The following is a 113,327-nucleotide window of genomic DNA, read 5'->3' as shown; positions in this document are numbered from 1 at the left end:
ATGTTTATGTAAAGCAATAAGCTCTTTTTCAAAATCTTCTAAATCCATACCTTCAATGCGTGAAATTGTAGAAGTAAAGTATTTATCAATCACCTTAGAGCTTAAGCCCAAACACTCAAAAAGAGCAGAACCATTATAACTTTGTAAAGTAGAAACTCCCATTTTAGAAGCAATTTTGACTATACCACTTGAACTTGCTTTGATAAAATTTTCTACCGCCTTTTCATAACTTAAATTTAAATCTTTATTGGCAATGAGTTTTTGTATACTCTCATAAACCAAATAAGGATTAATAACAGTCGCACCATAACCTAAAAGACATGCAAAATGATGAATTTCTCTAGGTTCACCACTTTCGATGATAAGACTTGTATGTGTTCTTAAATTTTTTCTTACTAGATGATTATGCACTCCAGAAACAGCAAGCAAAGCAGGGATATAAGCGTTTTTTTCATCCACTCCTTTATCGCTTAAAATGATAATAGAAACACCTTTTTTAACCTCATCTTCTATCTTAACGCAAAGTTCATCTAAAGCCTTTTCTAAAGTTTTTTTAGAATAATCATAAAGTATAGAAAATTCTTTAACTTGGAAATTGTTTAAGGCTTTAACCTCGAAAAGCTCTTCATTGCTAATAATAGGCAAAGAAATTTTAACACGCTTTGCATTATTTTCATCTGGTTTTAGCAAATTCCCTTCGCTTCCTAAATATATCCTTGTAGAAGTAACAATCTCTTCTCTTATAGCATCTAAAGGTGGATTAGTCACTTGAGCAAAAAGTTGTTTAAAATAATTATACAAAGGCTGATAAGTCTTAGAAAGAATAGCCAAAGGAGTATCCACACCCATAGCCGCTAAAGCTTCTTTGCCATTTTGTGCCATACTTGCTACACTCATTTTAAGCTCATCATAGCTCCATCCAAAAGCTTTTTGAAGTTTTAAAACCTCATCTTCTTTTAAAAATTTATGTTTATAAACCCCGCTGTGTTGTTTTTCAAGCTCTACTAAATTTTTAAGCCATTGTTTATAAGGCTTCGCATTAGCATAATGCTCTTTGATTTCATTATCAGCTATTACTCTACCTCTTGCAGTATCTACAAGTAAAAGTTTTCCAGGTTCTAGGCGTTTTTTAGCTTTGATATTGTTTTCATCAAGTTTTAAAGCTCCTGTTTCGCTTGAAAGTATGAGCATATCATCTTTTGTAAGATAATATCTTGAAGGACGAAAACCATTTCTATCTAAACTCGCCCCCATGATAACCCCATCAGTAAAAACTATAGCAGCAGGTCCATCCCAAGGCTCCATCAATAAAGAATGATACTCATAAAAAGCACGCTTTTTACTTCCCATGTTCTCATTTTTATGCCATGGTTCTGGCACCATCATCATAAAAGCTTCTTCTAAAGTGCGTCCATTTAAAGCTAAAAATTCTAAAGTATTATCAAACATAGCAGAATCACTACTTGGTTTTGCTATGATAGGAAAAATTTCATCTAAATTTTCAAAATATTCGCTCTCCATCAAACCTTCTCTAGCTCTTATGCTATCGACATTTCCTCGTATAGTGTTAATCTCTCCATTATGCACCATATAGCGGTTTGGATGAGCTCTTTCCCAGCTTGGGAAGGTATTAGTCGAAAAACGAGAATGCACCAAAGCAATGGCGGATTTCATATTGACATCTTTAAAATCAAGATAAAAATCACTCAATTGAGTAGAAAGAAGCATTCCTTTATAAACTATAGTGCGTGAAGAAAAGCTTGAAAAATAAAATTTAGGCACATTAATAGCTCTTTTTTCTATAAGACGACGACAAGCATAAAGTACTCTTTCAAATTCAAGTCCTGCATTAACCGTGCTTGGTTTTTTTACAAAAGCTTGTAAAAAATAAGGCATAGCTTTTAAAGCGCTTGCTCCTATATCGCTAGGATTAAAAGGCACTTCTCTAAAACCTAAAAATTCTAAATTTTTATCTTTTAAACCTTGTAAAAATATCGCTTTTGCTTCTTCTTTAGCATCTGCATTAGGCGATAAAAACATTTGAGCTACAGCATAATCACCTTTTTGAGGAAGCTCAAAACCAAGCTCTTGAGTCATGAAAAAATCATGAGGAATTTGAATCAAAATTCCCGCTCCATCACCTGAATTTTCTTCAGCTCCCGCACCGCCTCGGTGTTCAAGATTCATCAAAATTTCTAAAGCGTCACAAATAACCTTATAAGAAGCAATACCGCGTATATTGGCAACTGCGGCAATACCACAGGCATCGTGTTCATTTTTAGGGTGATATAAACCTACGCTTTGATTGTTTTCTAAGATATTTTCCAAATCCATTTTATTCTCCTTATAAGATTGATTTTAAATTTGATAGCTTGTTAAGGATTATAACATATATTTTTTTAATATCGAGATATTTTTTATCTTAAAAATAAATAAATTAAAAAATATTTCAATGGATTTATAAAAATTATAAAAACATCGCTATGATACTTCCTAAAATCAGCAAAGGCCCATTATAAAAAATAAAAGTAGGAATACAAGTATCTTTTATATGATCGTGTTGCTTATCTACACTTAATCCCACACTCGTTCCCATCGTCGTTTCACTTGCTGGACTTCCTGCATCTCCTAAGGCCCCTGCTACTCCTAAGATAAATATAATAAGTGCTGCACTAAAACCAAGTTCTAAACAAATAGGACAAAAAAGTGTAGCTATGATAGGAATAGTCCCAAAAGAAGTACCTATACCCATGGTAATAATAAGACCTATTAAAAGCATTAAAAATACCGCTAAAAATTTATTTTCTTGCATCCAAGGCACTACGGAATTTACAAGCTCATTTACAGCACCGCTTTGTTTTAAAACTTCTCCATAACCCGCTGCTACAAGCATAACAAAAGCGATAAAGCCCATTAATTTAAGTCCATCATCAAAAATATCATTGACACTTTTATATTCAACTCCGCCCAAAATCACCATAGAAATAAAGCCCAAAAGCCCTGATAAAGGTAAATTCATCGTAAAAATTTGTAAAACCAAAGTCAAAATAAGCCCTACTAAAACGCCCCATTCTTTGCGTCCCATTTTGATATTATCAAAATCCATTTTTTGAATTTCTATTTCTTGATATTCTCTTGGTTTTCTATAAAATACAAAAAGCGCTAAAAAAAGTCCTAACACCATACAAATAGCAGCATAATACATCGCATTTGTTACATCTGCTAAGTTGACATTAACCCCATTTTTTTCCAAATTTTCTCTTAAAAGATCTTGGAAGTTAAGTCCAAAACCTATAGGCAAAACCATATAAGGTGTCGTAAGTCCAAAGGTTAAAGCACAAGCAACAGCCCTACGATCGATTTTTAATTTATTAAAAAGACTTAGAAGTGGTGGGATTAGCAAAGGAATAAACGCCACATGAATAGGAATTAAATTCTGCGAAAAACAAGAAATCAAAGCTATGGACAAAAGTAAAAGATATTTTTTATGAGAGATAAAACGACTGACTACCTTAATCAAATAAGCTGTTAAATTTGTCCTTGAAATCGCAGCAGCAATAGCACCTAAAAGTATATAACTTAAAGCGGTTTTTAAATTTCCCTTCATTCCGTCGATTAAAATACTCATAGTTTCCATAATCTCAATATGAGAAAAAATTCCAGCAACTAAAGCAGAAATCAAAAGACTCAAAAGTACATTAAAACGAAATAAACAAAGTAAAGTCATCAAAACTACACTGATGATGATAGGATTTGTAAGCAGGGTCAAAATTTTTCCTTGTGAATTTATAAAAGCTTAATTCTAAAGAAAAATTTTTTAAAATGAGATAAAAATTATCAATGAATTAATATGTAAATTTTAGTAACATTGATAAATATATGTTACTTTTTTTCATATTTAAGATAAAAATTCTATTATTACACAAATTTTTAAAATAAAAAGCCTTAATTCATTGAATTTTTTGTTATATTGAATTATAAACATTGAAAGGAGTACCCATGAATTTAAATGCGGAGCAAAAAAATGCTGTTTTGAGATTTAAAAAGTTTGTTTCTTTTAGAAACAAAATATCTCTTAACCTATCTTTGATAGTGCTTATTTGTTACTATATCTTTGTTTTAGGTATAGGACTTATGCCTGAAATTTTAGGGTATAAACTGGGTCCTAGTTCCATCACGCTTGGTATTATGGTAGGCATTGGCCTGATTTTATTGTGTATTATTTCCACAGGAATTTACACTTTTATCGCAAATTATTTTCTTGATAAAGAGCAAGAAAAAGTGATTAAAAGCTTGGAAAATGAAGGGTTGCTTGATGCGTTAAAAGATGGAAAAATCAATTATAAGGAGCTAGTATGAAAGTCTTTATATTTTTAAGTTTAATCTTTAATTTAGCCTTAAGCGCCGGTTTTGATCTAGGAGAAGTTCATCAAAAACCTATAAATATAACTGCTGTTAGTATGTTTTTAGTCTTTGTTTTAGCTACTTTGTTTATCACCTATTATTCTAACAAAAAATCCAAATCCAAAAGTGGATTTTATACCGCCGGAGGAAATATCACAGGAATGCAAAATGGTGTAGCTATAGCGGGGGATTATATGAGTGCGGCAAGCTTTCTTGGAATTACCGCTTTAGTTTTTACTAATGGCTTTGATGGGCTTATTTATTCTATAGGATTTTTAGTGGGTTGGCCTATTATTTTATTTTTAATTGCAGAAAAATTTAGAAATCTTGGCAAATTTACCTTTGCAGATATTACCGCTTATCGTTTAGAAGCTAAGCCTATACGCGTTATATCAGCTATTTCTGCTTTAAGCGTTATTATCTTTTATCTTATTGCTCAAATGGTAGGAGCAGGACAACTCATACAATTGCTTTTTGGTTTACCTTACACTTTTGCGGTTGTTTTGGTCGGAATTTTAATGATTTGTTATGTAACCTTTGGAGGAATGCACGCAACCACTTGGGTGCAAATCATCAAAGCCATTTTACTTCTAGCAGGGGCTACTTTTATGGCTGTTATGATTTTATACCTTACGAAATTTGATTTAAAATATTATTTTGATTTAGCCATTTCTCATCATCCAAAAGGTGAAAACATAATGAAACCAGGGACTTTTTTGCCTGATACCGTATCAGCTCTTTCTTTAGGCTTGGCTCTTATGTTTGGAACTGCGGGTTTACCTCATATACTTATCCGATTTTTTACCGTAAAAGATGCTAAAGAAGCTAGAAAGTCAGTATTTTATGCAACAGGATTTATAGGGTATTTTTACATACTTACTTTCATCATAGGCTTTGGTGCTATAGCGCTCTTACTTGGTAATCCTCAATTTACTAACGCTGATGGAAGTTTTAATGGGGCTAGTAATATGATAGCAGTTACCTTAGCTGATGTTTTGGGTGGAGATGTCTTTTTAGGATTTATTTCAGCAGTAGCTTTTGCTACTATTTTAGCAGTCGTTGCAGGACTTGCGATTTCAGGTGCAGGAGCTATAAGTCATGATTTATATGTCAATGTTATCAAAAAGGGTGATGTCAAACATGAAGATGAAATGAGAGTTACAAAAATCGCAACTATAGCTATAGGAATTTTTGCTATTTTGCTAGGCATTGTCTTTGAAAAACAAAATGTTGCTTTTACCGTAGGACTTGCTTTTGCTATTGCTGCGAGTGTAAATTTTCCTATACTTTTACTCTGTATTTATTGGAAAAATCTTACCACTAAAGGCGCTTTTTGGGGTGGATTTATAGGACTTATAGTCGTTCTTGCTCTTGTGATTTTAAGCCCTAGTATATGGGTAAAAAGTTTTGGTTTTAGTGAAGCTATTTTTCCTTATGATCATCCTGCTTTATTTTCAATGCCTTTAAGTTTTATACTCATTTATATCATTTCAAAATTGGATAATTCTAAAAGAGCTAAAAAAGATAAAGAAGGTTTTGAAGCACAAGATTTTAGAGCTCAAAGCGGTGTGGGAGTAAGTGAAGCTGTGGCGCATTAAACAAAAAAAGCTTCTTTGCATTTAGCACAGAAGCTTTTTTAAATTTAAACCAGTAAATATTCTCATTAGAAAAGTATTTTAGGACTTTACTTAACATAAAGTCCTTTAGAGTTTATCTTTATTTGTAGTTTCTACCCAAATACTCACCTAAATACTGCAATTCTTTATCGCTGATTTCAGTTTTACGGAAAAACGGCATTGAATGTTTACCATAACGCACAAAAATCGTTACCAAATCAGGGCTTAAATCCGTTCTATCTTCTAAAAGCGCAGGAATTCCTTGGATCTTTATAAAGAGCTGAAAGTGCGTTTGTCCCAGGCATTCCCTCGCCATGACATGCTATACACCACTTACTATAAACTTGCTGTCCCTTTCTTTGATTTGCATTTAATTTTTTACTATCAACGCTTGAAAATGCTGCAGGGGATCTTGGATTGTTTGGAATATACTCATAAACACTTATAGATTCACCCTTTGGCAACCATTCTTTATCCTTAGCATTTAAATAGCGATTTTTTTCATTTTTCTTTACCTTCTTTCATTCTTAATGCGTCGCGTTTGTTATTAACAAAACGCTCATCTCTTAAATTTTTAGGCCAAATGCCTCCACGACCAGGTGCTAAAATTCCATTTGGATCAATACAATCTTTAAGCTGCTCGTTAAAGCGGCGTAAAATATGATTGTTATAAGAATACGCACCCATTACATCATCTTGGAAAGTTGGAGCTGCGCGATAATCTCCCCATCCATGTTCTGCAGCAGTTTGAACCATTTGACGATACATTTTACGCACTTTTAATTGTGTGCTTTATCGGTTCTTGAGTTATTAAAGGCTAACATAAAGCAAAATGCACGATACATCCAACTTCTAGGATGCGAAAAAGGTGTTATAGGAGATTCTTCCCCAAATTCTCTAAATAAATTCATATACACTTCTTGGCATTTTAAAAGTTCTTTACCATCGCGTGGAATAATAGGTGAAAACCATACATGCCCATCACTTGGTTCTAAAACCTCACCTCTTGTGCTAAGCCAAAAAATTTCCATATTTGGAATTCCAAGAGTAACCTTATGTTTAAGCTGCTTTTTTTGCTCCAAATTCAAAGGTAAACTAAATTCTTGAACGATAGAAATATCTACACCTTCAATGATTTTAAATCTTTGCTTGATATATTCTAAATTTGCATAGCACACTTCTTTACAGCCATAAACTGAAACATCGATATTCCAATAAGGGATTTTATTTTTCAAAGCATAATTTTGAATTTTATCCATATCAGGTAAGCCATTTTTACTTGTAAGATAGCCTTTTAACTCCGCATTCATCGGTTTTCCATAAGGTGGATTTAATGGACTAAAATACTGCGGCCAACCCACAATAAAACTATCCTCAAGATAATTTAAAATTTCAACCGCTGGGATCAAATCCTCGCGTTTTTTCATTTTTATAGATAAAAGCATATAATGCTCTGGTTTTGGCATCATCCAAAAGCCCATTTTTGTAACGATACCGAAATTAGATTGTGAAAAAAGTCCATCTACATAAGGACCATAGCCGTATTTATTTTCTGCGAAAGTCTTAGCTTTTGGTAAAGCACCCATACCCGTGCGTAAAATTTCTCCATTAGCCAAAACAACTTCCATCCCACAATGCGAGCCAAAGTGATCACGATACATCCCATAGCTATATCCCCAACCATGATCTAAAGCATTTCCAAGTGGAGAACCCCAACCTGGATCAGGAATATCTAAAAAAACATTGAGATTGTTTTTCTACATACTTATAAAGATCAAAATAACTCACCCCAGGTTCAACGATACAGAAATTTCTTTTATCATCTACTTCGATGATTTTATTCATTCTTTTTAAATCTACAACAACCTGCCCTCTTTGCTGTGGTGCAGAAGAACCATAGCCTAAATTCTTACCTGTGGAAATAGGAAAAAGAGGAATTTTAAATTCATTTGCTATTTTAACTATAGCTTGAACTTCTTCCACATTTTTAGGTGCAAGCGCTAAAGAAGGGATAGGTTCGTCATCATCATCCCATTGCGGGCTATACGCATCTCTATAAAGATCTAAATCCTCTTAGGTTTTAAATACCCACTCTTTACCCAAAGCTTTTTCAAATTTTGCTACTGCAGCTGTAAAATCACTTTGCGAAACATTTTTTGGTAAAATTATAATTTAACTCCTTTTGGTGCCAAAATCCAAGTATAAAAATCACCTTGTTTTTTTCATACGCAACACGCATACCATAATCCGCCGCCATAGTGCGGATCACAAAAAAAGTTGTCCCACTACTCACACTTCCAATGAGTGCTTTATTTTCAAAAGCTTCTTTAAGTTGTGAGTAAATATTGCTGATATCTTTTTCAATAAGTAAAATTTCATCCACGTTAATAAAATTTCCTTGATGAGGAATTTCACTATCTTTGATAAAATATTTCACTTGTTTAGCTTGAGAAAATTCCAAAAAAGAAGCATTCAAACCAGAAAGACAAACAGCACTTAAAGCCGTAGCTTTTAAAAAATTTCTACGCGAAACTTCTAACATGAATTAATCGTTTTAAGTATTTAGTATTACAAATTATAAATCTATAAATTTAAAAAATAATTTGAGTAAAGATAAAATATGAATTATTGTAACAAAGTGTGAAATTTTTAAACAAAAAGATAGAATTTAGTGTCAAATTTACAATCTGACACTAAAAAATTTTTACACATCCAAATGTTTTACATCTTTAGCATGTGTTTGGATATAATCGCGTCTTGGTTCAACCTCATCGCCCATGAAGAGATTAAAAGTATCATTAGCACTTTGTGCATCTTCGATAGTGATTTTTAAAAGTCTTCTTACGCTTGGATCCATAGTTGTTTCCCAAAGTTGTTCAGGGTTCATTTCACCCAAACCTTTATAGCGTTGGATATAAGCACCTTTTTTGGCATTTTTTTCTACTTCATCTAAGATATCTAAAATATCTTTTTCAAAGCTCAAATCACGATCTTTTATTTTATTAAAGATATAATTTGCCTCTTCATAAAGAGGGTGTGAAAATAAATCATCATTGATGATAAGTTCTTCCAAACCATTTTCAGTTTGCACATAAATGCGAATTTCATTTTCATTGATATAATGATTTAAAATATTATGCCCTTCTTTTTCCAAAAAAGCTTTAACGATTTTAAAAAGTTCTTCATTATTTTCTTTGATAAAGTCAGGGTTTTCGATCAAATATCTAATCACAGAAATCACATTGAAACGCTTTTTAAGCTCATTTAATACCGAGCGATAAGCGGCAACGATTTTTAGAAAATCTTTTAAATCATTTAAGCCAATTCCTTCATAATTAGAACTTTCAATACCTGTTTCGATGAGATAATCATTCAAAGCTTTTTCATCTTTGAGATAAATTTCTTTCTTTTGACCTTTTTTATAGCGGTAAAGCGGTGGTTGGGCAAGATAAATGTGTCCATTAGCCACAAGTTCATTCATAAAACGGAAGAAGAAAGTTAAAAGCAAGGTTTGTATATGTGATCCATCAACATCCGCATCTGTCATGATGATGATTTTATGATATCTTAGTTTTGAAAGATCAAAATCCTCACCTATACCACAGCCAAAAGCGGTAATCATATTTTGAATTTGCTCAGATTTTAAAATTTTATCTAATCTTGCTTTTTCAACATTTAAAATTTTACCACGCAAAGGCAGTATAGCTTGGAAAGATCTTTCTCTACCTTGTTTTGCAGAACCTCCTGCAGAATCCCCTTCCACAAGATAAATTTCACTTTCACTCGGATCTTTACTTTGACAATCAGCTAATTTCCCTGGTAAAGTTCCTACACTCAAGCTTTCTTTTTTACGCGTTAATTCTCTTGCTTTTTTTGCTGCTTCTCTTCCTCTAGCTGCCATTAAAGCTTTATTCATAATAGCTTTTGCTTCGATAGGATTTTCTTCAAAATATTTACTAAGATATTCAAAACTTGCTTTTGAAACTATAGGACGCACATAAGAAGAGCCAAGTTTTCCTTTAGTTTGTCCTTCAAATTGAGGTTCAGGCACTTTTACACTTACTACAGCGATAAGTCCTTCACGCACATCATCGCCTGTGATTTTAGAGTCTTTTTCCCTAGCACTAGCATTTGCTTCTATGTAGTTGCTAATCACTCTTGTTAAACCCATTCTAAATCCAGCTTCATGCGTTCCACCATCAGGGGTTTTGATATTGTTTACAAAAGAAAGCAAGTTTTCGCTATAAGTATCATTATAAAGCAAAGCTACTTCTACATTTACATCTTCTTCATCTACGCTAAAAAATATAGGTTTGGTTAAAGCTTCTTTTTTATTTAAATCGCTAACAAATTGTGAAATTCCGCCCTCAAAATGAAAACTTTCACTTTTGCCTACACGATTATCTTTAAAATTTATAGTGATTTTTGGATTTAAATATGCAAGTTCACGAAATCTTTTAGCCAAAATATCATAATCAAATTCTGTTACTTCAAAAATTGTATCATCAGGCCAAAATTCTATGGTGGTTCCTGTTTTTTTGCTCTTTCCTATAACACCAAATTCACTGATGACTTTACCTTCTGAAAATTCTTGGCGATAAATTTCTCCATTTCTTTCAACCGTAGCTATAAGTTTTTTAGAAAGTGCATTTACGACTGAAACGCCCACACCATGCAAACCCCCTGAAACTTTATAAGTATCTTTATCGAATTTTCCCCCTGCATGAAGAACAGTTAAAACAACAGTTAGGGTTGGCATATTTTCAGTTGGGTGCATATCTACAGGAATTCCACGACCATTATCGCTAACGATGCAGCTTCCTTCGGTAGTGATTTCTATATCTATAGTATCACAATGTCCTGCCATTGCTTCATCGATAGAATTATCCACTACTTCATAAATCATATGATGAAGTCCGCCTATATTGGTATCTCCTATATACATACCTGGGCGTTTTCTAACAGCTTCTAAGCCTTTTAAAACTTTAATATTACTCGCACCATAATTTTCTTGCATATTTTTCCTTTTAACTCAAGATTTTAAGTTTTTATAAAATCATAGGCATGATAACCATAGATAAGCCTTGAGAATTTACTACAAAGGCTAAGTTAGGTTCATTTACACTTAAAGTGAATTGTTCTTCTTCGATTGAAGTTAAGAAATCAAGTAGGTATTTTATCTTGATATTAAGATTAAATTCTTCACTTACTCCTGTTTCGATTTCAAGTTCGGTTTTTGCTTCCATATTGTCTAAGCTTATACCTTCAAAGATGATTTTATCTTTGTTGAAATGAAGTTTCATTTTTTCAGTTACAACACTGATTTTTTTAAGACTATCTATAAAATCTTCAGTTGAAAATTTAAGTTCTTGTTTGAAAGTTTTTGGGATAACTTTTTCATAATCAGGGAATTTATCATTGATAAGTTTTGTAAAGAATTCAAAATTGTCATTTTTAGCGATCAGCATATTTTCATCATAATAAATTTCGATTTTCTCATAAAAAAGTTTTTGCATTTCCATGATAGCTTTTTTAGGAATGCTGATGTGAAATTCTTGATTGTTTGTTTTTTCAAGAGTATAAACTGCAAGGCGTCTTGTATCGGTTCCAACGAAATTTATTCTATCTGTTTTTATATCTAAAAATGCACCATTTAGAGAATATTTAGGGTTGTTAGTATCAATGCTTGGTAGAATTTTTTTAAGAGATCTACTTAAATCACTTGAATCAATGTCAAATTGGTTTTTACCTTCTGTTTTAGGGAAATTTGGAAAATCTTCATGATTAAACATAGGAAGTTTGTATTTTGTACTTTTTTGTCTTATAAATAAAAAATTATCTATGGTTTCTAATACCACTTCTTCATTGTTTAAACTTTTTATCACATCGGCTATGCTTTTTGCATTTGCAGTAGCAAATCCACCGCTTTCTACGCGAATTTTTCTTATTTTATAGTTTATCCCTATTTCAAAATCACTCGCTCTAATGATAAGTTTATCCTCATCAGCTTCAAAAAGTAAATGTGAAGTGATGGTGCTAGAATCTTTTTTTTCTACATAGGCATTACATAAAAGTACCGCTGATTCAAGGGTATTTTTATTGATACTTAGTTTCATTTTTTCTCCTTGGCTTTATTATATATAATTTAAATTCATTGTAATAATAAGACTATTGAAATTGTGAAATTCTTTAGCAAAAAATTATTAAATTTGTATTTTACCATATTTTGCTTAATTATATTTTTTCACATTTTGCTTTTTTTCTTTTCACATTTCTTCACTTAACTTTGACTTTTTGTAAGAATTTTGTTTTTTAATTCTTCGATTTTTGTTTTTATTTGCTCATCATCTTCCATGAGTTCTTTTATTTTTTTCACACTATGTGAAATAGCTGTGTGATCTTTCATCACAAAAAAGTTAGCAAGTTGTGAAAAAGTAAGGCTTGTAAGTTCCCTTGCTAGGTAGATTGCTATGCGTCTTGCAGTAACGACATTTTGAGTTTTTTTGCTAGATTTCACATCGCTTGGTTTGATGTTAAATTCTTTACAGATCAAAGATAAAATGTCTTCTATGCTTATATTTTCTTTCTTTTCTTTGATATGATCTTTCATCACGCTTTTTGCTAGCTCAAGGGTGATTTCTTGTCCAAGTATGTTAGCATAAGCATTTAAGCTTATGATGATACCTTCTATTTCTCTTATATTATCCCCTAAAGAAGTGGCGATATAATTAATGATATCATTAGAAAGATTGATATCATTAAATTCGCATTTTTTGCGTATGATGGCTATTTTTGTATCCAGTTGAGGTGGAGTGATATCTGCTATGATACCATGAGCAAAACGACTTTTTAAGCGTTCGGTGATACCTTTTAGCATATTGGGTGGGTTATCACTTGTCATGATAATTTGCCCATCATTATTTTTAATCTCATTAAATATAAAGAAAAACTCTTCTTGAATTTTGTCTGTTTTTCCTAAAAATTGCACATCATCTATGAGTAAAACATCACAATTTCTATATTTTTCGTGAAATTTATCTAAAGAGCCATTTTTTAAATTTGAAGTAAAATCATTGATAAAATTTTCACTCGTAGCATAAATCACTTTTTTTCCCATTTCCAAACTTGCATTTCCCACAGCTTGAAGCAAGTGCGTTTTTCCAAGCCCTGTAGGCCCATAGATAAAGATAGGATTATAAAGTTTTCCCAGTTTGTCTTTTTGTGAGATAGCTTTACAAGCTCCATAAGCGTATTTGTTAGAATCCCCCACTACAAAGCTTTCAAAAGTAAAAGAAGGATTTAAAATCGTACTTTGCGCCTTGATATGAGCGATATCGATTTTAGTGCTTTTGCTACTATGTTTTTGGCTTTGTGCTTGTATCAAAACGCTCGCTTTATTTCCGCTTTGTACTTCATAAAAATGTGAAATTTTTTTACCGTATTTTGTTTGTATGAATTTGGCTAAAAGCTCATTAGGAGCGTTAAAGACTAGAAAATCTGCTTTGCTTTGTTTTTCGTTAAATTTTAAGATAGCGATATAATTTTCGTATTCGTTTTCACTTAATTCTTTTTTTAAATTTTCAAGTATTTGATTTGGATTCATAATCTCTCTTTAGTCTTTGTAAGCTTATAAATTTTATCTTAAATTTTATAAAAAAAGGTTAAAATCAAGCTTTTGCATTTCATTATTGATTAAGGTGGAAGATTGAAAATTTTAGGTATAGATCCAGGTTCAAGAAATTGCGGTTATGCTATCATAGAAGCCAACAAAGGAAAAAACATTCTCATAGAAGCAGGACTTATAAAGATAAAGCCAAGTACCTTACAGTATCAAATCACAGAGCTTTGCGAGGGTTTGGACTTGATTTTTAAAAATCATTCTTTTGATGAGGTGGCTATAGAAGATATCTTTTTTGCTTACAATCCAAAAACCGTTTTAAAACTCGCACAATTTCGCGGAGCCCTATCTTTAAAAATTCTTCAAATTCATGGAGATTTTGCAGAATACACTCCCTTACAAGTAAAAAAAGCCGTTACAGGAAAAGCCAAAGCAACTAAAGAACAAGTTGCTTTTATGGTAAAAAGGCTTTTAGGACTTAGTAAAGATATCAAGCCTTTGGATATCACAGATGCTATTGCAGTAGCTTTAACCCATGCAGCAAATTTAAGAGTTAGGGTGTGATTTTGGTAATTTTTATTACACAAAAGCCCAAAGCTTCATAAACTCCCAAAATACCTTTAAATTTTTTCTATAAATTTTTAAAAAATTCATAAAAAATTTTAAAAGTTGGAACAGAACTTGCTTGTAAACTTCACATAAACGCAAAAGTTTTTTAAAGCCAAAGCGTTAAATTTTTTAAAGCAATATTTTATAAAGGATTTAAGATGATGAGATCACTTTGGTCTGGCGTAAGCGGACTACAAGCACATCAAGTTGCGATGGATGTTGAAGGTAATAACATTTCAAATGTTAATACCACTGGTTTTAAATACTCTCGTGCAGATTTTGGGACTATGTTTAGTCAAACTGTGAAAATCGCTACAGCTCCAACTGATGGAAGAGGCGGATCTAATCCACTTCAAATCGGTCTTGGCGTTTCAGTAAGTTCTACAACTAGAATTCATTCTCAAGGTTCAGTTCAAACCACAGATAAAAACACTGACGTTGCTATAAATGGTGATGGTTTTTTTATGGTTAGTGATGATGGGGGGCTTACTCGCTATCTTACAAGGAGCGGGGATTTTAAACTTGATGCTTATGGAAATTTTGTTAATAATGCAGGTTTTGTTGTCCAAGGGTGGAATATCAATTGGGATGATCAAACTATAGACAGTTCAAGAAGTCCGCAAAATATTTTTATCGATCCAGGTATGCATATCCCTGCAGCAAAATCTACTGAAGTTGCTATTAAAGCAAATTTAAATAGTGGTTTAAATATAGGAACTTCAAGTAGAAATCTTTATGCACTTGATTCTGTTCATGGATGGAATAATAAAACTCAAAGACCTGAAGATGAAAATGATACAGGAACTACTCAGTTTTATACGACTTCTAAGAATTCTGTAGAAGTGACGGAAAAGGGTGTGGATGCGGGATCACTTTTTAACGCTAATGGACAGGGTTTAAATTTAAGAGAAGGTCAAGGAATTTGGGTGTCTTATGCAGATGCTAAATTTACCACAGCTACAGATGGTGCAAATGGAGTTTTTAATGAAAATTCTCAAACAAATCAGCAAAATGTTATTTTTTGGGGAAATAAAGATAGTGCGGTAAATTTAGATATTACTTTAAATGGTGTTAATATACAAAATGCAAATATTAGAAGCTTAGATGAAGCTATAGATTATATCAATACCTTTACCGCACCAACGGATACAAGGGATGGAACAGGAGTTAAAGCTGTAAAAAAAGCAGATGGTTCAGGTATAGAATTTGTCAATGATAATGCCGATGGTACTACAGATAATATGAAAAATATTGATTTAGTTGTAAAACAAACAAATACTGCTGGAGAAAGATTTAGAGTAACATGGAATCAGCAAAATCAAAATTTTACAGCTGTAACTGTTAAAGCAAATGGTAATTCTGCATGGATAACTGGAGGTGCTCCTGGTTTAACTGAAGAAAGGGTTCAAATCATTACAGCGCATAAATATGTGTATAGTTCCACACCAGTTAATATTCCTCCTATGTATAATCCTGATGGTGGTCCAGCATTTCAACCTAATGCTAATCCAAATACAAGACCAACTGATCCTGCTTCTGCTAATTATTGGGATGCTATACAAGGGAGTTTAAAAAATACTACTGAAAGAACTTTTAGAACCACAGAAGATTTAAGAGAGCTTTTGCAAAGAGATGCTAGATATGGAGTAGACTATGATGGAAATGGAAGTTCAGGATATGATGCTAATGATATCAATCAAGCTGTAAAAGTAGTGGTAACTGAAAATGGTAATTTTGCTATTTCTAACGCAAATGAAACTTCTACTATACCAGCTAATGCTGGTGCTGGTGCTGGTGCTGGTGTTGCTACAACAAATCCAAAAAATATGAGTTTTAATATAACTGCTTATAGTAACAAACAAGGAACTGTAAGTACCAATGATGCCTTTACTAAAATTTTTAAAGCTTTTGATGGAGTTTTAACAGTCGGAGGTCAGATCAAAGAAAGCGAACAACTTAAGCTTTCTGCTTTTTCGGCGGGGCTTGAAATTTATGATTCTTTAGGTTCAAAACACACTTTAGAAGTGCAGTTTGTTAAGCAAAGTACCACTCAAGATGGGGGTAATGAATGGCAAATGATCATCCGTGTACCTGAACCTGCAGAGATTAACACTACAGGCGAAGGACCAAACAATATCATCGTAGGAACAGCTAGATTTAACAATGACGGCTCTTTAGCTAGTTATACACCAAGAACGATAAATTTCTCACCAAACAATGGTGCCGCACCAAATCAACAAATCAAACTTTCCTTTGGAACAAGTGGAAGCAATGACGGCCTTGTAAGCTCAAATTCTGCTTCAACTCTAACAGGACAGGCAACTGATGGTTATACTTCAGGTAACTTAAAACCTGATGCTATCCGTGTGGATGATAAAGGTAATATCTTAGGTGAATTTACTAATGGCAAAACCTTTGCTGTAGCAAAAATCGCAATGGCTTCAGTGGCAAATAACTCAGGTCTTGAGGAAATTGGTGGAAATCTTTTTAAAGTCACTGCAAATAGTGGTAATATCGTAGTAGGTGAAGCAGGAACAGGAGGTCGTGGTGAGATGAAAACCTCAGCTCTTGAAATGTCAAATGTGGATTTAAGTCGTTCTTTAACAGAGCTTATTATCATTCAAAGAGGTTATCAAGCAAACTCAAAAACCATTTCAACGAGTGATCAAATGCTCCAAACTCTAATCCAGCTTAAACAATAATTTAAGCTTAGTATTCTATAAAATATTGTTTTTTGCTCCCTTTAAGGGAGCAAGCCTTGCTTTACAAGCCTATCTTGGTAGTCTTGTAATACTAGGCTTAGGCTTGAACTGCCTTCAATTTATTGCTAACTCACTCTTGCTAGGGGGTGAGTTGCAATAAAATTTTCAGCAATGTGATATAAATTTTTTAAAATTTAATTTTATTTTTATTTTTTAAAGATAAAATAGCCAATAATTTTTTAGAAAGGAGAAAAAATGTCTTATATTAGTTTTAACTTAATGCTTTCTTCTTTCTGTATGCGTGCTTGGCACGCTTAATCTACTCGTATATACTCATATTCTATAAATTTACATTTCCAAACAATCTAGTTTAAAGCTGATAAAAGGCTTTTTAGTATTTTTTTAATTAACAAAAAAGGATAAAAAATGAATTTTAATAAAGAAACTTTAGCATTACATGGAGCTTATAATTTTGACACTCAAAGAAGTATTAGTGTGCCTATATATCAAAATACTGCGTATAATTTTGAAAATTTAGATCAGGCTGCAGCGAGATTTAATCTTCAAGAACTTGGCAATATTTACTCAAGGATAGGCAATCCTACAAGCGATGTTTTAGGACAAAGACTTGCTAATGTTGAGGGTGGGGCTTTTGGAATTCCTGTTTCTAGCGGTATGGCAGCTTGTTTTTATGCCCTTGTGAATTTAGCAAGTTCAGGAGATAATGTCGCGTATTCAAATAAAATTTATGGTGGAACTCAAACTTTAATTTCTCACACACTTAAAAATTTTGGCATAGAAGCTAGGGAATTTGATATCGATGATTTAGATAGCTTAGAAAAAGTTATAGATCAAAACACAAAAGCGATTTTTTTCGAAAGTCTTTCAAATCCTCAAATTGCCATAGCTGATATAGAAAAAATAACCCAAATAGCAAAAAAACATAAAATCGCTACCATTTGTGATAATACCGTTGCCACTCCTTTCTTACTCCAACCTTTTAAACATGGAGTGGATATAATCGTGCATAGTTTAAGTAAATATGTAAGCGGTCAAGGCAGTGCTTTAGGCGGAGTGCTTATAGAAAGAAAAGATTTAAACGACTTGCTTAAAAATAACGATAGATATAAAACTTTTAATACTCCTGATCCAAGTTATCATGGACTGAATTTAAATACACTTGATTTGCCAATTTTTAGCATTAGAATCATCATCACTTGGCTTAGAGATTTAGGAGCTAGTTTAGCGCCTCAAAATGCTTGGTTGCTTTTACAAGGACTTGAAACTTTAGCAGTGCGTATAGAAAAACACAGCCAAAATGCTGAAAAAGTTGCGAATTTTTTAAATTCTCATCCTGATATCAAGGGTGTAAATTATCCTACTTTAGCAAGTAATGCTTATCATAATTTATTTAAAAAATATTTTGATAAAAATTTCGCTAGTGGACTTTTAAGCTTTGAAGCTAGGGATTATGAGCATGCTAGAAGAATTTGTGATAAAACTCAACTTTTCTTACTTGCTGCAAATTTAGGTGATAGTAAATCTTTAATTATCCATCCTGCTTCTACTACTCATTCTCAACTAAGTGAAGAAGAACTTCAAAAAGCAGGCATTAAGAAAACCACTGTGCGTTTAAGCATAGGGCTTGAAAATAGCGATGATTTGATAGCGGATTTAAAACAAGCTATAGAAAGTTAAAGAGCGTGTTTATGTTAAGTGGAATTATAGTTGGTTTGTTATTAGGTTTTGTTTTGCAAAGGGGACGATTTTGCGTTGTGGGAGCTTATAGAGATGTATTTTTAAGTAAAAAATTTACAATTTTTATAGCGCTTTTTATCGTCGTTGCATTGCAAAGTATTGGTGTTTGGGCTCTTCATTCTTTAGGATATATTTCGATAAAGCCTCAAGAGTTTTATTGGCTTTCAACGATTATTGGTGGGATTATTTTTGGCTTTGGTATGGTCATAGCAGGAGGATGTGCTACAGGAACTTGGTATAGAGCAGGGGAGGGCTTGATCGGTTCTATCGCAGCTTTATTGTTTTATGCTTTTAGTGCAAGTGCTGTAAAATACGGAGTTCTTTTGCCTTTGCAGGATAATTTAAATACTTTTAAAATTTCTGATGGAACTTTTTATCAAAGCTTGGGAATTTCTCCTTGGATTTTGGTGCTTGCCTTGAGTTTGGTTGTTGGCTTTTTTGTGATTAGAGAATTACGCAAGCCACGCCTTAAAGTCGCAAGATTAAAGCCTAGAAAGCAAGGAATTTCACACATATTGTTTGAAAAATCATGGCATCCTTTTGTTACGGCTGTTTTGGTTGCATTGATCGCAATTTTAGCTTGGCCTCTTTCAAGCTTAAGTGGAAGAAATTATGGTTTAGGGATTACAACTCCTTCGGCAAATCTTGTACAATACCTTAGTACAGGTGATGTTCAGTTTGTTGATTGGGGAGTTTTTTTGGTTCTTGGAATCGCACTTGGATCTTTTTTAGGTGCTAAATTATCAGGGGAATTTAGATTTCGTCTTCCTGATAAAAAAACTCTAGCTTATGCAAGCATAGGAGGAATTTTAATGGGGGTTGGAGCTTCTCTTGCTGGAGGCTGTACCATAGGTAATGGATTGGTAGAAACATCGCTTTTTTCGTATAAAGGTTGGGTTGCTACGGTATTTTTCTTAATAGGTGCTTACATAGCTACTTTTTATACAATTATATTGCCTACGCGTAAGGCAACACAAAAGATATAAGGATAAGATATGGTAACTTTAGATACTAGAGGAAAGGTTTGTCCCTTTCCACTCGTTGAAGCAAAGAATTTGGTTCAAACTTTAAAAAGCGGTGAAGAATTAGAAATTCTTTTTGATTGTACACAGGCTACAGAAACAATCCCACAATGGGCTGCTGAAGAAGGACATGAGATCGTTGATTTTGAACTTTTAGGCGATGCAGAATGGAGAATAAAGCTTATTAAAAAATAAAGGAGAAAAAATGCCACTTATTATTCCAGAAAATATACCCGCTTATGAGCTTTTAAAAGAACATGCTTTTATCATGGGATCAAGGAGGGCAAAACATCAAGATATCCGTCCGCAAGAGATTTTAATCATCAATCTTATGCCAAAAAAAATTGAAACAGAAAATCAAATTTTAAGCTTACTTGCAAATTCTCCTTTGCAAGTAAATATCACACTTTTAGCTACTACTAGCTATGTAGGTAAAAACACTCCTTTTACTCATTTAGAAAAATTTTATAAAGGTCTTGATGAGGTTAAAAAACGCAAATTTGATGGTGCTATTGTTACGGGAGCTCCTGTGGAACAAATGGATTTTGAAAAAGTTGCTTACTGGAAAGAATTGTTAGAAATTTTTGATTTTTTACAGCAAAATGTAACAAGTTCTATGTATATTTGTTGGGGTGCTATGGCTGCTTTAAAACATTTTCATGGCGTAGATAAAATCGCTTTAGATAAGAAAATTTTTGGAATTTATAAGCATGATAAAATTTCACCTGATTTACTTTTAACGAATTTAGATGAAAAGGTTTTAATGCCTCATTCAAGACATTCTAGTATGGATGAAGAGCAAATTTTAGCACTACAAAAACAAGAGAAATTGAAAGTTTTGCTTAGAAATAAAAAAATTGGCTCGGCTTTATTAAGAGATGAAAAGAATATTTTTATTTTAGGCCATTTAGAGTATTTTAAAGATACTTTACACCAAGAATATGTAAGAGATAATTTCATACAAAAAGCTAAAAATTATTATGATAAAAAGGGCAATATAAAATACAATTGGCGTTCAAATGCGAACACCATCTTTGCAAATTGGCTCAATTATGATGTGTATCAAAGCACACCTTTTGTGCTTTGATGATTTAAACTCTTGTAGTAGGTGTATCGTGATATACGCTTACTGCACCTTTGATATCGCTTAAAATTGCGCAAGCTGCTTCATTGGCACTTCCCATCGCGCAAGCTACCATAGTCGTAACACCTGAAGCAAGTCCTGCTGCGTAAATTCCTTCTTTGATAATCTGTCTCCCGTGATGTTTGAAACAAAATTTGTTTGGTTTTGGCATAAGCTCATGCGGTATTACAAAATCTTCAAGTTCTTTGATATCGCTTTTGTTTGCCCCTGTTGCTACGATGATATAATCTGCTTTTATACCCAAGCCTTGCTCATCATTAACAGTAAAATCTCCTTTTTCTCCGCTTATGCTTACTACTTTTGAATCGATGTATTTTACTTCGAGCATAGAAGCAATTTGTGCTTTTATATGAGTGTAAATTTCATCTGCTTTTGCACCTTTTGGGAAAAAAGGAACATTGTAAATTGCTGCTGCTTTTAAATCTGCTTTACCCTCATCAAAAACAGTGATATCAAAGTCAAGTTCTTCATTTTTAGCTGAAGCGAAAAATAAAGCCGCGCTAAGTCCTGCGATGCTACCGCCTATAATTGCAATTGATTTTCTCATTTTTTTCCTTTTTAAAAATTTGTCTTATTCTAGTATAAAAAGCTTTATTTAATCTAATATCGATCTTTTTTATACAATTTGTTAAAAATGTTTATTTTTCAATTGCTCTAAAAGTAATTTTTTATATAATTTTCTAAAAATTTTTCAATAAGGAAAGCTCATGCGTTATGGTGAAAAAGAAATTAAAGAATTTGATGTAGAAAATATGGAAATTTGGCCTAATGATGCGAAGAATGATTATATTATAAAAATCACCTTACCTGAATTTATGTGTTGTTGTCCGCGTTCGGGTTATCCTGATTTTGCGACGATTTATCTTGAGTATATACCTGATCAATTTGTGGTTGAACTTAAAGCGATAAAACTTTATATCAATACTTTTATGCATAGAAATGTTTCACATGAAGCAAGCATCAATGAAATTTATAATACCTTAAAAGATAAGCTCAAGCCAAAATGGATTAAGGTGGTAGGGGATTTTAATCCACGCGGAAATGTGCACACAGTGATAGAATGTCGCAGTGATATGGTAGTGCCAAAATGAAATAAAGCTTTTGCATTCATGTAAAGCTTTATAAAAAATAGCTTTAAAGTGCAAAAGCTTCAAAATTTTTTCAATATTCTAAATTTATAGAGCTATTTTCTAAATATTTTTTATCTTACCTTTCACGCTCGCTTCACACAAAAAACATAAACTTACACTTGTTAAAACATTTTAAGGAGTTAGATAATGAAAACAAAAATTATCCCTGCTATTCTAGCATGCTCTGCAATTCTTGCAAGTGCGAACATGGTCCCTGCTTCGACTCAAACTCCTGCAGTCGCACCTGCCCCACTTCATCCATATCCTGCATACCCACAACAAGCTATGCCACCACAAGATTATTTTAATGGCTTACCAAAAAATATCAACAGCCAAATTCAAAATCTACATCCAGGTGCTTTTATTGTTGATGTGGATTGGGAAGAGTATGGTTATGAGGTTAAGCTCAATAATTTTATGGAGCTTTATTTTGATCGCAATGGCAATTTTTTGGGACAAAAATTTGATGATTAATCACTTTTGATTGAAACTTTTTTACAAAGAGTAAATTTACTCTTTGTGTTTTTTATTCTTTTTTAGATAAATTTATATTATAATTGCACATTTTTTTAAATATAAGTTATATATTTTGATATTAGTTGTCTATCGTTGAGGCAAAAAGTCTAATATTTTTAGATGTTAAGTGATTTATGTTGAGCTTGCTTTCCTTGAAAAACAAATCTTTAAAAATATGGAAAATATGATTTAAAAAGTCAAATTTATAAGCGTTTTAAGGCCGATTCTTCTCGAATTTGCAAACAATCTCAAACCATAGAATACTTACATATCTTAGAAAAAAATTAAAAAAGTAACAAAAATAATACTATATTAATTATCAATATAATATAATATAATGCGTTTTACAAAACCAATTTAAAGGAAAAATTATGAATAAAAAGTTTTTAAGTGTAATTGTGGGTATTGCGCTATTTTCAAGTTCAGCTTTAGCTGCGGAAGAATCAGGTTTTTTTATAGGTGCGGATGCAGCTTATGTTCAAACTAAAGTTAAAGGGGATTTAAAACATAATAAAACCGGTGCTGTTTTTAATGGTGATTTATCTAGTAGCATTCCTATTTTAGGTTTAAGAATGGGTTATCGTTTTAATGATTTACATAGATTGTATGCTGCTTATAATTATTCTGATGAATTTAGTGATATTATAAGAACTCCTAATCTTAGAATAGAGGGTGATTTTAACACACATAAATTCTTGCTAGGCTATGATTTTACTCCAGAAATTTTTAAAAGAGTAAGAGCTGTTGCGGGTGGATATTTAGGCTATGCAAAAACAAGTATTGATTTAAAAACATCTTTATTATCTTTATCTCAAGATTTTGATGGTTTTGTTTACGGAGCAAAAATAGGTGCTATATTTGAATTAGGCGCTTCTAATGAAATCGAAGTAGGTTTTAAAGCAGAACAAATCGAATACAATACTAGAAATTATTACCAAGAAACTATAGGGTCGAATTTTTATGATCCAAGACAAACAAATTATGGTTTATATTTAGGTTATACTTACAAATTCTAATGAAGTATTTTATCGGTAGGATTTCAACCCCCACCGATAAAATATTTTTCCACATCGTCTAATAATTTTTCACAAATTTGAGAATCAGTATTTTTATCTACTACAAGATTGATATAAGTTCTAGTATCTCTAAAACTTCCTGCCGATTTTGTATTTTCGCGTGTTAATTTTTGGTTTTCTTTGGTGTATTCTATGGTGATGTTAAATTTAAGAGCCGCGCTTGCTTCTCCTAGATTGGTTTTTATTAAAACATTCATTTTTGAAGCTTTAGCAAGTGTAGCTTGGGTTTTGTTTATGATCTCTTTAAAGCGTTGGCAAGATCGTATAAGTGTAGCGATAAATTTGTTATCAAGTCCTTCATAAGCTACTTTGAGTTTATTTTTGATATCTTTTGTACTTTCTTTTTCAGGAGCAACAAAAACCATGTAAAAACCTGTTTTGATTGGGACATTATCAGTTTTGACATCGCGCCCACTTGCCATAACTTTAACATAAATTGCATTATCAAGATAGACACGATCTACCATAGGTCCGTAAATTTCATACTCTTTTCTACGAACTATTACTTCACGAGCCAATACATTTAATTTTACATTAGCTTCATGGATAACAGGCTCCATTTCTTTTTTGATTTCTAAAAGCTCTTTTAACATCAACATCCTTTTTGTTACTTAAAATTACAATTATAACAATAAATTTCTTAATTTGTAAATTTTTATTTTGTGTATTAACTAAAAATATGCTAAATTCGAAACTATATAATTTTATGAAGGAGGCGACAATGACACAGGTTTTTAAAAATTCAAATTCAATTCAAGTCAAAGAGCAAAAAAATAAAGAAAATCACTTTAACCTGATGCTGCAACTCTCACTCATCCTAAACTAAAATTTTTATTTTTTTTAATCATTTCTGAAATTTATTTATTTTACTATTGTTTTTAAGTTTTTGAATTTTTAATAAAATTCATTCGGTTTATCTCGTTTTTTAAGGATTAAAATATGAAGAATAATAAAATTATCATTTTTGATACAACTTTACGCGATGGTGAACAAGCCTTAGGCAGTTCTTTAAATATAAATCAAAAATTACAGATTGCCTTAGCGCTTGAAAATTTAGGTGTTGATGTGATAGAAGCAGGTTTTCCTGTATCTTCACAAGGAGATTTTGAAGCGGTAAAAAATATAGCCTCAAAAGTAAAAAATTCAACCATTTGTGCGCTTTCTAGAGCTTTGGATAAAGATATAGATGCCGCTTATGAGGCTTTAAAAGTGGCGGATTCTTTTAGAATTCATACTTTTATAGCCACTTCAACTTTGCACATACAAGATAAATTAAAAAAAGATTTTGATGAAATTTTAGCTATGGCACAAAGAGCGATTGCAAGAGCTAGAAACTATACTGATGATGTGGAATTTTCATGCGAAGATGCAGGAAGAACTCCTATTGATAATCTTTGTTTTATGGTAGAAAATGCTATCAAAGCAGGGGCTAGAACTATCAATATACCTGATACTGTGGGTTATACTTTGCCAAGTGAATTTGCTAATATCATCAAAATTTTATTTAACAAAGTGCCAAATATAGACAAAGCTGTTATTTCTGTGCATTGTCATAATGACTTAGGTATGGCAACAGGCAATAGCTTAAGTGCTATTTTACAAGGCGCAAGACAGATAGAATGTACTATGAATGGGCTTGGTGAAAGGGCTGGAAATTGCGCTTTGGAAGAAGTTGTAATGGCGATAAAAACAAGAAGCGATTATTTAAAAGGTTTTTATACAGATATCAAGTGTGAAAATATTTCTAAAACTTCAAAATTAGTTTCAGCTATCACTAATGAAAGCATACCTTCACATAAAGCCATAGTAGGAAGTAACGCCTTTTCTCATAGTTCTGGAATTCATCAAGATGGAGTACTTAAAAATAGACAAACTTATGAAATTATAAGCCCTAGCAGCATAGGACTTCATGAAAATCGTATGCTTATGACTGCAAGAAGCGGTAGAGCTATGATTAAAACTTGTCTTGATAATTTAGGATATGATGAAAAAACTTATAATTTAGATGAAGTTTATGAGAGTTTTTTACGCCTTGCGGATAAAAAAGGACAGGTTTATGATTATGACTTAGAGGCTTTAATGTTTTTAAGTTATGAAAATGATGAAGAAAATGAATTAGTACTTGAAAAATTAAGCGTAATCAGCGGCACTATCCCAACAGCTTGTGTTTGTGTGCGTATAAAAGAAGAATTAAAAACTGAAGCTTGTACCGGAAATGGGCCCATAGAAGCGGTGTTTAATTGCATCTCTAGAATCACAGGCTTAAACCCTGTTTTAAAAGCATATAGCATTAATGCAAAAAGTTCAGGTGTGGATGCACAAGGGCAAGTGGATGTGGATTTAGAATTTAAAGGGAGAAAATTTCATGGCAAAGGGCTTTCAACAGATGTTATAGAAGCATCAGCTCAAGCCTTTATCAGTGCTTACAATGCAATTTATCGATCTTTAAAAGTTGAAGAAAGGAAAGCAGTATGAATACTTATAAAATAGCAGTTTTGCCAGGAGATGGCATAGGGCCTTCAGTGATGAAAGAGGCTTTAAAAATTTTAAATTTTGTCGCCCAAAAACACGGCTTTAAATTAGAAACAAAAGAAGCGAAGATAGGTGGGGCAAGTATAGATGCCTATGGGGTAGCATTAAGCGATGAGACTTTAAAGCTTTGTGAGCAAAGCGATGCTATTTTGTTTGGTTCAGTAGGAGGACCTAAGTGGGATAATCTACCTATAGATCAAAGACCTGAAAGAGCTTCGCTTTTACCTTTAAGAAAGCATTTTAATTTATTTGCAAATTTGCGTCCTTGTAAAATTTATGAAAGCTTAAGACATGCTTCGCCCTTAAAAGATGAAATTATCCAAAAAGGTGTGGATATCTTGTGCGTTAGAGAGCTTACAGGCGGGATTTATTTTGGTAAGCAAGAATTGGGCAAAGAAAGTGCTTATGATACTGAAATTTACACTAAAGCAGAGATAGAAAGGATTACACGCCTTGCTTTTGAAAGTGCAAGAATAAGAAATAAAAAAGTGCATCTAATTGATAAGGCAAATGTTTTAGCAAGTTCTATTTTATGGCGTGATGTAGTAGATCAAATTGCAAAAGAATACGAAGATATCAAGCTAGAATACATGTATGTAGATAATGCAGCTATGCAAATTATTAAAAATCCTAGCACTTTTGATGTAATGCTTTGTTCTAATCTTTTTGGCGATATTTTAAGCGATGAATTAGCAGCTATAAGTGGATCTTTGGGCTTGCTTTGTTCTGCGAGTTTAAATGATAAAGGTTTTGGGCTTTATGAGCCAGCAGGTGGTTCAGCTCCTGATATAGCTCATTTAAATATAGCCAATCCTATAGCCCAAATTTTAAGTGCTGCTTTGATGTTAAAATATAGCTTTAAAGAAGAAAAGGCTGCAAGGGATATAGAAAATGCCATAGCCATAGCTTTAGAGCGTGGAAAAATGACTAAGGATTTAAATGCGAATTCTTATTTAAGCACCGATGAAATGGGGGATTGTATAGTAGAAATTTTAAAGGAGAATAACAATGGCTAAAACTTTATATGAAAAAGTGTTTGATTCTCATGTGGTTTATCAAAAGGAAAATGAACTTCCTATACTTTATATCGATAGACATTTAATCCACGAAGTAACAAGCCCTCAAGCTTTTTCAGGTCTTAAAATGGCAAATCGTAAAATGGCAAGATCGGATTTGACTTTAGCAACTATAGATCATGATGTATCGACTAAAAGCACAGATTTGGATGCTTGTTCAGGTATGGCAAAAGAGCAAATTACGACTTTGATGCAAAATACTAAAGAATTTGGAGTCAGACTTTTAGGCCTAGGCGATAAAAATCAAGGTATAGTGCATATAGTAAGTCCCGAGCTTGGTTTTACTTTACCGGGTGTAACTTTGGTTTGTGGGGATTCTCACACTGCAACACACGGGGCCTTTGGAGCTTTGGCTTTTGGTATAGGCACAAGCGAGGTCGAGCATGTAATGGCTACGCAAACTTTAAAACAAGCAAAACTTAAAACTATGAAAATAGAATGTAAGGGTCAGTTTCAAAAGGGTGTTTATGCTAAGGATTTGATTTTATATCTTATATCAAAATACGGTACCGCAAAAGGTACAGGCTATGCTATAGAATTTTGTGGAGAGTTGATAGAAAGTTTGAGCATGGAAGCTAGAATGACTCTTTGTAATATGGCTATAGAATTTGGAGCAAAAGTCGGTATGATAGCTCCTGATGAGATTACTTTTGAGTATATAAAAGGGAAAGAATTTGCTCCAAAGGGAGAAGAATTTGAAAAGCATTGTGAGTATTGGAAGAGTTTAAAAAGCGATGAGGGTGCACAATATGATGAAAGTATAGTCCTTGATGCAAGCCAAATTCAACCGCAAATCAGCTATGGAACTAATCCTTCTCAAGTTATTGCTATAAATGAAAGAATTCCAAAAGTCAGTGATTTTAGCAATCCAAGCGATCAAAAATCTTTACTTGATGCTTTAGATTATGTGAATTTGGAGCAAGATCAAAGCTTAGAAGGGGTAAAAATCGACATTGTATTTATAGGATCTTGCACAAATGGGCGTTTAGAAGATCTTAAAATAGCCGCTGATATCTTAAAAGGGCGCAAAATTCATAAAAATGTTAAAGCTTTAATTGTGCCTGGTTCAATGCAAGTAAGAAAAGAAGCTGAAAATTTAGGACTTGATAAGATTTTTATCGAGGCAGGGTGTGAGTGGAGATATGCAGGGTGTTCTATGTGTCTTGGTATGAATGATGACAAAGCAAATTCAGGTCAAAGAGTTGCTTCAACTTCAAATCGTAACTTTGTAGGCAGACAAGGCAAAGGTTCTATCACTCATTTGATGAGTCCTGCAAGTGCAGCAGCTTGTGCCATAGAAGGTGTTATTTGTGATAATAGAAAGTATTTAGGAGTTTAATATGCAAAAATTTATTATACACAAAGGTATAGCTTGTCCTTTAGAATATGCCAATATAGACACAGATCAAATTATACCTAAGCAATTTTTACTTGCAGTGTCTAAGCAAGGTTTTGGCAAGCATTTGTTCCATGATTTGCGTTATTTAGATGATAAAGAAAGTGTTTTAAATATGGATTTTAATCTCAATAAAAAAGAATATCAAAATAGCTCTATTTTGGTGAGTTTTGAAAATTTTGGTAGTGGCTCTTCAAGAGAGCATGCGCCTTGGGCTTTGGTTGATTATGGTATTAGAGCTATTATCGCACCTTCTTTTGCGGATATTTTTAAAAACAATGCCTTAGGAAACGGTTTGCTCACTATAGAACTTGCTAAAGATGAGGTTGTAAGCATTATAAAGCAACTGAAAGAATCTGAAGATAAAAATATAGAAATTTCTTTATTTGAGAAAAAGGTATTTTTTAAAGATCAAGTTTTTTCTTTTGATTTGGATGAATTTCGTAGAACCTGTTTACTAGAAGGGCTTGATAATATAGCTTTAACTTTAAAATATGAAGAACAAATCAAGGCTTATGAAAAAAACTCAAAAAGCTTTTTGGTTTAGAATTTTTTCATAAGCTAAAAAAGGATCTTGGTAATTAGGTATGTCAAAGTTTCCACAAAAATTAAAATCAAGCTTTTTAAAAAGCGAATTCATAGGAAAATTTTTACTATGAGTATCTGCTCTTAAACTTGCCTTGTGATTTTCCAAGGCAAAATTTTCGCAAAAATTTAAAAGTTTTTGTGCCACGCCTTTGCCTTTTGCATTTTGTTTGACAGCTAAACGGTGTAGATAAAAGGCTTTATCATCGTAATTTTTGTTAAAAATAACTTGTTTGTAAAATTCAGGTTCAAATTTTTCATTGATACAGATAAAGCCTAAAATTTCATCATTTTCTTTAAACACATAAAGTTCTTGTGCTTGTATATCTTCTTGAAAAACTATTTCATTGGGATAATTCTCATCCCATTGGTGAAAATTCATAGTTTTCATAGCATTTAAAGCATCTTTTGTGATTTCAAGTATAGAATTTAAATCTTTATTGACGGCTTTTTGTATGATAGTGTTTTGCATGATAATCCTTTGTATAAGGAAGGGTGATGGTGGCTCCGATTGGACTTGAACCAACGGCCACTACCATGTCAAGGTAGTGCTCTACCAACTGAGCTACGGAACCATGGTGGAGCATAGCGGGTTCGAACCGCTGACCCCAACGCTGCCAGCGTTGTGCTCTCCCAGCTGAGCTAATGCCCCTTAGAATTTTCTAAAAAATTTTAGCGCAATATTACTTTTTTTTGGCTGAAAACTAAATTTAAAATTCTTATTAAAAGTTATAAAAATAAAATATAAAAGAATTTTAAATTATTTGATTAATTCTAAAATTTCTCTTTTGCATTCATCTTTGTTAAGATCGAGTTGCCCAGAATAGTAAAAATATTTAGTCAAAACTAAAATCCCTATATAAAATTCTTTTTTCTTATCTAAGAATTTCTTAACATACTGATGAGCATTATTAATGATTTCTAGCGCATCTTTTGGATGACTGATAAAATGTTCGATTACTGTAGCTAAGTTATCATTATCAATTAAAGCAAAATGGTAATTTGGTTTTAAAGTTCCTTCCATGAACCAAGTTTCGCAAGTTATTTTTGGGGCTAAGACTAAAGAATTGGAATTCATTTCCCATTTTAAATTGCTTGCTACATCGTTGCCTTCTAAAGAGATTATAAATTTATATTTCATTTGTTCTTTTTTACTTAAAAAGTTTTTTTCCATTGGCTAGGTTGCTTTGAAGTATCTCCTATATCACAAAATGATTTACCAAAATAAGAATGAAAAAATTCTTTTCTATGTTTTTGATATACAGCACCTCTAAAAATTGCTATATCTTTTTTATTTTCATATTTTATATTGTCTTTTAAAAAACAAAAATGCCTATTTTTATCAAGTTTTAATAAAATGTTGTTTGTATTATTTTCTAAAGGTCTTGATTTACAAATGGTCGGCTCTTTAAAAGTATATTTTACATCACCAAATTCTTTTTTCCATAAAAAATCATCATTAAAGTATTTACTAATTTCATAAGCATCAAAAGCATAAGAAGTATTTTTAAAAGGAAATTTTCCTATTTTTTCTCTTTCTGTTAATGTAAAAAAATCATTTATTTGATTGTAATACTTAACCCGAGTTCGTATTTCTTCTAGCTCTTTAGCATTATATTTTAAAATTTCATTGAAAATTTTATGCAATTTTGTTTGAAAAAAATATCTTGGTGTAAAAGATATTCCGATGCCTTTTAAATTCATAAATAATCTCGATTGTAGCATTGTGAAGTCCATATAAAAAATTATAATATTTTACAAAAATATTATTAAGTAGTAAAGTAATTTTTAATAAAACAATAATATTTTAATGTTAAAAAGTTAATAGTGGCAGACAGGAAGGGATTCGAACCCTCGAAAGCTTGCACTTTACACGCGTTCCAGGCGTGCTCCTTCAACCGCTCGGACACCTGTCTAATTAAAAATTAAATTATATCTAAAAAAGCTTTAAATAAAATTTTAGTAAAAAAGAGTATAATTACATTTTCATTTTGTAAAATAATCTTTAAAGATTTATTATGTCAGGGTAGCTCAGCTGGTTAGAGCGCTGGTCTCATAAGCCGGAGGTCGGGAGTTCAAGTCTCCCCCTTGACACCATTTTTAAAACTTCTTTTAAAAAATCACCCTTAAATTATTTTAATTACAAATTTTATCTTAATAGTTTTAAATTATAAATTTGTTTTTATCTTAGAATTTAAGTTCTATTTTAAATTTTTGGCATTTAAATTTGTACCATCTTTTATATGGCTTGAAATAAAATTTGTTTGAAGAGATGGTTTTGAGATAAGGTATATTTTATAAAAGATAGAAATTTGATTATTGTATTTTAAAGATTAATGTTTAAAAATTTATCTCGAAATAATCAAAAAAATAATCAAATTTAAAGACACAAGGGGAATTTGTTATTATAAAATTAACTTAAAATAGACTTTTGATAAGAGTATAGTATCATAAAATTATAATTTGATTGATATTTAAATTTATCAAAGTGCACATCGTTTTATTTATAAATTTAAATATCTTAAAATTTCAATAAAAGATTTATTCAATTAGCGATTGCTTTTATCTTTAGAAATCACCCAAATCATACCCACAAAACCTATCAACACAACGACAAATATAAAAATGATTTGAAAAATATCCAAAGCTGTCATAATTCTTTTGCCCTTTCTTTGAGTTGTCCACAAGCTGCTGAAATATCAAGTCCCTTGCTCTCTCTTATGGTGCAAGTTACTCCTTTAGCGCTTAATAAATCTTGAAATTTGATCGCATTTTCAAGCTTAGGACGATGATAAATACTACCCTCGTGAGGATTGAAAAGTATCAAATTCACTTTGGCTTTTATACCATTTAAAAGCTTGACCAGTTCTTTTGCGTGTTCAAGTTTATCATTAATGCCATCAATGAGTAAATACTCAAACATTACTCTTTTTCTTTGATCTATAGGAAAAGCACGCACAGCATCCATGATCGCAGCTATATTATAAGCTTTATTTATAGGCATGAGTTCGGTTCGGAGTTCATCATTAACCGCGTGAAGGGAGATGGCAAGCAAGACGCCTAAATTCATTTCACCCAGCTCTTTGATTTGCTTTGCTAAACCACTTGTGCTTATGGTTTGTCTGCGAGGGCTGATAGCAAGTCCATCATTTTGAGAGAGAATTTTAACTGCCTTGGAAACATTTTTAAGATTGTCAAGAGGTTCTCCCATGCCCATATAGACTATATTGACACGACGCTCATAGGGGATATTGTTTTGTTTTTTGATCCATAAAATTTGTCCGACTATCTCTCCCGCGCTCAAATTTCTTTTTAAGCCTCCTTTGGCAGTAAGGCAAAAACTACAGCCACTTTTACAGCCTACTTGGGAAGAAACGCAAATAGTATATCTTGTATGTGAAATTCTTTTACCCTCTTCGTCAAATTGTTCTTCTTTCATAGGCAAAAGTACACTTTCTATCCTTAAGCCATCGATAAGTTCAAAAAGATATTTGATACTTCCATCTTTGCTTTGTTCATTTTTAACGCATTTAAGAGGAGAGAAATGGTAAGTTTGCGCAAGTTCTAAACGCAAATCTTTTGGTAGACTTGACATATCGGAAAAATTATTTGCATATTTTTGATATATCCATTGATAAATTTGTTTCACGCGAAACATAGGCTTGATTTTTTCTTCCAATTCTTCAGGTAAAAAGTCTAAGATATTAATGAGTTCTTTCAAGATTGCTTTCCTTTGATTGCTAAATATAATGATTAATTTTTAAATATTCTTCTAGTTTTTCTTTTGCCTTTTGATGATTTTTTATAAAATCTTCATGAGCATTTTCATTGCAAAAATTAGTCGCACATAAAATGCATTCTGCATCTATATCTAAATTTTTAGCCACGCTTAAAATCGAAAAAGCTTCCATATTTTCAGCAAAAAAACCTAGTTTTGCAAATTCTTTTGCTGCTTTTGAATTTTGACAAATATAATTAGAAGAATTGACTTTGATTGTTTCACGAGAAACATTTTGATTGTTGAGTTTGATTTCAATGTTTGCAGGAGTGTAGAATTGATCAGAAATATAAGAAAATTCAATATTACAAGCATGAGAACTTTTATAAATTCCTAGAATTTCTCCTTTATCGTAAAGTCCACATGTTCCTATAAATATAAGTTTTGAAGGTTTTTCTTTTAAGCAAAGTTGTGTTAAATGAAAGGTTGATTCTACCAAACCTATACCTATGGTTTTGGCAAAAGAAAAATTTTCATTTCCACCTGCACAAACTATCATTCACATATCCTAAAAATAATTTAGCAAGAATTTTAGCTAAAAAGGCTTAAAATTAAGAATTTTTAGCTAAAATAAAAAACTATTATGATGAAAGCAAAAAAACATTACGGACAAAATTTTTTAAACGATAAAAGTATTTTATCAAAAATCATCCAAGCCATACCCAAAGATACTGAAAATATAGTAGAGATTGGGCCTGGCTTAGGTGATTTGACGCAAGAGCTTTTAAAAGTTTCTCATGTAAAGGCTTATGAGATAGATGATGATCTTATACCTATTTTGCGTAAGAAATTTCAAAAAGAACTTGATTGTGGAAAATTAAATTTGCTTCATCAAGATGCAAGTAAGCTCGCATGTTTTGATGAAAAGAAGTATTTTTTGGTCGCTAATTTACCTTACTATGTCGCAAGTCATTTGATTTTGCAAGCCTTAGAGGATAAAAATTGCTCAGGTTTGATAGTAATGGTTCAAAAAGAAATGGCATTGAAATTCTGTGCTCATAGTGGAGAAAGTGATTTTTCAGCTCTTGGAGTTTTAAGTGCTATGATTTGTGAACGAGAAATACTGTTTGATGTAGAGCCTGAATGTTTTAATCCACCGCCAAAAGTAGTATCAGCAGTGATGAAAATGATTAAATTCAGAGCTTATCAGGATCTCTGTGAAATTCATGCTTTTAAAGCTTTTTTGAAAGATTGTTTTAAAGCGCCAAGAAAACAATTATTAGGGAATTTAAAAATTCATAAAGCTAAATTAACAGAGCTTTTTCAAGAGTTAAAACTCAATTTAAATTTACGCCCACATGAACTTTGCGTCGATTCATACCTTAAAATTTACGAAAAAGTAAAGGAAGAATATGAACGAAAACAACAAAGGAAATAGTGAAAATACAAACAATCCTAACTCAAATTCAAAAAACAACAAGCGCTATAAATACAGAAATCGTAGAAAAAAATTAGCCGATTCTATCAGTGAAAATTCTCAAAATTCAACTCATGAATTTTCTAACAACGAAAAGATAAATACCAAGAAAAATTCTACAAATACTCAACCTTTAGAGGGTGAAAATGTAGAAAAACCAAGTGAGAAAAAGAAAAAAAGAAATCGCAATCTTCCTTCAAAACTCACAGGTAATGAAGATTGGCAAATCGCTCTTGCAGAATGCATAGAAGCTAACCGTATTTCACATGAAAACCGCTTACACCCTTTAAAATATAATAATTCTAGCGAGCATAAAATCCGCATCACTCCTTTAGGAGGTTTAGGAGAAATTGGTGGAAATATCAGTGTTTTTGAAACCAATAAAGATGCAATTATAGTAGATATAGGTATGAGTTTTCCTGATGGAACTATGCATGGGGTAGATATTATCATCCCTGATTTTGACTATGTAAGAAAAATTAAAGATAAAATTCGTGGTATAGTGATCACTCATGCACACGAAGATCATATCGGTGCAGTGCCTTATTTCTTTAAAGAATTCCAATTTCCTATCTACGCTACACCTTTGGCTTTAGGAATGATTTCAAACAAATTTGAAGAACATGGCTTAAAAGCAGAACGCAAATGGTTTCGCCCTGTAGAAAAACGCCGTGTTTATGAGATAGGCGAATTTGATATAGAGTGGATCCACATCACGCATTCTATCATTGATGCTTCAGCGCTTGCGATCAAAACAAAAGCAGGAACGATTATCCACACAGGTGATTTTAAAATTGATCAAACTCCAATCGATGGCTATCCAACAGACTTAGGACGTTTGGCACATTATGGAGAAGAAGGGGTTTTATGTCTTTTAAGCGATAGTACAAATTCGTACAAAGAAGGTTATACAAAAAGTGAAAGCTCCGTAGGGCCAACTTTTGATCAAATCTTTGCACGTACCAAAGGCAGGGTGATCATGAGTACTTTTAGTTCTAATATCCACCGCGTTTATCAAGCTATCACTTATGGTTTAAAATACGGTAGAAAAGTTTGTGTGATCGGTCGTTCTATGGAAAGAAATCTTTATACCACTATGGAATTAGGCTACATCAAACTTGATAGAAAAATTTTCATCGATGCTGATGAAGTAAGCAAATATAAAGACAATGAAGTGCTTATCGTAACTACAGGAAGTCAAGGCGAAACCATGAGTGCGCTTTATAGAATGGCAACTGATGAGCATAAATTTATAAAAATCAAACCTACAGATCAAGTGATTATTTCAGCTAAAGCCATACCAGGAAATGAAGCAAGTGTTTCTGCGGTGCTTGACTATCTTTTAAAAGCAGGAGCTAAAGTAGCGTATCAAGAATTTAGTGAAATTCATGTAAGCGGACACGCTAGTATAGAAGAGCAAAAGCTTATGCTAACCCTTACTAAGCCTAAATTTTTCCTACCAGTTCATGGAGAATACAATCACATCACCAAACACAAAGAAACAGCGATGAAGTGCGGTATCCCTGAAAGAAATATTTATCTTATGAGTGATGGCGATCAAGTAGAACTTTGCCAAAAATATGTCAAACGCATAAAAACCGTAAAAACAGGTAAAGTTTTTGTAGATAATCAAATCAATAAACAAATCGCCGATGATGTAGTAATTGATCGTCAAAAACTTGCAGATAGCGGTATAGTTGTCATCATCGCACAGCTTGATAAAGCAAGTAAAACATTGATTAATAAACCAAGAGTATTTAGCTATGGACTTGTAGCAGATAAACAAGATCATGCTTTTTCTAAAGAAATGGCAGAGGTTTTAGGACAATTTTTTGTCAATGTTAAAGATGAAGTGCTTAATGATCCAAGATTTTTGGAAAATCAAATTCGTCAAGTATTGAGAAAACATATTTTTAGAAAGATTAAAAAATATCCAACCATAGTTCCAACTATTTTTGTAATGTAAAATAGGGCGTTTTTCGCCCTTAAATTTTCATAGGAATTCAAATGAGAATCAATAAATTCATATCACACAATAGCCCTTATTCACGCCGCGAAGCTGATGAGCTTATCAAGCAAGGTTTGGTAAAAATAAACAACAAAATAGCCCTTTTAAGCGACGAAGTGAAGACAAACGATAAAGTCTTTGTTAAGGGCAAAGCTTTGCGTAAAAAAACGCAATTTAGCGTGATAATCTACCATAAACAAAAAGGTGAAATTGTCAGTAAAAAAGACGATCGTGGAAGAAAAACTATATATGATACCTTGCCAAGACAATTTAGTACTTGGCTTAGCGTAGGAAGGCTTGACTTTGCTAGCGAAGGCTTACTTTTGCTTACAGATTCTCCTGTGATTGCCGATGCTTTAATGCATAGCGATTTAGAAAGAGAATACTACCTTAAAGTTAAAGGCACGGTGAGCAAACAAGTCATCGAAGCCATGCAAAATGGACTTGAGATTAAAAATGAAAAAAAAGGCGCACATGCAAAAACTAAAATTACCTCTATGAGTTTTGCTCCTTTTATAGACTTTGAAATTTTTGGATCAAGTGGAGGCTATACTAAGCTTAGAGTGGTTATAAATGAAGGTAAAAATAGAGAGCTTAGACGCTTTTTTGGACATTTTGATCTTGAAGTCATGGATCTTAAGCGTGTTGCTTTTGGGGCTTTAGATCTTGGTATGTTGAAGGCGGGAAAATATCGTTATTTAGAAAATGGCGAATATGAAAAATTAAGAGATTTTTTAAAATTTAATGAAATAAGATATTGACCATTATATACAAAAATTTAAAAAATAATGATAATTTTTAAATTCTAAAAATTCTATTTTTATCCTTTTTAAAAGGAAAATAATAGAAAAATTTCATCAAATTCCTTGACTTTGAAAACAAGATTTTATATACTCTCATTTCAATTTTTATAAATTGGTTAGTTTTTAACTAACGAGTTCTTTTTAAAGGAAATATTATGGAAAGAATTAGGCTTAAGCTAAAAGCTTATGACCATCGAGTACTAGACAGAACAGTTGCAGCAATCGTAGAAGCTGTTAAAAGAACAGGTGCGGATATCAGAGGTCCGATACCAATGCCTACTAAAATCAAACGCTATACAGTTTTAAAATCTCCACACATTAACAAAGATTCTCGTGAGCAGTTTGAAATAAGAATTCACGCGCGTATGCTAGATATAGTAGCAGCGACTCCAGATACAGTTGATTCTTTAACTAAGCTTGATTTAGCGCCAGAAGTAAGCGTTGAAGTAAGAGCTATGGGTAAGTAAGGATAAGATATGGAATATATTGTAGAAAAAATTGGAATGAGCAGAACAATTACTAATCCAAGTATCGCTGTAACTTTACTAAGAGTTGTAAATGCAAAAGTATGTGAAGTTGAAGGCGGAAAGGCTTTAGTAGCATATCCAAAAGGTAAAGCAAGTAATAAATGTGTCGCAGGACAACAAAAAAAATACAATCTTTCTGCAGAATACAATAGATTTGCGACTTTAGAAGTAGCAAATACTGAAGCAGGAGATTTAGATGAAACTCCATTAAATGAAGCAAAAATTTTAAAAGTAAGCTTTAACACTAAAGGTAGAGGTTATAGCGGTGTTATGAAGAGACATAACTTTGCAGGGGGTCCAGCAAGTCACGGTTCTAGATTTCACAGACGCCATGGATCTATTGGTAATAGAGAATGGCCAGGTCGTGTTCAACCAGGTATGAAAATGGCAGGACACTATGGAAATACTAAAGTGACCGTTAAAAACGAAGTTGTATCTTATGATGCTGAAAATAAAATTTTAGTAGTTAAAGGTGCAGTACCAGGTTATAATGGTGCTATGGGTAAAATAAGGATTGCAAAATGAGTAAAGTAGTTGTTTTAAATGATAAATTAGAAAAAGCAGGTGAACTTGATTTACCTTCAAAATATGCGGAAGTAAATCCACACAATCTTTACTTGTATGTAAAATCTTACCTTGCAAGTTTAAGAGCAAATACAGCTCATACTAAAGGTAGAAGTGATGTAAGTGGTGGTGGTAAAAAACCTTGGAGACAAAAAGGTCGTGGCGGTGCTAGAGCGGGTTCAACAAGAACTAACGTTTGGGTAGGCGGTGCGGTTGCTTTTGGTCCAACAAATGAAAGAAACTACTTCCAAAAAGTAAATAAAAAACAAAAAAGATTGGCGCTTGAAAGAGCTTTAGCAGATAAAGCAGCTAAAGGTGTGTTATTTACTGCTGATTCTTTGGCTATTGAAAGTGGTAAAACAAAAGATGCAAACGCTGTGATTAAAAAACTTGGCGTCAAAGATGCTTTAATCGTTAAAGATTTACTAGATGAAAAAACACTTTTAGCTTACAGAAATTTAGCAAATTGCTATGTAGTTGATGTAACTGAAGTAAATGCTTATTTAGTATCTGTATTTAATGCTGTTATTATGGAAAAATCAGCGTTAGAATCTATTACAAAAGAGGGATAATTATGGCAGATATTACTGATATAAAGACTATACTTTACACAGAAAAAAGTTTGAATTTGCAAGAGCAAGGTGTCGTAGTTATTCAAACTTCGCCAAAAATGACTAAAACAGGCTTAAAAGCGGTTTTAAAAGAGTATTTTGGTGTAACTCCAAAAAGCATCAATTCTTTAAGAATGGATGGAAAAGTTAAGCGTTTTAGAGGTCGTTTAGGTCAAAGAAACGATTATAAAAAATTCTATGTTAAGCTACCTGAAGGTGTTAGCTTAGAAAGTATGGAGGCTTAAGATGGCAATTAAAACTTATAAACCATATACTCCAAGTAGAAGATATATTACAGGTTTAAGCTCTGAAGATATTACAGCAAAACCAAGTGTACGCTCTTTACTTGTGAAACTTCCAGCACACGCAGGACGCAATAGCTACGGAAGAATTACAAGTCGTCATAAAGAAGCAGGAGCGAAAAAACTTTACAGAATTATCGATTTTAAACGTCGCAAATTTGGTATAGAAGGAAAAGTAGAAGCGATCGAATACGATCCATATAGAAATTGTAGAATTGCTTTGATTTCTTATAAAGATGGTGAAAAAAGATATATTCTTCAACCACGCGGACTCAGTGTTGGTGATATCGTTGCAGCTGCTGAAAGTGGACTTGATATAAAACCAGGTAATGCAATGAAACTTAAAAACATTCCTGTGGGTACTATTGTTCATAATGTTGAGTTAAAGCCAGGCAAAGGTGGTCAAATGATCCGCTCAGCAGGAGCTTATGCGCAACTTATGGGTAAAGAAGAAAAATATGTTATCTTAAGACTTGCAAGCGGTGAAATGAGACAAGTTCTAGCTGAATGTATGGCAAGTATAGGCGAAGTAGGTAACGAAGAATGGGCAAATGTGACTATCGGTAAAGCAGGTAGAAATCGCCATAGAGGTATCCGCCCACAAACTCGTGGTTCAGCTATGAACCCAGTAGATCACCCGCACGGTGGGGGTGAAGGTAAGAAAAATTCAGGCCGTCATCCAGTAACTCCATGGGGTAAACCAACCAAAGGTGCGAAAACTCGTCGTAAAAAAGCTAGCGATAAGCTAATAATTTCAAGAAGAAAAGGAAAGTAAGATGGCTAGATCACTAAAAAAAGGTCCTTTTGTTGATGATCATGTAATGAAAAAAGTCATCGCTGCTAAAAAGGCTAATGATAATAAACCTATTAAAACTTGGTCTAGAAGAAGTACTATCATTCCTGATATGATAGGTTTAACTTTCAATGTTCATAATGGCAAAAGTTTTATTCCCGTTTATATCACTGAAAATCATATCGGTTATAAACTTGGCGAATTTGCTCCAACACGCACATTTAAAGGCCATAAAGGTTCTGTGCAAAAGAAAATTGGTAAGTAAGGGATAAGATATGAGTAAAGCATTAATTAAATTCATAAGATTATCTCCAACTAAAGCAAGATTGATTGCTAGAGAAGTTCAGGGGATGAATGCAGAATTAGCTATGGCTAGTTTAAAATTTATGCCAAACAAGGGTGCCAAATATATCGCAAATGCAATTTCAAGTGCAGTAGCAAACGGCGGTTTTGAAGCGAACGAAGTAGTGGTAAAAAGTTGTCGTGTAGATGCTGGTGCTGTATTAAAAAGATTTAGACCACGTGCTAGAGGAAGTGCAAGCCGTATTAGAAAACCTACTTCACATATCTTAGTAGAAGTAGCGAAAGCGGAAGTTAAAACTGAAGCAAAAAAAGCAGTAGCTAAAAAAACTCCTGTTAAAAAAACAAGTACTAAAAAAGTAACGGCAGAAAAGGAAAGCTAATGGGACAAAAAGTAAATCCAATCGGTCTAAGACTAGGAATTAATAGAAACTGGGAATCAAGATGGTTTCCAACTAAGGCAAATTTAGTGGAAAATATCGGTGAAGATTACAAAATCAGAGCTTTCTTAAAAAGAAAACTTTATTATGCGGGAATCAGCCAAATTTTAGTAGAAAGAACTGCTAAAAAGCTTCGCGTAACTGTTGTAGCTGCAAGACCAGGTATTATCATTGGTAAAAAAGGTAGCGATGTTGATAATTTAAGAAAAGAATTGCAAGATTTAATCGGTAAAGATGTAAATATCAACATCAAAGAAGAAAGAAAAGCGGGTGCTTCAGCTCAACTTGCTGCTGAAAGCGTTGCAACTCAACTTGAAAAAAGAATCGCTTTTAGAAGAGCAATGAAAAAAGTAATTCAAGGCGCACAAAAAGCAGGTGCTAAAGGGATTAAAGTTTCAGTTTCTGGTCGTTTAGGCGGTGCTGAAATGGCAAGAACTGAATGGTATCTTGAAGGTCGTGTGCCACTTCATACTTTAAGAGCAAAAATCGATTACGGTTTTGCAGAAGCTAGAACTACTTATGGAAACATAGGTGTTAAAGTTTGGATCTTTAAAGGTGAAGTATTGCAAAAAGGCTTACAAACTGAAAAAACAGAAGAAAGTGCTCCAGCTAAAAAGCAAAGACGCACAAGAAGGAGTAAATAATCATGTTAATGCCAAAAAGAACTAAATATCGCAAAATGATGAAAGGGCGTAACAGAGGTTATGCTAATCGTGGAACTGAATTTACTTTTGGTGAATTTGCATTAAAAGCAACTGAAGCAGGACGCATTAATTCACGCCAAATTGAAGCAGCGCGTATCGCTTTAACTCGTTTTGTTAAAAGACAAGGAAAAACTTGGATTAGAGTTTTCCCAGATAAGCCTTTGACAAAAAAACCTTTAGAAACTCGTATGGGTAAAGGTAAAGGTGCTGTTGAGGAATGGGTAATGAATATCAAGCCAGGTCGTATCATTTATGAAATGGCAGGAGTAAGCGAAGAAATGGCAAGAGAAGCATTGACTTTAGCTATGCATAAACTTCCATTTAAAACTAAGTTTGTTACAAGAGAGAGCCAAAATGAAATATACTGAGATTAAAGATAAAACAGCAGCTGAGCTTGCAACAATGCTAAAAGAAAAAAAGGTGCTTTTATTCACTTTAAAACAAAAGCTAAAAACAATGCAACTTACTAATCCAAAAGAGATTAGCGAAGTTAGAAAAGACATTGCTAGAATCAATACAGCAATTAACGCTTTAAAATAAGGATAAAAAATGGCATTTAAAAGAGAAATACAAGGCGTTGTTGTGAAAATCGCAGGTGAGAAAACAGCGAGTATTTTGGTTGAAAGAAAAGTGGTTCATCCAAGATATAGAAAAATTGTTAAACGCTTTAAAAAATATCTAATTCATGATGAGAGAAATGAAGTTAAAGTGGGTGATACTGTTGTTGCAGTAGAATGCAGACCACTTTCAAAAAGAAAATCATTTCGCTTAAAATCTGTATTAGCTACAGGAGTTGAGTAATGATTCAAAGTTTTACAAGACTTGCAGTTGCTGACAATAGCGGTGCAAAAGAATTAATGTGTATTAAAGTTTTAGGTGGTAGTAAAAGAAGATATGCTACTGTAGGCGATGTAATTGTTGCATCTGTAAAAAAAGCTTTACCAAATGGTAAGGTAAAAAAAGGTCAAGTAGTAAAAGCAGTTATCGTTAGAACTAAAAAAGAAATTCATAGAGATAATGGTTCTTTGATTCGTTTTGATGAAAATGCTGCAGTTATTCTTGATAACAAAAGAGAACCTATCGGAACTCGTATCTTTGGGCCAGTGGGTAGAGAAGTTAGATATGGTGGCTTTATGAAAATTGTTTCACTAGCACCGGAGGTATTATAATGGCGGTTAAATTAAAAATCAAAAAAGGTGATAGCGTTAAAGTTATCACAGGTGATGACAAAGGTAAGACAGGTAAAGTGTTAGCAGTATATCCAAAAACACTTAAAGTAGTTGTTGAGGGATGTAAGATTGCTAAAAAAGCTATAAAACCTAGCGAGAAAAACCCAAATGGTGGTTTTATCAATAAAGAAATGCCAATGGATATTTCCAATGTGGCAAAAGTTCAGGAGTAAGCGATGATGAGATTGAAAGAAAAATACGATCAAAGCATCAAACCTGCTTTGGTAAAAGAATTTGATATTAAAAATCCTATGCTTATCCCTGCGATAGAAAAAATCGTTATTAGCGTAGGTGCGGGTGAGCTTGCTAAAGATCAAAAAGTATTGCAAAATGTTGCAGATACTATTTCTTTGATAGCAGGACAAAAGGCTGTGATTACTAAAGCTAAAAAATCAGTTGCAGGATTTAAAGTGCGTGAAGGTTTTCCTGTAGGTGTAATGGTAACTTTAAGAAAAGAAAATATGTTTGCTTTTCTTGATAAATTAATTTCTATTGCTTTACCAAGAGTGAAAGACTTTAGAGGTTTAAGTAGAGATGGTTTTGATGGAAGAGGAAATTACAATTTCGGTCTTGATGAGCAGTTGATGTTCCCAGAAGTTGAGTATGATAAAATTTTAAGAACTCATGGTATGAACATTTCTATAGTTACAACAGCACAAAACGATAAAGAGGCACAAAAGTTGTTAGAACTTATCGGTGTGCCATTTACAAAAGGAAAGTAAGATGGCTAAAAAATCAATGATTGCAAAAGCGGCACGCAAACCTAAATTCAAAGTAAGAGGCTATACAAGATGCCAAATTTGTGGGCGTCCGCATTCGGTTTATAGAGATTTTGGAATTTGTAGAGTTTGCCTAAGAAAAATGGGTAATGAAGGCTTGATTCCAGGTCTTAAAAAAGCAAGCTGGTAAGGAAATAAAATGATAAATGATATAATTTCAGATTCACTAACAAGAATTCGCAATGCCGGAATGAGAAAGCTTGAAACAACCAAGCTTTTACATTCTAAAGTTGTAGAAGCTTTAGTTGGAATTTTCCAAGCTAAAGGGTATATTGAAAGTTTTAATGTTATCGAAGAAGATAAAAAGAAATTTATCAATGTAGTTTTAAAATACGATGAAAAAGGTAAAAGCGTTATTAACGAACTTAAAAGAGTTTCTAAACCAGGTCGTCGTGTTTATAAGGGTAAAGAAGAAATTAAAAGATTTAAAAACGGTTACGGTACTATCGTAGTTAGCACAAGTCGTGGCGTTTTAGCAAATGATGAAGCTTATAAAGCAGGTGTTGGCGGCGAAATTTTATGTACCATTTGGTAAAAATCTGCTTTTTATGGCATTGGGTATCCATTCTTTTAAAAAAGTAGAAATATCCTAGACAAATAAAAAGGAAAAATATGTCTCGTATAGGTAAACAACCAATCGCTATCCCTAGTGGAGTAGAGGTTAAACTAGAAGGAAATTTGCTTAAATTTAAAAAAGGAAATTTAGCAAAAGAGCTTGATACAAAAGCAAATGTAAATGTTGAGATTAAAGATAATAACATTCTTTTCTCTCCTAAAGGTGAAGATAGACAAAGTAGAGCATATTGGGGAACTTATAGAGCTTTAGCTTACAATATCGTTGTAGGCTTAACTCAAGGTTTTTCAAAAACTCTTGAAATCAACGGAGTGGGTTATAAAGCTGCTTTAAAAGGCAAAGTTTTAGAATTAAGCCTTGGTTTTTCACATCCTATCAACTATGATATTCCAGAAGGAATTGAAATCACTGTGGATAAAAACAATGTTATCATTAAAGGAAGCGATAAACAAGTAGTAGGACAAGTTGCTGCTCAAATTCGTGAATTTAGACCACCTGAGCCATATAAAGGAAAAGGCGTTAAGTATTCTGATGAACGCATTATCCGCAAAGCTGGTAAGACATCTAAAAAGTAAGGATAGGCAATGAGAGCAAATGTACTAAAAAGAAAACTAACTTTAAGAATTAAAAGAAAAAAAAGAATTAGAGCAAAAATTTCAGGATGTGAAAACTTCCCAAGAATTTCTGTTTTTAAATCAAATAGAACTCTTTATATCCAAGCGATTGATGATGTTAAAGCTGTAACTTTAGCAGCAGTAGATGGACGCAAACTTGGCGTTAAAGCAAACAAAGAAGGTGCTAAAAAAATCGCTACTGAATTTGCTAAAGTTTTAAAAGCTAAGCAAATAGAACAAGCTGTGTTTGATAGAAATGGTTATGTATATCACGGAGTAATTGCAGCATTAGCTGAATCTTTAAGAGAAAATGGTATTAGGCTATAAGGGGTAAATCGATGGAAAAATATAATAGAGAAGAATTTGAAGAAGTAATCGTCGATATCGGCAGAGTTACTAAGGTTGTTAAAGGTGGTAGAAGATTTAGATTTACTGCTTTAGTTATTGTTGGAAACCGCAAAGGTTTAGTAGGTGTTGGTTATGGCAAGGCTAAAGAAGTTCCTGATGCTATTCGCAAAGCAGTTGATGATGCATTTAAAAATATCGTTGAAGTAAAAACTAAAGGATCAACTATTGCTCACGATGTTGAAGTAAAATACAATGCAAGTAGAATTTTACTTAAACCAGCTAGCGAAGGTACGGGAGTTATCGCGGGTGGTTCTACTCGTCCTATCGTAGAGCTTGCGGGTATTAAAGATATCTTAACTAAGTCTTTAGGTTCAAATAACTCAGCTAACGTGGTTCGTGCTACAATCAAAGCTTTAACAATGCTAAAAGGATAAGAAGATGAATTTGACAAAAGCAGCGGGATCAACGCATAAAACCAAAAGAATAGGCCGTGGCCAAGGAAGTGGAATGGGTAAAACCGCCACTAAAGGGGGCAAAGGTCAAACCGCTAGAAAGGGTTATAATGAAAAAAGAGGTTTTGAAGGAGGTCAGCAACCTCTTCAAAGAAGATTACCAAAAGTTGGTTTTACTTCTAAAATCGCAAAACCTTATGTGATTAATGTTGAAAAAATCACAGCCGTAAAAGAGCTTAATGAAATTACAATTGAAAGCATCAAAAGCGTTCATAAAATTTCAAAGTCTGTTACTAAAATTAAATTAATCGGTGCAAGTGCAAAAGACTTAGCATCAAAAATTAAAGACGAGAATATCAGCGTCACCGGATCAAAATAATGAATAAGGCATTGACGAATAAGATTTTAATCACCTTAGCTTTCTTGTTTGCTTATAGGGTTCTGGCTTATGTGCCAGTTCCTGGCGTCAATGCTGATGTGATTGCGGAATTTTTTAACAATAATCAAAACAATGCTTTGGGTTTATTTAATGTTTTTAGTGGTGGGGCAGCAGAACGCTTTTCTATCATTTCTTTAGGTATTATGCCTTATATTACTGCTTCGATTATCATGGAGCTTTTAGCAGCTACTTTCCCAAATATCGGTAAAATGAAAAAAGAACGCGATGGTATGCAAAAATATATGCAAATTATCCGTTATGCAACTATAGTAATCACTTTAGTTCAAAGTATCGGTGTGGCTATAGGACTTCAAAGTTTACATGGAAGAGGTGGAGCAGGCGCTATAATGATAGAAAATTTAAATATGTTTATTGCGCTTTGTGCAATTTCTATGCTCGCAGGAACTATGCTTTTGATGTGGATAGGTGAACAAATCACACAAAGAGGTATAGGAAATGGTATTTCTTTGATTATTTTTGCAGGTATTGTTTCAGGAATTCCAAGAGCTATTTCGGGTACAGTAGGACAGATAAATTCAGGCGAAATGAATTTCTTAACCGCTTTTGTTATCCTTGCTTTGATTTTAATCACTATTGGCGTGATTATATATGTAGAGCTTGGAGAAAGAAGAATTCCTATTTCTTACTCGCGTAAAGTAGTAATGCAAAATCAAAATAAGCGTATTATGAACTATATTCCAATTAAAATCAATTTAAGTGGAGTTATTCCGCCGATTTTTGCTAGCGCTATTTTAATGTTTCCTACGACTATTTTGCAAACAAGTACAAATCCGTATTTGCAAGCTATCAATGACTTTTTGAATCCAAATGGTTATTTATTTCATGTTTTGACTTTCTTGTTTGTAATTTTCTTTGCGTATTTTTATGCTTCTATAGTATTTAATGCTAAGGATATAGCGGAAAATCTTAAAAAACAAGGGGGTTTTATCCCTGGAATTCGTCCAGGCGAAGGGACAGCAAATTATCTTAATGAAGTAGCTTCTCGTCTTACTTTATCGGGTTCTATTTATTTAGGACTTGTAGCAACCTTGCCTTGGGTTTTGGTTAAATTCATGGGTGTACCTTTTAATTTTGGAGGTACTTCTGTATTGATTGTAGTTCAAGTTGCATTGGATACAATGAGAAAAATTGAAGCTCAAATTTATATGAATAAATACCAAACCTTAAATGCAATAGGTTTATAAACTTTTAACACAAGGAGGAGATATCTCTTTGTGTTTTATACTTTCTATAAAAAGCGATTTTTCATCTTTGTTTTAAAAATAAAAATACAATACAAACTATAAAATTTAAAATAGCCCATATTAAAAACGCATCAACAAGTCCCAATTGTCTTACTATAGGCTGAGAGATAATCGGGCTTAAGAATTGCCCTAAAAATATACAACTAGCTAAAATTCCATAAGCTCTAGCTCGTGCATTTTCAGGACAGATTGAAAAAAGATAAGCAGTGTTATTTACAAGCATGATACCTCCACCCATTCCAAGCAAGGCTAAAGCAAATAAAACAGCGATAAAATCATCGATCAAAAAGAGTATCAAAAAAGAACAGCCCACAATGAATAAAGTAGCAATATAAATCATTTTAATACTTAAAAAACGCATGATATATTTGTAACTTAGAGAAAAAATACCATAACAAAGTGCAGAAATTGACATTGAAATCCCTATAAATTTAGGATCTAAGCCTAGATGCTCTTCTATATAATAAGGAAGTTGTGTAGGGGATATATAATAAACCACCATGATAAAAAATCCTATAAAATAAATAGGAAAAAATTTCCAGTAATTAGTTTTTTCTTCTATCTTTGTATGATTGTAAAATTTAAATTTTCTTGGCTCAAAAAGATAAATCATGGCTATGAGGGTGATTAAAATTCCAAGCCCATAAACCAAAAAAGGATAACGCCAAGAATAACTCGAAACAAAGCCCGCTATAGAGATAAACACTGCACCACCTACCGCACAAAAAAATCCTTGAAGACTTAAAGCATTTTCTCTACGGTTAAAGCCACCACGACTATAATAATCTCCCAGCAAAGCCGAAGCACCCGTCATTATAAAAGCCGTTGCCATACCAAAAATAGCTCTTGAAGTCAGTATAGCATAAATATCATTTAAGAAAAAGCCACTTACTCCAGCAAGTGTCCAAGCAATCATTGCAGGAAAAACAAATTTTAATTTACCCAGTTTATCCATTAAAATTCCTGCAAAAGGAGATAAAATCACAACGAAAATAGCAGGTAGGGTTAATACTAAACGCACTAAAATATCAAGATGTGCTAGGGTAAAATTTGTTTGCATATTTGCACCTGATTGGATTAAAATATCTTCAAAATGTCTATTGATTGCAGGCAGTGCTGATGAGATTACCACGCTTCCTAGCATAGTCATTGCCGCCATGGAAAATACTGCGATTTTAAAGCCTGATTTTTCTGTGATCTCAACCATTTTTTTATCTAATTTTGTATCATTGGGGTGAAATTTATAAGATTTTTTCTTCATATTTGAACCTTTTTAGTTTTATTATACTCAAAAAATTTTCTTTTGTATTTAAAATTACTTCTATTTGTAATTTATACTCCTGTTTTTCATTTGTATAGATAAAATATCTTTCATTATAAGTAGAATTTCAAAAATTTTTAGCTAAATTCAGCTTTTAATTTTTTATAGAAATTATTTATCTTTAATTATTAATAGTATTTTTAATGAAATTTACAAAGGCAGTAGCAAATGAAAAAAAATTTGATCATAGTCGAATCTCCTGCAAAAGCAAAAACTATAGGCAATTTTTTGGGCAAAGAATATGAAGTCATAGCTTCTAAAGGGCATATAAGAGATTTACCTAAATCAAGTTTTGGTATAAAAATAGAAAATGATGAATTTATCCCTGAGTATAGAATCACAAGTGATCATAGCGCCTTAGTTAAAGAACTTAAAAGCAAAGCTAAAGATGCCAAAGAAGTCTATCTTGCAACGGATGAAGATAGAGAAGGAGAGGCTATAGCCTATCATATTGCAAAAGCTATAGGAAAAGATGAAAACACCTTACCACGCATTGTTTTTCATGAAATCACTAAAAGCGCTATAGAAAATGCTTTAAAAAATCCAAGAAAATTAAACATGCACTCTGTAAATGCTCAGCAAACCAGACGTCTTTTAGATCGCATTGTAGGGTATAAGCTCAGCCCTTTATTAGGACAAAAAATTCAAAGAGGACTTAGTGCTGGGCGTGTTCAAAGTGCGGCTTTAAAGATCATAGTCGATCGTGAGAAAGAAATTCGTGCTTTTGTTCCTTTAGAATATTTTAGTATAGATATGATATTTCAAAAGGATTTAAATACAGAACTTGTCGAATTTGATAAAGCAAAGATAGAAAAGCTTACTCTTACAAATAAAGATCGTGCAAAGCTTGTTTTTGAAGCGTGTAAAAATGAAAATTATGCTATAAGCGATATAGAAAGCAAAGAAAGAAAAATCGCTCCGCCGCCTCCTTTTATGACTTCAACCTTACAACAAAGTGCCAGCAATCGCCTTGGTTTTAACCCTAAAAAAACCATGATGATAGCTCAAAAGCTCTATGAAGGAGTAAATACCCATGAAGGCGTGATGGGGGTTATTACTTATATGAGAACCGATAGTTTAAATTTAGCCAAAGAAGCAGTAGAAAATGCAAGAAAATTCATACAAGCAAATTTTGGCAAAGACTATCTTCCAAGCAAAGCAAATGTATATACTACAAAGACTAAAGGCGCTCAAGAAGCTCATGAAGCTATACGCCCTACAAATTTAAGTTTTACTCCAGAAATTGCGGCTAAATTTTTAGACAAAGATGAGTTAAAACTTTACACACTTATTTATAATCGCTTTTTAGCCTGTCAGATGAGTCCTGCTATCTCTCAAACTCAAAATGTATTTGTAAAAAATGATAGAGCAGTTTTTAAAATAAGCGGTAGAAAAATCCTTTTTGATGGATATTATAAAGTTTATGGTGATATGGATAAGGATAAAATTTTACCCAATTTTAAAATAGGTGAAAATTTAAAAATACAAAATTTAGAAATGAACTCACATTTTACCGAACCACCTTCAAGATATTCCGAAGCAGGACTTGTAAAAAAACTTGAAAGCTTAGGCATAGGTCGCCCTTCTACTTATGCGCCGACTATTTCTATACTTACAAGCCGTGATTATGTAAAAATCGATAAAAAACAACTCATTCCTAGTGAAGTCGCTTTTAGTGTAACTGAAGTGCTTGAAAAGAATTTCAGTGATATAGTAGATAGTAAATTTACTTCAAATCTTGAAAATACTTTAGATGAGATTGCAGAAGATAAAGCTAATTGGCAAGAAACTTTGAAAGAATTTTATTATCCCTTTATGAGGAAGGTTGAAGAAGGAAAAACAAAAATTGCAAGCCAAAAAACGGTGACTAAATTGGGTGAAAATTGCCCTGATTGTGGTGGTGAACTTGCGATTAGAAAAGGGCGTTTTGGAGAATTCGTAGCTTGTTTAAATTTTCCAAAATGCAAATACTCAAGAAATTTAAAAAATGAAAGCAAGAATGAAGCTGAAGTAAGTGCTAGCAAGGCTAAAGCAAAGGGCATAGGCATTACTTGTCCAAGTTGCAAAGAGGGTGAGATAGTAGAGCGCCTTTCAAAACGCGGTAAATTTTATGGTTGTAGTGCTTATCCAAAATGTAATTTTATAAGTAAATATAAACCAAGCGATGAAAAATGTGAGGAATGTGGAGAAAATTTAGTGATAAAAGAGCTAAAAAAAGGCACATTCTTAGAATGTTTAAAATGCAAAATTAAAAAAGAAATAAAGGATTAATCATGCAAATCATGCTTTGTGCTATTTCAAATATAGCCAGTGGAAATTGTTCTGAAGATTGCAAATACTGCACCCAAAGTGCTTATGTAAAAACAAATATACAAAAATACCGTCAAAAAGAAATTTCACAAATTGTTTTAGAGGCCAAGATAGCTAAGAAAAATGAAGCTTTGGGTTTTTGTTTGGTTACGGCAGGCCTTGGACTTGATGATGAAAAACTCGAATATGTTTGCAAAGCAGCACATGCAGTACAAAAAGAAGTGCCTAATTTACTTCTTATAGCCTGTAATGGTATGGCAAGCGTGGAGCAATTAAAAGAGCTTAAAAAAGCAGGAATTTTTTCTTATAATCACAATCTTGAAGCTTCAAAAGAATTTTTTCCACAAATTTGCACCACTCATACTTGGGAAAGTAGATTTCAAACCAATTTAAATGCCAAAGAAGCAGGACTTATGCTTTGTTGTGGTGGAATTTATGGTATGGGTGAGAGTGAAGAGGATAGACTAAGTTTTAGAAAATCTTTGCAAGAATTGCAACCTTTTTCAACGCCTATTAATTTTTTTATAGCCAATGAAAATTTAAAACTACAAGTTCCAAAATTAAGTGCTGATGAGGCTTTAAAAATTATAAGTGATACTAAAGAAGCTTTGCCTAATACTGTGGTTATGGTAGCAGGAGGTCGTGAGGTGGTATTGCAAGAAAGACAATATGAAATTTTTAAAGCAGGTGCAGGTGCTATTGTAATAGGAGATTATCTTACTACAAAAGGTGAAGAACCAAGTCGTGATATAGTAAAACTTAAAGAAATGGGATTTACTTTTGCATCCGAGTGTCATTGATTCACAGGGTTTAATTGATCTACAAATTCTTATTGTTATAGCTTTATGTTTACTATTTTCTCCGCATATAGCTAAAATTTTGCGCTTACCGATTTCAGCTACTGAAATCATTTTGGGCGCACTTATGGCGTATTTTGGTTTTATAGGTAAGAGTGAAAATTTTACTATTTTAGCTAATGTGGGTTTTTATTATCTTATGTTTATAGCGGGTATGGAAGTCAATTTGCGCGCTTTTTTTAATATGGATAAAGAAATTGCCAAAAAAAGCTTTTTTTATATCATATTGCTTTATTCTTTTTCATCGGCTATAGTATGGGTTTTTGAACTTTCTTTCGTGTTTGTTTTGATTATTCCGGTTATGAGCGTGGGGCTTTTATCCTTGCTTTATAAGGACTTTGGTAAAGAGTGTTACTGGCTTAATACAGCTATGATAGTAGCAACATTAGCTGAGGTTGTTTCCATAGTGCTTTTAACCATAGCTGGAGCTTTTTTACGCGAGGGGACAAATATTATCGATGTAGTACAAAGCATTTTATATCTTAATATATTTTTAGGGCTTTGTTTGCTTGGTTTTAAAGTTTTAGGTGTGCTTTTTTGGTGGTATCCCCAACTTAAAGTCGTGCTGATGCCTTGGGAAGATAAAAATGAAAAAGATATAAGATTTTGTATGGCAATTTTTATTTTGATTATCGTGGCTATGATTATTACAAAGCTTGAAATCGTTTTAGGCTCTTTTATTGCAGGTTCTTTTATCGCAACTTTTTTTGACCATAAAAAGGATTTAGAGCATAAACTTTCTAGTTTTGGGCATGGTTTTTTAATTCCGATTTTTTTTATCCATATAGGAACTACTTTCGATCTTAAAATGATTTTAGAATATGAAATCGTATTTGATGCTATTTTGCTGATGTTTGTGATGGTAGGTTTGAGAATTTTGTGTGCCAGTGTTTTTTGGAAAAAAATTGGCTTTCAAAATATGGTTTTATTTGGACTGAGTCACTCTATGCCTTTGACTCTTCTTATCGCTACTGCTACGCTAGGATATTCAGGAAAAGTTATCAGCGAAGAACTTTATTCGGCGCTAATTTTAACAGCTTTATTTGAAGCTATTGTTGTGATGAGTGCGATTAAATTTATTTCAAATATTAAAAAGTAATCTAAATAACACAGGTTACTTTTTTACTCAAAAAGGTTAATGAATTTTAAAATTATTGACAATGAAAAAGTTGAAAATCGCCTTTTTTAGCTAGAATTACTAAAAGTAAAGATTAAAAAAGGAGCAAAAATGTCAAATTCTGTTACTGTAACTGACAATAGAAATGGTAAAAGCTACGAATTCCCTATATATGATGGTACTACTGGTCCAAGTGTTGTGGATATGGGGAGTTTTTATAAACAAACAGGAATGTTTGCTTATGATGAAGGTTTAACTTCTACAGCTACTTGTAAATCAAAAATTACTTATATTGATGGTGAAGAGGGTGTTTTAATGCACCGTGGCTATCCTATAGAATGGCTTGCTGAAAATAAACTTTTTTTAGATGTAGTGCATCTTTTACTCTATAAAGAACTTCCAAGCAATGAAAGACTTGAAGCATTTAGATATGAGCTTAAAAAACGCTCTTATATACATGAGGGTATGCATCGTCTTTTTGATTCTTTCCCTGATAATGCTCACCCTATGGCCGTTTTACAAGGCGCTGTTTCATCTCTTAGTGCTTTTTATCCTGATCATTTAAATATGAATGTTAGAGAAGAGTACATGGAAATGGCTGCTAGAGTTGTAGCAAAAATTCCTACTATAGTAGCCGCTGCTTATCGTTATAAAAATGGTTTTCCTATGGCTTATCCTAATTTAGATCGTGGATTTACTGAGAACTTTTTATATATGTTAAGAACCTATCCTTATGATCATGTTGAGCTTAAACCTATAGAAGTAAAAGCACTCGATACTGTATTTATGCTTCATGCAGATCATGAACAAAATGCTTCTACTTCTACTGTTCGTGCCGTAGGTTCTACTCATGCGCATCCTTATGCATGTATTTCAGCAGGTATTGGAGCGCTTTGGGGTCATGCTCATGGAGGTGCAAATGAAGGCGTTATTAGAATGCTTGAGGAAATAGCTACTGTTGATAGGGTGGATGAATTTATAAAAAGAGCAAAAGATAAAAATGACCCATTCCGCTTGATGGGCTTTGGGCATAGGGTTTATAAAAATTTTGATCCGCGTGCAAAAGTACTTAAAAAGCTTCGTGATCAATTAATCGATGAGTTAGGTATTGATACGAATTTGATTAAGGTGGCAACTCGTATAGAAGAGATTGCCTTGCAAGATGATTATTTTGTACAAAGAAATCTTTATCCAAATGTAGATTTTCATAGCGGCTTAATTTTAAAAGCTCTAGGAATTCCAAATGAAATGTTTGCAACGCTTTTCGTGATCGGACGTACACCAGGCTGGATAGCACAATGGATAGAGCAAAAAGAGCAAGAAACACTAAAAATTGTTCGTCCAAGACAGCTTTACCTTGGAGAAACCAGTAAAATTTAAATGATTGTGTGAAATTAACTTTTTCACACAAACTTCTTATATAATTTCAAAAGAATATTTTGAAAGTCTTACAATGTTTAAACTCGATAATTTACTAAAAACCGCCATAGATGCCAGTAATGAAGCCTCTAAAGCTATTTTAAAAGAAAGAAAAAACCTACAAATTTGGCAAAAACAAGATCAAAGCCCCTTAACATCAGCCGATCTTGCTTCAAATGAAATTTTAAACGATATTTTAGGAAAAACAGATATTAAAATTTTATCTGAAGAAGGTTTGCTAAGTCAGGAAGAAAGTAAAAATTTGCAAAGTTATTGGCTTATTGATCCGCTTGATGGTACAAGTGGGTTTTTAAAAGGTAGTGATGAATTTTGCATTATGATCAGTTTGATTCATGAAGATAGACCTATTTTAGCTCTTATAAAAAATCCTTCAAAAGGCGATATTTTTTACGCTCATCAAAATACTAGAGTTTATAAAAATGATAAAATTTTAGATATAAGCGAACAAGATTTTATAGACAATCAATCTAAAGCTCTTTTAAGTGTTAATCATCTTAGTAAAGAGGATGAAAATTTTGCTAAAAAACACAATTTGACACCTATTAACATAGGATCAGGGCTTAAATTTTGTGCTATTTTGGAAGGTAGAGCAGGGGTTTATAAGCGTTTTGAGAAGTTAAATAGTTGGGATATTGCAGCTGGAGATTTTTTAGTCAATCAAAAGGGTGGTTTTATGGGAACCTTTTCTAAGGAAATGATTTTATATTCCCCTTTAAATTATAAGTGCGAGCCTTTTATTTGTGTTTCTAAAAAAAGTTTTTTAAATATATATACATAAAAACAGCATATAATTTTAAAATCTTAAAGGATAAAAATGAAAATTTTTCTTATTTTATTTATGAGTATTTTGTTAAATTCTAGTCTTTTTGCAAATAATTTTTCGCAAAAAAAAATCATTAAACTAGAACAGCAAGAAAGTTTTGAAATCATAGATCTTCAACAAAATGTTGAAAAACAAAACTTAGATCAGCAAAAAGGGATTTTTGATAGCTCTAGTTTGATGAGTAAGAAAGAAAGCATTCGTAAAGATAATGATGTTGATTTTGCTATAGCTATGAGTTTTAGGCAAAATTTTGGCTATGCTTTGGATGGTTTTAACATAAGTGCTAAAGAATTTTCTACTCTTTTTGCTAAAAATTTAGTGGATAATTTAAGATTAAATTTTGTAAATTCAGCTGCAAACGGTGTTTATCAAGATTTAAGAACTTTAGCTCGTTTTAGTCCTAAAGACTCTAAATTGCTTAATGTATCTCCTTTTTTAAAAAAAGAAAAAGACAAAAGTCAAATTTATGCCAAATTTACAGACTATCTTGTGGTGGTAAATTTAGATGATTTTTATGTAAATATCACAAATTATTTTGTTGCAATAACCAAAAATGCAGTAGCTAATATTAACTTCAAAGTTGTTTCTACAAGTAATGGTAAAATACTCACATCAAAAAATGTAAGATTAAATTTTGCACTTCATGCACAAGATCCTAGGGTAAATTATCAAAAACTTGTAAATCAAATGCCAAATATGCTTGCTGAAGTTATAAACAAAGAGTTAGAAAAATTAAATTTAACAGTGCAATAAAAATTTAATCGTTGATTTGCCTAATGCGATCTTGTAGCTCTTCTATGCTTAAAAATTCTTGTCTTAATTCCTTTGCGATTTCATGCGCAGTTATAGGATCAAGACTTGATAAAATTCTTTTAAGCTCGTAAGTGATTTGCCATTTAGTCATTTCTTCTAGGTTGATATTTATTTGCATGAATTATCCTTTTATCGTAAGAAAAAATTGTCTGATTGTAGCGTGAATTTGATTAAAAAATGCTATCTTTTTAAAAACATATATTAAAGAAAGAAGTAGAAATTTAATTTAAATGATAATCACTTCTTCTTCTAATTTTATGCCAAATTCCTCAAAAACCTTTTTTTTAGCAAGTTCGATAAGAAAAATAGCATCATCAAAACTTGCATTTTTTTTATTGATCAAAAAATTTGCATGCTTGTCGCTTAACATCGCATCTCCTTTGCTAAAGCCTTTAAGTCCTACAGCCTCAATGAGTCTTCCTGCAAAATCTCCTTTTGGATTTTTAAAGATAGAGCCAAAGCTTGCTCCGCTAGGTTGATTGTTTCTTGCATTTTTTAAATTCTCATCTTTTATCTTATCAAAACCAAAACCGAGTTTAAATTCAGCCCAAAAAAAAGGCATATTTAAAGGGCAAAAGCGGTAACTAAAATCAATATTTTCGCGTAAAATTTCACCTTTTGAAGTGGCAATTTTGACTAAATTCTGACTGATGCACTCATCTTTAAGCCCCGCATTCATTTTTAAAAGTCCACCAAGCGTACCAGGAATTTTGCTAAGGTATTCAAAACCATAAAGATTATTTTCTTTGGAAAAACGATACATTTGACTTGCTTTTGTCTTACAACCTATGCGAAGATGTAAAAAGTCTTTATTTTGCTCTAAAATTTCAATAAAATTAAAATTATCGCTTAAAATTCCTATATTTTTAGGCTTAGGGCTTATAAGGAGATTGTTCGCACCGCCTATTAAAAAGCCATCAAATTCGCGAATTTGTTCTAAAACTTCGACCTCAAATTCGCCTCCAATCTTTACAGATGAATATTTCTTAAAATCGATAATCATTTGATAAAAGTTGGAATTTGATTTAAAATATTTTCGGTAAAATCAATCATTGTTGTAGTCATCCAAGGCATTAAAAAGATGATGACTATTACTACTAAGATGATTTTAGGCACAAAAGAAAGCGTCATTTCATTAATCTGTGTTGTAGCCTGAAAGATACTGATAATAAGCCCTGCGATAAGCCCCGCTAAAAGCATGGGCAAAGAAAGCAAAAGTGTGATTTTAAAGGTTTGCACTCCAAGAGCAACCAAGGTGCTTTCATCCATTTTAATCCTTTTTAAGAATTTCTAAATTCTTCATACTCGCTCGGGATAAGATAATCCTTAGCATGTATGATTTTATCATAAAATTTATAATCATATCCCAGTTTAAAAAGCACATCCGCTGCTTTAAATTGCGTTTCGCTCATGCAAATGGAGTTTTTATTGGCATATAAATTCAAATAAGTATCAAGTTTTTCCTCATTAACGCGGATTAAATTTCTTTCCATTAGCATAGGGGCCAAAATGCGGCGATTAGAATTTGCTATTTTTACAGCATTTGTAAGATCTCTTTCTATCTTGATAGCATCGCTAAGCGGCAAAGAGCGACGCAAAGCCATTCCACCCAAAGGTAGAGGTAAATTTTCTTGTGCAAGTTCTAGCCATATATCCCAAATTTCAGCTTCCACACAAAGACTACTGTCAAATTCTAAAATGCTTTCATGGATTAAAACCCCTGCATCCACTTCGCCGCTTAAAACTGCATTTTCAATTTCTAAGAAATTTTTATAAATGATTCTAGCTTCTGGATATTTCATACGAAAAATTAGAGCGTTGGTAGTGTTTGCGCCACTTAATGCAACTTTAAAATTTCTTTTTAAATGTGTATTTTGTTTTTTGATAAGTTTTGGCCCATAACCCTCACCAAAACTTACTGCGGTGCGCAAAAGAGCGTATTCTTTAGCAATTAAAGGATAAAGTCCAAACGAGATCGCTGTAGCATCAAATTCATTTTTTAAGGCTAAATCATTTAAAGTTTGTATATCTAAAGCCGTATTTTTATAGTCAAAATCATTCCCTATCCATCCTAGTTTAATTGCCATATACATAAAAATATCATCCGCATCGGGTGAATGTGCGATTGTAATTGTTTTTTTCATAGCTTTCCTAATTTTTAATGAAATAATTTTTATTCTATCAAAATAAACTATTATTTAATTTTATTTTGTTAAAATTCTAGCTAAAAATTTGCAATTTTTAAGGAAAATAATGGACGATAATAAGAAAAAATCGCTTGATGCCGCCTTAAAATCGCTCGATAAAGCTTTTGGCAAGGGCACTATTTTAAGGCTTGGAGATAAGGAAGTAGAGCAGATTGATAGCATAGGAACAGGTTCTGTAGGACTTGATCTTGCACTTGGTATAGGCGGAATTCCAAAAGGAAGAATTATTGAAATTTATGGGCCTGAAAGTTCAGGTAAAACAACTTTAACTTTGCATATTATAGCAGAGTGTCAAAAAGCGGGTGGGGTTTGTGCCTTTATCGATGCTGAGCATGCTTTGGATGTAAAATATGCTAAAAATTTGGGCGTAGATACAGATAATCTTTATATTTCTCAACCCGATTTTGGTGAGCAGGCTTTAGAGATCGTTGAAACCATAGCACGAAGTGGGGCTATAGATTTGATAGTTGTAGATAGCGTTGCAGCACTTACTCCAAAAGCTGAAATCGAAGGCGATATGGGAGATCAGCATGTAGGGCTTCAAGCAAGACTTATGTCTCAAGCATTAAGAAAGCTTACAGGAATTGTCCATAAAATGAATACAACCGTGATTTTTATCAACCAAATTCGTATGAAAATTGGCGCTATGGGTTATGGAACTCCTGAAACAACAACAGGAGGAAATGCACTCAAATTTTATGCTTCAGTGCGTTTAGATGTTAGAAAAGTAGCGACTTTAAAACAAAATGAAGAGCCTATTGGTAACCGTGTTAAAGTTAAAGTAGTAAAAAATAAAGTAGCACCTCCATTTAGACAAGCTGAATTTGATGTAATGTTTGGAGAGGGTTTAAGCCGTGAGGGTGAATTGATCGATTATGGTGTAAAACTTGATATAGTAGATAAAAGTGGTGCTTGGTTTTCTTATAAAGATAAAAAATTGGGTCAAGGTAGAGAAAATTCAAAAGCTTTCTTAAAAGAAAATCCAGAAATAGCTGATGAAATTACCAAAGAAATTCAAAATTCTATGGGTATAGAAGGCATGATTAGCAGTAGCGAAGATGAAGAAGGAGAAGAATAATGTTAGTAATTGAAGATGTTAGGGCATATGAAGTGCTTGATAGTAGAGGAAATCCAACTGTAAAAGCAGAAGTTGTACTTAGTGATGGGAGTATGGGTGCAGCTATAGTTCCAAGTGGTGCAAGTACAGGTTCTAAGGAGGCTTTAGAACTTCGTGATAATGATGAAAGATTTGGTGGAAAGGGTGTTTTAAAAGCAGTTTCTAATGTAAATGAAACTATAGCTGATGAAATTTTAGGACTTGATGCTTTAAATCAAGCTCAGCTTGATGATACTTTGCGTGAGCTTGATGGTACAAATAATTACTCAAAATTAGGCGCAAATGCGACCTTGGGAGTATCTATGGCAACAGCGCGTGCGGCGGCAAATGCTTTAGGAGTGCCTTTGTATCGTTATTTAGGGGGTGCAAATGCGAGTATTTTGCCTGTGCCAATGTGCAACATCATCAATGGTGGCGCCCACGCAAGCAATAATATAGACTTTCAAGAATTTATGATCATGCCTTTTGGTTTTACAAGCTTTAAAGAAGCTTTGCGTTCAGTTTGTGAAATTTATGCGATCTTAAAAAAAGAGCTTGCAAATTTAGGACATTCTACAGCTTTGGGCGATGAAGGAGGCTTTGCTCCAAATTTGGCTAACAATACAGAGCCTATTGATCTTTTAATGACTTGTATTAAAAAAGCAGGTTATGAAAATCGTGTTAAAATCGCTCTTGATGTGGCAAGTACTGAATTTTTTAAAGAAGGTAAATACCACATGGAGGGCAAAGCTTTTTCAAGTGAAGACTTAATTGAACGCTATGTGGAGCTTTGCGCAAAATATCCAATTTGCAGCATTGAAGATGGTTTAGCTGAAAATGATTTTGAGGGCTGGATCAAGCTTACTGAAAAATTAGGCAATAAAATTCAGCTTGTGGGCGATGATTTATTTGTAACAAATGAAGATATCTTAAGAGAAGGCATTATCAAAAAAATGGCAAATGCTGTGCTTATTAAACCAAATCAAATCGGAACTATTACTCAAACTATGAGAACTGTTCGTTTAGCACAAAGAAACAATTATAAGTGTGTGATGAGCCATAGAAGTGGCGAGAGTGAAGATGTTTTCATAGCAGATTTTGCTGTAGCTTTAAATACAGGACAAATCAAAACAGGGGCTTTGGCAAGAGGCGAAAGAACTGCAAAATACAATCGCTTGCTTGAAATTGAGCTTGAAAGTGATGAATATTTAGGAGAAAAACTCTGAGTGATTTACTCAAAGAATATGACGAAAGCACCAAGAAAAAGAGCTTTTATGCCCATCTTATAAAGATGGTTTTTTGGGCTTTTCTTGTCATTATAGGAGCTATTTATTTTGGAAATATGCTTTTTGGGCAGTATTCTTTAGATACCTTGCTTTCACTTGAAGCAACCAAAGAAGAATTGAATAAAAAAATATCTTTTCTCAAAGAGCAAAACGCCAAAGCACAAAAAGATTATTTTGAATTACAAGGATTATACCCCAATGAAAACTAAAATTTTAGGAATATTTTTAATTTTTATTTCTTTATTAAATGCTGAGGAAAATCCTTTCAAATCAGAGCAAAACATGAGTATGATTATGCCACCTGATTTTCAAAAAGAGGATATTAAATTTAATTCTAATGCAAGAGTTTTAAAAAGCGTAAGTTTTAATTATATTAATCTTGATGGAAGTGAAGAAGTATTAAATGTTGATATTAATAAAAGCATAGATTGGCACGATACTTATACTCTTGTCCGTACTAAGAGCCCAGATCCTTCAAAAGTTTTTGATGTTTCAGTAACTATACCTGAACGTAATGATTCTAAAAAAGAATCCAATGGTACAGCAAATATAGAAATACCGCTACAAGTTGATAAAATTTATGATTTTATATCTTATGCAGTGTATAAAAATAAAATCAAACTCAATACTAGTGATGAGCTTATTAGTGATTTTTCCATAGGTAATCCTAGTAAAATTGTAGTGGATTTTAAATCAGATCTAGTAAATCCTACTAAAAACATACGCATTAGTAATTCTCTTTTTAAGCGTATAGATTTTGGCTCTCATAAGGGGTATTATAGACTTGTGATATATTTGGATGGAAATTATAATTACAATATCCAAAAAGATGCTACAGGATATATGATCAATCTATTGTGATGAGAATTTTTGTTTTTTTATGGTGTGTTAGTTTTGCTTTTGCTAGCGATATTTTACTTTTAAGCAAGATAAGTGAACAAGAAATTCAAAATAAGAATTTTAATGGCTATTTAATGAGTGAAAAGCTTGATGGAGTCAGAGGAATTTGGGAAGTGGGAAAATTTAAAACCCGCCAAGATAATCCAATTTATACTCCTTCTTATTTTACTTATAATTTTCCTAGCTTTAAGCTTGATGGGGAGCTTTGGATAGCTAGGGCTAAATTTGATGAGGTGTCAGCTTTAATTCGTGGCGATAATCTAGACTCAAGCCTTTGGAAAAGTGTTACTTATAATGTTTTTGATGTACCCAATGCTTGTGAAGAATTTAAACTCACTTCTTGTACTTTAAGCAACCGCCTTAAGGTTTTAGAGCAGTATTTGCAACAAAATCCCAATCCTTATATAAAAATCATAAAGCAAATTCCTATAAAAGATCAAGAGCATTTAAAAGAATTTTATAAAGATATTGTCTTAAATAAGGGCGAAGGTGTAGTTATACGCAAGGATCTTGCTCCTTATGAAAAAGGCAGAAGTAAAAACGCTTTTAAATTAAAACCTTATGAAGATGCTGAATGTAAAGTCATAGGTTATACTGAAGGTAAGGGTAAATTCCAAGGTAAAATCGGCGCTTTACTCTGTCAAATGCCAAATGATAGGGTGATTAGAATAGGCAGTGGTTTAAAAGATAAAGATAGGGAAAATCCACCTAAAATAGGCTCTATTGTTACTTATAAATTTAATGGGTTGACTAAAAATTCCTTACCGCGTTTTCCAGTTTTTTTACGCATAAGGGATTAAAATTCTTGACTTTGTTTTCTTTTTCTGATATAATACCTACTTTTTTCGGGGTGTAGCGCAGTCTGGTTAGCGCACTTGGTTTGGGACCAAGGGGCCGAAGGTTCGAATCCTTTCACCCCGACCATTTTTTATAAATTTATACAAAATGGTGAGTGTAGCTCAGTCGGTTAGAGCATCAGATTGTGGTCCTGAGGGTCGTGGGTTCAATTCCCATCACTCACCCCACTAAGCGTTCGTAGCTCAACTGGATAGAGCAACAGACTTCGGATCTGTAGGTTATGGGTTCAATTCCTATCGGGCGCACCACCAAATTTTTATATGCGTTCATAGCTCAGCTGGATAGAGCAACGGCCTTCTAAGCCGTAGGTCAGAGGTTCGAATCCTCTTGAGCGTACCATACTAGCGGATGTGGTGAAATTGGCAGACACGCCAGACTTAGGATCTGGTGCAGCAATGCGTGAAGGTTCAAGTCCTTTCATCCGCACCACAATTTAAAATTATATCTCCCTTAAATTAGCGCAATCGTCTTTTTCTTTACAAAATAAAAAATTTCATTTTGTTTTAAATTTTATTTCGATTTTTAGAAAATTAATCATTTTTATTAAAAAATTTGATAAAATTTTTTAAGTTTATAAAATGAATTTTTAATTTAAAAATTTCAATACCATATAAAATTAAAGAGAAAAGTATGCAAAGAATAGTTGTAAAAGTAGGCTCTCATGTGATCAGCGATGAGAATCTTTTAAATTTAAAGCGCTTTGAGAATTTGGTGGCTTTTTTGACCAAATTAATGCAAAAATATGAAGTTATTTTAGTTACTTCAGCTGCTATTTCAGCAGGATGTACCAAGCTTCATATAGATAGAAAAAATTTAATTAATAAACAAGTTTTAGCTGCGATAGGACAACCTTTTTTAATCAGCGTTTATAATGAATTTTTAGCCAAATTTGGCAAAATGGGTGGACAAATTTTGCTTACAGGAAAAGATTTTGATTCAAGAAAGGCGACTAAGCATGCTAAAAATGCTATTGATGCGATGATTGATTTAGGAATTTTGCCTATTATTAATGAAAATGATGCCACAGCTATTGAAGAGATTGTTTTTGGTGATAATGATAGTTTAAGTGCCTATGCGACGCATTTTTTTGAAGCTGATTTGCTTGTGATTTTAAGTGATATTGACGGTTTTTATGATAAAAATCCTAGTGAATTTAGCGATGCAAAGCGTTTGGAAAGGGTTGAATTTATCAAAGAAGAATGGCTTAATGTGAGTGTTAAAACAGGAAGCGAGCACGGAACAGGCGGTATAGTTACTAAGCTAAAAGCAGCTAAATTTTTATTAGAAAATCATAAAAAAATGTTTTTAGCAAGTGGTTTTGATTTAAGTGTTGCAAAGGCATTTTTGCTAGAAAATAAACAAATAGGCGGAACTTTATTTGAGTGATTATAAATTTTTATTTTTCCTTAAGTTTTGAAGAGTAAAATAAATTATGCGCATAATTCATAATATTAAGAAGAAATGATGAAAAAGTCAGTAAAAATACTTCTTTCAGTTGCTACTTTTGCATACGATCCTTATACTTGCTCTTTGCAAAATTTAATTAATCCAGGTAGCTGCAATCCTAATTTAGTGCCTAATGATGAGTATGCTTGCTAGGCTTTACCTAATGTTAGAGTAAATGGCGAGCCTGTTTGTGTGGAGTATTATTAATGTCTATTTTAGTAAATGCTGTAGATACTTTTTATTCTACTAAAAATGAAGCTGTATTTTCAGCTTCTAAAAGTGAAAATATAAAAAGAAATGTCGCAGATTTTAATACTGATAATAATACAAAAAATTCCGTGTATTTTTTTAGTGATGATAAAGAAATTTCTTTGAATTTAAGCAATGAAAGCATGGAACTTTTGACAAATCATTTTAGCGCAAATGATTTTTTAAAACTTTCTAATGGAAATATAGGCTTAAGCGGAAAAGCAGCCGCTTTTGTAGAAGGCTGGTATAAAGATATTATGATAAATAGAAATTTTTTAAATGCCGATAGGGATAAAAATGGCAGAATAGAAAATAACGAGCATTTATCTTTAAAAAATTCAGTAGAAGATGTCGCAAAAAATCAAGATTTAAGTAAGAATTTTGGGGCAGTTGTTTTAAGAATGACTCAAAGTACAACAGGCTATGTTGAAAATACAATTAGCGATAAAAGCTTAAGTATAGAAGCACTTATAGATGAAAGTATAAAAAGTGATAGAAATTTTGATGGGATTATTACGAGGCTTGAGTATTCTGCTAAAGGCGGTACAGATATGCAAGGCTATACGAATTGGGCTATAGATGCTTTAAATGATATTTTAGATGATAGCGATAAAGCCAAAAATTCATTTAGTTGTCGATCCTACAAGCAAAATTTGGCATTCGTATGCAGGCAAAACATTAAATGAGGTTAAGGCTTACTATGATAATCCTTTTAGAGCGACGAGTGGAACTTCTGCTTCTGGTTTTTTAAATATAGTGATTGAAGAACCAAGAATTTTACCAAGTAATGATTTAGAAAATGAAAAAGAGCAATTGCTTAATGAATTTCCTGAATTTAGAGCTTTGATACAAAACAATCCCAATATTACAAAAGAAAAACTTTTAAAACTTAAAAATCAGCAAAGAATCACACACAATTATCAAGATCATCAAAAACAAGATTTGCAAAAAGAATTTACACAAAATTTCTTTAAAACAGATCTTAAGGCCTAAATTCCCTTAAAAAATTCGGCAATTTCCGCATTTAACCTTACAAAATTTTTATAAAGATTCACCCCGTTTTGACTGGATTGAGTTAGCTTTAAAATCAAATTTGTTATAATCAAAACCTTGAATTTTATATAAAGCGAAATGATGAAAAAAATTATTTTTATGGGCACACCAAGCTATGCAACTTGTATTTTAAAAGCTCTTTTAGAAGATGAAAATTTTGAGCTTTTAGCGCTTTTTACTCAGCCTGATAAAGCTGTGGGTAGAAAGCAGATTTTAACACCAAGTGATACTAAAGCATTTTTGCTTCAAAAAGCTCCACAAATTCCTATTTTTACCCCAAATTCTTTAAAGGATGAGAGCGTTATAGAGCAAATTTGTGCTTTAAAGCCTGATTTTATAGTAGTTGCTGCTTATGGAAAAATTTTACCTAAGGCTATTTTAGATATAGCTCCTTGTATCAATCTACACGCTTCGCTTTTGCCTAAATACCGAGGCGCTAGTCCAATACAAAGCGCGATTTTAAATGCTGATGAAAAAAGCGGGGTTTGCACGATGCTTATGGAAGAAGGACTAGATACAGGAGCTGTGCTTGAGAGCGTAGAATGCGATATAAGAGATAAAAATGTAAATGAAGTTTTTGAAATTTTAGCAAATTTAGCAGCAAAGCTTACTCTTTCTACTCTTTTAAATTATGAAAAACTCCTTCCAAAAAAACAAGATGAAAGCTTAGCTACACATTGTAAAAAGATCAAAAAAGAAGATGGGCTTGTGAGTTTAGATAATGCAAGAGAAATTTATCAAAAATATCTAGCTTTTACACCTTGGCCCGGGGTTTTTTTAGAAAATGGTTTGAAATTTATAGAACTTGAGCTTGTGGATGAGTTGAAGCAAAATGCCAAAATGGGCGAAATTTTAGAACTTGAAAAGGAAAGCTTTTTACTTGCTTGCAAACAAGGAATTTTACGCATTAAAAAACTTCAAGAAAGTGGAAAAAAAGCTCTTGATGGCAGAACTTATTTAAATGGAAAAAGGCTTAAAAGTGCAGATAGCTTGTGTTGAAAGTATTGATTCTACCCATCTTTTTTTATGCGAGCAAATTCGCAGCGGCAAAATCAATGAAAATTTTGCCCTTTATGCCTTAAATCAGACAAAGGGTGTGGGTAGTAGAGAAAATTCATGGCAAAGTTCTAGCGGAAATTTACATCTTTCTTTTTGCATTAAAGAAGGCGATTTGCCAAGCGATTTGCCCTTGGCTTCTGTGAGTATTTATTTTGCTTATTTGTTAAAGGAAATTTTACAAGAAAAAGGTTCTAGAATTTGGCTTAAATGGCCCAATGATTTATATTTAGATGATAAAAAAGTGGGAGGGGTAATAAGCACTAAAATTTCAGATTTTATAGTGGGCGGCATGGGTTTAAATTTAAAATTTGCTCCCCATGATGCAGCTTTGTGTGATGTTGAAATTTTGCTTAAAGATTTGATACAAGAGTTTTTACAAAGACTAGAGAAAAAATTTTTATGGAAGCATATTTTTAGCAAGTATATGTTAGAATTTGAAAAATCAAGACAATTTAGTGTCCATTATGAAGGTAAGGTATTTTCACTTGAAAATGCTTTTTTATATGAGGATGGATCAATTTTACTAGGCGATAAAAGGGTGTATAGTTTAAGATGAGTGAGATTATTACTATAGCAAATCAAAAAGGTGGAGTAGGTAAAACTACAACAGCTGTGAATTTAGCGGCATCTTTGGCGGTAGCTGAAAAAAAAGTTCTTTTAATTGATGTGGATCCACAAGCAAATGCTACAACAGGCTTGGGTTTTAATCGCAATAATTATGAATATAATATTTATCATGTTTTTATAGGTAGAAAAAAACTTTCTGATATTATTTTAAAAACAGAATTACCCCAACTTCATCTAGCTCCTTCAAATATAGGTCTTGTAGGCATAGAGCAAGAACTTGCAAAAGGCGAAAATAACGAAAAAAAAATGATACTCAAAAACCAAATTCAAGAAGTACTTGATGAGTATGATTTTATTATCATCGATTCTCCGCCCGCACTTGGAAGTATCACTATCAATGCTTTTGTTGCTAGCGATAGTGTTATCATACCTATACAATGCGAGTTTTATGCGCTTGAAGGTGTGGCAATGGTTTTAAATACGATTAAAATTATTAAAAAAACTATCAACCCCAAATTAAAAGTGCGAGGATTTTTACCGACTATGTATAGCTCGCAAAATAATCTTTCTAAAGATGTTGTAGAGGATTTAAAGCAAAATTTTAAAAAGCAACTTTTTACCATAAATGGCAATGAAGATGATTTTATTGTTATCCCTCGTAATGTAAAACTAGCTGAAAGCCCAAGCTTTGGAAAGCCTATCATACTTTATGATATCAAATCTCCTGGTTCTTTGGCTTATCAAAATTTAGCATATTCGATTTTAGGATAAAACAATGGGTCTTAATAAAAATAGAGGTTTGAGCACCTTAATGGGGGATGTAGGAGAAGTTTATAGTAGAGAACTAGGTCTTGATAAAAACCAAGTGAGTCTTGTAGAAATTTCAAAAATTACTCCAAATCCTTTTCAGCCAAGAAAAACTTTTGATGAAGCAGCTTTAAATGAACTTGCAAATTCTATAAAAGAGCATGGATTAATACAACCTATAATCGTACTTAAAAAAAATGATAGTTTTATCTTGGTAGCCGGTGAAAGAAGGCTTAGAGCTACTCAAATTTTAGGCAAAGAAAATATACTGGCCTTTGTGTCAGACAGCGATGAGAGCAAGCTTAGAGAATTAGCACTCATAGAAAATATACAAAGAGAAAATTTAAATCCTATCGAACTTGCAAATTCTTACAAAGACTTAATAGAGGTTTATAATATCACTCAAGAAAATTTAGCCGAACTTATCCATAAAAGCAGAACCCAAATCACAAATACTTTAAGACTTTTAAATTTAGATCCTAAAACTCAAGATCTCATAGCAAGTGGTAAAATTTCACAAGGACACGCTAAGGTTTTAGTAGGCTTAGATAAAGAAGATGAAAAAGTACTTGTAGACAGTATTTTGGGGCAAAAACTCAGCGTAAGAGACACGGAAAGACTTGTTCAAAAGGTTAAGAATAAAGAAAACACAGAAGATGTAGAATTTGAAAATTCTATGCAAAGTTTAAAACAGACTTTAAATAAATTAGGATTTGCATCTAAAAACAATAAAAAGGAACTCATTATTCGTTTGGACAATATTGAAAAAATTAAAAAACTGACTGAAATTCTCAATAAATTTTAACAAAGTATTAGTTTTTATTTGTTACAATAAAAGACTTATAATACCCCAAAGGAGATCTATGTTTGAAGATATGCATCCTTCCATAATGCTTGCTACTATGGCTATTTTTTTAGCTATGATAGTGATTTTAAACACTATGCTATACAGGCCCCTTTTGAAATTTATGGATGAAAGAAATGATTCTATAAAAAACGACGAAAACAAAGTCAAGGAAAATTCACAAGAAATGTTAGGAGCAAACGACGAGGTTGAGGCAATTCATGTGAGTACAAGAGAAGAAATCCATAAAATCAAACAAAATGCCATCAATGCAGCCAAAGAGGAAGCTCAACAAGCTATAAAAGCTAAAAAGGAAGAGTTAGAGCGTAAAATGGCTAACTTCTATACTGAATTAGTATCTCAAAAAAAAGAACTTCAAGATCATTTGTCAGCACACTTGCCTGACCTTAAACAAGCTTTGCAAAATAATATTAAACAGCACTAATTAAGGAGAAAGATGAAAAAGCTATTTTACTTTATTTTTTTACTGCCTTTATGTGCCTTTGGTGCATCTAATGGTAGCGGAGAGTATGATATTGTTCCAAGAACAATAAATTTCTTAATTTTTGTAGCTATATTGTATTATTTTGTAGCAAATCCTTTTAAAGCTTTTTATAAAAACAGAATTTTAAGAATTTCTTTAAAATTAGACGAAATTCAAAAGAAGCTTTTGGAAAGCAAGGCAAAAAAACTTGACACAATGAAAAAGCTTGAAGAAGCTAAAGCAAATGCAGCAGCAGCTTTAGTTGTGGCAAAAAAAGAAGCAGAGGTGCTTGCTCAAAAAATTAAAGAAGAAACTCAAAATGAGCTTGCTTTACTTCAGAAGCATTTTGAAGAGCAAAAAGACTATGAATTTAGAAAAATGGAAAAAGAGGTTGTGTCTTTAACTCTTAAAGAGATTTTTGAAGATTCAAATATTGCTTTAAAACAGAATGAAATCATTGATATTATGATGAAGAAGGTGTCTTAATGAATGATCTAATAGCTAAAAGATACGCAAAAGCTATAGCCTTAAGAGCAGATATTTCAGAATTTTATGATAATTTGTCTATTTTAAGTTCGGCTTTTGCTTCGCCTAAATTTAAAAATATCATAGAATCAAATCAAATTCAAAAAGAAAAAAAATTAGAATTTGTTATTTCTTTAATAGAAAAAGCTAGTCCTAGTTTTAACAACTTTTTAAAACTATTAGCAGAAAATTCAAGACTTTCTTGCATTCCTCAAATTGCTAAAGAGCTTGAAAGACAAAAATCTTTTAAAGAAAATATTTTTTTAGGGACTGTTTATTCTAAAGAAGTATTAAGCGAAGATAATATCAAAGAGCTTGAAAATAGACTTAGTGCTAAGTTTGGTGTTAAAATTAAACTACAAAATAAAGTAGGTTTAAATGAAGGTGTGAAAATTTCACTAGAAGAATTAGGTTATGAAATTTCTTTTTCAATGAAAGCTCTTCAAAACAAGATGAGCGAATATATACTCAAAATTATTTAAGGAGAATGTGTAATGAAATTTAAAGCTGATGAAATCAGTTCTATCATAAAAGAAAGAATCGAAAATTTTGATTTAAATTTAGAGATTGAAGAAACAGGAAAAATTATTTCAGTAGCTGATGGTGTGGCTAAGGTTTATGGTCTTAAAAATATTATGGCCGGTGAAATGGTAGAATTTGACAATGGCGATAAAGGTATGGCATTAAACCTTGAAGAAAGTAGCGTGGGTATAGTTATACTTGGAAAAGGAGAAGGCTTAAAAGAAGGTACTTCTGTAAAACGCCTTAAAAAACTTCTTAAAGTTCCAGTAGGGGAAGCTCTTATCGGTCGTGTGGTGAATGCACTTGGTGAACCAATTGACGCTAAAGGTGTTATCAATAGTAATGAATTTAGATTTGTAGAAGAAAAAGCTAAAGGTATCATGGCTAGAAAAAGTGTACATGAACCTTTACATACAGGGATTAAAGCTATAGATGCATTGGTGCCAATTGGTCGTGGCCAAAGAGAGCTCATCATAGGCGATAGACAAACAGGTAAAACTACTGTAGCTGTAGATACTATCATTTCTCAAAAAGGACAAGGAGTTGTTTGTATTTATGTAGCCATAGGACAAAAGCAAAGCACAGTGGCTCAAGTTGTAAAAAGACTTGAAGAGCATGGAGCTATGGATTATACTATAGTTGTAAATGCGGGTGCTTCGGATCCAGCAGCACTTCAATACCTAGCACCTTATACAGGTGTAACTATGGGTGAGTTTTTTAGAGATAATGCAAAACACGCTTTAATTGTTTATGATGATTTGAGTAAGCATGCTGTGGCTTATCGTGAAATGTCTTTGATTTTACGCCGTCCTCCAGGTCGCGAGGCTTATCCTGGTGATGTTTTCTATCTTCACTCAAGACTTTTAGAAAGAGCTAGTAAATTAAATGATGAGTTAGGTGCGGGTTCTTTAACAGCTTTACCAATCATCGAAACTCAAGCGGGCGATGTTTCAGCTTATATTCCAACCAATGTTATTTCGATCACTGATGGACAAATTTTCTTAGAAACTGATTTATTTAACTCAGGAATTCGTCCAGCTATCAATGTGGGTCTATCGGTTTCTCGTGTGGGTGGTGCGGCTCAAATTAAAGCAACTAAACAAGTTTCAGGAACTCTAAGACTTGATCTTGCACAATATAGAGAACTCCAAGCTTTTGCTCAATTTGCAAGTGATTTGGATGAGGCAAGTAGAAAACAACTTGAACGCGGACAAAGAATGGTTGAGTTATTAAAACAACCTCCTTATTCTCCACTTAGTGTTGAAAAACAAGTGGTTTTAATTTTTGCGGGAACAAAAGGTTATTTGGATGATGTAGCTGTTTCAAAAATCAGAGAATTTGAAGATGGAATTTATCCATTTATAGAAGCAAAATATCCAGATCTTTTTGAGCAAATTCGTTCGAAAAAAGCTTTAGATGCAGAGTTAGAAGAGAAATTAGCTAAAGCAATAAACGAGTTTAAAGCAAACCATTTATAAGGTTCTTTTATGTCTAATTTAAAAGAAATTAAAAGAAAAATAAAAAGCGTCCATAATACGCAAAAAACAACCAATGCGATGAAGCTTGTTTCTACTGCCAAATTAAAAAAGACAGAAGAAGCAGCAAAAAGATCTAGAGTTTATGCGCAAAAAATCGATGAGATTTTAAGTGAAATTTCTTTTCAAGTCAATAAGATTGTTCACAATGAAGAGGATTCAAGATTTGTTTTATTTCATAAGAAAAATCAAATCAAAAATGTAGATCTGATCTTTATAACAGCAGATAAAGGACTTTGTGGCGGTTTTAATATCAAAACCCTAAAGGCTGTAAGCGAACTTTTAAAAGAATATGAAGAAAAAAATATCAATGTTCGCTTAAGAGCTATTGGAAAAACAGGAATTGAGTATTTTAATTTTCAAAAAATAGAGCTTTTAGAAAAATATCTTGGCTTGAGCTCAAGTCCTGATTATGATAAAGCTTGCTCTGTTATTCAAGCTGCTGTAGATGATTATTTAAATGGAATAACTGATGAAGTTGTTCTAGTGCATAATGGATATAAAAATATGATCACACAAGAATTAAAAATTTCTCATCTAATCCCAGTAGAGCCAAAGCAAATCGAAGGAAACTCGAATTCGCTTTTAGAACTTGAACCTGAAGATACAGATCTCTTGGGAGATTTGATGAAAACATATTTTGAATACAATATGTATTATGCATTAATTGATTCTTTGGCTGCAGAACATAGTGCGAGAATGCAGGCTATGGATAATGCCACCAATAATGCAAAAGCTAGGGTTAAACAGCTTAATTTAGCTTACAATAAAGCAAGACAAGAATCTATCACTACTGAACTTATTGAAATTATCAGTGGTGTTGAGTCAATGAAATAGTAAAATTTTTAAGGAGAGTATAAATAATGCAAGGATTTATTTCACAAGTATTAGGTCCAGTTGTTGATGTAGATTTTAACGACTATTTGCCTCAAATTAATGAAGCCATTGTTGTAAATTTTGAAAGTGAAGGCAAAAAACAAAAACTTGTTTTAGAAGTAGCAGCACACTTGGGCGATAATAGAGTTAGAACTATTGCTATGGATATGACAGATGGCTTGGTAAGAGGACTTAAAGCAGAAGCTTTGGGTGCTCCTATTAGCGTTCCTGTGGGTGAAAAAGTTTTAGGAAGAATTTTTAATGTTACGGGAGATTTGATCGACGAGGGTGAAGAAGTTGCTTTTGATAAAAAATGGGCAATTCATAGAGATCCTCCTGCATTTGAAGATCAAAGTACAAAAAGTGAAATTTTTGAAACAGGAATTAAGGTTGTGGATTTGCTTGCTCCTTATGCAAAAGGTGGTAAAGTAGGGCTTTTTGGTGGTGCTGGCGTTGGTAAAACAGTTATTATTATGGAGCTTATTCACAATGTTGCGTTTAAACATAGCGGTTATTCAGTATTTGCGGGTGTTGGCGAGAGAACTCGTGAAGGAAATGACCTTTATAATGAGATGAAAGAAAGTAATGTTTTGGATAAAGTTGCCTTATGTTATGGACAAATGAATGAACCACCAGGGGCAAGGAATCGTATTGCTTTAACAGGTCTTACTATGGCTGAGTATTTTAGAGACGAAATGGGTCTTGATGTTTTGATGTTTATCGATAATATCTTTAGATTTTCACAATCAGGCTCTGAAATGTCTGCGCTTTTAGGAAGAATTCCTTCAGCTGTGGGTTATCAACCAACTCTAGCAAGTGAAATGGGTAAATTCCAAGAAAGAATCACTTCAACTAAAAAGGGATCAATTACTTCAGTTCAAGCAGTTTATGTTCCAGCAGATGACTTAACAGACCCAGCTCCAGCAACTGTTTTTGCTCACTTAGATGCTACAACTGTTTTAAATAGATCTATTGCTGAAAAAGGTATTTATCCTGCGGTTGATCCACTTGACTCAACTTCAAGAATGCTTGATCCTCAAATTATTGGCGAAGAGCACTATAAAGTTGCGCGTGGTGTTCAATCTGTACTTCAAAAATATAAAGATTTGCAAGATATCATTGCAATTTTGGGTATGGATGAATTAAGCGAAGAAGATAAATTGATCGTTGAAAGAGCAAGAAAAATTGAAAAATTCTTATCACAACCATTCTTCGTTGCAGAAGTATTTACGGGTAGCCCTGGAAAATATATTTCTCTTGAGGAAACCATTGCAGGCTTTAAGGGAATTTTAGAAGGTAAATACGATCACTTACCAGAAAATGCTTTCTATATGGTGGGTAATATTGACGAAGCTATTGCAAAAGCAGATAAACTGAAAGGTTAATTTATGGACAATTTAATCAGTTTTGAAATAGTTACACCTATGGGTGTGATTTATCAAGGGGAGGTAAAATCAGTTACCTTGCCAGGAAGTGAAGGAGAATTTGGAGTACTTAAAGGACATGCTGCTTTAGTTTCATCTTTAAAATCTGGTGTAATTGATATAGAAAAAGCTGATTTAAATCATGAATTAATCGCAATTGATGCAGGTCATGCTAAGGTAGATGAAGATAAGATCAGTGTTTTGGCTAAGGGCGCGGTTTGGATTTCAGGTTCTAGCGAAAGCGAAATCGAAAAAAATCTTGAAAGCGCTAAAGAATTAATCAAATCTATGAGTTCAGACAATACAGCTTTAGCTGCTACCTTTTCAAAGCTTGACAATGCAAAGGTTAGGTAGATGAATTTTGAAGCGATATTTCAGTTTTTTGGAAGTTCAAGCATAATTACTTATATAGTCTTAGCTTGGCTTTCCTTATATTTTATACTTTCTTTTTTTATACTTTTTTCAAGAGTGACTTATTTGGCAGCTTGGAAAAATAAAGAAAAAGAAAGTTTAGAAGCTCTACTCTTGGGAGAAAAAGATTTGAGTAGAACGCGTTCTATTTTAAGAAAGTGCACAGATACTAGTTTATCACATCTTGAGATTTACAAAAATTTAGCAAGTCGTCGCGCATCCAATGGGCTTACTTGGCTTAGTATAGTAGCTTCAACCTCTCCATTTATAGGACTTTTTGGGACTGTTATTTCTATACTTGAGACTTTTGGTGGTTTAGGGACGCAAAATTCTTTAAGTATTATTGCACCTAAGATCAGTGAAGCTTTAGTTGCCACAGGCTGTGGTATTTTGGTTGCTATTCCTGCTTATACTTTTCATCTTATTATTAAAAGAAAGGCTTTTGAGCTCTTAAGTATAATTGATAGTGAGATTAAAGTTATTAGTTCTAACAAATAGGATTTAAGATATGCCATTTGACGATGAGAAGCCAGAGCTTAATATAACTCCTTTGGTTGATATCATGCTTGTTTTATTGGCTATTTTAATGGTAACAGCTCCAAGCATTACTTATGAAGAAAAAATCAATCTTCCTCAAGGAAGTCAAAAATCCACAAGTGCTCCTAGTGTTAAAAGCTTAATTGTTAGTATTAATGCTAAAAAAGAGATATTTTTAAATCAAGAAAAATATAGTTTTGTAAGCTTTGCAGATAATCTTGCGCAAAAAAAAGCACAATTGAATACCGACGAACCGGTATTTATTAGGGCTGATAAGAGTTTAAAATACGATGATGTTATTTTTGTTTTAAAAAGTATTAAAAATTTGGGCTTTAATAAAGTCGCCTTGCAAACAGAATAAGCTATGAAAGAATATGGTCTAGGCAAGATAAATTCATTTTTGCTTGCTGTTGCGGTTTATGTTTTTATTATAATTCTTATTTTTTTTAGACTCGTAACCCACATACAACCTGCAATCCAATATACGGATATTCAAGATAGTTTTATCGACATAGAGCTTATGGAACCCTCAAAAAAAGTCGTAAATGAGCAAAGCGCTCCTAAAGATATTCAAAAACCTGCCCAAGAGCTTGATATTGAAAAACTTTTTGCACAAACTACAAACAAAGCAGTAAAAACTGAAGATGTGGATCAAAAAGCCAGCAATTTTAATGAGCTTTTTGGTAGTATCAAAGAGATACAAGAGGAAAAAACTACTAAAATACAATCAAGCGCTAAATCAGAAACAACAAGCAGTTCAAAAACTCAAGCTTCAGAGCTTGTAAAGCAATTAAACGATAGCTTACTTGAAGAAGAAAGTATCAATCAAGGCGAAAGTATTAAAAATCAAAAGACAGGGATTTATGATGAGTTTTTGGGAAAGGTGGTGCGCACCATCACCCAAAGATGGAGACAATATCATCCTAATAGTGAAAATATTTCAGTCAAGGTAAAAATTTTTATTGATGAAAATGGAAATTTTGGCTATACTTCAGTCGAAAAAAGCGGAAATTCTTTATACGACGCAAAAGTAGCCGAATTTTTAGAAAACCAAAAAGGTAAATTTATAGCCTATCCACCTCAAAATAAAAGCATAAGTATTACTATGAATTTAAAAGATGAGGCGCAAATTCAAAAATAATTGAGGAGTAAAAATGAAAAAAATTGTAACAGTATTTTTAATTTTTTTAGGAATACTTTGGGCAGAAGATCCTGTGATTGATGTCGTAAATTCAGGCGTAGTCTTACCAAAAATCATTGTTAAAGACAATTCGAATTTAAGTGATATTAATTTAAAGCGTAGTTTTTATAATATCATTGTAAATGACTTGAAAGTAAGTTCAAATTTTGAAGTTGTAAGTGATGCAAGTTCAGAAGCTGCAAATTACACTTTTGAATACGATTTGAGTAAAAATGGCAATGCTTTAAATTTGCATGTTAAGATCAAAGCAGGAGGCTTGGAAAAATCAAGTCAAACCTATGCTTTAAATAGTGTAGAGCAGTATCCTTTTTTGGCCCACAAAAGCGTAAAAGCTTCGGTAAATGCATTAGGACTTGCTCCTGTTGAATGGATGGATCATAAAATTTTAATTGCCAGAAATTCAAGCTCTAAAAAAAGTCAAATTATCATGGCCGATTATACTTTAACATATCAAAAAGTAATCATTGATGGAGGATTGAATTTATTTCCTAAATGGGGAAATAAAGAACAAAGTATTTTTTACTATACCGCATACGATCATGATAGACCAACGCTTTATCGCTATGACTTAAGAACTAATAAAGCAAGTAAAATTTTAGCAAGTGGAGGTATGGTTGTAGCAAGCGATGTAAGCTTAGATGGTAGTAAGTTACTTGTGACTATGGCTCCAAAAGATCAACCTGATGTTTATTTGTATGATTTAAATTCTAAAAATTTAACTCAACTTACGAATTATTCAGGCATAGATGTAAATGGAAACTTTATAGGCGTAGATGATAGTAAATTTGTTTTTGTTAGCGATCGCTTGGGTTATCCTAATATTTTTATACAAAATCTCAATAATGGATCTGCCGAACAAGCAGTTTTTCATGGTAAAAATAATTCTGCAGTTTCAACCTATAAAGATTTTTTAGTATATTCTAGTCGTGAGCCAAATCAAGTAGGTGTTTTTAATATTTATTTAATGTCAATCAATAGCACAGGTATTCGTCAATTTACCGCAAATGGAAAGAATTTATTTCCTAGATTTTCAAGTGATGGTGGTAGTATAGTTTTTATCAAATATCTCGGAGCACAGAGTGCTTTAGGTGTTATTCGTGTTAATGCAAACAAGACTTTTTATTTTCCATTAAAAGTTGGGAAAATTCAGTCTATTGATTGGTAAAAATTTGTAATTTTTGGTTAAATTTAATTAATTTTAGATATAATGCTAACAATTTATTAACTTTGAAAGGTCATAAATGAAAAAAATTCTTTTTAGTTCTATTGCAGCATTTGCATTGGTTATCAGTGGTTGTAGCACAAAAAGCACTAGCGTAAGTGGTGATACAAGTGTAGATTCGAATCGTGGAACAGGTGGTAGTGATGGTTGGGATATTGATTCAAAAATTTCTCAACTTAATGATACTTTAGGAAAAGTATATTTTGATTTTGATAAATTTAATATCCGCCCAGATATGCAAAATGTTGTTAATACAAATGCTAATATCTTCAACAATGAAGTAAGCGGTGTAAGCATTACTGTTGAAGGTAATTGCGATGAGTGGGGAACAGATGAGTATAATCAAGCTTTAGGTTTAAAAAGAGCAAAAGCAGTTAAAGAAGCTTTAATTGCTCAAGGTGTAAATTCTGACAGAATTGCTGTTAAAAGCTATGGTGAAACAAATCCAGTATGCACAGAAAAAACAAAAGCTTGCGATGCTCAAAATCGTCGTGCAGAATTTAAACTATCAAGATAATTGATGAAAAAAATATTCTCAGTAGCTCTTATCGGAGCTACTTTACTTTATGCAGAAAGCTCTGCTTTTGGTGCAGGAGATTTAACCAGTAATTCCCCCTATGGTTTAACATCAAGTGAAAAATTACTCAAGGAAAAATTAGATACTTTAAGCAATAATAATGTTCAAGCAAATTCTAGAATTAATGAGATTGAACAAAGAGTTGAAGGATTGCAAAGTACTTTAGAGGGTATAAATTCGCAGTATGCCAAATCCAATTCTAGATTAACGCAACTTGAAACCCGTTTTGAAGCTATGGAAAATAATTTAAGCACAGAACTTCAAAATTTAAAAGCTTATGTTGAAGAAAGTAGAAAAATTCAAGATGCTAACAATAAGCAAATTAAGAAAATTTTAACCGAATTAAGTTCTTTGGTTGATTCTATTAACGCAAATTATGTGTCTAAAGATGACTTAAATAGTACGAATTTAAGTATCAAAAATACAGTTGTTGTACCTCTATCGATCGATGATAAAAACATAACTTCTAGCGATGAAAACAATGCCAGTGTTGCTCCAGTGCAAGAAAAAGAAGTTAAACAAATAGATGATTCTTGGAAAAAGAAAAAAAATAACGAAATTTTAGACTTGGCTATCAAAGATTTAAATAATAATTCTTATGAGAATAGCAAAATTAAGTTAAACTATCTCATATCAAAACAATACAAACCTGCAAGGGCAAATTTTTGGTTAGGAGAAATTGAGTATAAGCAAAAGAAATACAATAATGCTATTGCTTATTATAAAAAAAGTTCTGCTTTGAGCACCAAAGGGGATTATTTTCCAAAGCTTTTATATCACACAGCGATTTCTCTTGATAAGATAGGAGATCCAAAAACAGCTAATGGGTTTTATAAGGCTTTAAAGACAAATTATCCTAATTCACCGGAAGCAAAAGCTTCCCCCAATAGAAAATAATATCAAGGAGAAAAAATGGCTATAGAAAAAAATAGCGTAGTTTCAATGTTTTATGAATTAAAAGATGCAAATACAAATGAAGTTTTAGAATCAAATTTATATGCTCAACCGATTTCTTTTATCTTAGGCAAAGGGCAAATTTTAGAAGCTTTAGAAGAAGAAGTGATGAAGCTTGATTGCCCTAGCAATGCTGATGTCGTGATTAAAAAAGATAAAGGCTTGGGCGAATACGATGAAAATGCAGTGCAAGTTTTACCAAAAGAGCAATTTGCAGGCATTGATTTAAAAATAGGTATGGAGCTTTTTGGCGAGGGTGAAAACGGAGAAACCGTTCGCGTAACTGTTAAAGAAATCAGCGATAATGATGTAACTATTGATTACAATCATCCTTATGCAGGTCGTGATTTGCTTTTTTCTTTAAATATAGTAGATGCCAGAGCAGCAAGTGAAGATGAGCTTCTTACAGGCATTATAGCAGGAAGCCATAGTTGTGGTTGTGGAAGCGGACATGGGCATGGACATGATCATCACGGGCATGGCGGTGGCGGATGCTGCGGTGGCGGTGGCGGTGGATGTGGTTGCCACTAAGATGAATGCTGTATTTATTTTTCCAGGTCAAGGCTCTCAAAGTCTTGGCATGGGTAAAGATTTTTATGAAAACTCCAAAACCGCAAAAGAACTTCTAGAAAATGCCAGCGATTTTTGTAAAATTGATTTTAAAAATTTATTGTTTAACGAAAATGATGATTTAAACAAAAGTGAATTTACACAACCTGCTATACTCTTAAATTCTTTAATGGCTTATAGTGCTTTGAGTGAATTAAAACCTGATATTAAGGCTAAATTTGCTTTGGGTCATTCCTTGGGTGAATTTTCAGCTTTGGCGATCAATGGTGCTTTTAGCTTTTTAGAAGCAACTATGCTTGTGCATAAAAGAGGACTTTTTATGCAAGAAGATTGTGCAAAAGTTGAAGCGGGTATGATGGTAATTTTAGGGCTTGATGATAAAAAAGTGGAAGAGCTTTGTCAAAAAGCTAGAGATGAGGATAAAAAAATTTTTGCAGCTAATTATAACTGCGATGGGCAAATCGTTGTTGCAGGTTTAAAACCTGATTTAGCAAGCTATGAAGGCACATTTAAAGAAGCAGGCGCTAAAAGAGCTATGCTTTTAAATATGAGCGTGGCAAGCCATTGTCCGCTTTTAGAAAACGCGTCTAATAAACTTTGCATAGAGCTTGAAAAAATACTAGAGCCTACTTTTAAAGCTGTAATTTCTAATGCTACAGCTAAAGCTTATACGAGCAAACAAGAAGCTCTTGAGCTTTTAAAAACCCAACTTGTAGCTCCTGTGCTTTATAAACAAAGCATTAAGGCTTGTGAAAATGAAGCAGATTGTTTTATAGAATTTGGCGCTAGTGTGCTTAAAGGTTTGAATAAAAAAATCACTTCAAAAGAAACTTATGCTTTAACAAATATGAATGATATAGAAGAATTTTTAAAGGTAATATAAATGAAAATAGCAATTTTAGGTGCAATGAGTGAAGAAATCACTCCTTTGCTTGAAACACTTAAAAATTATACAAAAATAGAACACGCTAATAATACTTATTATTTTGCAAACTATAAAAATCATGAGCTTATTCTTGCTTATTCTAAGATAGGCAAGGTAAATTCTACCCTAAGTGCTAGCGTAATGATAGAAAAATTTGGCGCGCAAGTTTTACTTTTTACAGGAGTTGCAGGTGCTTTTAATCCTGAACTTGAAATTGGTGATTTGCTTTATGCAACAAAATTAGCTCAATATGATCTTGATATCACTGCTTTTGGACATCCTTTGGGTTTTGTTCCAGGAAATGAAATTTTTATAAAGACAGACGATAAATTAAACAATCTTGCTTTAGAAGTCGCAAAAGAATTAAATATCAAACTTCGTGCAGGTATTATCGCAACGGGTGATGAATTTATTTGTGATGAGGCAAAGAAAGCAAAAATCAGAGAAATTTTCAATGCGGATGCTTGTGAAATGGAAGGCGCAAGTGTGGCTTTGGTTTGTGATGCTTTAAAGGTGCCTTGTTTTATCTTAAGAGCTATGAGTGATAAAGCCGGCGAAAAGGCTGAATTTGATTTTGATGAGTTTGTGATCAATTCAGCTAAAATTTCAGCCAATTTTGTACTTAAAATGTGTGAGAAATTATGATAAATCTTAGCAAAAAACTCATACGCCAAGTTGCACAAGCTAATGCTAAATTTGGACTTATTAAAGATGGAGATAGGGTTCTTTTAGGACTTAGCGGGGGAAAAGATTCTTTAGCTTTAGCACATCTTTTAAAAAGAATGCAAGCTCATGCACCTTTTAAATTCGAGCTTGAAGCAGCGACTTTAAGCTATGGTATGGGTGAGGATTACTCAGGGCTTCATGCGCATTGTGAGGAGCATGGGATCAAACACAGCGTGATTGATTCAAATATCTATGAAGTTTCAGGCGATACGATAAGACAAAATTCAAGCTTTTGTAGCTATTTTTCAAGAATGCGCCGAGGTGCTTTGTATACTTATGCTCTTGAAAAAGGTTTTAATAAATTAGCTATCGCACACCATTTAGATGATGCAGCTGAGAGCTTTTTTATGAATTTTATCCATAATGGAGCTTTAAGAACTTTAGCGCCTATTTATCAAAGCAAACGAGGTATTACGGTTATACGCCCTTTGATTTTTGTGCGCGAAAGACAACTTAGAGATAATGCTACGCAAAATGAACTTAGCGTGATAGGAAATGAATTTTGTCCTGGTATGAAACTCAGTGAAAAAAATGTAAAATTTCCACACGCTAGAGAAGAAGCTAAACAGCTTTTAGCAAATTTAGAAAAAGATCATCCTAAGCTTTTTACAAGCTTAAAAACTGCTTTTGCAAATTTACACACAGAAAGTTTTTGGCTAGAAAGGACAAAAATATGAAAAAAGCTTTTGTTTTAGTGGATTATCAAAATGATTTTATTGATGGAAGTTTAGGTTTTGATAAGGCTTTAAAGATCAAAGAAAATATTCTTAAAGCCTTAAATCAAATCGATTTTAATAACACGCATTTGCTTCTTACTTATGATACTCATGATGAGGATTATTTAAAGAGCAAGGAAGGGTTAAATTTGCCTATCGAACATTGTATAAAAGATAGCTCGGGTTGGCAAATGCCTAAAGATTTTACTCCCTTTTTGCAAAAAGCTCATAAGGTTTTTCATAAAAATACTTTTGGAAGTTTAGAATTTGCAAATTTTATCGCAAAAAGTGAATACGAAGAAATCCATTTTGCAGGACTTGTTTCCCATATTTGCGTCTTTTGTAATATCATTTTAGCTTTTAGCGCGAAGCCAAATTCAAGACTTATACTCCATCAAAATTTAAGTGCAAGTTTTGATGAAAATTTAGAAAAATCCGCTTTTGATCTACTTAGAGCTTATGGCATTGAAATACTTTAATGCAAGGCTTTATACTTCATACGCAAAAAGTAAAAGATGAGGATTTGATTGTTTATATTTTAAGCCCTAAAGAGCTTATCAAGGCGTATCGTTTTTATGGGCTTAGACATTCTAGTATTTTAAATGGTTATAAAATTGATTTTGCTTTAGATGAAAATCCTAGCTTTTTGCCAAGACTTAAGGATGTTTTGCATTTGGGTTTTGTATGGATTATGGATCGTGAAAAAATGCTGATTTGGCAGGAATTTATCCGTCTTCTGTATCATCATTTAAAAGATGCTCAAGTACTTGAAAGTTTTTATTTTGAGCTTTTAGATGAATGTGTAAAGCGTTTTGAAAAGCAAAATCCCAAGCGCGTGATTGTGGACGCTTATCTTAAGATTTTAGAATTTGAGGGAAGACTCCATCAAGAATTTAGATGTTTTGCTTGTGATGAAAGCATAGAAAATCCCATCACTTTAATTCGTGCTTTTTTACCTTCGCATCACACTTGTGCTTTAGGTTATGCATTTGAAAAGCAGAAATTAAAAAATTTTTATGAAAGTAAAAATTGTGCGATTTTTGGTGATGAAGAAATAGGGAATTTGTATCAATTGATCAAGGAGGGTTTATGATATTAAGTGATGAAAAATGCGAATTTTTAGAGCCTATAGCAAGTTTTTTAAGCTCTAAGGATGTGGAACTTGTTTTTGTAGAAAGTAAGGAAATGCAAGAGATTAACTTAGAGCAAAGAAAGCAAGATAAAACCACCGATGTGCTTTCTTTTCCACTTGAAAATATCGATGAGAGCTTGCCTTTGGGTTCTGTTGTGATCAATGTGGATTTGGCAAAGCAGAAGGCTAAAGAGTTAGGACATAGTTTTGAAGAGGAAGTAAGCTTGCTTTTTATCCATGCCATGCTTCATTTGCTTGGATTTGATCATGAGGTAGATAATGGAGAAATGAGAGAAAAAGAAAAAGAACTTATAGAACACTTTAATTTGCCCAAAAGTTTGATTATAAGGACTTTGGAAGATTAAGTAAGATTTTTTCAAGGGCTAGAAGACTTGCGCTTTATATTTTAAATATATGAGTAAAAATATTAAAAAAATCATTTTTTGCCGATTTACTTTAGAATAAAATCTATTCCAAGGTGATAAAGATGATAGTATTTCCTCTAAGCTCTTTTAATAGATATTTTGGAAACAATCCTTTGCAAACACTTACCAAAATAAGAGATGAAAGTATTGAAAATGGAAATCCTGAGCTTGCAAAAAAACAAAGAGAAGAATTAGGTAATGATTTGATAGATTTGTATAAGATTTCTAAAAAATTCAGCGATAAAATAGAATTAGTCGAGGGTTCAATAGAAGATAAACTTAGAAACAATGAATTACCAGAATCAGAAGTTAAAAATTTATTTCAATGGATGGATAAGAATGCCAAACACCCTCGTTGGATGCATATTGATGGGGTGAGTTATGATGAAGCTTATGTTAAAATTTTTCACACAAGCAAAAGTATAGATGAATTTAAAGAAAAATATCTTAAGCTTCAAAAAAAATATTTTGTTGATTTTAACAATATTGATTCATCACAGAAAAAACTGCAAGAAACTTCAGAAGAAGACAAAGAAAAGCCTTTTAAGCCTATACAAGCGGAAAGTAAAAGCGAAACCTACAAAGATGATAATAAAATGAATGAGCTTTTAAGAAAACTACTAGAAACTAAATTTGGCACAAGTGATGAATTAGAAATTCTTTTTGGTATGAAATTTAGCGATGATGATGCAGGAGAATTTAATAAAATTCTTTCTTTAAATTCTGCACCAAAAAGCGTAGATATTAAGGCTTAAAAATATAAAAATTTAAATTATAAAAAGGATTAAAAATGATAGGTATCAACTCAACTTTCAATAACTCCTTTGTCAATCTTAATATTAAAAACAATAACAACTCTTCCTTAAATTCAAATACTTCAAATGCTAATGTAAAAAATTTACAAGACACCCAAGACACTACTAAAACAAGCAATAAAGTCTTAGGTTATGAAGTAGATAAAGATGGCTTTTTTACAAGTGAATTTAATAAAGCAGCAGGAATTCCAAAAGATTATAAGATTTATGCTAAAGGTGCTGAAAATTTTGTTAATTATATCACTAACCTTAATTTTAAATCTTTTACCAATATAGATATTGCCAAAAGTTTAGGTAATGCTTATAAGGTTTTTTCACAGCTTATTGATGAACCGAGTGGAAATTTTACTACTGAAGATTTAAGCAAAATCCCTTTGGGATTTTCTTATAATAAAAAAAGTTTTCAAGTAACAAATATTTATTATTCCGAAAAAGATTTTGAGAGTGCTTTAAGTTTTGAAGATGACTTAAAAATCTATCAAAATCCTAAGCAATTAACCCTAAGTTTCCCAAGCTGGAAAGAAAAAGCTCCTGCTGATTATATTAAAAAAAATAGCGATATATTTGATCCAAGCTCTCATATAAATATTGGAGCATCATTTTATAAAAATGATAATGGCACTATAAGCAAAGGTGGTGTTTTAATGGCATTCTTTGCAGGTATGTCAGGACAAAATCCTCTTATAGAAGGTGAAACAACTATAGAGGGAAAGCTTCTTGGCTATGATAAAAATATGAGCCAAAGTCAAGTGGAAGATTTAAACGAATTTATAAATCAAAATCCTATCGAATGGAGTATAACAGGAGATGTATTTGCAGATAGTGTATATATAACCAAACTTAGAAATACAATAACTGATATAGATGAATTTAAAAAACAATGGCTAGAAATGAAAGCCAAAAGTGATGAAATGGGGGAAATATATAAAGCTGAAATAGCAAAACAAAATAGAGAAATTGCTCTAGCACAAAAAAATTCAAACAAAGAAAAAGATAAACCCTTTGAACCTATACAAGCAGAAAGTAAAAGCGAAACCTACAAAGATGATAATAAAATGAATGAGCTTTTAAAAAAGTTACTAGAAACTAAATTTGGCACAAGTGATGAGCTAGAACTTCTTTTTGGTATGAAATTTGGTGATGATAATGCAGGGGAATTTAATAAAATTCTTTCTTTAAATTCTACACCAAAAAGTATAGATATTAAGGCTTAAGATTTTTTAAATTATAAAAATCAAGTTAAACTAAAAAATTCTTCTATTTTTTTTCGCATTTCTTCGACATTGTCGATGCGATTAACACTATCTCTAAAGGCTGAAGCATCTTTATGGCCTTTGGAATACTCGTGTAAATGTTTACGAAATATACTCACACCTTGATCTTTATAGTGTTTTATCATTTCGTCAAAATGAGTGAGTATGATTTCTTTTTTGAGTTTTTCATCTACATTTTTACCACTTTTGATTTCATAAAATATCCAAGGATTTCCCACACTTGCACGCCCTATCATAAGTCCATCACATTTTGTGATCTCATAAACCTCTTTAGCATTTTGAGCATTGATATCACCATTTGCGATCACAGGAATTTTCACGCTTGCTTTAGCATTGGCAATGGATTCATAATCCGCTTTTCCACTATAAAGCTGTTTTCTTGTGCGTCCATGAATACTTACAAAATCCACCCCCAAGCTTTCGCAAATTTTAGCCATTTTTTCGGGATATTTTTCATTAAAGCCTAAGCGAAATTTAACACTTGTAAGGCTTTTTTTATTGTTTTCTTTAATCACTCCCACAAGGCTTTTAAAAAGCTCTAAATTTTCTAGCAGAGCACTTCCTGCACATTGTTTGACGACTTTATTTACAGGACAACCACAATTAAAGTCAATGCCATCTACAAAATCCATTTCATTAAGCATTTGAACTGCTTTTTTAAGCACTTCTTTATCGCCCCCTGCAATTTGGACTATATAAGGGTTTTCAAGTTCAGCTCTTTCTAGCATATGTAAGGTTTTAGAGCTTTCATAAACTAAAGCATTGGAACTTATCATTTCACTTATTGTGATATCTGCACCAAATTTTTTTACCACATTGCGAAAAGGCAGGTCTGAAAAACCCGCCATAGGAGCTAAAAATAAAGGCTTTTTGCTAAAATCTATCATTGTATAAGCTGATTTAAATCGATTTTGATATTTTTTTCACGCAGGATTAAAAAGGCTTTAAAATCATTGAATTTTTTGTCATCATTATGAATTTGTTCTCTGAGTTCATCTAAAAGTCCAAATTCAGCTAAAAGATATAAATACGCTCTTAAAGCTTCACGTTTTTCATTTTTGATTTTGTTAAAAATTCCTATAACTGCGTCAGGATTTAAAAGCTTGATGCTTAGTTTTGCTATATCAAGATAGTCTTTTTCACTAAGGATATTGTGAGAAAGTAAAACTTCATATTCAGCAGCATTAAGCTCTAAATTTCCTTCTTTAAAACGCTTGATGAGTGTAAGGATATGACAAGGTTTTTTTGTGATTTTGATATTTTTAATTTGCTCATAAGTTCCTTTTTTTATCAAACTTTCAAAAGCCAGATCTTGGAATTCGTCTTGAGTTTGACTAAGGTTTTTGATTTTGGAATAAGCATAATTTATATCATTTTTGATATGATTTTTTTCATTTTCTAGAAATAAGATATTATTATTTTCGAGTTTAAATTTGTTAAGATTGAAGTATTCTTCTTTTTTAATGCCGTCTATAAGATCTAAAATTTCATTGATTTTGTTTGCATTAGGGATTTTTTCATGTGTTTTTAGGGTTTTAGCTAGCTGTGCTACTTGTCTAAATTCCTTTGTTTGAAAGCTGATATTTGATTCTTTTTCCAAAAGAAGGTCGCGGGTAAAATTTTCAAATTTGGTAGAATCTTTGAAAAAATGCTTAAATTTTAAAGTGAGTAAAAAATAATAAAAACCCATATGAATGATGGCAAAAAACACTAAAGGTATCAAAGGTAAAATAAGCCATATCATTATAGGTAGCTCGAAGCTATATGTATTGAAATTTAAAGTATAATTTCCTAATTCTAAATACCAAGCAAGAGCAAATATAAGAGCTATATAAATAAAGCTTGCTATAAAAAATAATCTAATTCTCATAACTCTCCTTTTTCTAAATTTTCGCGGCATACGATGCAGTATTTTGCATGAGGTTTGATTTTAAGTCTTTCTATGGTGATTTCTTCATCGCAAGATTCGCATATTCCATAAGTGCCATCTTTGATTTTTTCTAAAGAATCTTCTATTTCTTCTAATTCTTGTTTTAAATTAGCACTGATAGCAAAATCAATTTGCGATCCTGTTTCAATAACAGAAAAATCCACACTATCACTTGGGACGCTATTATGTAAGGCTTCAATTTCTTTAGAATTGCTTTGCAAATTTTCCAATATAGTTTTTTTTCTATTTTCTAAGATAGTTTTAAAAACTTGTATTTCATTCTTTTTCATTGTTTAACCTTTTATTTGTGATAAGGATGATTTGAGTTGATACAAAAAGCACGATAAATTTGTTCTAAAAGTAAAATTTTTACAAATTGATGTGCTAAGGTGAGTTTGCTTAAAGAAAGTCTAAAATCTAAACTCTGGCTGAATTCATCCCTTAAGCCGTAAGCACCACCTATAAAAAAATTTAAATTATTTTTATCTGCTATGAGTTTTGCAAATTCTACGCTTGTAAGCTCCTTGCCTCTTTCATCAAGAACTATGCAAAAGCCTTTTGTATAAGGAGCAAATGCCTCTTCATAGCTTAATTTAGCAGCTTGTGCATTTAAATTTTGCGCAGCAGCTATTTTTTTATTAAAGAGATTGTGTTCTTTAAGATCTGCAAATTTGGAGATAAGTTTTGCGTACTTCTCACCCCAAATTTTAAATTCATCGTTTTTTTGTATGTGAAAAATATTAACTTGCAAGTTATTTTCCACAAAAGAATTTAAGAGTATCGCTAAGGTATTTTTTCATATCTGAACGCTCTACTATCGCATCTATGAGTCCATGTTCGAGTAGAAATTCAGCTTTTTGGAAGCCTTCGGGTAAATCTGCACCTATGGTTTGTTTAATCACTCTTGCTCCTGCAAAACCCACCAAAGCGCCTGGTTCAGCGATGATTAAATCTCCAAGCCAAGCGAAAGAAGCGCTCACGCCTCCCATAGTAGGATCGGTTAATACGCTGATATAAGGGAGTTTTTCTTTGCTTAAAAGTTTTAAAGCAGCGCTTGTTTTACTCATTTGCATCAAAGAATAAGTACTTTCTTGCATTCTAGCTCCACCGCTTGCACTTACGATAACAACAGGAGTTTTATCTGTGATAGCTCTTTGGATTGCCCTAACGATTTTTTCGCCTTCTACAGAGCCTAAAGATCCTCCCATGAAAGAAAAATCAAACACCACAAGCTGAATTTTAAGTCCATCTATAAGACATTCTCCGCTAATGACTGCAGACTTTCTACCGGTTTTGCTTTCGCCTTCGCTCAAGCGTTTTTTATAAGACTTGCTGTCAACAAATTTGAGCGGATCTATGGCTTCTAAATTTGCATCATACTCAACAAAGGTATTTTCATCACTTAAAAGCTTGATTCTATCCATAGGAGAAATTCTCATATGATAAGAGCATTTAGGGCATACATTAAAACAAGATTCTATTTCTTTATAATACATTAAAGCATGGCAACTCTGGCATTTTACCCAATGATTTGGAGCCTCTTTGGTGCTAGGTTGTTGTCTTCTGATTTTTGAAAAAATATCTGCAAAATTCATAATAATTCACCTAATTATTTTAAAAATTCCAAGATTATATCAAAAATTTTCTTATCTTTACTTATGAGAAGGAAATTTTCATTGTTTTCTATATATAAATTTTTACACAACATCAAAGCTCCTGCAGTATCAAAGATTCGAGTTTTTCCTAAAACTAAAACAAAGCTAAAATATGGAGCATAAGCAATGCTTAAAGCTGTAGCGCCCAAAGAGCGAAATTTAAGCTTATTTTGTGCAAGGTGGTTGGTAAGACTTGGGCAAAGCGTTATTTTTTCTACGATTCCAATTTGAGAAAAATGATTAGGCAAAAAAGGAGAATAGTTAGGATTGAAAAGATTTGATTTTAAATTTTTATTATCATCAAAAATTAAAATTTCATGATTTGCTAGATTGCAAATAAAAGCACTTTGAGCTTCTTCATCTTTAAAAAGTGCTGCAGATGTTCCATAAAAGGGTATTTTAGAAACAAAATTTGAACTTCCATCTAAGGGATCAAGAATGATTTTATAAGGACTATTTTCTCCGATCAAGCCACTTTCTTCGGAAAAAATTTGACCTAGGTTGCAAAGGTGCTCTATAAAGATTTTTTCACATTTTAGATCAAGCTTATAGCTTTGATTATTATCAAAGCCAAGTTCGGGACAAAAGCTAAGATCGCTTTCGCAAATATTGTTAAGATACTCGCTAATTTGCAAATTTGCTTTTAGGCAAGCATCTAGAAATTGTTTCATTAAAAGCGTGTTCCTAGGTTAAATTCAAAAGTATTGGTATCATCACCTTTTTTATCGTTGAGTGGTTTAGCAAATACAAGTTGCAATGGCCCAATAGGAGTGATCCATTCTATACCTAAACCTGTACTCATTCTTTGAATTTCATCAAGATTTTTATTTCCTATCATCCCATAATCAAAAAATACACTACCGCGAAGTTTAATTCTATCGATTAAAGGAAAGCTAAGCTCTACAGAATTTGCAAAAGCTATAGTTCCACCCACTTCATCTCCCCATTCATTTTTAGGGCTTACAGTTCTACTTTCAAAACCGCGAAGAGAGCGAATACCACCTAAATAGATTCTTTGATTGATTGGAAGATAGCCTTCATCCCAAACTTTATAAAAACTTGCTTTATAACGATAAATAAGATCATAACCTATATAATCTTGCAAACCTTGATAAAAGTTAAATTTTGAACTCGATGAAAGGAATTCTTGATCTCCTCCAAGTCCTGCATATTCTAAGCTTGTTGAAGCGATAATACCTTTTCTTGGGAGATAATAATCATCAGTGTTGTTAAAAGTAATAGCAGGAGTGATAGAGCTTTTTATAGTTTTGCCAAGCTCATAACCTGTTCTTAAAAGTGTTGGGCTTAGATGATAGATATCACTTTGCTCAAGATTGTAAGTTAAACTTACATTATAATATCTTGCAAATTGACGACCTAGGGTGATATCAAAACCGTAATTTTTTTCAGAGTAATTATCCCATTCATAATCATTAGAATAAAGCGTTCCGCCCAAGCTGTATTGACTATCAAGAATGCGTGGATTTATAAGACTGATTCTCCCTGATAGGGTATCATCACTTTTATCTACACTCACAGAACTTTTAATACCTGAACCAAAAATATTGGTATCTGATAATGAAGCATTGAGTAACAAACCATCGCTTGAACCATAGCCAATGCCTCCTGAAATAGCACCCGTAGAAGCTTCTTTAACATTGACGATTAAATCTATATGTGTATCATCTACTTTTTCTTCTTTAATTTCTACATCATCAAAATAAGAAGTTCTTCTTAAAGCATTTGTAGATTCACTTAAATCGGTGCGATTGTATAAATTTCCTTCGGTGATATAAAGTTCGCGACGTACTACTCTATCGACCGTGCGAGAATTTCCAGAAATGATAACATTTCTTATATAGACTTTATCGTGAGGAATGACCTTAAATACAACGCTAGCTTCTTGGGTTTGATCATTTTTTTGAATATCAGGATAAACCTCTGCAAAAGCATAGCCTAAATCAGCACTTTGTGTTTCTATGGTTTTTACATCTTTGCGAATGTCTTCTATATTGATAAGTTTGCCTTGGGTTGAGCGTAGGTTTTTTACATTTTGTATATTTTCTTCCTCGCTAAATAAAGGATTTTCTATACTTATACTCTCAATTTTATAAGGCTTGCCTTCTTTGATAAAATAAGTCAGATTGGCCTGATAAGTATCGGTATAGGTTTTAAGATAAGGCGAGGATACTTGTACATCAAGATATCCTTTTTTCATGTACTCATCGCTGATTCTTGCGCTATCATTGCTTAATTCAAAAATTTTGAGCTTTCCATCATTTCTTCCCCACATCCAGCCCATAAATTCTTTTTCTTTATTGACTATACTAGGCTCGATATCTGAATATGAAAATTCCTTTGCTCCACTTAAATTAACATTGTTAATAACGATATTTTCTCCGCGATTGACTATAAATTCAAGCTCTAGTCCTTCGGTATTTTCTAGAGTCTTTTTTCTGTATTCTACTATGGTATCAAAATAGCTTTTAGCCTCATAATAAGCTTTGATGCGTTCGCTTGCTTCTTTAGCGCTTGCTTCATCAAATAAAGTTCCTCTTTTTATACCCAAAATGCTCTCTACTTGTTTTCTATCATTAGATGCAATTCCTGTAATGCTTATTTTAGCTATGCTTGGTTTTTCTGTGACAATGATATTTAAAATACCATTATTTTCCTCTACGGCAATATTTTCGAAATAATTTTGTTTATAAAGGTTAAGTATGGCGGTATTGATTTTATCAAGATTTATTGTTTCGCCGATTTTTAATCCTGTAAGATTTAAAGCACTTGCATTTGAAAGATGATTTAATCCGTTAAATTTAATTTCTTTAATTACTGCTGCATTGCTTAGTGCAACTAAGGCACAAATGCTGATGATTTTTTTCATTTATTTTTACCTAAAGCTTTATTAAAAATTTGTATAATAGCAGAAAAAATTTAACAAAGAGATTGAGATAATATTATGAAAGTAGCAATTATAGGGCTTGGATTGATAGGGGGTTCTTTAGGACTTTGTTTAAAGGAAAATAAATTAATTTCTTGTGTGTATGGTTTAGATTCAAGCAAGGAAAATGAGCAAGATGCTTTAAATTTAGGACTTGTTCATGAGCTTATAGAATTTGAAAATTTGCATTTGTGCGATATGATTTTTATCGCAACGCCTGTAAATGCTATCATAGAGATTTTACAAAAATTAGTAAATTTGCCTTCAAATACAACCATTATAGAGCTTGGAAGTACAAAAAGAAAAATCATAGAAAAATTGCCTGCAAAGCTTACCAAACAAACTCTTTTTGCCCATCCTATGGCAGGAACTGAAAACAGCGGCCCAAAAGCGGCTTTTAAAGAGCTTTATAAGGATGCTGTTTGTGTGTTGTGTGATAGTGAAGTGGCTGATGATTTGCACCAAAAAAGAGCAGTAGAAATTTTTTCGCATTTGGGTATGAGGATTGTTTTTATGGATAGCACAGCTCATGATCATCATGCCGCTATTATTTCGCATTTGCCGCATGTGATTAGTTTTTCTTTAGCAAATTTTGTGATGAAAGAAGAAGATAAAAGAAATATCGTTCATTTAGCGGGTGGTTCTTTTAAGGGTATGAGTAGGATTGCTAAATCATCTCCTATTATGTGGGGGAGTATTTTTGAACAAAACAAAGATAATGTTTTAAGTTCTATTGAATTTTTTCAAAAAGAATTAGAATTTTGCAAAAAGATGATTGAAGAGGATAAAAATGAAGAATTAAAGTCTTGGATGCAAAAAGCCAATACTTTAAGAGAAATTTTGTGAAATTTGCTGGATATTTACTGAAATTATAATAAAATTTTTTTAAGTTTTTTAAGAAAAAATAAATTTTGTTAAAATAAAAATATATTTAGGAAAAAATATGGCGAGAAAAAAGGGAAAAATTTATTTATATTTGTTAGTTTTGGTTTTAATCGGTGTTTTGGCGTTTTTTATTTCAAAAACGAATGCTTTTGAAACAACACCTCCTAAAATCCTTATGCCAGATATCATTTATAGTGATCTTAAAAAACCTATTTCAGTTCATGTAAAAGATGATGAAGGTTCTATTGAAAGTGTTCAGATTTTCTTGCAAAAAGAAGGCAATGAAACAGGTATGCCTATAGCGGATGAAAAAATTCAAAATTCAAATGATATTACCTTACAAGTTGCTCTACCAAAACTTGCCTATAAAGAAAAAGTAAAATCTTTTATCATGGAAATTAAAGCCAAAGATAAGAGTTTTTGGAATTTTTTCGGTGGCAATGAAGCGAGCAAACAAGTCCTTATCATGATTGATGATAGTGCTCCAAAGGTAAATGTATTGAGCAATTCTTATCAGATTGAGCAAGGAGGTGCTGCTAGTGTTGTGTTTTCAGCTAGTGATGCAAATTTAGATAAGGTTTATATCGAAACAAATACAGGAAAAATTTTTCAAGCTACTCCTTATTTAAAAGAAGGCTATTACGCAGCTCTTATAGCTTGGGATGCAAGAGATGAAGAATTTCGTGCTTATATCATTGCTACAGATAAGGCAGGAAATATAACCAAAGAGCGCATAAGGTATTATTTTGTCAATCGCAAATACCGCGTTTCAAATATCAATCTTACAGATAGATTTTTAGATGGCAAAATAGAAGATTTAGCACAAGAATATGCGCCAAAGGATAACAATTTTACGCGTTTTGAGAAATTTAAATTTGTAAATGAAACCTTAAGAGGCAATAATGAAATTTTGATACATAAAATCACTTCAGAAGTGCCTGAAAGTAAAATCGATGATTTTAAAATCGATTTATTTTTACCACTTCGAAATGGTATGAAGGTAGCAGATTTTGCTGATCATAGGTATTATTCTTACAATGGACAATTTGTAAGCGATTCTTATCATATGGGTATAGATTTAGCAAGCGTGGCAGAAGCTCCTATTATAAGTAATAATTCAGGCAAAGTCGTATTTGCAGAAGAAAATGGAATTTATGGACTTAATTTAATCGTCTATCATGGTTTTGGAGTTTATAGTCTTTATGGGCATTGTTCTTCTAAAAGTGTTGAACTTGATGAGATTTTAAGCAAAAAAAGTGTAATAGGTAGAACAGGTGTAAGTGGATTGGCTTTGGGGGATCATTTGCACTTTGGTGTTTTAGTTCAAGGTGTTGAAACACGCCCTGAGCAATGGCAAGATAAAAAATGGATAGAAAATAATATTTACAATGTTTTAAACGAAGGTAAAAAAATAATTTTAGGAAAAAATTAATGAAACAATTAACTTTAGCAAAAACTGTCAAAGGCGTAGGTATAGGACTTCACAAAGGTGAGCCTATAGAAATCACTTTAGAGCCTTTAGAAGCAAATAGTGGGATAGTTTTTTTTAGAAGCGATTTAAATGCTACTTATAAAGCAAGCCCTGAAAATGTTATCAATACTCAAATGGCAACGGTTTTGGGCGATGAAAGAGGATTTATTTCTACTATAGAGCATTTAATGAGTGCAATCAATGCTTATGGGATAGATAATGTCCGCATCGTTTTAAATGCTAATGAAGCACCCGTAATGGATGGATCAAGCATTAGCTTTTGTATGATGCTTGATGAAGCAGGGGTTAAAGAGCTTGATGCACCTAAAAAAATTATGGTGATTAAAAAGCCTATAGAGGTAAGAGACGGTGATAAATATGTGCGTTTAACTCCGACCAAAGAACCGCGTATTAATTATACTATCAAGTTTGATAATGCTGTTATAGGCGAACAAAGCTATAATTTTGAATTCAGTAAGAAAAACTATATAGAAAATATAGCAAGAGCTAGGACTTTTGGCTTTTTAAAAGATGTTCAAGCCCTTAGAGATATGAATTTAGCATTGGGTGGAAGTTTAGAAAATACTATAGTGGTAGATGAAAATCGTATTTTAAATCCTGAAGGTTTGCGCTTTAAAGATGAATTTGTAAGACATAAAATTTTAGACGCGATTGGAGATTTGACTTTGCTTGGGTACCGTGTTTTTGGAGATTATATTTCATATGCTGGAAGCCATCATTTAAATCATTTACTTACTAAAGAAGTTTTAAAAGATAAAGATGCTTATGAGATAGTGACCCTTGAAAAAGCAAATGAAAAAGCTTATGAAAAGGTTTTTGCATAAAAAATTCATTATTGCTTAATGCCTTATCTAAGCCTTTGATGATTGGGATTTATCAAGATGATAAACTTGTAAAAAGCATAGAGAGTGAAGAAAAGGCAAGCGAGTTTGTACCCAAAATTTTAAAGATTTTGCTAAAAGAATTTAGCTTTGATGAATTAATTTATGCCAATGGTCCAGGCTCTTATATGGGGATTAAAATTTCTTATGTAAGTCTTAGGACTTTGAGTATAGTGAAAAATATCCCTCTTTTTGCTATCAGTGCCTTTGAGCTTAACAACAATCAACCCATTGCCGCTCATAAAAATATGTGTTTTGTAAAAAAAGAAGATGAGATCATCTTGGAGGAAAATACAGCTGGAGAGTTTTTTTTACCTCCAAATTTAAGCAAGCTTAATAAAAAAGATGATAATCTACCTTTTTACTTTTTATCTGCAATTTAAAGAATTTAGGAAAAAAATTGAAAATTTTAGTACCTGCTACAAGTGCAAATTTAGGCCCTGGGTTTGATTGTTTGGGATTGAGTTTAACACTTTTTAATCATACTATTATCGAGAAGTCAAATTTTTTTAGTATCAGTGTCAATGGTGAAGGAAGCGAGAATTTAAGCCTTAAAAAAAATAATATTTTTGTAAGTATTTTTAATGAAATTTATCAAAGATTAAGTGGTAGAAAAGATCATTTTAGATTTATTTTTGATAATGCCATTCCTTTATCTCGCGGACTTGGCAGCTCTTCAGCAGTGATTATCGGTGCTATTGCAAGTGCTTATGAGATGGCAGGTTTTAAAGCAGAAAAAGAGAAAATTTTAAATGAAGCGTTAAAATACGAGAATCATCCTGACAATATAGCTCCTGCAGCACTTGGGGGCTTTGTAGTATCCATGGTAGAAAATGAAAAAGTTTTCAGTATAAAAAAAGATTTGGATGAAAATTTAAATGCTGTTGTGGTTATACCTAATGTGGCGATGAGTACAGAACAAAGTCGCAACGCCTTGCCTTCGAATTTAAGTTTGAAAGATTGTGTTTTTAATCTTTGTCATTCTTCTTTTCTTACGGCTTGTTTTTTAGAAAAAAAGTATGATTTGCTCGCTCTTGCTAGTAAAGATTTATTACACCAAACGCGTAGAATGCAAAATTTACCCGAGCTTTTTGAGGTGCAAAAATTTGCTCTTGAAAATAAGGCTTTAATGAGTACGCTTTCGGGTTCAGGCTCAAGCTTTTTTAATTTAGCATACAAGGATGATGCAAAGCATTTAGCTCAAAAAATGGAGCAAAAATTTAGAAATTTTAAAATTCTTTGTTTAGAATTTGATAATAAAGGCTTTAAAATTTGCTAAAAGAAGAAAAAAAAAGATATAATTTTGTAAAAGATAAACATGAGCCCATTCGAATGTGTATAGTCTGTAAAAATCGATATTTACAAAAAAATATGCATCGATTTAAACATTTTCAAGGTGAGCTTTATAAAGACTTTGCTTTTGGACGCAGTGTTTATTTGTGTGAGACTTGTATTTTGAGTGAAGGCAAAGTCTTGCAAAAAGCATTTTTTAAATCTTGCAAAAATTTAAATACAAAAATCACTCAGCAGAATTTAAAGGAGATAGTTTTAAATGGCAAAAATTAGAATTCATGAAATTGCGAAAGAATTAGGCTATGACAGCAAAGAAATTATCGAGAAAGCAAATGAATTGGGATTGAATATCAAAACCGCATCTAATGCTGTAGAACCCGAAGTTGCAGCAGGAATTTATGAGTATATACAAACTAAAATTATACCCGAGGCTTTCAAGAAAAATTTAAAACAAGATCCTGTAAAAAAAGCCAAAGCTGCACCCAAAGAAGAAAAAAAAGAAGAAAAATCACCTAAAGAAGTAGAAACAAAAGCTCCAGCTAAAGTCGTAGAAGAAGTAAAGCCTGAGCCAAAAACTCCTGAAGAGCCTAAAGAAAACATTCAAGAGAGTTTAGCGAGTGCGACTTTAGCTAAAAGAAGAGGGCTTGTGATTGTCAAAAAGAAAAAAGATGAAGAAGAAGCTGCGAAAAAAGAAGAGCCAAAGGCTAGCACTCCTTCAAATGAAGAGCGTCTTAGCTTAAAAACCATGTTTTCAAATGCGGATGAAAATTTAAAGAAAAAGAAAAAAGAGAAAAAGCCTTTTGTAGCGACTAAGAAAGAAAGTGCTGAAAAAATGGACTTTTTAGAAGGCCATGATTTTGCTGATATTTCTTTAGAAGATGAAGATGTGGTGGTTTTACCTGATTTTAGTGTAAAAGAACAAGAAAAACCACAAAATACTATGAAAAAACCACCTAACTTTTTGCGTCAAGCAGTAGGAAATTCAGCAAATCTTGGGCTTGAGGGTGGAATTCAAAGAAGAAGTCGTAAAAAACCACCTAAAAAAGTTGAGAAAAAAGAAAATGAAGCGGTTTCGAGCGTAGAAATTTCAAAAGAAATTCGTGTTTATGAATTTGCAGATAAGATAGGCAAAAGCGTGAGTGAAGTGATTTCAAAACTTTTCATGCTGGGTATGATGACAACTAAAAATGATTTTTTAGATGAAGATGCGATTGAAATTTTAGCTGCTGAATTTGGTATAGAGATCAATATCATCAACGAAGCAGATGAGTTTGATTATGTAAAAGACTATGAAGAAGAAGTTGATGAGAAAGATTTGGTAAGTAGAGCACCGGTGATTACTATCATGGGGCATGTTGATCATGGTAAAACTTCTTTGCTTGATTATATCAGAAAATCTCGTGTCGCTAGTGGTGAAGCAGGGGGGATCACTCAACATGTGGGCGCTTATATGGTGGAAAAAAATGGGCGTAAAATCACTTTTATAGATACTCCAGGTCACGAAGCTTTTACTGCTATGCGTGCAAGGGGTGCAAGTATCACTGATATTGTAATCATCGTTGTAGCAGCAGATGATGGGGTAAAACCACAAACTAAAGAAGCGATCAATCACGCTAAAGCAGCGGGTGTGCCTATTATTATTGCTATTAATAAAATGGATAAAGAAGCAGCAAATCCCGATATGGTAAAAACTCAACTTGCCGAAATGGAAATCATGCCAGTAGAATGGGGCGGATCTTATGAATTTGTAGGAGTTTCTGCTAAAACGGGAATGGGTATTGAAGATTTGCTTGAAATCGTGCTTTTACAAGCTGATATTTTAGAGCTTAAAGCCAATCCAAAAAGCTTTGCAAAAGCAAGTGTTATAGAGAGTTCTATCCAAAAAGGACGCGGTGCGGTAGCTACTATCATCGTACAAAATGGAACACTTAAAGTAGGAAGCACTATCGTTGCAGGTGAAGCTTATGGAAAAGTGCGCGCAATGAGCGATGATCAAGGCAAGGCTTTAAAAGAGATCAAACCGGGTGAATGTGGTGTTATCGTAGGGCTTAGTGAAGTGGCTGATGCGGGTGAAATTTTAATCGCAGTAAAGAGTGATAAAGAAGCAAGAGAGTATGCTAACAAGCGCCACGAATACAACCGCCAAAAAGAACTTAGCAAATCCACTAAAGTTAGCATTGATGAGCTTGGAGCTAAGATCAAAGAAGGTAATCTAAAAGCCTTGCCTGTTATTTTAAAAGCTGATGTACAAGGATCTTTAGAAGCCTTAAAAGCAAGCTTAGAAAAGCTTAGAAATGATGAAATTAAAGTCAATATCATACACAGTGGAGTAGGGGGGATCACGCAAAGCGATATAGAGCTTGCAAGTGCAAGTGAAAACTCCATCGTACTAGGCTTTAATATACGCCCAACCGGAGAGATCAAAGAGCGTGCTAAAGATAAAGGCGTGGAAATAAAAACTTATAATGTTATTTATAATCTACTTGATGATGTAAAAGCCTTGCTAGGTGGTATGATGAGCCCTATCATCTCTGAAGAACAACTTGGACAAGCAGAGATTAGACAAGTGATCAATGTACCAAAAATCGGACAAATTGCAGGTTGTATGGTAACCGAAGGGGTGATTAACCGTGGGGCTAAAATTCGCCTTATCCGTGATGGAGTTGTGGTTTATGAGGGAAATGTAAGCTCACTTAAACGCTTTAAAGATGATGCTAAAGAAGTGGCAAAAGGCTATGAATGTGGCGTAGGTATAGAAGGGTGCGATGATATGAGAGTGGGTGATTATATAGAAAGCTATAAAGAAGTAGAGGAACAAGCAAGTCTATGAACCCAAGTGAGATTAAAAAACTACGCACTGAAAGTATCTTAAAAGAGCTGATCCCTGAAGCTTTAGCAAATTTAGATGATGAAAATTTGAAAAATTTGTGTGTAGTGGATGTAGAGTGTAAAAAAGGCAGATATGATGCTTTTGTGTATCTTGATAAGATGTTTTTTAATGTTCATGAGCAAGAAAAAATTTTATCTTCTTTAAAAAAGGCAAGTAGAGCTTTGCAAAATTACTGCATGAGTGAGCAGGGTTGGTATAGGTGTCCGAATTTTCATTTTAAATTTGATGATAGGCTTGAGTATCAAAACCATATGGATGCACTTTTTGAAAAAATAAAAAAGGATAAAAATGAATCTTGAAGCCCTTTGCAAAGAAGTGAATTTAGAGCTTTATGATAGCGAATTAACTAGCGAAAATGGCAAGAAAATTTACCGCGTTTATGTGATGAAGCCCTTGGATGAAAAGGGTGAAAGAAGGGGTGTGAATTTGGATGATTGTGCAAGGCTTAGTGAAATTTTATCACCTATTTTCGATGTGGAACCACCTGTAAGTGGGGAGTATTTTTTAGAAGTATCTTCAGCAGGACTTGAGAGAAAACTTAGCAAGATAGAGCATTTTGCAAAAAGTATCAATGAGCTTGTAAAAATCACAACAGGTGAAAAAGAAAAAATCGAAGCAAAAATCATCAGCGTAGAGGATGAAAATATCACTTTAGAAAATTTAGAAAATCAAGAAAAAACTACTTTAAAATTTAGCGATATTAAAAAAGCCAGAACCTTCATACAATGGTAAAAATTTAGATTTTTAAATTTTTACCTATCTTTTATATAATTAAAATTAAACACAAAAATTCAAAAGGCATACAATGCTAGAAGATAAATACGATTGGAAAATAAGTAAGGCAGATCAAAATGGTAATGTGTATTATTATTTTCCAAAAGATGAGGATGAATTTAAAGAAGCAGTTGTGAAAAATGGTGGTATGAGTATGTATGTTTATCAAGAGGGTAGATTGATAGATGAATTTCATACTAAAAGTCAAGGTTATAGGTGGACTTCACCTGTTTTTAATTATCTCAAAACTATGAATAAAAATGGAAAAGATTTTTATAGATATTATAAAAATTGTAAATTGTTTGCGATTGTGGATTGAAAGGAAAGTTTATGATTGAATTTTTAAATGAAGATAGAAAAAAGTTTAAAGAGTATTTAATTGATTTTTTTCACAATGCTTATAATAGTGATAAGTTGTCCTCTAAAGATGAAATAGTTAATTTTGATTTTTTAAAAAATTATGGTTTTTGCGTTAAATTAAGCTATGGAAAAGGAACTATATCTAAAATCCCATGGATCATATTTATAAGAACAGATACTCAAGAATATAAAGCTTCTTACGGTATTTATGTATATTGTGGTATAAAAAGAGAAAATGGAGAAATTATTGTTTGCATTGGAGAAAGTGAAGACAAGACAATTAATTACTTGGCAAAAAATAAAGTTGATGATTATAATACGCAATTTAATAAAAAAACTTATGATTATAAAAATTTAAATAATGATATTGATTTGATTATTGAAAATATGCAATGGTTTGCAAAGTTGCCATTAAATGAAATTCAAGATAGGAATGATTTATCTAAAAGTAATAATAAAGAAATAAGAAATGATGGAAGCGAAATGTCAAATAAAAAAGAAAACAAAAATCTATCTTTAAATCAAATTCTTTATGGGCCTCCAGGTACAGGAAAAACTTACCATACTATAGATAAAGCTTTGGAAATCTTGGGCGAAAATTTAGAAAGTAGAGATAGAGATGAGAAAAAAGCTAAGTTTGATGAGTATGTAAAAGATGGACAAATAGTCTTTACAACTTTTCATCAAAGCTATGGATATGAAGAATTTGTCGAGGGTATAAAACCTATGATGAATAATGAAGCAAATTCACAAGAAATACAATATGAAATAAAAGATGGAATTTTTAAAGATATATGTAATAGGGCTTTGGAAAATTATGAAAATAGCAATTTAAATACAGAAGAGTTGAGAGAAAAGATAAAGCTACGGGAAAAAGTTGAAAAATTTTTAAATCGACTTTTAGAAATAAATGAGCCTATTAGCAAAACAAAAGGTGGAAATTTTTTTATCAATAGCTTCAATAATAATACAATTGAAATTTATAGTGAAGATGTAGAAAGGTTTGACGGTATTTTTAAATTAAGTTTGTCTACATTTATAACATTATTAAAATCTAATATTGAATTTAATAGCGCTGTTGAAATGTTTAAAAAAGTATTTGATAGAGATTATGCTGATAGAACTCATACTTATTATTTTAATTTGGTAAATAAATTTAAAGAGTATGAAAAACAAGCAGTATTAAAAACCGAAGATAATAAAATTAGTAGCAATTCTTTAAATTCTTACATAATCATCATTGATGAAATCAATCGTGGTAATGTAAGTAAGATTTTTGGTGAGCTTATCACCTTAATAGAACCTAGTAAAAGGATAGGTGAAAGCGAGGAATTAAAAGTTACTTTGCCTTATAGCGGTAAAAAATTTGGAGTACCTAAAAATGTATATATCCTAGGCACTATGAATACAGCTGATAGAAGTATCACTTCTCTTGATACAGCCTTAAGAAGAAGATTTGAATTTGTAGAGATGATGCCTGATCCTGATTTGCTTAAGAATGTTTTTATTTGCAAAGATGTAGAAAATCCAAATAAAGATGAAGATTATTTAGGAGATGATGCTAAAACAGAAGGTTTTGCAGAGATACTTCAAAATATTTTAATAAGTATAAATAAAAGAATTGAGTTTTTATTGGATAGGGAAAAAACCATAGGACACGCATTTTTTATGAGTGAAGCTGTTAAATTTAATAAAGATAATTGGTGTAAACCAGATAAATATGAAGAAGATTGGTATGTTTTAAGTATCTCAAAATTAAAAAGTATTTTTCAAAATAAAATCATCCCGCTTTTGCAAGAGTATTTTTACAATGACTATGCTTTAATTAGCGCAGTTTTAAATGATAATGGTATGATTGAAAAATGTGAAAAAGATGATAAATATCTACAAAAAATAAAAAATTTGGACAATGTAGATAGCGAGAAGATTATTTATAATATTGCTTCATTTGATAATAAAATTTGGAACGATATAAAAACTTATCAAGCTATTTATAATGATGGGGAAAATCAATCAAAAAATGATAAACAATAACACCTTTTCCATCATCGAACACCAAGCTTTTTCTAAAGAAGATTTGCAAGGAATTTTCAAAGAAAAGGCTAAAAAATTCTATCAAGAGCTAGAAGACTTTGCTAAAAATAATGAAAATTTTCTAGGCTTTAAAAACAAAAACACCCTAACAGCTAAAAATTATGTAGGCATTATCCAAACCAAAAGTGGAGTTTTAGAAATTTTACCAAAATGTACAAATTTGGACGGTTATAAAGATAAAGAGTGCAAATTATCTACTATCTCGAAAGAAAAACTACTAAAAAATTATATTTTAAATCAAATAAGTCAAGCTAAAACCAGTGAGAATTTTTATGGAGAGGATTTTGCTTTCAATCCCAAAACCCTTTTAATCAATATGCTAAAAACCTTAAAAAATTCTCCTTTTAAAAAATCCCAAATTTCATCTTTGCAAATTTCTAAAATGCCTTTGCTAGAGGTATTTATCGCAATGTTTTTGGATGAATTGGACGGGGTTTATAAAAAGGGTTTGAAAAAGGATTATATAAGCATTGAAGAAAATAGAAATTTTCTTAAAGGAAAATTGCAATTTAGCCAACATTTAAAACAAAATTTAGTTCATAAAGAAAGATTTTTCACTCAAAGTGATGAATTTATGCTCGATATTGCGCCCAATCGCCTTATAAAATCCACTCTCAATCTTTTAAAATCCAAAACCACTCACCATAAATTTAAAATCATCAAAGCTTTGGAAATGTTTGATGAGGTGGGATTTTCTACAAATTATGAAAAAGATTTCACTTATAAAATTTCAAGACATTTTGATTATTATGAAAATCTACTTTCTTGGTGTAAGATCTTTTTGCAAAATCAAACTTTTGCACCTTATAAGGGCAAAAATGAAGCTTTTGCCTTGCTTTTTCCTATGGAAAAACTTTTTGAAGATTATGTAGCTCATATGCTAAAAAAAGCAAATCCGACTCAAAATATCAAAACTCAAAGCAGCGGAAAATACCTGATCTCAAAAAAGGGTGAAAAATGCTTTATGTTAAAGCCTGATTTGTATATAGAAAATGAAACGATTTTAGATACCAAGTGGAAAATTCCAGATAGCAATGAAGATAAAAAGCATGGCATAGCGCAAAGTGATTTGTATCAAATGTTTGCTTATGCTTGTAAATTTAAAATTCATGATATTAAATTGATCTATCCTTTATGTGAAAGAACGATGAGTTTGCAAAATACAATAAAAGAATTAGAATTCAATGCAAATGAGCATTTGGTATTTTTAAATGATAATAGCCCTTTGAAAACAAATATAAAAGTGCAAGTGATTTTTGCACCTTTACCTTTTTAGTAAAAACTTTGCTAGCAAGTGTATCAAAAAGCCAAAGCAAGCTACAGCTATGATACAAGCACCGCTTGAGAGATTAAAATAATAGCTTATTATAAGCCCTAAAACGCAAAAAATCATACTCAATACACTTGCTAAAATCATTATTAAACCTAGTTTTTTTGTAAAATTTTCAGCTATAAAGCTAGGTATGCTAAGTAAAGCCATGATCAAAATAATCCCCACAAGGCGTATAGAAATCACTATGCAAAATGCCATAAGTGCGATTAAAAGATAATGAAAAAAGCTTGTATTTATCCCTCGCACTTTTGCAAATTCGACATCAAAGCTTAAAGCTTCAAATTGTCTATAAAATAAAAGCATTAAAACAATCACCACCCCATCTACTATCGCCATCAGCCATAGATCTTGCATTCCTACTGCTAAAATATTTCCAAAAAGATAAGCCATCAAATCCGTGCTATAACCTGGACTTAAATCTATAAGTATGATCCCAAAAGCCATCCCAAAAGCCCAAATCACAGCGACTATGCTATCGCTTCTGTGCTCATAATGCTTCGATAAAAATGCTACCAAAAAGGCTAAAAAGAGCGTGAAAATACCTGTGCTGATCAATATAGGCAAAGAAAAATAAAACGCTATACCAATACCCCCAAAAGCCCCATGCGTGATGCCTCCTGCTATGGAAAAGAGTCGATTTATCATCACAAGCGTACCTACGACTCCACAAGCAATGCTGACTAAAACCGCAGCCAATAAAGCATTTTGAAAAAAGGTGAAATTTAAAATTTCAAACATGGCTTTCCTTTGAAAATTTCAAACAAAAATTTTCTTTTTTAAAATTTTCTTTTTTTAAATTTCTTCTTGCAAATTCTTGTTCACAAATTTTTTTCTTCTCACAATTTTCTTCATCGCAAAAGCAAGAATTTAAACTCATTTCTACATCGCAAAAATGCGAATGATTTTCATAAAGGTGTTTTAAAAATACGCTTTTGTCTTTTTCTTTGGTATTGGTATGCAAAAAGAGTTCTTTGTTTAAATACGCGATTTTATCACTATAAGCAAGCACGAGATTGATATCGTGGCAAATGAGTAAAATTCCTATACCCTTTTCATGCAAAGAGCTCAAAAGTTCAAAAATTTGAATCGCAGATTTGCTATCAACGCTTGCTGTAGGCTCATCTAAGATCAGCATTTTACATTCATCGACTAAAGCTCTAGCGATAAAAACACGCTGCTTTTGACCCCCACTTAATTCATTGATTTTTCTATCCCAAAAATCCTGCATACCCACGCTTGCTAGAGCTTCTAAGGCTTTATTTTTATCTTTTTTACTATAAAAACCAAAAATTTTTTTATTGACAAGTCCCATTAAAACGATTTCTATAACCCTTGGGCAAAAGTTAGGATTAGCTAGAGTGTGTTGAGGGACATAGCCGATTTCATTTTTTTTAATCCCATGAAAACTGATAGTTTTTTTAGTCTTTAAAAGCCCTAGGATGAGTTTTACAAGCGTAGATTTTCCCGCACCATTAGGGCCGATGATAGAAAGAAAATCTTTACTATCATAGCTTAAGTTGATATTTTTTAAGATTGTTTCGTTATTGTAAGCGTAATTAAGATTTGATATTTCAAAAAAAAGCATTAAAAAACCTAATTATAAATTTTCATGAAAAGCATTGGCTGTTTTTAAAAGCTCATTTTCCCAATCATAAGATAAGTAATCTATCTTATAAATTTTTACATTATATTCTTTTTCTAAAGTTTTTGCTGTCTTTTCAGGAAAACGAGTTTGTACAAAAATAACTTTAATATTTTTTTCTTTAATCAACTTACCTAAATTTTTCAAATCTTCATTTTTTAGTTTTTTTCCTAAAAATTCTACATGATTTTGCACAAGATTATAACGCTTGGCAAAGTATGACCAAGCGGGATGATATGTTATAAATTCTTTATTTTTCGCTTTTTGTAATTTTGAAGAGATCTGTAAATTTAAGACATCTAACTCTGTTAAAAATTTATCTAAATTATGCTTGTATAAGCTTTTGTTTTGAGGGTATTTTTCTACTAGAGCATTATAGGTATTTAAGGCTATATTTTGAACCAAAATGGGATCAAGCCATGTGAAAGGATCTAAAATTTCTTCAGAGTCACTAGAACTAGCTTTAGCTAGGGAAATATTTTCTTGCATGTCTATGATTTTAACTTTTGGAAATTTTTGTTCTAGTTTATCTGTTAATTTCTTTTCAAATTCTAAGCCTATGGTAAAGTAAAGCTCACTTTTTTCAAGCTTTTTCATAGGGTTTGATTTGGATTTTGGCTTGTGTGTATTTGTGGATAAGATGTTTATATTTAGAGTATCACCTGCTATTTTTTTAACAAAAAAAGCTTGTGGGGCTATGCTTACGCTGATTAAAGGTAAATTTAGATTTTCACTTGGTTGTAAGGTTTTAGCGCAAAGAAAGGAATTAAAAAGTCCTAAAAATATAAAAAGAAGGAATATTTTTTTCATTATTTTATATCCTAAAGAGAATGAAATTTTAAAAAATTATAACAATATTAAGTTTATAAATTAGAATTTCTAAATTTTTATAGCACATCTATATGAAATTATTGTTTTATAGGGTATATTTTTTAATTTAAGTTTTATAATTACAACATCAAAAATTCTCTTTTAAAATTTTTTAAAGAAAGGTGTAAAATCTGTGAAAAGTGTCAAAATTAAAGTCTCACTTATTGTAAATTTGATAGCAATTGTGTGTCTAATTTTTTTAGGGATTATAACATTTATCTTTGTTAAGGATGAGGTTTTTAATCAAGTGGTTAAGTCTGAAAGTAATTATGTAAGAACTGCTAAAAATTCTATGGAGGCTTTTAAAGCAAGAAATACCGCAGCTCTTGAAAGCTTGGCTAAAAATATTTTAAAACTTCCTTATGAACAAATCAGCAATCAAGAAGCTTTAATGCGTTATGTAGGTAAGGATTTAAAGGTGTTTAGAGATGCTGGAGGGTTTTTAGCAGTTTATATTGCTCAGCCTGATGGTGAACTTGTTGTTACAGATCCTGATTCTGATGAAAAAGGTTTAAATTTCGGAATTTATGGTAAAGCAGACAATTATGATGCTAGAACAAGGGATTATTTTAAAGGAGCTGTAAAAGCAAATGGCTTGTATGTAACTCCTTCTTATCTTGATTTAACTACTAACCTACCTTGTTTTACTTATGCTACACCGCTTTATAAAGAAGGAAAATTTATCGGAGTTTTAGCAATTGATATTTTGGTAAAGGATCTGCAAAGAGAATTTGAAAACTTACCAGGAAGAACTTTTGTGTTTGATAGCGAAAATTCAATTTTCGTTTCTACTGATAAAGAGCTTTTAAAACCAGGTTATGATGTTAGCCCTGTTGCGAATATCGCTAAAGATAAAAAAGACTATGAGCCTTTCCGTTATGTAAGACCACTTGATGGAACTCAAAGATTTGGTGTATGTGCTAAGGTGTTAGGAGAATATACAGCTTGTGTAGGAGAACCTATTGATTATATAGAAGAGCCTGTGTTTAAAATTGCTTATATACAAATTGCTATAGTAATTATTACAAGTATTATTAGCGTTCTTTTACTTTATTTTATTGTATCACGCTATCTATCCCCACTTGCTTCTATCCAAGTAGGACTTAACTCCTTCTTCGATTTCATCAACCATAAAACTAAAAATGTTTCTACTATTGATGTAAAAACCAATGATGAATTTGGTCAAATCTCTAAAGCTATCAACGAAAACATCCTTGCTACTAAACAAGGTTTAGAACAAGATGCTAAAGCAGTAAAAGAAAGTGTTGAAACTGTAGGAGTAGTAGAAAGTGGTAATCTTACTGCAAGAATTACAGCTAATCCTAGAAATCCACAATTAATAGAACTTAAAAATGTTCTAAATAGACTTTTAGATGTTTTACAAACTAGAGTAGGATCAGATATGAATGCTATTCATAAGATCTTTGAAGAATATAAGTCTTTAGACTTTAGAAATAAACTTGATAATGCTAATGGTAGTGTTGAAGTTACTACTAATGCTTTAGGGGATGAAATTGTTAAGATGTTAAAACAAAGTTCTGACTTTGCTAATCACTTAGCTAGTGAAAGTTCTAAACTTCAAAGTGCAGTTCAAAACCTTACTTCATCTTCTAATTCTCAAGCAGCTTCTTTAGAAGAAACCGCAGCTGCTTTAGAAGAGATTACTTCTTCTATGCAAAATGTTTCAGTTAAAACTAGTGATGTTATCACTCAATCTGAAGAGATTAAAAATGTTACAGGTATTATTGGAGATATTGCAGATCAAATCAATCTTCTAGCATTAAATGCTGCTATTGAAGCTGCAAGAGCAGGAGAACATGGTAGAGGCTTTGCCGTTGTTGCTGATGAAGTTAGAAAGTTAGCTGAGAGAACTCAAAAGTCTTTATCTGAAATAGAAGCTAATACTAATTTATTGGTTCAATCTATCAATGATATGGCAGAATCTATTAAAGAGCAAACTGCAGGTATTACTCAAATCAATGAGAGTGTAGCTCAAATTGATCAAACCACTAAGGATAATGTAGAGATTGCTAATGAGTCTGCTATTATTTCTAGTACAGTAAGTGATATAGCTAATAACATACTTGAAGATGTGAAAAAGAAAAGGTTTTGATTAGAAATTGATGTGTAAAATTTAGATTGATATGCAAGTATCAATCTAAAGATTTTGATTTGTTGATACTTTTATTTATTACTCATTGATATCTTTAATTCATTATTCACCAATACCTAGATAGGTTGGGTGTTGATGAAATTTATTTACAAATTCTTCTTATATATTTCTTATCTTACTTATTTGAAAGTTTCTAAAAAGTTTCCAAACATTTCTATACTTTCATTGTTTTAATTTCAATACGGAGCAGAAAACAAATGCAAAGAAGAGTATTTTTAAAAGGTTCAGCTTTAGGTTCTATGGTGGCTTTTTTTGGAGGTTCAAATTTAAGTGCTGCGGTACTTAAGGATAAAGAGTTGTTAGGTTTTAAAGCTGTAAGTGCAAGCACAAAAGATGAAGTCATAGTGCCTGAGGGCTACGAGGTTAAAGTTTTGATATCGTGGGGAGATCCACTTTTTAGCAAAGCAAAAGCCTATGATGAAAGTAAAAATATCGATATGAATGCAGTTAAAAATGCTCATTTGGTTTTTGGAGATGACAATGATGGTATGAGTTTTTTTCCACTTTCAAAAAACAGAGGAATTTTAGCCATAAATAATGAATATATAAATCCTGAAATCATGTTTAATCATCATGGTAAAAATTTAAGCAAAGAAGATGTTTTATATGAGCAAGCAAGTGTGGGTGTAAGTGTATTAGAAATTCAAAAAAAGGGTAATGAATGGGCTGTAGTTTTGGATTCTAAATACAATCGTAGAATTGATGCAAATACTAAAATGGAAGTAAGCGGAGCAGCTAAAAAAGAAGTTTTAAAAGATAAAAAATTTGCTTATGGAACTTTTGCAAACTGTGCAAATGGCCAAACTCCTTGGGGAACTTATATTAGCTGTGAAGAAAATTTTGATGATTATTTTGGAAGTTCTGATGAAAATTTAAAATTTGATGAAAATTTTAAGCGATATGGCTTTAAAACAAAAAGCGAATACGGCTGGGAAAAATTTGACGAAAGATTTGATCTAGCTAAAAATTTAGATGAAGCAAATCGTTTTGGTTGGATAGTAGAAATCAATCCTTTTGATGCAAAAAGCACTCCAATTAAAAGAACAGCCTTAGGTCGCTTTAAACATGAAAACGCAGAATTTATAGTAGAAAAAGATGGTTTGGTTATCGTTTATATGGGCGATGATGAAATCGATGAGTTTATTTATAAATTTGTTAGCAAGCACAAATATGTAAAAGGTGGAGATACAAGTAAAATTTTAGATGAAGGAACTTTGTATGTAGGCCAATTTAATGGCAATGTAGGGGATTTTAGAGGCAGTGGAAAATGGATAGCTTTAGAGTATGGTAAAAACGGCTTAGATGAAAGTAAAGGATTTAAATCACAAGCTGATATACTTATCAATACCCGCCTTGCTGCAAGTGTAGTGGGTGCAACTCCTATGGATAGATGCGAGTGGATAGCAAGCCATAAAGAAAGTGGCTCTAGGGAAGTTTTTGCTACTTTAACCAATAACAAAAACAGTACACAAGCTAATGCAGCTAATCCTAGAACAAAAAATCTTTATGGGCAAATTTTAAAATGGATACCAAAAAATTCACACAAGGATGATGAATTTACTTGGGAAATTTTTACTCTTGTGGGCAATCCTGATAATCAAAAAGGTTTAAACAAAGGGTCAAATAATATCACTAGTGAAAATAAATTTAATTCTCCTGATGGACTTAAATTTGATAGAGATGGAAGACTTTGGATACAAACAGATGGTTCTTATTCTAATAAAGGCGAATATGCGGGAATGGGAAATAATTGTATGCTAGCGGCCAATCCAAAAACAGGTGAAATCAAACGCTTTTTAACAGGGCCTATAGCTTGTGAGATAACAGGAATTGCTTTTGATGAGGATTATACTACTATGTTTGTAGGTATACAACATCCAGGAGAAGGACTTAAGGGTAGTACTTTTCCTTATGGAAAAACACCAAGATCAAGTATAGTAATGATAAGAAAACTTGATGGTGGAGTTATAGGAGCTTAATTAAAGATCTAAAGAACTTATAATAATATCTCTTTTATCCCAAAGATTAAATAAGATCAAAATTATAAGTTCTTCTTTATTTAGATTGTTTTAAGTCTTAAAAAATCTAGGACAAATTCCTAGATTAATGCAAGCTTTCTATATAAGCCATAGCACTAAGCGCTGCTACGGCTCCATCGCCTGCGGCACAAATAACTTGTTTTGGAGCATCTTTTCTAAGATCTCCTGCTGCAAAAAGCCCAGGAACATTAGTTTGCATTTTAAGATTGACACTTACTTGCCCGCCTTCTTCCATATTGCACAAAAACTTACCATCGTCTTGTTTTAAAATTTCATTTCTTACATTAAGTCCCACAAAGGTGAAAATTCCTGGCACATTTAAATCTCTAATGCTACCATCTTTTAATTTTACTTTCACGCCTGTAACACCCATTTTATCACCATATACTTCATCTATGCTTGCACTAGTGATAAGTTCGATTTTTTCATTTTTCTTCACTTTTTCTACTGTAGAAGGCGCAGCTCTAAATTCGTCCCTACGGTGGATTAGATAAACTTTAGAGCAAATATTGGCTAGATATAATGCTTCTTCTAAAGCAGTATCACCACCACCTAAAACCGCTACTTCTTTATTTTTATAGAAAAAACCATCACAAGTTGCACAAGTGCTTACACCCTTGCCAAAAAATTCATCCTCACCTTTAAAACCTGCTCTTTTTGGAGCAGAACCAGTGCAAACTATCACTGCTTTTGCAAGTTCTGTTTTACCGCCCTCTAGTCTAATGGTAAAACTTCCATCTTCATTTTTTGAAATTTGTTCTACACCTACCATTTCATGCTTTAAGCCAAAACGCATACATTGCTCACTCCAAGGTGCCATAAAAGAAATTCCATCCATAACTTGTGCAACACCTGGATAATTTTCAATTTCCGAACTAGAAGTAATTTGCCCTCCTGGCATCCCTTTTTCAAACATTACTACATTTTTAAGACCACCCCTAGTTGTGTAAAGTCCAGCACTAAGTCCTGCAGGTCCTCCACCTATAATTGCTACATCTAACATTCTTTTTCCTTTGTAATTTGAATTTTATTAAGAATGATATACAAATTATTCTTAATAGTAGTTAATAAAAATTATTATTTAGTATAAATTTGAAATTTTTGAATAAAAGGCTAGTAAAACTAGCCTTGAAGATTTTTATAGTAAAGAATTTAATTTATCGCTGATTGCTTGTTTTGATTGAGCACCAACTAATTGATCTACCACTTCACCATTTTTAAAGAAGATAAGAGTAGGGATAGAGCGAACGCCAAATTCAGCTGCTAAATCGCCTTGCTCATCTGTATTTACTTTACAAATTTTTGCTTTACCGTCAAAGTCATTCGCAAGTTCATCAATTACTGGAGCAAGCATTCTGCAAGGTCCACACCATGGAGCCCAAAAATCAACTAAAGCAACACCTTCTTTTGCTTGTGCAAAATTATCACTTGTTAATTCGATATATTTTCCCATAATTTTTCCTTTCACTAATTTTTGTAATTGTATTTTATTTTTTTAAATATTAGCTTAAAAACTGATATTTTCAAAAAATTGTATCATATCATCACTAATACAGATAAGATCCATTTGAAAATCATCTAAAATCCCATGTTTTAATTCATAAAATTCTATAGTTTTTAAAATTTTTTCATATTTTTTAACATTTAAGCGTTCAGAAACTTCATAATTATTTTGAGTAAATTTAACCTCGATAAAATGTAAAATTCCATCTTTTTTCGCAATGATATCAATCTCGCCAAATTTTGAACGAAAATTACGCTTTAAAATTTCAAATTTTTGTTTTTTTAAAAATTCACAAGCCTTATCTTCGCCTAAAATTCCACTAAGATATGATGCAAATCCCATTATTCTTCTATGCGCATCATAAAAGGCTTAGCCTTGATAAAATCTTGTTTTTCCAAGATAGAAAGTAAATTTTGAATACTTTTTTCAAAGGTATGATGAGTGGTAAAAAATAAAGTGCTGTAAGTTTCACCCTGTTTTGGTTTTTGCAAAAAGCTGTCTATCGAAATATTATTTTCGCTCATAAATTGAGTAATTTTAGATAAAACTCCTGTTTTATCTTCTACTTTTAATCTTAAATAATATTTTGTATAAATTTCATCTCTATTTAAAAGTTTAAAATTTAAATTATTTTCAAAGCCCATCATAGGACCCTTGGGTTCATTTCTTGCTATATCCATAAGATCAGCGATAACAGCACTTGCTGTAGCATTTCCTCCTGCACCTGCTCCATAATAAAGACTTTCGCCAAGTATATCACTGACTATGCTAATAGCATTCATCACCCCATCGACTTTTGCTATCATTTTATCTTTACTGATCATAGTAGGATGCACTCTTAATTCTACTATGGAATTTTGGGCTTTAGCTATGCCTAAAAGCTTGATAGTAAAGTCAAATTCTTTTGCAAAATACATATCTTCAGCAGAAATTTTACTGATACCTTCGATTAAAATATCTTCAGGTTTAGCGCGTAAACCATAAGCAATGCTTGCTAAAATCAAAAGCTTGTGCGCAGCATCTTGCCCTTCTATATCAAAGGTCGGATCTGCTTCTGCATAACCAAGTTCTTGCGCTTTTTTTAGCACATCATCAAAATTTAAACCCTTGCTATTCATAGCGCTTAAAATATAATTGCTCGTGCCATTGAGTATACCTTCAATACTCAAGATATTATTTGCGCTTAGTCCTTCTTTTAAAGCTTTGATAATAGGAATTCCGCCCGCAACACTTGCTTCATAGCCAAAAGTTGTATTTTTAGCTAACTCTTCAAACTCATAGCGATGATAAGCAAGCATAGCTTTGTTTGCAGTGACTACAGGCTTATTTTTTTTAAGAATTTCACTGATAATTTTAAAAGGTGTTTCAACCCCACCCATTAATTCCACAAAAACATCTATATCATCTCGTTGCAAAATTTCATCTACATTTGTAACGATAGGAATCAGGGCATTTTCTTTTTGGCTTTTAGCAAGAGCAACAACAGGAATGATATCTTGTCCGCATCTTGCACGAATGATTTCTTTATTTTGA

128 protein-coding genes, 9 tRNA genes and 3 pseudogenes (2 of these 140 cut by a window edge) are annotated in these 113,327 nt (G+C 32.3%); 101 read left to right on the top strand and 39 right to left on the bottom strand.

What is annotated here, in order from left to right:
• Both gltB and FOC43_RS07375 read right to left on the bottom strand, forming a co-directional pair.
• Positions 1-2,334: the 5' portion of a glutamate synthase large subunit gene (gltB, locus tag FOC43_RS07380; RefSeq protein ID WP_004284568.1), read on the bottom strand. It extends 2,157 nt beyond the left edge of the window; only the first 2,334 of its 4,491 coding nucleotides appear in the window; it begins with the start codon at positions 2,332-2,334; the stop codon falls past the left edge of the window.
• Positions 2,335-2,467: 133 nt separating this feature from the next.
• Positions 2,468-3,769 (bottom strand): Na+/H+ antiporter family protein, encoded by a 1,302-nt coding sequence (locus tag FOC43_RS07375; protein ID WP_002790485.1) that lies wholly within the window; start codon positions 3,767-3,769, stop codon positions 2,468-2,470.
• A 230-nt stretch (positions 3,770-3,999) separates the two neighbouring features.
• On the opposite strand from FOC43_RS07375, the gene FOC43_RS07370 reads away from it, so the two are divergent.
• Complete coding sequence (locus tag FOC43_RS07370) at positions 4,000-4,359, top strand: DUF485 domain-containing protein (protein ID WP_004284569.1); 360 nt, start codon at positions 4,000-4,002, stop codon at positions 4,357-4,359.
• Entirely contained in the window at positions 4,356-6,002 is a 1,647-nt protein-coding gene (locus tag FOC43_RS07365) for a cation acetate symporter (RefSeq protein WP_004284570.1), read from the top strand. The genes FOC43_RS07370 and FOC43_RS07365 overlap by 4 nt, the downstream gene beginning before the upstream one ends.
• 118 nt (positions 6,003-6,120) lie before the next feature.
• Here FOC43_RS07365 and FOC43_RS09085 read toward each other — a convergent pair.
• The 8 genes and pseudogenes from FOC43_RS09085 to dnaA form a co-directional block, all read right to left on the bottom strand.
• Positions 6,121-6,484: pseudogene (locus tag FOC43_RS09085) on the bottom strand (c-type cytochrome).
• Positions 6,485-6,521: 37 nt separating this feature from the next.
• A complete protein-coding gene (locus FOC43_RS09020) occupies positions 6,522-6,788 on the bottom strand; it encodes a hypothetical protein (protein WP_002779383.1) in 267 nt (88 codons plus the stop codon).
• An 11-nt stretch (positions 6,789-6,799) separates the two neighbouring features.
• Positions 6,800-7,681, bottom strand: a complete 882-nt coding sequence (locus tag FOC43_RS09015) for a p-cresol methylhydroxylase subunit (protein ID WP_023890680.1) — start codon at positions 7,679-7,681, stop codon at positions 6,800-6,802.
• 61 nt (positions 7,682-7,742) lie between these two features.
• Positions 7,743-8,003, bottom strand: coding sequence for an FAD-binding oxidoreductase (locus tag FOC43_RS09010; protein WP_004284574.1), 261 nt, complete (start codon positions 8,001-8,003; stop codon positions 7,743-7,745).
• Between the two features lie 154 nt (positions 8,004-8,157).
• Positions 8,158-8,562, bottom strand: a complete 405-nt coding sequence (locus FOC43_RS07350) for a twin-arginine translocation signal domain-containing protein (RefSeq protein ID WP_002837868.1) — start codon at positions 8,560-8,562, stop codon at positions 8,158-8,160.
• A 162-nt stretch (positions 8,563-8,724) separates the two neighbouring features.
• Positions 8,725-11,037 (bottom strand): DNA topoisomerase (ATP-hydrolyzing) subunit B, encoded by a 2,313-nt coding sequence (gene gyrB / locus FOC43_RS07345; RefSeq protein WP_002791617.1) that lies wholly within the window; start codon positions 11,035-11,037, stop codon positions 8,725-8,727.
• Positions 11,038-11,068: 31 nt separating this feature from the next.
• Positions 11,069-12,136: a DNA polymerase III subunit beta gene (gene dnaN / locus FOC43_RS07340; protein WP_002779379.1), complete on the bottom strand. Its 1,068-nt coding sequence runs from the start codon at positions 12,134-12,136 to the stop codon at positions 11,069-11,071.
• Between the two features lie 164 nt (positions 12,137-12,300).
• Positions 12,301-13,623 (bottom strand): chromosomal replication initiator protein DnaA, encoded by a 1,323-nt coding sequence (gene dnaA, locus FOC43_RS07335; RefSeq protein WP_002799923.1) that lies wholly within the window; start codon positions 13,621-13,623, stop codon positions 12,301-12,303.
• A gap of 102 nt (positions 13,624-13,725) precedes the next feature.
• On the opposite strand from dnaA, the gene ruvC reads away from it, so the two are divergent.
• From ruvC to FOC43_RS07310, 6 genes are all read left to right on the top strand, one after another.
• Complete coding sequence (gene ruvC, locus FOC43_RS07330; RefSeq protein ID WP_002779377.1) at positions 13,726-14,202, top strand: crossover junction endodeoxyribonuclease RuvC; 477 nt, start codon at positions 13,726-13,728, stop codon at positions 14,200-14,202.
• A gap of 203 nt (positions 14,203-14,405) precedes the next feature.
• Positions 14,406-16,949, top strand: a complete 2,544-nt coding sequence (gene flgE / locus FOC43_RS07325) for a flagellar hook protein FlgE (protein WP_004284576.1) — start codon at positions 14,406-14,408, stop codon at positions 16,947-16,949.
• A 426-nt stretch (positions 16,950-17,375) separates the two neighbouring features.
• Complete coding sequence (locus tag FOC43_RS07320) at positions 17,376-18,647, top strand: bifunctional O-acetylhomoserine aminocarboxypropyltransferase/cysteine synthase (RefSeq protein WP_002789803.1); 1,272 nt, start codon at positions 17,376-17,378, stop codon at positions 18,645-18,647.
• 11 nt (positions 18,648-18,658) lie between these two features.
• Entirely contained in the window at positions 18,659-19,693 is a 1,035-nt protein-coding gene (locus FOC43_RS07315; protein ID WP_002779372.1) for a YeeE/YedE family protein, read from the top strand.
• Between the two features lie 9 nt (positions 19,694-19,702).
• Complete coding sequence (locus FOC43_RS08895; RefSeq protein ID WP_002779371.1) at positions 19,703-19,924, top strand: sulfurtransferase TusA family protein; 222 nt, start codon at positions 19,703-19,705, stop codon at positions 19,922-19,924.
• Between the two features lie 10 nt (positions 19,925-19,934).
• Complete coding sequence (locus FOC43_RS07310) at positions 19,935-20,816, top strand: homoserine O-acetyltransferase/O-succinyltransferase family protein (protein ID WP_004284582.1); 882 nt, start codon at positions 19,935-19,937, stop codon at positions 20,814-20,816.
• 4 nt (positions 20,817-20,820) lie between these two features.
• Here the strand turns inward: FOC43_RS07310 and FOC43_RS07305 are convergent, their stop codons facing one another.
• On the bottom strand, positions 20,821-21,420 hold the full coding sequence (locus FOC43_RS07305) for an NAD(P)/FAD-dependent oxidoreductase (RefSeq protein WP_002795202.1): 600 nt from the start codon (positions 21,418-21,420) through the stop codon (positions 20,821-20,823).
• Between the two features lie 160 nt (positions 21,421-21,580).
• Between FOC43_RS07305 and queF the strand changes: the two genes are divergently transcribed.
• From queF to FOC43_RS07290, 3 genes are all read left to right on the top strand, one after another.
• Entirely contained in the window at positions 21,581-21,964 is a 384-nt protein-coding gene (queF, locus tag FOC43_RS07300; RefSeq protein ID WP_002779368.1) for a preQ(1) synthase, read from the top strand.
• Between the two features lie 186 nt (positions 21,965-22,150).
• Positions 22,151-22,477: a PepSY-like domain-containing protein gene (locus FOC43_RS07295; protein WP_002779367.1), complete on the top strand. Its 327-nt coding sequence runs from the start codon at positions 22,151-22,153 to the stop codon at positions 22,475-22,477.
• A gap of 413 nt (positions 22,478-22,890) precedes the next feature.
• Positions 22,891-23,535, top strand: coding sequence for an outer membrane beta-barrel protein (locus FOC43_RS07290; RefSeq protein WP_002779974.1), 645 nt, complete (start codon positions 22,891-22,893; stop codon positions 23,533-23,535).
• A 23-nt stretch (positions 23,536-23,558) separates the two neighbouring features.
• Here FOC43_RS07290 and FOC43_RS07285 read toward each other — a convergent pair whose 3' ends face one another.
• A complete protein-coding gene (locus tag FOC43_RS07285) occupies positions 23,559-24,188 on the bottom strand; it encodes a hypothetical protein (protein ID WP_002779976.1) in 630 nt (209 codons plus the stop codon).
• A 346-nt stretch (positions 24,189-24,534) separates the two neighbouring features.
• Between FOC43_RS07285 and leuA the strand changes: the two genes are divergently transcribed.
• From leuA to leuD, 4 genes are read left to right on the top strand one after another with little or no spacing between them, the layout of a single operon-like run.
• The gene (leuA, locus tag FOC43_RS07280; protein WP_002783533.1) at positions 24,535-26,070 is read left to right on the top strand and encodes a 2-isopropylmalate synthase; all 1,536 of its coding nucleotides are present in this window, start codon (positions 24,535-24,537) and stop codon (positions 26,068-26,070) included.
• Positions 26,067-27,143: a 3-isopropylmalate dehydrogenase gene (gene leuB, locus FOC43_RS07275; protein WP_002783534.1), complete on the top strand. Its 1,077-nt coding sequence runs from the start codon at positions 26,067-26,069 to the stop codon at positions 27,141-27,143. The genes leuA and leuB overlap by 4 nt, the downstream gene beginning before the upstream one ends.
• Complete coding sequence (leuC, locus tag FOC43_RS07270) at positions 27,130-28,542, top strand: 3-isopropylmalate dehydratase large subunit (RefSeq protein ID WP_072213981.1); 1,413 nt, start codon at positions 27,130-27,132, stop codon at positions 28,540-28,542. The genes leuB and leuC overlap by 14 nt, the downstream gene beginning before the upstream one ends.
• A gap of 1 nt (position 28,543) precedes the next feature.
• The gene (gene leuD, locus FOC43_RS07265; protein WP_002783537.1) at positions 28,544-29,146 is read left to right on the top strand and encodes a 3-isopropylmalate dehydratase small subunit; all 603 of its coding nucleotides are present in this window, start codon (positions 28,544-28,546) and stop codon (positions 29,144-29,146) included.
• Here leuD and FOC43_RS07260 read toward each other — a convergent pair.
• The 6 genes from FOC43_RS07260 to FOC43_RS07240 all read right to left on the bottom strand — a co-directional run bounded on the left by FOC43_RS07260 (position 29,126) and on the right by FOC43_RS07240 (position 31,100).
• Positions 29,126-29,656, bottom strand: coding sequence for a GNAT family N-acetyltransferase (locus FOC43_RS07260; RefSeq protein WP_002783539.1), 531 nt, complete (start codon positions 29,654-29,656; stop codon positions 29,126-29,128). The genes leuD and FOC43_RS07260 overlap by 21 nt on opposite strands.
• A 27-nt stretch (positions 29,657-29,683) precedes the next feature.
• Positions 29,684-29,759: transfer RNA gene (locus FOC43_RS07255), tRNA-Val, on the bottom strand.
• Position 29,760: 1 nt separating this feature from the next.
• Positions 29,761-29,836: transfer RNA gene (locus FOC43_RS07250), tRNA-Ala, on the bottom strand.
• A gap of 108 nt (positions 29,837-29,944) precedes the next feature.
• Entirely contained in the window at positions 29,945-30,358 is a 414-nt protein-coding gene (locus FOC43_RS09000) for a glycosyl transferase family 90 (protein WP_004284592.1), read from the bottom strand.
• Positions 30,340-30,909, bottom strand: a complete 570-nt coding sequence (locus tag FOC43_RS08995) for a hypothetical protein (protein WP_223206745.1) — start codon at positions 30,907-30,909, stop codon at positions 30,340-30,342. Before FOC43_RS08995 ends, FOC43_RS09000 begins: the two co-directional genes overlap by 19 nt.
• Positions 30,910-31,012: 103 nt before the next feature.
• Positions 31,013-31,100: transfer RNA gene (locus FOC43_RS07240), tRNA-Ser, on the bottom strand.
• A 104-nt stretch (positions 31,101-31,204) separates the two neighbouring features.
• Between FOC43_RS07240 and FOC43_RS07235 the strand changes: the two genes are divergently transcribed.
• Positions 31,205-31,281, top strand: a tRNA-Met gene (locus FOC43_RS07235).
• A 553-nt stretch (positions 31,282-31,834) separates the two neighbouring features.
• On the opposite strand, the gene rlmN is transcribed toward FOC43_RS07235, so the two are convergent.
• Together rlmN and FOC43_RS07225 are read right to left on the bottom strand one after the other, a co-directional pair.
• Entirely contained in the window at positions 31,835-32,905 is a 1,071-nt protein-coding gene (gene rlmN, locus FOC43_RS07230; protein WP_002779983.1) for a 23S rRNA (adenine(2503)-C(2))-methyltransferase RlmN, read from the bottom strand.
• Positions 32,906-32,924: 19 nt separating this feature from the next.
• On the bottom strand, positions 32,925-33,461 hold the full coding sequence (locus FOC43_RS07225) for a purine-nucleoside phosphorylase (RefSeq protein WP_002779357.1): 537 nt from the start codon (positions 33,459-33,461) through the stop codon (positions 32,925-32,927).
• An 84-nt stretch (positions 33,462-33,545) separates the two neighbouring features.
• Here FOC43_RS07225 and rsmA point away from each other — a divergent pair, with 84 nt between their 5' ends.
• The 24 genes from rsmA to secY all read left to right on the top strand — a co-directional run bounded on the left by rsmA (position 33,546) and on the right by secY (position 47,071).
• Positions 33,546-34,340, top strand: a complete 795-nt coding sequence (rsmA, locus tag FOC43_RS07220) for a 16S rRNA (adenine(1518)-N(6)/adenine(1519)-N(6))-dimethyltransferase RsmA (protein ID WP_002783542.1) — start codon at positions 33,546-33,548, stop codon at positions 34,338-34,340.
• Entirely contained in the window at positions 34,315-36,345 is a 2,031-nt protein-coding gene (locus FOC43_RS07215) for a ribonuclease J (RefSeq protein WP_002783543.1), read from the top strand. Before rsmA ends, FOC43_RS07215 begins: the two co-directional genes overlap by 26 nt.
• Positions 36,346-36,386: 41 nt before the next feature.
• Positions 36,387-37,148, top strand: coding sequence for a pseudouridine synthase (locus FOC43_RS07210; protein WP_002779986.1), 762 nt, complete (start codon positions 36,387-36,389; stop codon positions 37,146-37,148).
• Positions 37,149-37,345: 197 nt separating this feature from the next.
• Positions 37,346-37,657 (top strand): 30S ribosomal protein S10, encoded by a 312-nt coding sequence (rpsJ, locus tag FOC43_RS07205; RefSeq protein ID WP_002779353.1) that lies wholly within the window; start codon positions 37,346-37,348, stop codon positions 37,655-37,657.
• A 9-nt stretch (positions 37,658-37,666) separates the two neighbouring features.
• The gene (gene rplC / locus FOC43_RS07200; RefSeq protein ID WP_002779987.1) at positions 37,667-38,242 is read left to right on the top strand and encodes a 50S ribosomal protein L3; all 576 of its coding nucleotides are present in this window, start codon (positions 37,667-37,669) and stop codon (positions 38,240-38,242) included.
• A complete protein-coding gene (gene rplD / locus FOC43_RS07195; protein WP_002783544.1) occupies positions 38,239-38,853 on the top strand; it encodes a 50S ribosomal protein L4 in 615 nt (204 codons plus the stop codon). Before rplC ends, rplD begins: the two co-directional genes overlap by 4 nt.
• Before the next feature lie 2 nt (positions 38,854-38,855).
• Positions 38,856-39,137: a 50S ribosomal protein L23 gene (locus FOC43_RS07190; protein ID WP_002779990.1), complete on the top strand. Its 282-nt coding sequence runs from the start codon at positions 38,856-38,858 to the stop codon at positions 39,135-39,137.
• A 1-nt stretch (position 39,138) separates the two neighbouring features.
• Positions 39,139-39,969, top strand: a complete 831-nt coding sequence (gene rplB, locus FOC43_RS07185; protein ID WP_002779445.1) for a 50S ribosomal protein L2 — start codon at positions 39,139-39,141, stop codon at positions 39,967-39,969.
• Position 39,970: 1 nt separating this feature from the next.
• A complete protein-coding gene (gene rpsS, locus FOC43_RS07180; protein WP_002779444.1) occupies positions 39,971-40,252 on the top strand; it encodes a 30S ribosomal protein S19 in 282 nt (93 codons plus the stop codon).
• Between the two features lie 10 nt (positions 40,253-40,262).
• Positions 40,263-40,670: a 50S ribosomal protein L22 gene (gene rplV / locus FOC43_RS07175; RefSeq protein ID WP_002779996.1), complete on the top strand. Its 408-nt coding sequence runs from the start codon at positions 40,263-40,265 to the stop codon at positions 40,668-40,670.
• Positions 40,670-41,371: a 30S ribosomal protein S3 gene (gene rpsC / locus FOC43_RS07170; protein ID WP_002779442.1), complete on the top strand. Its 702-nt coding sequence runs from the start codon at positions 40,670-40,672 to the stop codon at positions 41,369-41,371. The genes rplV and rpsC overlap by 1 nt, the downstream gene beginning before the upstream one ends.
• Positions 41,372-41,373: 2 nt before the next feature.
• Positions 41,374-41,799, top strand: coding sequence for a 50S ribosomal protein L16 (gene rplP / locus FOC43_RS07165; RefSeq protein ID WP_002779441.1), 426 nt, complete (start codon positions 41,374-41,376; stop codon positions 41,797-41,799).
• Positions 41,786-41,971 (top strand): 50S ribosomal protein L29, encoded by a 186-nt coding sequence (rpmC, locus tag FOC43_RS07160; RefSeq protein ID WP_002779440.1) that lies wholly within the window; start codon positions 41,786-41,788, stop codon positions 41,969-41,971. The genes rplP and rpmC overlap by 14 nt, the downstream gene beginning before the upstream one ends.
• A gap of 9 nt (positions 41,972-41,980) precedes the next feature.
• Positions 41,981-42,232 carry a 30S ribosomal protein S17 gene (gene rpsQ, locus FOC43_RS07155; protein WP_002779439.1) on the top strand — a complete coding sequence of 84 codons (252 nt, stop codon included), beginning with the start codon at positions 41,981-41,983 and terminating at the stop codon, positions 42,230-42,232.
• Positions 42,232-42,600 carry a 50S ribosomal protein L14 gene (rplN, locus tag FOC43_RS07150; RefSeq protein ID WP_002779438.1) on the top strand — a complete coding sequence of 123 codons (369 nt, stop codon included), beginning with the start codon at positions 42,232-42,234 and terminating at the stop codon, positions 42,598-42,600. The genes rpsQ and rplN overlap by 1 nt, the downstream gene beginning before the upstream one ends.
• Positions 42,600-42,833, top strand: a complete 234-nt coding sequence (gene rplX / locus FOC43_RS07145) for a 50S ribosomal protein L24 (RefSeq protein WP_002779437.1) — start codon at positions 42,600-42,602, stop codon at positions 42,831-42,833. The genes rplN and rplX overlap by 1 nt, the downstream gene beginning before the upstream one ends.
• Before the next feature lie 3 nt (positions 42,834-42,836).
• Entirely contained in the window at positions 42,837-43,382 is a 546-nt protein-coding gene (gene rplE, locus FOC43_RS07140) for a 50S ribosomal protein L5 (RefSeq protein ID WP_002779435.1), read from the top strand.
• Between the two features lies 1 nt (position 43,383).
• Positions 43,384-43,569, top strand: a complete 186-nt coding sequence (locus FOC43_RS07135; RefSeq protein WP_002779433.1) for a type Z 30S ribosomal protein S14 — start codon at positions 43,384-43,386, stop codon at positions 43,567-43,569.
• 9 nt (positions 43,570-43,578) lie between these two features.
• The gene (gene rpsH / locus FOC43_RS07130; protein ID WP_002779432.1) at positions 43,579-43,974 is read left to right on the top strand and encodes a 30S ribosomal protein S8; all 396 of its coding nucleotides are present in this window, start codon (positions 43,579-43,581) and stop codon (positions 43,972-43,974) included.
• Positions 43,975-44,051: 77 nt separating this feature from the next.
• Entirely contained in the window at positions 44,052-44,588 is a 537-nt protein-coding gene (gene rplF, locus FOC43_RS07125) for a 50S ribosomal protein L6 (RefSeq protein WP_002779430.1), read from the top strand.
• 9 nt (positions 44,589-44,597) lie between these two features.
• Positions 44,598-44,954 carry a 50S ribosomal protein L18 gene (rplR, locus tag FOC43_RS07120; RefSeq protein WP_002779429.1) on the top strand — a complete coding sequence of 119 codons (357 nt, stop codon included), beginning with the start codon at positions 44,598-44,600 and terminating at the stop codon, positions 44,952-44,954.
• Positions 44,955-44,965: 11 nt separating this feature from the next.
• Positions 44,966-45,409 (top strand): 30S ribosomal protein S5, encoded by a 444-nt coding sequence (gene rpsE, locus FOC43_RS07115; RefSeq protein ID WP_002779428.1) that lies wholly within the window; start codon positions 44,966-44,968, stop codon positions 45,407-45,409.
• Positions 45,410-45,413: 4 nt separating this feature from the next.
• On the top strand, positions 45,414-45,806 hold the full coding sequence (gene rplO, locus FOC43_RS07110; protein WP_002783551.1) for a 50S ribosomal protein L15: 393 nt from the start codon (positions 45,414-45,416) through the stop codon (positions 45,804-45,806).
• Positions 45,806-47,071: a preprotein translocase subunit SecY gene (secY, locus tag FOC43_RS07105; protein ID WP_002779426.1), complete on the top strand. Its 1,266-nt coding sequence runs from the start codon at positions 45,806-45,808 to the stop codon at positions 47,069-47,071. Before rplO ends, secY begins: the two co-directional genes overlap by 1 nt.
• Before the next feature lie 61 nt (positions 47,072-47,132).
• Here the strand turns inward: secY and FOC43_RS07100 are convergent, their stop codons facing one another.
• Entirely contained in the window at positions 47,133-48,392 is a 1,260-nt protein-coding gene (locus tag FOC43_RS07100) for an MFS transporter (RefSeq protein WP_002789821.1), read from the bottom strand.
• 228 nt (positions 48,393-48,620) lie between these two features.
• Here FOC43_RS07100 and topA point away from each other — a divergent pair, with 228 nt between their 5' ends.
• The 6 genes from topA to FOC43_RS07070 all read left to right on the top strand — a co-directional run bounded on the left by topA (position 48,621) and on the right by FOC43_RS07070 (position 55,752).
• Positions 48,621-50,723, top strand: a complete 2,103-nt coding sequence (topA, locus tag FOC43_RS07095; RefSeq protein ID WP_002789823.1) for a type I DNA topoisomerase — start codon at positions 48,621-48,623, stop codon at positions 50,721-50,723.
• Between the two features lie 2 nt (positions 50,724-50,725).
• Positions 50,726-51,562, top strand: coding sequence for a biotin synthase (locus FOC43_RS07090; protein ID WP_002779423.1), 837 nt, complete (start codon positions 50,726-50,728; stop codon positions 51,560-51,562).
• Entirely contained in the window at positions 51,543-52,718 is a 1,176-nt protein-coding gene (locus FOC43_RS07085) for a cation:proton antiporter (protein ID WP_002780007.1), read from the top strand. Before FOC43_RS07090 ends, FOC43_RS07085 begins: the two co-directional genes overlap by 20 nt.
• A gap of 129 nt (positions 52,719-52,847) precedes the next feature.
• Positions 52,848-54,116, top strand: coding sequence for a citrate synthase (locus FOC43_RS07080; RefSeq protein ID WP_002779421.1), 1,269 nt, complete (start codon positions 52,848-52,850; stop codon positions 54,114-54,116).
• Between the two features lie 73 nt (positions 54,117-54,189).
• Entirely contained in the window at positions 54,190-54,954 is a 765-nt protein-coding gene (locus tag FOC43_RS07075; protein WP_002780009.1) for a 3'(2'),5'-bisphosphate nucleotidase CysQ, read from the top strand.
• Positions 54,955-54,990: 36 nt separating this feature from the next.
• On the top strand, positions 54,991-55,752 hold the full coding sequence (locus tag FOC43_RS07070) for a hypothetical protein (RefSeq protein WP_002779419.1): 762 nt from the start codon (positions 54,991-54,993) through the stop codon (positions 55,750-55,752).
• 4 nt (positions 55,753-55,756) lie between these two features.
• On the opposite strand, the gene FOC43_RS08890 is transcribed toward FOC43_RS07070, so the two are convergent.
• From FOC43_RS08890 to FOC43_RS07055, 4 genes are all read right to left on the bottom strand, one after another.
• The gene (locus FOC43_RS08890; protein ID WP_002779418.1) at positions 55,757-55,930 is read right to left on the bottom strand and encodes a hypothetical protein; all 174 of its coding nucleotides are present in this window, start codon (positions 55,928-55,930) and stop codon (positions 55,757-55,759) included.
• Between the two features lie 108 nt (positions 55,931-56,038).
• Positions 56,039-56,815, bottom strand: a complete 777-nt coding sequence (locus tag FOC43_RS07065; RefSeq protein ID WP_002779417.1) for a UDP-N-acetylmuramate dehydrogenase — start codon at positions 56,813-56,815, stop codon at positions 56,039-56,041.
• On the bottom strand, positions 56,812-57,081 hold the full coding sequence (fliQ, locus tag FOC43_RS07060) for a flagellar biosynthesis protein FliQ (RefSeq protein WP_002779416.1): 270 nt from the start codon (positions 57,079-57,081) through the stop codon (positions 56,812-56,814). The genes FOC43_RS07065 and fliQ overlap by 4 nt, the downstream gene beginning before the upstream one ends.
• An 11-nt stretch (positions 57,082-57,092) precedes the next feature.
• Positions 57,093-57,956 carry a menaquinone biosynthesis family protein gene (locus FOC43_RS07055; protein ID WP_002779415.1) on the bottom strand — a complete coding sequence of 288 codons (864 nt, stop codon included), beginning with the start codon at positions 57,954-57,956 and terminating at the stop codon, positions 57,093-57,095.
• 109 nt (positions 57,957-58,065) lie between these two features.
• Here FOC43_RS07055 and recA point away from each other — a divergent pair, with 109 nt between their 5' ends.
• The 41 genes and pseudogenes from recA to FOC43_RS09150 all read left to right on the top strand — a co-directional run.
• Positions 58,066-59,097, top strand: coding sequence for a recombinase RecA (gene recA / locus FOC43_RS07050; RefSeq protein ID WP_002779414.1), 1,032 nt, complete (start codon positions 58,066-58,068; stop codon positions 59,095-59,097).
• On the top strand, positions 59,097-60,341 hold the full coding sequence (gene eno / locus FOC43_RS07045; protein ID WP_002779413.1) for a phosphopyruvate hydratase: 1,245 nt from the start codon (positions 59,097-59,099) through the stop codon (positions 60,339-60,341). Before recA ends, eno begins: the two co-directional genes overlap by 1 nt.
• A gap of 65 nt (positions 60,342-60,406) precedes the next feature.
• Positions 60,407-60,610: a hypothetical protein gene (locus FOC43_RS07040; RefSeq protein WP_002779412.1), complete on the top strand. Its 204-nt coding sequence runs from the start codon at positions 60,407-60,409 to the stop codon at positions 60,608-60,610.
• The gene (gene cgpA, locus FOC43_RS07035; RefSeq protein ID WP_002780014.1) at positions 60,600-61,262 is read left to right on the top strand and encodes an AMIN domain-containing protein; all 663 of its coding nucleotides are present in this window, start codon (positions 60,600-60,602) and stop codon (positions 61,260-61,262) included. Before FOC43_RS07040 ends, cgpA begins: the two co-directional genes overlap by 11 nt.
• Complete coding sequence (locus tag FOC43_RS07030; protein ID WP_002779410.1) at positions 61,262-62,101, top strand: DNA ligase; 840 nt, start codon at positions 61,262-61,264, stop codon at positions 62,099-62,101. Before cgpA ends, FOC43_RS07030 begins: the two co-directional genes overlap by 1 nt.
• 46 nt (positions 62,102-62,147) lie before the next feature.
• Positions 62,148-62,225 (top strand) — tRNA-Pro (locus FOC43_RS07025).
• Positions 62,226-62,249: 24 nt separating this feature from the next.
• Positions 62,250-62,326, top strand: a tRNA-His gene (locus tag FOC43_RS07020).
• 4 nt (positions 62,327-62,330) lie between these two features.
• Positions 62,331-62,407 (top strand) — tRNA-Arg (locus FOC43_RS07015).
• A 14-nt stretch (positions 62,408-62,421) separates the two neighbouring features.
• A tRNA-Arg gene (locus tag FOC43_RS07010) sits at positions 62,422-62,498 on the top strand.
• Positions 62,499-62,503: 5 nt separating this feature from the next.
• Positions 62,504-62,588, top strand: a tRNA-Leu gene (locus FOC43_RS07005).
• 201 nt (positions 62,589-62,789) lie between these two features.
• Positions 62,790-63,545 carry a glutamate 5-kinase gene (proB, locus tag FOC43_RS07000; protein ID WP_002779409.1) on the top strand — a complete coding sequence of 252 codons (756 nt, stop codon included), beginning with the start codon at positions 62,790-62,792 and terminating at the stop codon, positions 63,543-63,545.
• A 78-nt stretch (positions 63,546-63,623) separates the two neighbouring features.
• Entirely contained in the window at positions 63,624-63,758 is a 135-nt protein-coding gene (locus tag FOC43_RS09070; protein ID WP_002779408.1) for a hypothetical protein, read from the top strand.
• A 53-nt stretch (positions 63,759-63,811) separates the two neighbouring features.
• Positions 63,812-64,540 carry a hypothetical protein gene (locus FOC43_RS06995; protein ID WP_002779407.1) on the top strand — a complete coding sequence of 243 codons (729 nt, stop codon included), beginning with the start codon at positions 63,812-63,814 and terminating at the stop codon, positions 64,538-64,540.
• A complete protein-coding gene (locus FOC43_RS06990) occupies positions 64,455-64,847 on the top strand; it encodes a hypothetical protein (RefSeq protein WP_002779406.1) in 393 nt (130 codons plus the stop codon). Before FOC43_RS06995 ends, FOC43_RS06990 begins: the two co-directional genes overlap by 86 nt.
• Before the next feature lie 141 nt (positions 64,848-64,988).
• Positions 64,989-65,906 (top strand): methionyl-tRNA formyltransferase, encoded by a 918-nt coding sequence (gene fmt, locus FOC43_RS06985; protein WP_002779405.1) that lies wholly within the window; start codon positions 64,989-64,991, stop codon positions 65,904-65,906.
• On the top strand, positions 65,869-66,522 hold the full coding sequence (locus FOC43_RS06980; protein WP_002779404.1) for a biotin--[acetyl-CoA-carboxylase] ligase: 654 nt from the start codon (positions 65,869-65,871) through the stop codon (positions 66,520-66,522). The genes fmt and FOC43_RS06980 overlap by 38 nt, the downstream gene beginning before the upstream one ends.
• The gene (locus FOC43_RS06975; protein WP_002779403.1) at positions 66,519-67,304 is read left to right on the top strand and encodes a ParA family protein; all 786 of its coding nucleotides are present in this window, start codon (positions 66,519-66,521) and stop codon (positions 67,302-67,304) included. Before FOC43_RS06980 ends, FOC43_RS06975 begins: the two co-directional genes overlap by 4 nt.
• 4 nt (positions 67,305-67,308) lie before the next feature.
• Positions 67,309-68,145 (top strand): ParB/RepB/Spo0J family partition protein, encoded by an 837-nt coding sequence (locus tag FOC43_RS06970; RefSeq protein WP_002779402.1) that lies wholly within the window; start codon positions 67,309-67,311, stop codon positions 68,143-68,145.
• Positions 68,146-68,203: 58 nt separating this feature from the next.
• Positions 68,204-68,629 carry a FoF1 ATP synthase subunit B' gene (locus tag FOC43_RS06965; RefSeq protein ID WP_002779401.1) on the top strand — a complete coding sequence of 142 codons (426 nt, stop codon included), beginning with the start codon at positions 68,204-68,206 and terminating at the stop codon, positions 68,627-68,629.
• Between the two features lie 12 nt (positions 68,630-68,641).
• Positions 68,642-69,154 (top strand): F0F1 ATP synthase subunit B, encoded by a 513-nt coding sequence (locus FOC43_RS06960; RefSeq protein WP_002779400.1) that lies wholly within the window; start codon positions 68,642-68,644, stop codon positions 69,152-69,154.
• Positions 69,154-69,675, top strand: coding sequence for a F0F1 ATP synthase subunit delta (locus FOC43_RS06955; RefSeq protein ID WP_002782350.1), 522 nt, complete (start codon positions 69,154-69,156; stop codon positions 69,673-69,675). Before FOC43_RS06960 ends, FOC43_RS06955 begins: the two co-directional genes overlap by 1 nt.
• 12 nt (positions 69,676-69,687) lie before the next feature.
• On the top strand, positions 69,688-71,193 hold the full coding sequence (atpA, locus tag FOC43_RS06950; protein ID WP_002779398.1) for a F0F1 ATP synthase subunit alpha: 1,506 nt from the start codon (positions 69,688-69,690) through the stop codon (positions 71,191-71,193).
• A 9-nt stretch (positions 71,194-71,202) separates the two neighbouring features.
• Positions 71,203-72,087, top strand: coding sequence for an ATP synthase F1 subunit gamma (gene atpG, locus FOC43_RS06945; protein WP_002790498.1), 885 nt, complete (start codon positions 71,203-71,205; stop codon positions 72,085-72,087).
• A gap of 26 nt (positions 72,088-72,113) precedes the next feature.
• Positions 72,114-73,511, top strand: coding sequence for a F0F1 ATP synthase subunit beta (atpD, locus tag FOC43_RS06940; RefSeq protein ID WP_002785043.1), 1,398 nt, complete (start codon positions 72,114-72,116; stop codon positions 73,509-73,511).
• Positions 73,512-73,514: 3 nt separating this feature from the next.
• A complete protein-coding gene (atpC, locus tag FOC43_RS06935) occupies positions 73,515-73,904 on the top strand; it encodes an ATP synthase F1 subunit epsilon (RefSeq protein WP_002779395.1) in 390 nt (129 codons plus the stop codon).
• Positions 73,905-74,459: a MotA/TolQ/ExbB proton channel family protein gene (locus FOC43_RS06930; RefSeq protein ID WP_002779394.1), complete on the top strand. Its 555-nt coding sequence runs from the start codon at positions 73,905-73,907 to the stop codon at positions 74,457-74,459. It abuts the gene before it with no gap.
• A 10-nt stretch (positions 74,460-74,469) separates the two neighbouring features.
• Entirely contained in the window at positions 74,470-74,859 is a 390-nt protein-coding gene (locus FOC43_RS06925; protein ID WP_002779393.1) for an ExbD/TolR family protein, read from the top strand.
• Between the two features lie 3 nt (positions 74,860-74,862).
• Entirely contained in the window at positions 74,863-75,639 is a 777-nt protein-coding gene (locus FOC43_RS06920; RefSeq protein ID WP_002786249.1) for a TonB C-terminal domain-containing protein, read from the top strand.
• A gap of 13 nt (positions 75,640-75,652) precedes the next feature.
• Positions 75,653-76,864: a Tol-Pal system protein TolB gene (tolB, locus tag FOC43_RS06915; protein WP_002787467.1), complete on the top strand. Its 1,212-nt coding sequence runs from the start codon at positions 75,653-75,655 to the stop codon at positions 76,862-76,864.
• Positions 76,865-76,940: 76 nt separating this feature from the next.
• Positions 76,941-77,438 (top strand): peptidoglycan-associated lipoprotein Pal, encoded by a 498-nt coding sequence (gene pal, locus FOC43_RS06910; RefSeq protein ID WP_002778702.1) that lies wholly within the window; start codon positions 76,941-76,943, stop codon positions 77,436-77,438.
• Between the two features lie 3 nt (positions 77,439-77,441).
• The gene (locus FOC43_RS06905) at positions 77,442-78,395 is read left to right on the top strand and encodes a tetratricopeptide repeat protein (protein ID WP_002778698.1); all 954 of its coding nucleotides are present in this window, start codon (positions 77,442-77,444) and stop codon (positions 78,393-78,395) included.
• Positions 78,396-78,410: 15 nt separating this feature from the next.
• Entirely contained in the window at positions 78,411-78,983 is a 573-nt protein-coding gene (locus FOC43_RS06900) for an FKBP-type peptidyl-prolyl cis-trans isomerase (protein WP_002778696.1), read from the top strand.
• 1 nt (position 78,984) lies between these two features.
• Positions 78,985-79,905, top strand: coding sequence for an ACP S-malonyltransferase (gene fabD, locus FOC43_RS06895; RefSeq protein ID WP_002787466.1), 921 nt, complete (start codon positions 78,985-78,987; stop codon positions 79,903-79,905).
• Entirely contained in the window at positions 79,906-80,592 is a 687-nt protein-coding gene (gene pfs / locus FOC43_RS06890; protein WP_002778692.1) for an aminodeoxyfutalosine nucleosidase, read from the top strand.
• Positions 80,589-81,350, top strand: a complete 762-nt coding sequence (locus FOC43_RS06885) for a tRNA 2-thiocytidine biosynthesis TtcA family protein (protein WP_002790499.1) — start codon at positions 80,589-80,591, stop codon at positions 81,348-81,350. Before pfs ends, FOC43_RS06885 begins: the two co-directional genes overlap by 4 nt.
• Positions 81,347-81,868, top strand: coding sequence for a cysteine hydrolase family protein (locus FOC43_RS06880; RefSeq protein WP_002790500.1), 522 nt, complete (start codon positions 81,347-81,349; stop codon positions 81,866-81,868). The genes FOC43_RS06885 and FOC43_RS06880 overlap by 4 nt, the downstream gene beginning before the upstream one ends.
• Complete coding sequence (gene recO, locus FOC43_RS06875) at positions 81,868-82,482, top strand: recombination protein RecO (protein ID WP_002782374.1); 615 nt, start codon at positions 81,868-81,870, stop codon at positions 82,480-82,482. Before FOC43_RS06880 ends, recO begins: the two co-directional genes overlap by 1 nt.
• Positions 82,479-82,886, top strand: a complete 408-nt coding sequence (gene ybeY / locus FOC43_RS06870; RefSeq protein WP_002778684.1) for an rRNA maturation RNase YbeY — start codon at positions 82,479-82,481, stop codon at positions 82,884-82,886. Before recO ends, ybeY begins: the two co-directional genes overlap by 4 nt.
• 122 nt (positions 82,887-83,008) lie before the next feature.
• Positions 83,009-83,701, top strand: a complete 693-nt coding sequence (locus tag FOC43_RS06865; RefSeq protein WP_004284641.1) for a hypothetical protein — start codon at positions 83,009-83,011, stop codon at positions 83,699-83,701.
• Positions 83,702-83,736: 35 nt separating this feature from the next.
• Positions 83,737-84,537, top strand: a pseudogene (locus tag FOC43_RS09155) (Cj0814 family flagellar-dependent secreted protein); the annotation flags it as partial.
• Between the two features lie 219 nt (positions 84,538-84,756).
• Positions 84,757-84,975: pseudogene (locus FOC43_RS09150) on the top strand (Cj0814 family flagellar-dependent secreted protein); the annotation flags it as partial.
• 20 nt (positions 84,976-84,995) lie between these two features.
• Here the strand turns inward: FOC43_RS09150 and FOC43_RS06855 are convergent.
• From FOC43_RS06855 to bamA, 7 genes are read right to left on the bottom strand one after another with little or no spacing between them, the layout of a single operon-like run.
• Entirely contained in the window at positions 84,996-85,922 is a 927-nt protein-coding gene (locus FOC43_RS06855) for a tRNA dihydrouridine synthase (RefSeq protein WP_002788913.1), read from the bottom strand.
• The gene (locus FOC43_RS06850; RefSeq protein WP_002778677.1) at positions 85,919-86,905 is read right to left on the bottom strand and encodes a hypothetical protein; all 987 of its coding nucleotides are present in this window, start codon (positions 86,903-86,905) and stop codon (positions 85,919-85,921) included. Before FOC43_RS06850 ends, FOC43_RS06855 begins: the two co-directional genes overlap by 4 nt.
• The gene (dksA, locus tag FOC43_RS06845) at positions 86,902-87,255 is read right to left on the bottom strand and encodes an RNA polymerase-binding protein DksA (protein ID WP_002778675.1); all 354 of its coding nucleotides are present in this window, start codon (positions 87,253-87,255) and stop codon (positions 86,902-86,904) included. The genes FOC43_RS06850 and dksA overlap by 4 nt, the downstream gene beginning before the upstream one ends.
• 11 nt (positions 87,256-87,266) lie before the next feature.
• The gene (locus tag FOC43_RS06840) at positions 87,267-87,716 is read right to left on the bottom strand and encodes a 23S rRNA (pseudouridine(1915)-N(3))-methyltransferase RlmH (RefSeq protein ID WP_002780129.1); all 450 of its coding nucleotides are present in this window, start codon (positions 87,714-87,716) and stop codon (positions 87,267-87,269) included.
• Position 87,717: 1 nt separating this feature from the next.
• The gene (gene accD / locus FOC43_RS06835) at positions 87,718-88,560 is read right to left on the bottom strand and encodes an acetyl-CoA carboxylase, carboxyltransferase subunit beta (RefSeq protein ID WP_002778671.1); all 843 of its coding nucleotides are present in this window, start codon (positions 88,558-88,560) and stop codon (positions 87,718-87,720) included.
• A gap of 14 nt (positions 88,561-88,574) precedes the next feature.
• Complete coding sequence (locus FOC43_RS06830; RefSeq protein ID WP_002785441.1) at positions 88,575-89,291, bottom strand: inositol monophosphatase family protein; 717 nt, start codon at positions 89,289-89,291, stop codon at positions 88,575-88,577.
• Positions 89,291-91,507 (bottom strand): outer membrane protein assembly factor BamA, encoded by a 2,217-nt coding sequence (bamA, locus tag FOC43_RS06825; RefSeq protein WP_002778667.1) that lies wholly within the window; start codon positions 91,505-91,507, stop codon positions 89,291-89,293. Before bamA ends, FOC43_RS06830 begins: the two co-directional genes overlap by 1 nt.
• A 75-nt stretch (positions 91,508-91,582) precedes the next feature.
• Between bamA and FOC43_RS06820 the strand changes: the two genes are divergently transcribed.
• The 12 genes from FOC43_RS06820 to FOC43_RS06765 all read left to right on the top strand — a co-directional run bounded on the left by FOC43_RS06820 (position 91,583) and on the right by FOC43_RS06765 (position 103,509).
• Entirely contained in the window at positions 91,583-92,410 is an 828-nt protein-coding gene (locus tag FOC43_RS06820) for a prephenate dehydrogenase (protein ID WP_002778665.1), read from the top strand.
• Positions 92,411-92,507: 97 nt separating this feature from the next.
• A complete protein-coding gene (gene pgp6, locus FOC43_RS06815; protein ID WP_002778663.1) occupies positions 92,508-93,881 on the top strand; it encodes a peptidoglycan metallopeptidase Pgp6 in 1,374 nt (457 codons plus the stop codon).
• Entirely contained in the window at positions 93,881-94,765 is an 885-nt protein-coding gene (gene lpxC, locus FOC43_RS06810) for a UDP-3-O-acyl-N-acetylglucosamine deacetylase (RefSeq protein ID WP_002778660.1), read from the top strand. The genes pgp6 and lpxC overlap by 1 nt, the downstream gene beginning before the upstream one ends.
• A gap of 38 nt (positions 94,766-94,803) precedes the next feature.
• Positions 94,804-95,205 (top strand): molecular chaperone, encoded by a 402-nt coding sequence (locus FOC43_RS06805; RefSeq protein ID WP_023362253.1) that lies wholly within the window; start codon positions 94,804-94,806, stop codon positions 95,203-95,205.
• 17 nt (positions 95,206-95,222) lie between these two features.
• Positions 95,223-96,101, top strand: coding sequence for a homoserine kinase (gene thrB, locus FOC43_RS06800; protein ID WP_002778656.1), 879 nt, complete (start codon positions 95,223-95,225; stop codon positions 96,099-96,101).
• A 53-nt stretch (positions 96,102-96,154) separates the two neighbouring features.
• Positions 96,155-96,388 (top strand): YlxR family protein, encoded by a 234-nt coding sequence (locus FOC43_RS06795; protein ID WP_025399319.1) that lies wholly within the window; start codon positions 96,155-96,157, stop codon positions 96,386-96,388.
• Positions 96,375-98,945, top strand: coding sequence for a translation initiation factor IF-2 (gene infB / locus FOC43_RS06790; protein WP_002783804.1), 2,571 nt, complete (start codon positions 96,375-96,377; stop codon positions 98,943-98,945). Before FOC43_RS06795 ends, infB begins: the two co-directional genes overlap by 14 nt.
• Positions 98,942-99,304, top strand: coding sequence for a 30S ribosome-binding factor RbfA (gene rbfA, locus FOC43_RS06785; RefSeq protein WP_002778650.1), 363 nt, complete (start codon positions 98,942-98,944; stop codon positions 99,302-99,304). Before infB ends, rbfA begins: the two co-directional genes overlap by 4 nt.
• Complete coding sequence (gene rimP / locus FOC43_RS06780) at positions 99,294-99,737, top strand: ribosome maturation factor RimP (RefSeq protein WP_002778643.1); 444 nt, start codon at positions 99,294-99,296, stop codon at positions 99,735-99,737. Before rbfA ends, rimP begins: the two co-directional genes overlap by 11 nt.
• A gap of 73 nt (positions 99,738-99,810) precedes the next feature.
• A complete protein-coding gene (locus tag FOC43_RS06775) occupies positions 99,811-100,098 on the top strand; it encodes a hypothetical protein (RefSeq protein ID WP_004284661.1) in 288 nt (95 codons plus the stop codon).
• Between the two features lie 11 nt (positions 100,099-100,109).
• The gene (locus tag FOC43_RS06770; RefSeq protein WP_031263520.1) at positions 100,110-102,173 is read left to right on the top strand and encodes an McrB family protein; all 2,064 of its coding nucleotides are present in this window, start codon (positions 100,110-100,112) and stop codon (positions 102,171-102,173) included.
• Complete coding sequence (locus FOC43_RS06765; protein WP_002790472.1) at positions 102,136-103,509, top strand: McrC family protein; 1,374 nt, start codon at positions 102,136-102,138, stop codon at positions 103,507-103,509. The genes FOC43_RS06770 and FOC43_RS06765 overlap by 38 nt, the downstream gene beginning before the upstream one ends.
• Here FOC43_RS06765 and FOC43_RS06760 read toward each other — a convergent pair.
• Genes FOC43_RS06760 through FOC43_RS06750 form a run of 3 tightly spaced genes read right to left on the bottom strand, consistent with a single transcriptional unit; the run spans position 103,498 to position 106,018 of the window.
• Positions 103,498-104,304, bottom strand: a complete 807-nt coding sequence (locus tag FOC43_RS06760; protein ID WP_002794383.1) for a metal ABC transporter permease — start codon at positions 104,302-104,304, stop codon at positions 103,498-103,500. The genes FOC43_RS06765 and FOC43_RS06760 overlap by 12 nt on opposite strands.
• On the bottom strand, positions 104,297-105,151 hold the full coding sequence (locus tag FOC43_RS06755; RefSeq protein ID WP_004284667.1) for a metal ABC transporter ATP-binding protein: 855 nt from the start codon (positions 105,149-105,151) through the stop codon (positions 104,297-104,299). The genes FOC43_RS06760 and FOC43_RS06755 overlap by 8 nt, the downstream gene beginning before the upstream one ends.
• Positions 105,152-105,163: 12 nt before the next feature.
• Positions 105,164-106,018: a metal ABC transporter solute-binding protein, Zn/Mn family gene (locus tag FOC43_RS06750; RefSeq protein WP_004284669.1), complete on the bottom strand. Its 855-nt coding sequence runs from the start codon at positions 106,016-106,018 to the stop codon at positions 105,164-105,166.
• 193 nt (positions 106,019-106,211) lie between these two features.
• Here FOC43_RS06750 and FOC43_RS06745 point away from each other — a divergent pair, with 193 nt between their 5' ends.
• Both FOC43_RS06745 and FOC43_RS06740 read left to right on the top strand, forming a co-directional pair.
• Positions 106,212-108,191 carry a methyl-accepting chemotaxis protein gene (locus FOC43_RS06745; protein WP_155820414.1) on the top strand — a complete coding sequence of 660 codons (1,980 nt, stop codon included), beginning with the start codon at positions 106,212-106,214 and terminating at the stop codon, positions 108,189-108,191.
• 257 nt (positions 108,192-108,448) lie between these two features.
• Positions 108,449-110,230, top strand: a complete 1,782-nt coding sequence (locus FOC43_RS06740) for a PhoX family protein (RefSeq protein ID WP_004284673.1) — start codon at positions 108,449-108,451, stop codon at positions 110,228-110,230.
• Positions 110,231-110,354: 124 nt separating this feature from the next.
• On the opposite strand, the gene trxB is transcribed toward FOC43_RS06740, so the two are convergent.
• From trxB to FOC43_RS06720, 4 genes are all read right to left on the bottom strand, one after another.
• A complete protein-coding gene (gene trxB / locus FOC43_RS06735; RefSeq protein WP_002785476.1) occupies positions 110,355-111,293 on the bottom strand; it encodes a thioredoxin-disulfide reductase in 939 nt (312 codons plus the stop codon).
• Positions 111,294-111,428: 135 nt separating this feature from the next.
• Entirely contained in the window at positions 111,429-111,743 is a 315-nt protein-coding gene (gene trxA / locus FOC43_RS06730; RefSeq protein ID WP_002778629.1) for a thioredoxin, read from the bottom strand.
• 54 nt (positions 111,744-111,797) lie between these two features.
• Entirely contained in the window at positions 111,798-112,136 is a 339-nt protein-coding gene (locus FOC43_RS06725; RefSeq protein ID WP_002778626.1) for a YraN family protein, read from the bottom strand.
• Positions 112,136-113,327 carry the 3' portion of a homoserine dehydrogenase gene (locus tag FOC43_RS06720; RefSeq protein ID WP_004284678.1) on the bottom strand. 59 nt of this gene lie beyond the right edge of the window, so the window shows 1,192 of its 1,251 coding nt (coding positions 60-1,251); its start codon lies off the right edge, out of view; the stop codon is at positions 112,136-112,138. Before FOC43_RS06720 ends, FOC43_RS06725 begins: the two co-directional genes overlap by 1 nt.

It is taken from the genome of Campylobacter coli, assembly GCF_009730395.1.
In the GTDB taxonomy this organism is placed as follows: domain Bacteria; phylum Campylobacterota; class Campylobacteria; order Campylobacterales; family Campylobacteraceae; genus Campylobacter_D; species Campylobacter_D coli.
The sequence above is the reverse complement of the archived record's forward strand: the minus strand, read 5'-3'. Positions and strand labels throughout refer to the sequence as shown.

Bases quoted from the DNA above. Each gene is read 5' to 3' on its own strand.
- FOC43_RS06740 (WP_004284673.1), top strand. From the start codon at position 108,449: ATGCAAAGAAGAGTATTTTTAAAAGGTTCAGCTTTAGGTTCTATGGTG.
- FOC43_RS09000 (WP_004284592.1), bottom strand. From the start codon at position 30,358: ATGGAAAAAAACTTTTTAAGTAAAAAAGAACAAATGAAATATAAATTT.
- FOC43_RS06900 (WP_002778696.1), top strand. From the start codon at position 78,411: ATGGCTATAGAAAAAAATAGCGTAGTTTCAATGTTTTATGAATTAAAA.
- FOC43_RS06995 (WP_002779407.1), top strand. From the start codon at position 63,812: ATGTCTATTTTAGTAAATGCTGTAGATACTTTTTATTCTACTAAAAAT.
- FOC43_RS06820 (WP_002778665.1), top strand. From the start codon at position 91,583: ATGAAAGTAGCAATTATAGGGCTTGGATTGATAGGGGGTTCTTTAGGA.
- recA (WP_002779414.1), top strand. From the start codon at position 58,066: ATGGACGATAATAAGAAAAAATCGCTTGATGCCGCCTTAAAATCGCTC.
- FOC43_RS06955 (WP_002782350.1), top strand. From the start codon at position 69,154: ATGAATGATCTAATAGCTAAAAGATACGCAAAAGCTATAGCCTTAAGA.
- rimP (WP_002778643.1), top strand. From the start codon at position 99,294: ATGAATCTTGAAGCCCTTTGCAAAGAAGTGAATTTAGAGCTTTATGAT.
- FOC43_RS07135 (WP_002779433.1), top strand. From the start codon at position 43,384: ATGGCTAAAAAATCAATGATTGCAAAAGCGGCACGCAAACCTAAATTC.
- rpsH (WP_002779432.1), top strand. From the start codon at position 43,579: ATGATAAATGATATAATTTCAGATTCACTAACAAGAATTCGCAATGCC.
- FOC43_RS06855 (WP_002788913.1), bottom strand. From the start codon at position 85,922: ATGATAGATTTTAGCAAAAAGCCTTTATTTTTAGCTCCTATGGCGGGT.
- FOC43_RS06975 (WP_002779403.1), top strand. From the start codon at position 66,519: ATGAGTGAGATTATTACTATAGCAAATCAAAAAGGTGGAGTAGGTAAA.
- bamA (WP_002778667.1), bottom strand. From the start codon at position 91,507: ATGAAAAAAATCATCAGCATTTGTGCCTTAGTTGCACTAAGCAATGCA.
- FOC43_RS07370 (WP_004284569.1), top strand. From the start codon at position 4,000: ATGAATTTAAATGCGGAGCAAAAAAATGCTGTTTTGAGATTTAAAAAG.
- queF (WP_002779368.1), top strand. From the start codon at position 21,581: ATGCGTTATGGTGAAAAAGAAATTAAAGAATTTGATGTAGAAAATATG.
- FOC43_RS07190 (WP_002779990.1), top strand. From the start codon at position 38,856: ATGGCAGATATTACTGATATAAAGACTATACTTTACACAGAAAAAAGT.
- FOC43_RS06920 (WP_002786249.1), top strand. From the start codon at position 74,863: ATGAAAGAATATGGTCTAGGCAAGATAAATTCATTTTTGCTTGCTGTT.
- infB (WP_002783804.1), top strand. From the start codon at position 96,375: ATGGCAAAAATTAGAATTCATGAAATTGCGAAAGAATTAGGCTATGAC.
- rplB (WP_002779445.1), top strand. From the start codon at position 39,139: ATGGCAATTAAAACTTATAAACCATATACTCCAAGTAGAAGATATATT.
- FOC43_RS06750 (WP_004284669.1), bottom strand. From the start codon at position 106,018: ATGAAAAAAATATTCCTTCTTTTTATATTTTTAGGACTTTTTAATTCC.
- FOC43_RS06830 (WP_002785441.1), bottom strand. From the start codon at position 89,291: ATGAAACAATTTCTAGATGCTTGCCTAAAAGCAAATTTGCAAATTAGC.
- dnaN (WP_002779379.1), bottom strand. From the start codon at position 12,136: ATGAAACTAAGTATCAATAAAAATACCCTTGAATCAGCGGTACTTTTA.
- leuA (WP_002783533.1), top strand. From the start codon at position 24,535: ATGAAGAATAATAAAATTATCATTTTTGATACAACTTTACGCGATGGT.
- pgp6 (WP_002778663.1), top strand. From the start codon at position 92,508: ATGGCGAGAAAAAAGGGAAAAATTTATTTATATTTGTTAGTTTTGGTT.
- secY (WP_002779426.1), top strand. From the start codon at position 45,806: ATGAATAAGGCATTGACGAATAAGATTTTAATCACCTTAGCTTTCTTG.
- rplE (WP_002779435.1), top strand. From the start codon at position 42,837: ATGATGAGATTGAAAGAAAAATACGATCAAAGCATCAAACCTGCTTTG.
- atpG (WP_002790498.1), top strand. From the start codon at position 71,203: ATGTCTAATTTAAAAGAAATTAAAAGAAAAATAAAAAGCGTCCATAAT.
- trxB (WP_002785476.1), bottom strand. From the start codon at position 111,293: ATGTTAGATGTAGCAATTATAGGTGGAGGACCTGCAGGACTTAGTGCT.
- dnaA (WP_002799923.1), bottom strand. From the start codon at position 13,623: ATGAATCCAAATCAAATACTTGAAAATTTAAAAAAAGAATTAAGTGAA.
- FOC43_RS07030 (WP_002779410.1), top strand. From the start codon at position 61,262: ATGAGAATTTTTGTTTTTTTATGGTGTGTTAGTTTTGCTTTTGCTAGC.
- ybeY (WP_002778684.1), top strand. From the start codon at position 82,479: ATGATATTAAGTGATGAAAAATGCGAATTTTTAGAGCCTATAGCAAGT.
- rplC (WP_002779987.1), top strand. From the start codon at position 37,667: ATGGAATATATTGTAGAAAAAATTGGAATGAGCAGAACAATTACTAAT.
- rplO (WP_002783551.1), top strand. From the start codon at position 45,414: ATGAATTTGACAAAAGCAGCGGGATCAACGCATAAAACCAAAAGAATA.
- topA (WP_002789823.1), top strand. From the start codon at position 48,621: ATGAAAAAAAATTTGATCATAGTCGAATCTCCTGCAAAAGCAAAAACT.
- FOC43_RS06765 (WP_002790472.1), top strand. From the start codon at position 102,136: ATGATGGGGAAAATCAATCAAAAAATGATAAACAATAACACCTTTTCC.
- FOC43_RS07040 (WP_002779412.1), top strand. From the start codon at position 60,407: ATGGTTTTTTGGGCTTTTCTTGTCATTATAGGAGCTATTTATTTTGGA.
- atpD (WP_002785043.1), top strand. From the start codon at position 72,114: ATGCAAGGATTTATTTCACAAGTATTAGGTCCAGTTGTTGATGTAGAT.
- FOC43_RS06980 (WP_002779404.1), top strand. From the start codon at position 65,869: ATGGAAAAAGGCTTAAAAGTGCAGATAGCTTGTGTTGAAAGTATTGAT.
- rbfA (WP_002778650.1), top strand. From the start codon at position 98,942: ATGAACCCAAGTGAGATTAAAAAACTACGCACTGAAAGTATCTTAAAA.
- FOC43_RS06965 (WP_002779401.1), top strand. From the start codon at position 68,204: ATGTTTGAAGATATGCATCCTTCCATAATGCTTGCTACTATGGCTATT.
- FOC43_RS07215 (WP_002783543.1), top strand. From the start codon at position 34,315: ATGAACGAAAACAACAAAGGAAATAGTGAAAATACAAACAATCCTAAC.
- tolB (WP_002787467.1), top strand. From the start codon at position 75,653: ATGAAAAAAATTGTAACAGTATTTTTAATTTTTTTAGGAATACTTTGG.
- FOC43_RS07100 (WP_002789821.1), bottom strand. From the start codon at position 48,392: ATGAAGAAAAAATCTTATAAATTTCACCCCAATGATACAAAATTAGAT.
- rplV (WP_002779996.1), top strand. From the start codon at position 40,263: ATGAGTAAAGCATTAATTAAATTCATAAGATTATCTCCAACTAAAGCA.
- recO (WP_002782374.1), top strand. From the start codon at position 81,868: ATGCAAGGCTTTATACTTCATACGCAAAAAGTAAAAGATGAGGATTTG.
- FOC43_RS06725 (WP_002778626.1), bottom strand. From the start codon at position 112,136: ATGGGATTTGCATCATATCTTAGTGGAATTTTAGGCGAAGATAAGGCT.
- pfs (WP_002778692.1), top strand. From the start codon at position 79,906: ATGAAAATAGCAATTTTAGGTGCAATGAGTGAAGAAATCACTCCTTTG.
- FOC43_RS06970 (WP_002779402.1), top strand. From the start codon at position 67,309: ATGGGTCTTAATAAAAATAGAGGTTTGAGCACCTTAATGGGGGATGTA.
- atpA (WP_002779398.1), top strand. From the start codon at position 69,688: ATGAAATTTAAAGCTGATGAAATCAGTTCTATCATAAAAGAAAGAATC.
- FOC43_RS07295 (WP_002779367.1), top strand. From the start codon at position 22,151: ATGAAAACAAAAATTATCCCTGCTATTCTAGCATGCTCTGCAATTCTT.
- rpsJ (WP_002779353.1), top strand. From the start codon at position 37,346: ATGGAAAGAATTAGGCTTAAGCTAAAAGCTTATGACCATCGAGTACTA.
- FOC43_RS06755 (WP_004284667.1), bottom strand. From the start codon at position 105,151: ATGCTTTTTTTTGAAATATCAAATCTTAATTACGCTTACAATAACGAA.
- rplD (WP_002783544.1), top strand. From the start codon at position 38,239: ATGAGTAAAGTAGTTGTTTTAAATGATAAATTAGAAAAAGCAGGTGAA.
- rplN (WP_002779438.1), top strand. From the start codon at position 42,232: ATGATTCAAAGTTTTACAAGACTTGCAGTTGCTGACAATAGCGGTGCA.
- FOC43_RS06795 (WP_025399319.1), top strand. From the start codon at position 96,155: ATGTGTATAGTCTGTAAAAATCGATATTTACAAAAAAATATGCATCGA.
- leuB (WP_002783534.1), top strand. From the start codon at position 26,067: ATGAATACTTATAAAATAGCAGTTTTGCCAGGAGATGGCATAGGGCCT.
- FOC43_RS08995 (WP_223206745.1), bottom strand. From the start codon at position 30,909: ATGCTACAATCGAGATTATTTATGAATTTAAAAGGCATCGGAATATCT.
- FOC43_RS07065 (WP_002779417.1), bottom strand. From the start codon at position 56,815: ATGATTATCGATTTTAAGAAATATTCATCTGTAAAGATTGGAGGCGAA.
- FOC43_RS06770 (WP_031263520.1), top strand. From the start codon at position 100,110: ATGATTGAATTTTTAAATGAAGATAGAAAAAAGTTTAAAGAGTATTTA.
- FOC43_RS06880 (WP_002790500.1), top strand. From the start codon at position 81,347: ATGAAAAAAGCTTTTGTTTTAGTGGATTATCAAAATGATTTTATTGAT.
- FOC43_RS07090 (WP_002779423.1), top strand. From the start codon at position 50,726: ATGCAAATCATGCTTTGTGCTATTTCAAATATAGCCAGTGGAAATTGT.
- accD (WP_002778671.1), bottom strand. From the start codon at position 88,560: ATGAATTTTGCAGATATTTTTTCAAAAATCAGAAGACAACAACCTAGC.
- proB (WP_002779409.1), top strand. From the start codon at position 62,790: ATGCAAAGAATAGTTGTAAAAGTAGGCTCTCATGTGATCAGCGATGAG.
- fliQ (WP_002779416.1), bottom strand. From the start codon at position 57,081: ATGGATGAAAGCACCTTGGTTGCTCTTGGAGTGCAAACCTTTAAAATC.
- rpsS (WP_002779444.1), top strand. From the start codon at position 39,971: ATGGCTAGATCACTAAAAAAAGGTCCTTTTGTTGATGATCATGTAATG.
- rsmA (WP_002783542.1), top strand. From the start codon at position 33,546: ATGATGAAAGCAAAAAAACATTACGGACAAAATTTTTTAAACGATAAA.
- FOC43_RS07225 (WP_002779357.1), bottom strand. From the start codon at position 33,461: ATGATAGTTTGTGCAGGTGGAAATGAAAATTTTTCTTTTGCCAAAACC.
- rplR (WP_002779429.1), top strand. From the start codon at position 44,598: ATGAGAGCAAATGTACTAAAAAGAAAACTAACTTTAAGAATTAAAAGA.
- FOC43_RS09020 (WP_002779383.1), bottom strand. From the start codon at position 6,788: ATGTATCGTCAAATGGTTCAAACTGCTGCAGAACATGGATGGGGAGAT.
- FOC43_RS07070 (WP_002779419.1), top strand. From the start codon at position 54,991: ATGAAAATTTTTCTTATTTTATTTATGAGTATTTTGTTAAATTCTAGT.
- gyrB (WP_002791617.1), bottom strand. From the start codon at position 11,037: ATGCAAGAAAATTATGGTGCGAGTAATATTAAAGTTTTAAAAGGCTTA.
- FOC43_RS06885 (WP_002790499.1), top strand. From the start codon at position 80,589: ATGATAAATCTTAGCAAAAAACTCATACGCCAAGTTGCACAAGCTAAT.
- FOC43_RS06775 (WP_004284661.1), top strand. From the start codon at position 99,811: ATGCTAGAAGATAAATACGATTGGAAAATAAGTAAGGCAGATCAAAAT.
- FOC43_RS07305 (WP_002795202.1), bottom strand. From the start codon at position 21,420: ATGAGAAAATCAATTGCAATTATAGGCGGTAGCATCGCAGGACTTAGC.
- FOC43_RS08895 (WP_002779371.1), top strand. From the start codon at position 19,703: ATGGTAACTTTAGATACTAGAGGAAAGGTTTGTCCCTTTCCACTCGTT.
- FOC43_RS07310 (WP_004284582.1), top strand. From the start codon at position 19,935: ATGCCACTTATTATTCCAGAAAATATACCCGCTTATGAGCTTTTAAAA.
- FOC43_RS07260 (WP_002783539.1), bottom strand. From the start codon at position 29,656: ATGCAAAACACTATCATACAAAAAGCCGTCAATAAAGATTTAAATTCT.
- FOC43_RS06925 (WP_002779393.1), top strand. From the start codon at position 74,470: ATGCCATTTGACGATGAGAAGCCAGAGCTTAATATAACTCCTTTGGTT.
- fabD (WP_002787466.1), top strand. From the start codon at position 78,985: ATGAATGCTGTATTTATTTTTCCAGGTCAAGGCTCTCAAAGTCTTGGC.
- FOC43_RS06850 (WP_002778677.1), bottom strand. From the start codon at position 86,905: ATGAGAATTAGATTATTTTTTATAGCAAGCTTTATTTATATAGCTCTT.
- FOC43_RS06905 (WP_002778698.1), top strand. From the start codon at position 77,442: ATGAAAAAAATATTCTCAGTAGCTCTTATCGGAGCTACTTTACTTTAT.
- FOC43_RS07285 (WP_002779976.1), bottom strand. From the start codon at position 24,188: ATGTTAAAAGAGCTTTTAGAAATCAAAAAAGAAATGGAGCCTGTTATC.
- leuD (WP_002783537.1), top strand. From the start codon at position 28,544: ATGCAAAAATTTATTATACACAAAGGTATAGCTTGTCCTTTAGAATAT.
- FOC43_RS08890 (WP_002779418.1), bottom strand. From the start codon at position 55,930: ATGCAAATAAATATCAACCTAGAAGAAATGACTAAATGGCAAATCACT.
- lpxC (WP_002778660.1), top strand. From the start codon at position 93,881: ATGAAACAATTAACTTTAGCAAAAACTGTCAAAGGCGTAGGTATAGGA.
- FOC43_RS06805 (WP_023362253.1), top strand. From the start codon at position 94,804: ATGATTGGGATTTATCAAGATGATAAACTTGTAAAAAGCATAGAGAGT.
- FOC43_RS07315 (WP_002779372.1), top strand. From the start codon at position 18,659: ATGTTAAGTGGAATTATAGTTGGTTTGTTATTAGGTTTTGTTTTGCAA.
- FOC43_RS07350 (WP_002837868.1), bottom strand. From the start codon at position 8,562: ATGTTAGAAGTTTCGCGTAGAAATTTTTTAAAAGCTACGGCTTTAAGT.
- FOC43_RS06990 (WP_002779406.1), top strand. From the start codon at position 64,455: ATGATAGCGATAAAGCCAAAAATTCATTTAGTTGTCGATCCTACAAGC.
- atpC (WP_002779395.1), top strand. From the start codon at position 73,515: ATGGACAATTTAATCAGTTTTGAAATAGTTACACCTATGGGTGTGATT.
- cgpA (WP_002780014.1), top strand. From the start codon at position 60,600: ATGAAAACTAAAATTTTAGGAATATTTTTAATTTTTATTTCTTTATTA.
- FOC43_RS07365 (WP_004284570.1), top strand. From the start codon at position 4,356: ATGAAAGTCTTTATATTTTTAAGTTTAATCTTTAATTTAGCCTTAAGC.
- FOC43_RS09070 (WP_002779408.1), top strand. From the start codon at position 63,624: ATGAAAAAGTCAGTAAAAATACTTCTTTCAGTTGCTACTTTTGCATAC.
- FOC43_RS07080 (WP_002779421.1), top strand. From the start codon at position 52,848: ATGTCAAATTCTGTTACTGTAACTGACAATAGAAATGGTAAAAGCTAC.
- FOC43_RS07075 (WP_002780009.1), top strand. From the start codon at position 54,190: ATGTTTAAACTCGATAATTTACTAAAAACCGCCATAGATGCCAGTAAT.
- rplX (WP_002779437.1), top strand. From the start codon at position 42,600: ATGGCGGTTAAATTAAAAATCAAAAAAGGTGATAGCGTTAAAGTTATC.
- rpsE (WP_002779428.1), top strand. From the start codon at position 44,966: ATGGAAAAATATAATAGAGAAGAATTTGAAGAAGTAATCGTCGATATC.
- FOC43_RS06960 (WP_002779400.1), top strand. From the start codon at position 68,642: ATGAAAAAGCTATTTTACTTTATTTTTTTACTGCCTTTATGTGCCTTT.
- FOC43_RS06760 (WP_002794383.1), bottom strand. From the start codon at position 104,304: ATGTTTGAAATTTTAAATTTCACCTTTTTTCAAAATGCTTTATTGGCT.
- flgE (WP_004284576.1), top strand. From the start codon at position 14,406: ATGATGAGATCACTTTGGTCTGGCGTAAGCGGACTACAAGCACATCAA.
- fmt (WP_002779405.1), top strand. From the start codon at position 64,989: ATGAAAAAAATTATTTTTATGGGCACACCAAGCTATGCAACTTGTATT.
- FOC43_RS07290 (WP_002779974.1), top strand. From the start codon at position 22,891: ATGAATAAAAAGTTTTTAAGTGTAATTGTGGGTATTGCGCTATTTTCA.
- trxA (WP_002778629.1), bottom strand. From the start codon at position 111,743: ATGGGAAAATATATCGAATTAACAAGTGATAATTTTGCACAAGCAAAA.
- rpsQ (WP_002779439.1), top strand. From the start codon at position 41,981: ATGGCATTTAAAAGAGAAATACAAGGCGTTGTTGTGAAAATCGCAGGT.
- FOC43_RS06930 (WP_002779394.1), top strand. From the start codon at position 73,905: ATGAATTTTGAAGCGATATTTCAGTTTTTTGGAAGTTCAAGCATAATT.
- rplP (WP_002779441.1), top strand. From the start codon at position 41,374: ATGTTAATGCCAAAAAGAACTAAATATCGCAAAATGATGAAAGGGCGT.
- rpsC (WP_002779442.1), top strand. From the start codon at position 40,670: ATGGGACAAAAAGTAAATCCAATCGGTCTAAGACTAGGAATTAATAGA.
- FOC43_RS06865 (WP_004284641.1), top strand. From the start codon at position 83,009: ATGATAGTATTTCCTCTAAGCTCTTTTAATAGATATTTTGGAAACAAT.
- pal (WP_002778702.1), top strand. From the start codon at position 76,941: ATGAAAAAAATTCTTTTTAGTTCTATTGCAGCATTTGCATTGGTTATC.
- rpmC (WP_002779440.1), top strand. From the start codon at position 41,786: ATGAAATATACTGAGATTAAAGATAAAACAGCAGCTGAGCTTGCAACA.
- dksA (WP_002778675.1), bottom strand. From the start codon at position 87,255: ATGAAAAAGAATGAAATACAAGTTTTTAAAACTATCTTAGAAAATAGA.
- eno (WP_002779413.1), top strand. From the start codon at position 59,097: ATGTTAGTAATTGAAGATGTTAGGGCATATGAAGTGCTTGATAGTAGA.
- FOC43_RS07320 (WP_002789803.1), top strand. From the start codon at position 17,376: ATGAATTTTAATAAAGAAACTTTAGCATTACATGGAGCTTATAATTTT.
- FOC43_RS07055 (WP_002779415.1), bottom strand. From the start codon at position 57,956: ATGAAAAAAACAATTACAATCGCACATTCACCCGATGCGGATGATATT.
- rplF (WP_002779430.1), top strand. From the start codon at position 44,052: ATGTCTCGTATAGGTAAACAACCAATCGCTATCCCTAGTGGAGTAGAG.
- FOC43_RS07210 (WP_002779986.1), top strand. From the start codon at position 36,387: ATGAGAATCAATAAATTCATATCACACAATAGCCCTTATTCACGCCGC.
- FOC43_RS09015 (WP_023890680.1), bottom strand. From the start codon at position 7,681: ATGTATCGTGATCACTTTGGCTCGCATTGTGGGATGGAAGTTGTTTTG.